Below are 82,052 nucleotides of genomic sequence, written 5' to 3'. Positions count from 1 at the left end.
GTTCGGCTGCCGCGCCGCGGCCCGCGCCCGCGCCGGGAGGCGGCGCGGCGGGCATGGGAGGGGCGCCCGAGGGACCCTGCGGGTGGCCTTGGCCGCCGCGCGGGCCCTGGCCGGCGCTCGTGGGTCCGCCACCGGGAGCGGCGGGTCCGCCGGGGCCCATGGGGCCGCCGGGAGCGTGGTCGGGGCTCTGCGAGGTGCTGGACGCGAGCGTGCGGCTGCGCACCCGGTAGAGGCCCGTGTCCAGGTCCTCCGCCTTCTCCAGGTGGACCTTGATGGGGCCCATGAAGCTGTAGCGCTGCTGCTTGGCGTACTCGCGCACCATGCCGGAGAGCTCGTCGCCGAGCTGCCCCGAATACGGGCTCAGGCGCTCGAAGTCGGGCGCGCTGAGCTCGACGATGAAGTCGTTGGGCACGACGGTCCGCTCGCGGTTCCAGATCGTCGCGTTGTTGTCGCACTCCCGCTGGAGGGCGCCGGCGATCTCGACGGGCTGGACCTCGGACTTGAACACCTTGGCGAAGGTGCCGTTGACCAGACCTTCGAGTCGCTGCTCGAACTTCTTCAGGACTCCCATGGGGCACCTCCTCCGTCGTTGTCATCCTCGTACTGCTTACTGATCGTATCCACGCGCCGGGAAATCAGGTGGTTCCCCCTGTCTGCCCAGACCACGAGTGTCGCCTCTCACAAGGCATGCCCGCACTGGTCTTCCGCGATCCTCCGGGTTCCTTCAGGGGGGTCCCGGGGCTCCACCGGGGGTTCCGTAGCCGATCTTCAGGGATCAGTCAGGGACTCCCGTGGGAACCGGTCGGGCCGGGACTCCGTCCACTCGCCGTCGTGTCTGTGCCGACGGCTCGGTCCGGCCTGGTCCGGCTCGCTCCGCGTACATGCGTGCCGCGCTCCTGCTCGGGGCTGCTTCCGTGCTCCTCCTGGGCTCCTTGTGGGCTCCTTCCGGGTTCCCGCGCCGGGCCTGTGTCCGGCCTGGCTCGGGCCTCCTCTTACTAGGGATCGTAGAGGGGGTCCGAAGCCAGTGTCCCGCACGCGGCTGTGGACCTAGGAGGAGGACTTGACGCGTGGCTTGGTTGCGTCAGGCGGGCGGTTCGGCCGGTTCCGGGGTGGCCGGACGGGCGGTGCCGGGCGGTGCCGGGGGCGGTGGGGCAGGCGGCACCGGCGTGGGGACCAGGGGCGGGGCCCGCCCCTGGTCCCCACCCTGTCCCCCCGAATACGGATGTGAATCCACCGTCCCCAGCGTGCTAATCTTCTCGATGTCGGCAGGCGCTCGCACCACTCAGTGAGAGACCCAAAGACAACACCCATGCGCGGGTGGCGGAATAGGCAGACGCGCTGGATTCAGGTTCCAGTGCCCGAAAGGGCGTGGGGGTTCAACTCCCCCCTCGCGCACAGATGAAAGACCCCGGCTTAGCTGGGGTCTTTCTGTTTTTCCACCTGTCTCTCCGTCGAGGTCGGGTCGGTGGTGACGTATGTCACCGGCAGGGGTCGGCTCGGGTGGCCGTGGGGAGTTGTCCACAGGCTGTGACGGGGATTCGCGGGCGGGGGTAACGTCGATGCCAGTTGAAGGCCGTGGACGGGGGCGATGGGCGTGGCTGAGACAACTCACACACCGGGCGTGAGCGGGAACGGGCGGCAGGGCGCGGGACGCCTGCCCCGCGTGGAGGGCTTCGCGCACTGGCCTTCGTACGGGACGTCCGCGCACGCACAGACCGAGCGGCCCGGGCACGTCCAGCCCAAGCAGGAGGGCAAGGCGCTGCGCACCCGCACCCCGCGGTCCGCGCACGCGGAGTTCACGGTCGACGAGCACCGCCCGGACCCCGTCACCGTCATCGAGGAGACCAACCGCGGCCGGCTCGCGGAGCTCACGCCGCTCCGCGTCGGCAGGATGGCCGCGACGCCCTTCGCCTTCCTGCGCGGCTCCGCAGGCCTCATGGCCCACGACCTCGCCCGCACCCCGCTCACCGGCATCGGCGCCCAGATCTGCGGCGACGCCCACGCGGCCAACTTCGGGCTCTACGGGGACGCGCGCGGCGGCCTCATCATCGATCTGAACGACTTCGACGAGACGGTGCACGGCCCCTGGGAGTGGGACGTCAAGCGCCTCGCCACCTCCCTCGTCCTCGCGGGCCGCGAGGCGGGCGCCACGGAAGACACCTGCAAGGAAGCGGCGTACGACGCCGTGGGCGCGTACCGCCGCACCATGCGGCTGCTCGCCAAGCTCCCTGTCCTCGACGCGTGGAACGCCATCGCCGACGAGGAACTGGTCTCCCACACGGACGCCCGCGACCTGCTCGGCACCCTCGACCGCGTCTCCGAGAAGGCCCGGCAGAACACGAGCGCCCGCTTCGCCGCCAAGTCGACCGAGCCGGTTCCCGGCGCCGAGGCCCCGGCGGGTCACGCCACTCCCCGGCGCTTCGTCGACGCGCCCCCCGTGCTCCGGCGGATACCGGACGCGGAGGCCGCGGCGGTTGCCGCCGCCCTCGGTGAGTACCGCACCACCCTGCCGGAGGACCGCCTGCCCCTCCTCGCGCGGTATTCGATCCAGGACGTTGCCTTCCGCGTCGTGGGCACCGGCAGCGTCGGACTGCGCTCCTATGTGGTGCTGCTTCTCGACCACCGGGGGGAGCCGCTGGTCCTCCAGGTCAAGGAGGCCGGGCCCTCCGCGCTGCTTCCGCACCTGCCCGCGGCGGGCTTCAAGGAGCCCGCGGGCGAACACGAGGGCCGGCGGGTCGTCCTCGGCCAGAAGCGCATGCAGGTCGTCAGCGACTTCCTGCTCGGCTGGACGACGATATCCGGACGGCCTTTCCAGGTACGGCAGTTCAGGAACCGCAAGGGCAGCGTCGACCCGGCCGCCCTCGCCGCCGACCAGCTCGACGACTACGGCCGCATGACCGGCGCCCTGCTCGCCCGCGCCCACGCCCACAGCGCCGACCCCCGGCTCATCTCCGGGTACTGCGGCAAGAACGACGAACTGGACGAGGCGATGGCCGCCTTCGCGGTGGCGTACGCCGACCGCACGGAGGCCGACCACGCCCAGCTCGTCGCCGCGGTGCGGGAGGGCCGGCTGCGCGCCGAGTCCTAGGGGGGTCGTGGCCTAGGCTGGACAGGTGACGACCCCGGAAGCCGAGCCGACGAGCCCCGAGACGCCCGAGGAGCCTGCGCGGCCCGAGGAGGGTGCGCGGCCTGACGGGGCCGCGCGGCCCGAGGAGCGGCTTGAGAAGGCGGTGCGCGCTGCCGAGCAGGCGCTCATCGAGTACGAGATCGCGGTGGAGACCTTCCGGGTCGAGGTGGAGAATTTCTCCCGCCTCCACCACCAGAAGCTCGGCCCGATGTACGCCCGCCTCGACGAGCTGGACGCACTGATCGCCGAGGCCGTGGCGGCACGGTCCGGGGACCCCGAGGACCTGCGCAAGGCGGACGAGGCGCGGGCGCGGGTGCTGCCCATGCCCGACGTCGAGGAGCTGTTCCACGGCTGGATGGACGGCGACGGGCTGTTCCCGGAAGCCGCGGCGATGCTCACCGACCAGACCGTGCGCCCGCCGCAGCGGGTACGGCCGAGCGACGAGGTCCGCAAGCTCTACCGGGAACTGGTCCGCAAGGCCCACCCCGACCTCGCGCAGGACGACAAGGAGCGCGAGCGCCGCGACGAGTTCATCACGCGCGTGAACGCCGCGTACGGCCGCGGCGACGAGGCGTCGCTGCGGGAGCTGCTCGCCGAGTGGGAGGCGGGCCCGGTGCCCGAGGAGCTTCGGCCCACCCCGAGCGAGGAGCTGTACGCCCGGCTCGAATGGCTGGCCCGGCGCAAGGAACTGCTCACGGTCGTGGCCCAGGACCTGGAGGAGAGCGCGATCGGCTCGATGCTCAAGCTGGCGCCCGACGACCCCGACCGCTTCCTGGAGGAGATCGCCGAGCAGCTCCTGGCGCAGGTCGCGGAGCGCGAGGCGGAGCTGGAGCGGGTCACCGCCTGAGCGGTGTGGGACGCGTGGCCGTGTCGTGTCGGGGGTCGGGTAACGTCGGGGGCATGGAATTCGGATCCGGGGTGCCCACGGTCACAGTCGCTGATCTCTCGGGCGGGGACTTCCTCCTTGACGTCCGCGAGGACGACGAGTGGCAGGCGGGGCACGCGGCAGACGCGCTGCACATTCCGATGAGCGACTTCGTCTCCCGCTTCGGGGAGTTGACCGAGGCGGCGCCGCAGGACGGCAAGATCCACGTGATCTGCCGCTCCGGCGGCCGTTCCGCGCAGGTGACGATGTACCTCGCCCAGCAGGGCCTCGACGCCGTGAACGTCGACGGCGGCATGCAGGTCTGGGAGGCCTCGGGCAAGCCCGTGGTCGACGACAAGGGCCAGCCCGGCACGGTGATCTAGCCCGCGCTCAGCGCGGGCGTGCGCCCGGCCGCACCGCTCAGCCAAGGGTGTGTGCGGCCAGCAGGTCCCCCAACGCCTCCTCGTGTGCCGCGGCCGGGCCGAGCGCCAGCTCCAGGTGCTTGGCCCAGGCGTGATAGCGGTGCAGGGGATAGTCGGTGTCCGCGCCGAAGCCGCCGTGCAGGTGCTGCGCGGTCTGCACCACGCGGCGTACGCCGTCCGCAGCCCAGATCTTGGCCACCGCCACATCCCCGGACACCGGAAGCGGCCCGCCGTTGCCCGCGCCCGCGCGGTCCGGTGAGCTGAGCCGCCACGCGGCCTGCCAGAGGGTGACCTCCATGGCGCGCAGGTCGATGTACCGGTCGGCGGCCTGCATCGCGACCGCCTGGAACGTGGCGACGGGAAACCCGAACTGCTCGCGCTTGCTGGTGTATTCACTCGTCATGCCCAGCACGCCGGTACCGAGCCCGAGCGCGAGCGCACAGGTGCCCGTCGCCAACAGGTCCCGCAGGAAGTCCCAGGCCCCGTCCGCCGTGATGACATCGCGGGCCCCCACTCGTACGGAGTCCAGGCGCAACTCCCCCAGCCGTTCACCACTGGTGGAGAACTGCTCGGCGAGGACGAGCCCGGCACACGCGCGGGGCACGAGGGCGAGGATCGTGCTGCTGTCGTCGGCGGTGGCGGTGGCGGTGGCGGGTACGACGGTGAAGTCGGCGTCGTAGGCCCACGGGACGCCCGTCTGGACGCCGTCCAGGATCCAGTCGTCGCCGTCGGGGCGCGCGGTGACGGCGAGTTCGGCGCCGTCGTGTCCGGTGCGGCCGTTCGCCGCGACGGTCAGGACGGTCTCGCCCCGGGCGGCGGACGCGAGCACGGCCTCCTTCAACTCGGCGGCGCCATAGGCCTGGACGGCGTACGCGGCCGCGCAACTCTCCAGGAGCGGAACGCGGGCGAGCACCTTCGCCGACTCCCGCAGCACCAGGCAGAGCGCGATGGGGTCCAGGCCCGACCCGCCGTACTCCGGCGCGAGGAGCAGGCTGAGCAGGTCGGCATCCGCGAGCTTGGCCCACAGCGCCCGGTCGAAGTCCTCGGCGACCGCACCCGGGGTGAGGGCGGGACTGGGCACGCCGTCCGGCGCGACACCGGCGAAGACCGCCTTGGCCGCCTCGAGCGCTGCCTGCTGCTCCTCGGTGAAGGTGAAGTCCACTGCTTGTCCCTCCGCACCGGCCGGTTCATGTCTCGTCGGCCCGCCCAGGCCCAGGCACCGACTCTCGGTCCGGGGTCCTGTTTCTGACGGGTCGTCAAGATAGAACAGGTTCTACGGGAAGGGAACAGTCGCGCCGGAGCAGGGGGCGGCGGCGGGAGCGCAGGGCGGCGCCCCGCTGCCCCAACCGCGGCTAGAGGGCGCCCCGCAGCCGCAGCCGCAGCCGCAGCCGTAGCGGCAGCTGCAGCCGCATGCCCGCTCAGCGGTCGAAGTCCAGCTCCACCTTGGCCGTGGTCGGGTGCGACTGGCACGCGAGGACGTATCCGGCTTCGGTCTCCTCCGGTTCCAGGGCGAAGTTCCGGTCCATGCGGACCTCGCCGGACACCTTGAACGCGCGGCAGGTGCCGCACACTCCGCCCTTGCAGGCGAACGGCGCGTCCGCGCGGTTGCGCAGCACCGTGTCCAGGAGGGACTCGCCCGCCCGCACCGGCCAGGTCCCGGAGCGGCCGTCCAGGGTGACGGTGACCGCGCTGTCCGCCGGGGCGGGCACGGCCGGTGCCGTCACGAGGCCGTCGTCCACGTGGAATATCTCCTCGTGGATGCGGTGCCGTGACACCCCCAGGGCGCGCAGCGTCCGCTCGGCGCCCTGCACCAGGCCGTACGGACCGCACAGGAACCAGCCGTCGACCTCCTCGACCGGCAGCAGCGCGGGCAGCAGCCGGGTGAGCCGCTCCTCGTCCAGGCGCCCCGAGTCGAGGCCCGCCTGCTGCTCCTCGCGGGAGAGCACCGTCACCAGCTGGAAGCGGTCGGGCCAGCGGTCCTTGAGGTCGGCGACCTCGTCGAGGAACATCGTGGACGCCGCCGTGCGGTCGCTGCGTATGAGGCAGAACTCGGCGCGCGGCTCGCGCTCCAGGAGCGTCGTGACGATGGAGAGCACCGGTGTGATGCCGCTGCCGCCGACCACCGCGGCATACCGCCCCGGGGCCGGGTCCAGGGTGAAGCGGCCCGCCGGGGTCATCACCTCCAGCTCGTCACCCGCCACGATCTCCTTGTGCGCGTACGTCGAGAAGACGCCGCCCTCCACCACGCGCACGCCCACCCGCAACCGCCGCGGCTCACCGGCCGCTTGGGGGGACGGCGCCGGCGAGCAGATCGAGTACGTACGCCGGATCTCCGTGCCGTCGACCACGCGGCGGATGGCCAGGTGCTGGCCCGGTGCGTACCGGTACTCCTCGCGGAGGGCCGGGGGCACCTCGAAGGTCAGCGTCACGGAGTCGTCGGTGAGCTGCTCGACCGCCGCCACGCGGAGCGGGTGGAAGCGCGCCATCACAGCTCCTTGAAGTGGTCGAAGGGCTCGCGGCACGAGACGCAGCGGCGCAGTGCCTTGCATGCGGTGGACGAGAAGCGGCTGAGCAGCTCCGTGTCCGTCGAGCCGCAGTTCGGGCAGCGGACCGTCAGGGACAGCGGGACCGGGCCGTCGGCGGCGTGCGGGCGCGGCGGGGCGATGCCGAACTCGGCGAGTTTGCGGCGGCCTTCGGCGCTGATGTCGTCCGTCGACCAGGCGGGGGAGAGCACCGTGCGCACGCTGACGTCGTCACGGCCGTGCTCGCGCAGCACCTGTTCTATGTCCGCGGACATCGCTTCTATGGCGGGGCAACCCGTGTACGTCGGGGTCAGCTCGACGTCGACGTGGCCCGTGCCGCTGACCCGCAGGGAGCGGAGCACGCCCAGCTCGGCCAGGGTGATCACGGGCAGCTCGGGGTCGGGCACGGCGCCCGCCAGCGCGCTGAGCTCGGCTTCGAGGGCGGTGGGGGTGCGGGGGGCCGTGGTCACCATGACGCCCCCGGGTGGCTGCGGTGCAGGTGCTGCATCTCGGCGAGCATCCGGCCGAACGACTCCGTGTGCAGGCCCTCGCGGCCCGCGCCGGCCGTCCACGCCCCGCTCTGCGGGCCCTCGGGGACGCTGAGCGTTGCCTTTTCGATCACTTCGGTGACCCTGGCGGTCCACTGCTCGCGCATGCCCTGCCAGTCGAGGTCCAGGCCCGGCACGGGCTGGAACATCTCTCCGGTGAACCGCCACAGCGCGTCCAGGCCGCGCCGCATCCGCTCGTGGCTCTCCGCCGTGCCGTCGCCGAGCCGCAGCGTCCACTGCTCGGCGTGATCCTGGTGGTAGGCGACCTCCTTGACGGCCTTCGCGGCGAGGGGGGCCAACAGGCTGTCGGTGTCGGCCAGTTGGCCGTACAGAAGGGTCTGATACACCGAGAAGTAGAGCTGGCGAGCGATGGTGTGGGCGAAGTCGCCGTTCGGCTGCTCGACGAGCTGGAGGTTGCGGAAGGCGCGCTCCTCGCGCAGATACGCCAGTTCGTCCTCGTCACCCGCAAGGGAGAGCAGCACGCGGGCCTGGCCGAGCAGGTCCAACGCGATGTTCGCCAGGGCGACCTCTTCTTCGAGGACGGGGGCGTGGCCCGCCCATTCACCCAGGCGGTGCGAGAGCACCAGCGCGTCGTCGCCCAGGGCGAGGGCCGCGGCGTGGAGGGCCGGGGCTTCGGTGGTCGTGGGCGCGGGGCCCGCCCCCGGGGACGCGGGGGACACTGGTGTCGGGGTCACAGGTGCTTCACTCCTTCCGGGATGTCGTAGAACGTCGGGTGGCGGTAGGGCTTGTCGGCGGACGGGTCGAAGAAGGAGTCCTTCTCGTCCGGTGAGGAGGCCGTGATCTGCGTGGACGGCACTACCCAGATGGAGACGCCCTCGTTCCTGCGCGTGTACAGATCACGGGCGTTGCGCAGCGCCATCTCGGCGTCCGGGGCGTGCAGGCTGCCCGCGTGGGTGTGGGACAGGCCGCGGCGCGAGCGCACGAACACTTCCCACAACGGCCATTCGGTCGAGCTGCTCATGCGGTCGCCTCCTTGCGCTCGCTGTGCTTGACGGCGTGGGCGGCCGCTGCCTCGCGCACCCAGGCGCCCTCTTCATGGGCGCGCCTGCGCTGTGTGATGCGCTGTTCGTTGCACGGGCCGTTGCCCTTGAGGACCGACCAGAACTCGCTCCAGTCGATCGCTCCGAAGTCGTGCTGTCCGCGCTCCTCGTTCCACTTCAGGTCCGGGTCCGGCAGGGTCAGGCCGAGGGACTCGGCCTGGGGGACGCAGATGTCCACGAAGCGCTGGCGCAGCTCGTCGTTCGAGTGGCGCTTGATCTTCCAGATCATCGACTGCTCGGAGTGCGACGACTCCGCGTCCGGCGGGCCGAACATCATCAGGGACGGCCACCACCAGCGGTCCACGGCGTCCTGGGCCATCGCGTGCTGCGCCGGTGTGCCGCGGCTGAGGGCGAGCAGCAGCTCGTACCCCTGGCGCTGGTGGAACGACTCCTCCTTGCAGACGCGGACCATCGCGCGGGCATAGGGGCCGTACGAACACCGGCACAGGGGGACCTGGTTGGTGATCGCCGCGCCGTCCACGAGCCAGCCGATCGCGCCTACGTCCGCCCAGGTCAGGGTGGGGTAGTTGAAGATCGACGAATACTTCTGGCGGCCGGAGTGGAGCTTGTCGAGCAGGTCGTCGCGGCTCGCGCCGAGCGTTTCCGCCGCGCTGTACAGATAAAGGCCGTGGCCCGCCTCGTCCTGGACCTTGGCCATCAGGATCGCCTTGCGGCGCAAGGAAGGCGCGCGCGTGATCCAGTTGGCCTCCGGCTGCATGCCGATGATCTCGGAGTGGGCGTGCTGCGCTATCTGGCGCACGAGCGTGGCGCGATAGGCGTCCGGCATCCAGTCGCGCGGCTCGATGCGCTCGTCGGCCGCCACGGCCGCGTCGAAGGCGGACTCCAGCGCCGGCGCGGCGGTGTCCGCGGCGCCTGCCGCTGGGTGGTGCGGCGCCGTACTGGGCGGCTGGTGCGCTGTCGCCATCTCGGTCCCCCTCGACCTCGGGCAGTGTCCCGGCAACTCTCGGTGTCAGATGCCTCGGCATCCCCGCGAAACCGGCGACCTACCGACCGATCGTTCGGTTCGTGGGAATTCAATGGTGCGGCGCCTCGCCATAAGGTGTCAACCCTGTGGATAACCTCCGGGACGCTGTGCCTGGCGGGCGGGCCTGAGTACCGTTCCGGCGGCAGGGTTCGGTCGTGGGGTCGAGGAACGGGGCGAGATGGACGCGTACGACAAGGGTTCGGGCGGCGGGGCCGCCGAGCCCGATGACGCGCCCGCGGTGCCCGATGCGGTGCCTGCCCGGCCTGAGGCCTTGCCCGCCGGGGCCGGCGGCACCCCCGCCCCACCCGACCACGCCCCCACGGGGCCCGACCACGCCCCCACCGGGCCCCACCAGGCCCCCACCGGGCCCGACGACACCCCCGCCCAGCCGGAATCCGGCATCGCCGCCCTCTCCCGAGGCCCGCAAGTCGTCGCCGCCCTCGTCCTCGCCGCGGTCGTGGTCGGCGTCTGCGTCCACGTCGGGATGCTGTTCCTGCACGTGGCGCCGTCGAACACCGTGACCAAGAAGCACGGCGGGACCGTGGACGACTGGGTGTATCCGGAGTTCGAGCAGAACTGGAAACTGTTCGCGCCCAACCCGCTGCAGCAGAACGTCGCGGTGCAGGTCCGCGCGCAGATCCGCACCGCGGACGGGGTCGGCCGGACCACACGCTGGTACGACCTGTCCGCGCAGGACGGCGCCGCCATCGACCACAACCTGATGCCGAGCCACACGCAGCAGAACGAGCTGCGCCGGGGCTGGGACTTCTTCGTGGCCACGCACGACGCGCAGAATCGTCCCACCGGTCTGCGCGGCGAGCTGTCCGAGCGCTACATCCGCCGCATCGTGCTGCTGCGCCTGAACCGGCACGAGCCGCTGGCCCGCGGCGAGGCCTTCGACCAGGTGCAGGTCCGGTCCCGAACCACGGCGGTGCGGCCACCGGAGTGGAGCGACGAGAAGATCAACACCAAGCCGGTGCTGCGGGTGCTGCCGTGGTGGTCGGTGACCCCGGCCGACCTGCCGCTGGCCGGGGAGGACCGGGCGCGGAGAGACGTGGCCGCCGATCGGACGGAGGGCGCCCGGTGACCCGCGCTGATGGGGAGCACCCGGTGGCCCGGTCCGTCCACGCGGGCGGGCGCCTGACGTCCCGCTTCGAACCGTTCGCCCGTGCCGTGCAGCGCGTCACGGCGCACGCCCTCGGCCCGTACCAGACCGCCATCGTGCGCATCGGTTTCGCCGCGACATGGCTGATGTTCCTGCTGCGCGAACTGCCGCACCGGCGTGAGCTGTACGGGCCCGACGGGCCGTGGAACTGGGACATGGCCCGGCAGCTCATCTCCGCCAATGACGCCTTCACGGCGCTGATGTGGTCGGACGGCCGGTTGTGGTTCGAGATCGTCTACTTCCTGGCGATCGTCTCCAGCGCCCTGCTGCTGGTGGGCTGGCGCACGCGCACCATGTCCGTGCTGTTCATGATCGGCGTGCTGTCGCTGCAGAACCGCAGCATCTTCATGGGCGACGGCGGCGACAACGTCATCCATCTGATGGCGATCTACCTGGTGTTCACGCGGTGCGGCCAGGTCTGGTCCCTGGACGCGCGCCGCGCGGCACGCCTCGACGGGGCCGGTCGTGACGACCGCGTCGGCCCGGTGCTGTGGTGGGTCCTCGGCCTCGCGCTGTCCGTCGTGACGTTCATGGGGGAGCTCGGCGGGTTCTGGCTGGTGCTCTTCTGGGGGCTGTGGCTCGCGCACGGCCTGTGGTGGGTGGTCTCGCGGCGCGCGCCGCGGAGCGAAGCGCGGGTGCTGCTCGACGTCGTCGCCAACCTCGCGCACAACGCCGCCCTGTTGGTGATCATGGTCGAGGCGTGCCTGATCTACGCCACCGCGGGCTGGTACAAGATCCAGGGAAGCCGCTGGCAGGACGGCACGGCCGTCTACTACCCCCTCCAGCTCGACTACTTCTCCCCCTGGCCCGCGCTCGCCGACCTCCTCACCTCGCACGGCGTGCTGGTCATGCTGGTGACCTACGGGACGGTCGCCGTGCAGGTCGCCTTCCCGTTCACCCTGTTCAACCGGCGCGTCAAGAACGTCCTGCTCGCGGCGATGATCTTCGAGCACGCCGTCATCGCCATCGTCCTGGGGCTGCCGTTCTTCTCGCTCGCGATGATCGCCGCCGACGCGGTCTTCCTGCCGACGTCGTTCCTGCGACGCCTCGGCGGCCGGCTGGCACGCGCGCGTAGAGGGCTGATTTCCCGTACGCCGCTCTCTCGGGTGCGGCGTTTGCCACGTATGCCGCGTCTTGCGCGCGGGGATGCGTTTCCGGGGTCGCGCGGCGAGGAGAAGCACGCCCAGGAGGCCGCGGAGGACGCGCGCGTAGGCTTCGGGGCATGAGTGTGAGCGGCACGGCCGGGGTCGAGGGGCTCCCGGCGGAGCAACAGCCCCCGGAAGACCCGCTGCGCGCCTGGCGCGGCCTCGCCGACACCTCCGTGCTCCTCGACGGCTTCCACGCCCTGAAGCACGCGCTGCGCTTCGGTGCCCGCATCCCCGTGGCGCTGACCAGCGACAAGGCCGCCGTCCTCGCCCTTGCGGCGGACCTGGCACCGGACGTGGCCGCCGCCCTGGACGCGCTGCTCGCCGAGACCGACGACGCGACGCTGCGCGCCCTCGTGCCGCGGCTGCACCCCACGGCAGTGGCCGCCTTGGCGGTACGTCCGTCACGCACCGCCAACCTTCAGGTGCTGGCGCACACCCCCAGGCCCGCTCCCGTCGTCGTCCTCGACGATCCGCGGAACCTGGGCAACGCCGGGGCGGTGATCCGGCTCGCCGCGGGCTTCGGCGCGACCGGTGTCGTGACGACCGGCACGCTCGACCCCTGGCATCCCACCGTCGTACGCGGCGGCGCGGGCCTGCACTTCGCCACGGCGGTGGAGCGCGTGGACGTCGCCGAGCTGCCCGCGGGCCCGGTGTTCGCCCTCGACGCGGAGGGCGAGGACATCCGTGGCCTCAAGCTCCCCGACGACGCCGTGCTCGCCTTCGGGTCGGAGCGCAGCGGCCTCTCGTCCGAACTGCGCGCCCGCGCGGACCACTTGGTGTCGCTGCCGATGCGGCCGCAGGTGTCGAGCTACAACCTCGCGACGAGCGTCGGCATGACGCTCTTCCACTGGTCCTCGGGACGGCCCCCGGGAGCCCAGGTCTGAGCCCGTGCTCCCGGGGACGTGTTCCCTGGGTCGTGCGCCCGCGCCGGACCGACCGGCTCAGGCGTCCTTGCGGATCTCCACCACCCGGAAGCGGTTGGCCACGAACGCGCTGTCGCACAGCGCGGCGTTCGCCGCCGGGTTGCCGCCGGAGCCGTGGAAGTCCGAGAAGGCCGCCGTCTGGTTCACATAGACGCCGCCCGTGAGGTTCAGCGAGAGCTGGGCGCTCTCCTCCAGGCAGGTCTCCTCGACGGCGGAGGACACCTCCTCGGAGGTCGTGTACGCCCCGACGGTCATCGCGCCCTTGTCGCGGACCGTGCGCCGCAGCAGCTCCACCGCGTCCGCCGCCGAGTCGACCGCCACGGCGAAGGAGACGGGGCCGAAGCACTCGCTGAGGTAGGCCGCCTCGGCGTCCGGCTTGGCGCCGTCCAGCTTGACGATCACGGGGGTGCGCACCACGGCGTCCGGAAACTCCGGGTTGCTGATCTCCCGGGAGGCGAGGGCGACTTCACCGATCCCGGGGGCCGCCTCCAGGCGGGCCTTCACGTCCGGGTTGACCAGGGCGCCCAGGATGCCGTTCGCCCGGGCCTCGTCGCCGAGCAGGCCGTCCACCGCGCCCGCGAGGTCCGAGACCACCTCGTCGTACGACTTCTTGCCCGCGTCCGTCGTGATGCCCTCGCGGGGGATCAGCAGGTTCTGCGGGGTGGTGCACATCTGGCCGCTGTACAACGACAAGGAGAAGGCCAGGTTCGACAGCATGCCCTTGTAGTTGTCGGTCGACTCGACGACGACCGTGTTGACGCCTGCCTTCTCCGTGTAGACCTGCGCCTGGCGGGCGTTGGTCTCCAGCCAGTCGCCGAAGGACGTCGAGCCCGTGTAGTCGATGATCTTGATTTCGGGGCGGGTGGCGAGGGTCTTGGCGATGCCCTCGCCGGGCCGCTCGGTGGCGAGCGCGACCAGGTTTGGGTCGAAACCGGCCTCGCTCAGGACCTCGCGGGCCACGCGCACCGTCAGGGCGAGCGGCAGCACCGCGCGGGGGTGCGGCTTCACCAGGACGGGGTTGCCGGTGGCCAGGGAGGCGAAGAGGCCGGGATAGCCGTTCCACGTCGGGAAGGTGTTGCAGCCGATCAGGAGCGCGATGCCGCGCCCGACGGGCGTGAAGCGCTTGGTCAGGGCGAGCGGGTCGCGCTTGCCCTGCGGCTTGGTCCACTCCGCGGAGCCGGGAGTGCGGGACTGCTCGGCATAGGCATACGCCACCGCTTCCAGGCCGCGGTCCTGGGCGTGCGGGCCGCCCGCCTGGAACGCCATCATGAAGGCCTGGCCGCTGGTGTGCATGACCGCGTGGGCGAACTCGTGCGTGCGGGCGCTGATGCGCGAAAGGATCTCCAGACAGACCATCGCGCGCGTCTCCGCGCCCGCGTCGCGCCAGGCACGCATGCCCGCGCGCATGGCCGGCAGCAGCGCGTCCACGTCCGGGTGCGGATACGTGATGCCCAACTCAGGGCCGAAGGGGGAGACTTCCGCGCCCGTCCAGTCGTCCGTGCCCGGCTGGTCGAGGTCGAAGCGGTTGTTCAGGAGGGCCTCGAAGGCCGCCTTGCCTTCGGGGAGGCTCAGGCTTCCGTTCTCGCCGTAGGCCTTGGGGTGTTCGGGGTGGGGCGACCAGTACGCGCGCGTGCGGATCGTCTCCAGCGCCTGGTCGAGGGTGGGCCGGTGCTTGGCGATCAGCGTGTGCGCGGTGAGTTCGGCGGCCATGAGGGACCAACTCCTCGTCGAGCCAGCTCTCCTTCGAGCCGGCGAGCTGGGCAGGGACTGTGCGGGAACGGCTGGACAGAGCTAGAGTAACCGAACGATCGGTCGGTACAAGGGGGTCTGCCGAACCTGTGGAAAACCTCCCCTCCGGCCACCCCGAGCCCCTGGCCGAGACCCCTGTGCGGGAGGATCGCGAGCATGACAGCACTCGATCTCAGCAGCCCCGTTGCCGTGGTCGGCACCGGCACCATGGGCCAGGGCATCGCCCAGGTCGCGCTGGTGGCGGGCCACCCCGTGCGGCTGTACGACGCCGCGCCCGGCTTCGCGAAGACGGCGGCCGCCGCGATCACCGCACGCCTGGACCGCCTCGTGGAGAAGGGCCGCGTCGACGCGGCCGCCCGTGACGCCGCCGCGGGCCGCCTGCGGGCCGTCGAGAGCCTCGCCGAGCTGTCCGGGTGCGAGCTCGTCGTCGAGGCGGTCCTGGAGCAACTGGACGTCAAACAGCGCCTGTTCCAGGACCTGGAGGAGGTCGTCGGCGACGGCTGTCTGCTCGCCACGAACACCTCGTCCCTGTCCGTGACCGCCGTCGGGGGCGCCTTGAAGCACCCGGGGCGCTTCGTGGGGCTGCACTTCTTCAATCCCGCGCCCCTGCTGCCCCTGGTGGAGGTCGTCAGCGGCTTCGCCACGGACGAAACGGCGGCCACGCGCGCGTACGACACCGCGAAGGCCTGGGGGAAGACCCCGGTGCGCTGCGCCGACACCCCCGGCTTCATCGTCAACCGCATAGCCCGGCCCTTCTACGCCGAGGCGCTGCGCGTGCACGAGGAGCGGGCCGCCGACCCCGCGACGATCGACGCGGTCCTGCGCGAGTGCGGCGGCTTCAGGATGGGCCCCTTCGAGCTCACGGACCTCATCGGCCAGGACGTCAACGAAGCCGTCACGCGCTCGGTGTGGGAGTCCTTCTTCCAGGACCCCAAGTTCACGCCGTCCCTCGCCCAGCGACGCCTCGTCGAATCCCGCCGCCTGGGCCGCAAGTCGGGCCAGGGCTGGTACGCGTACGGGGACGGCGCCGAGAAGGCCGAACCCCACACCGCCGAGCCCCAGGCGGCGCCCCGGTCCGTCACCCTGCACGGCGAGCTCTTCCAGGCCGCCGCGCTCATCCCGCTCATCGAGGCCGCGGGCGTACGCGTGGAACGCGGGCAGCCCGGTGACTCCGGGCACCCGGACTTCCCGGGCTGGATCGAGCTGCCCGGCGGCACGCGTCTCGCCCTGGCCGACGGCTCGTCCCCCGACACCGCGGCGCAGCCCACGATCCAGTTCGACCTGGCGCTGGACTACGGGACGGCCACCAGGATCGCCCTCGCCCCGGCGGCCCGCGTGAGCCAGGAGGCGCTCGGCTCGGCGGTGGGCCTCTTCCAGGCGCTCGGCAAGCGGGTCAGCGTCGTACGCGCCACCCCGGGGATGATCGTGGCCCGTACGGTCGCGATGCTCGTGGACTTCGCCCACGACGCCGTCGCCCGGGGCGTGGCCGACGCGGACGACATCGACACCGCGATGCGCCTGGGCGTCAACTACCCGCGCGGACCGCTCTCCTGGGGTGCGGACCTCGGCCTGTGCTGGGTGACCGAGGCCCTGGACCACCTGCACGACGAGTACCCCACGGGGCGCTACGCGGCCTCCCAGGGGCTGCGCGCCGCCGCCGCGAAGGAGGACCACGCATGAACGCCCGGCGTGACACCTACACCCCGGAGACCCTCCTCGACGTCGCCGTGCGGGTCTTCAACGAGCGCGGCTACGACGGCACCTCCATGGAGCACCTCTCCAAGGCGGCCGGCATCTCCAAGTCGTCGATCTACCACCATGTGGCGGGCAAGGAGGAGCTGCTGCGCCGCGCGGTGAGCCGGGCGCTCGACGGCCTCTTCGGGATCCTCGCCGAGGAGCACGCGCGCGTGGGCAGCGCGGTGCGGCGCCTGGAGTACGTCACGCGCCGCACCGTCGAGGTCCTGGTCGCCGAGCTGCCCTATGTGACGCTGCTGCTGCGCGTGCGCGGCAACACGGACACCGAGCGGTGGGCGCTCGAGCGGCGCAGGGAGTTCGACCACGAGGTCGCCGAGCTGCTCAAGGAGGCCGTCGCGGACGGCGACCTGCGCTCGGACATCGAGCTGCGGCTCGCCACCCGGCTGCTCTTCGGAATGATCAATTCCATTGTGGAGTGGTACCGCCCGGAGGCCCGCAACGCGGCCAATGGCGCGCAAGTCGCCGACGCAGTCGTGCAGTTGGCGTTCTCAGGCCTCCGTGCGGACGGCCTGCCCGCTGTCGCGGACCTCCAGCCCGACACGCTCTAGCCCTCCACCTCCAGGTCGTCCTCCTCGAAGACCAGCAGCGTGCGCGTGCTGAGGACCTCGGGCATGGCCTGGAGGCGGGTGAGCACCAGCTCGCGCAGCGCGCGGTTGTCCGGTGTGTGCACCAGGAGCAGTACGTCGAAGTCGCCGCTGACCAGCGCGATGTGGGACGCGCCCGGCAGGGTCCGCAACTGCTCGCGGACCGTACGCCAGGTGTTCTGGACGATCTTCAGGGTGATGTACGCGGACGCGCCCTGGCCGGCCCGTTCGTGGTTGATGCGGGCGCCGAAGCCGCGGATCACGCCGTCGTCGATGAGGCGGTTGATCCGCGCGTAGGCGTTGGCCCGCGAGACGTGCACACGTTCGGCCACGGCGCGTATCGACGCGCGACCGTCCGTGTGCAGTATCTGCAGGATGTCGCGGTCGATGGGGTCGAGCGGGCGCGGCTGTGGTTCCGGACGGCCCGCCTCGTTCCCTTCGGCCATTCGTTCAGGTGCCATGTCCCCCCGCCTCCTTACCATGGACGTACTGCGTTCATCTCAGGCTGTGGAGAACCGTTTGTCCACAGCCTGGAGGTGCCTGTAGCCAAAATGTGCCGACGACCGAACAATCGGTAGGTGAGGCGCATCACACCGGCGTGCCTCTGTTGCCGCTCCCACGAGGAGATCGCTTCCCCCCAGGAGGTGCCGTCATGACGGTCATGGAGCAGCGGGGCGCCTACCGGCCCGCCCCGCCCCCCGCATGGCAGCTCAGGACCGACCCCGCGCCGCTGCTGCCGGACGTGGAGCCGTATCGCGTGCTCGGCACCGAGGCCGCCCGCAAGGCGGACCAGGAGCTGCTCCTGCGCCTCCATGGCGAGCTGGTGCGCGGCCGCCGTTACAACACGCAGGCGACCGCTCTCACCAAGCAGGGGAGGCTCGCGGTCTATCCGTCGAGCACCGGCCAGGAGGCGTGCGAGATCGCCGCCGCGCTGGCCCTGCGCGCGCAGGATTGGCTGTTTCCCAGCTATCGCGACACCCTCGCGGCGGTCGCCCGCGGCCTGGACCCGGTGGCGGCCCTCACGCTGCTGCGCGGCGACTGGCACACCGGGTACGACCCGCGCGAGCACCGCATAGCCCCCTTGAGCACCCCCCTTGCCACCCAGCTCCCGCATGCCGTGGGCCTCGCGCACGCCGCGCGCCTCAAGGGCGACGACGTGGTCGCGCTCGCCATGGTCGGCGACGGCGGCACCAGCGAGGGCGACTTCCACGAGGCGCTCAACTTCGCCGCCGTCTGGCAGGCGCCGGTGGTCTTCTTCGTACAGAACAACGGCTTCGCGATCTCCGTGCCGCTCGCCAAGCAGACGGCCGCACCGTCCCTGGCCCACAAGGCCGTCGGGTACGGAATGCCGGGCCGCCTGGTCGACGGCAACGACGCGGTCGCGGTGCACGAGGTGCTCTCCGAAGCGGTGCGCCGCGCGCGTGAGGGCGGCGGCCCCACGCTCGTCGAGGCCGTGACGTACCGGATGGAGGCGCACACGAACGCCGACGACGCCACGCGCTACCGCCAGGACGCCGAGGTCGAGGCCTGGCGCGACCACGACCCGGTGCTGCTCGTGGAGCGCGAGCTCACCGCGCGCGGGCTGCTCGACGAGGACCGCAGGAGCGCGGTGCGCGAGGACGCCGAAGCGATGGCCGCCGATCTGCGGGAGCGCATGAACCGGGACCCCGCCCTCGACCCCATGGACCTGTTCGCGCACGTGTACGCCGAGCAGACCTCCCAACTGCGCGAGCAGGCGGCCCAGTTGCGGGCCGAGCTGGAGGCCGAGAACGAGTCCGACGGCGGCGCCGGTCAGACGGACGGAGCGGCCCGATGACCACTGTCGCCGTGAAACCGGCCACCATGGGGCAGGCGCTCGGACGCGCGCTGCGCGACGCGATGGCCGACGATCCGTCCGTGCACGTCCTCGGTGAGGACGTCGGCACGCTCGGCGGGGTCTTCCGGGTCACCGACGGGCTCGCCGAGGAGTTCGGCGACGACCGCTGCACGGACACCCCGCTCGCGGAGGCGGGCATCCTCGGGGCGGCGGTCGGCATGGCGATGTACGGGCTGCGGCCCGTCGTCGAGATGCAGTTCGACGCGTTCGCGTACCCCGCCTTCGAGCAGTTGATCTCGCATGTGTCGCGGATGCGCAACCGCACCCGGGGCGGGATGCCGATGCCGATCACCATCCGGGTGCCGTACGGCGGCGGGATCGGCGGCGTCGAGCACCACAGCGACTCCTCCGAGGCGTACTACATGGCGACGCCGGGGCTGCACGTCGTCACGCCCGCCACCGTCGCCGACGCCTACGGCCTGCTGCGTGCCTCCATCGCCTCCGACGACCCGGTCGTCTTCCTGGAGCCGAAGCGGCTGTACTGGTCCAAGGCCGACTGGAACCCGGACGCGCCCTCGGCCGTTGAACCCATCGGCAAGGCAGTGGTGCGGCGAGCGGGCCGCAGCGCCACGCTTCTGACGTACGGCCCGTCCGTGCCCGTCTGCCTGGAGGCCGCCGAGGCGGCGCGGGCCGAGGGCTGGGACCTCGAAGTCGTGGACCTGCGCTCGCTGGTGCCCTTCGACGACGAGACGGTGACCGCTTCCGTGCGGCGCACGGGTCGCGCGGTCGTGGTGCACGAGTCGGGCGGCTTCGGCGGCCCCGGCGGGGAGATCGCCGCCCGCGTCTCGGAGCGGTGCTTCCACCACCTGGAGGCGCCGGTGCTCCGGGTCGCCGGGCTCGACATCCCTTATCCGCCGCCGATGCTGGAGCGGCACCACCTGCCCGGCGTCGACCGGATCCTGGACGCGGTGGCACGGCTGCAGTGGGAGGCGGAGAGCTGATGGCACAGGTCCTCGAGTTCAAGCTGCCCGACCTCGGCGAGGGGCTCACGGAGGCGGAGATCACCCGCTGGCTGGTGCAGGTCGGCGACGTCGTCGAGGTGGACCAGCCGGTCGTCGAGGTCGAGACGGCCAAGGCGATGGTCGAGGTCCCGTGTCCGTACGGGGGTGTGGTGACGGCCCGCTTCGGCGAGGAGGGGACGGAACTGCCCGTGGGGGCGCCGTTGTTGACGGTGGCCGTGGGGACGTCTGCTGACGCTCTGGACGGCGTTGCCTCTGCGTCGGGCATCGGTGTGTCGTCCGCCCCGGCTGCCGGTGCGTCCGCCGCCCGGCCCGTGGACGCGGGTGCGTCCGGGGCCGGTGGTGACGAGGCTTCGGGCAACGTGCTTGTGGGGTATGGCACAGCGGCGGCGCCTGCTCGGCGGCGGAGGGTGCGGCCTGCGGGCGGGGGTGTCGGCGCGGGCGCGGGCGCTTCGGGCGCGGGTGGCGGTGTTGGCGCCGGGTCTCATGCCGGGGCGGCGGCCACTGCTGGGGCGGCGGCTGCTTCGAGGGCTCTGCCCGCTTCCGGGGCCGGGGCTGACGCGGCTTCTGCTTCCCTGCCGGACGGGCTTCCCGCGCGCGGGGACGGTCCGGTTCCGGTGATCTCCCCGCTCGTGCGGAAGCTGGCGCGCGAGAACGGGCTGGATCTGCGGGAGTTGGTGGGTTCCGGGCCGGACGGTCTGATCCTGCGGGCCGACGTGGAGGACGCCATGCGGGCCTCGGCGGCGGCGGTCGCGCCGATCGCGGGGCCGGCGTCGGCGTCCGCCGCGGCGCGGTCGGTGGTGCCGGGGATCGGGGCGACGTTCGGGGCTCCTGGGGCGACTGTGGCGACTGGGGCCGGGGTGCCCGCGGCGACCGGGGCTTCTGGACGAGGGACGCGGATTCCCCTGCGCGGTGTACGTGGCGCTGTCGCCGACAAGTTGGCGCGCAGCCGTCGTGAGATACCGGACGCGACGTGCTGGGTCGACGCCGACGCGACGGAGCTGATGGCCGCGCGTCGGGCGATGAACGAGGCGGGCGGGCCGAAGGTCTCGCTGCTCGCGCTCCTCGCCCGCGTCTGCACCGCCGCGCTCGCCCGTTACCCGGAGCTCAACTCCACCGTGGACATGGACGCGCGCGAGGTCGTGCAGCTTGACGAGGTGCACCTCGGCTTCGCCGCGCAGACCGACCGCGGGCTTGTCGTGCCCGTCGTGAAGGGTGCGCACGCCCGCGACACGGAGTCGCTCAGCGTCGAGTTGGCCCGGCTCTCGGAGGCGGCGCGGACGGGGAAGTTGACGCCGGGGGAACTCACGGGGTCCACGTTCACGTTGAACAATTACGGCGTGTTCGGGGTGGATGGTTCCACTCCGATCATCAACCACCCCGAGGCGGCGATGCTCGGCGTCGGCAGGATCGTGCCCAAGCCATGGGTGCACCAAGGGGAGTTGGCGGTGCGTCAGGTCGTCCAGCTCTCGCTCACCTTCGACCACCGGGTGTGCGACGGCGGTACGGCGGGCGGTTTCCTGCGGTTCGTCGCCGACTGCGTGGAGCAGCCCGCGGTGCTGTTGCGGGCCGTGTAGGCCCGAGCCTTCGTGGGGCGCGCCACGGGGGCGCCCCACGGGGGTGGCGTTGATCCCTCGCACGCCCATACTCGGGGGATGACCGCGCCCCCGCCCCCGCCGTCGGACCCCGACACCGACCACGTTGGCTCCACTGACCCCACTGCCCCCGGCGCTCCTGTCGATTCCGTAGGTTTCGTCGGTTCCGTCGACCCCGTGGGCACCGCTGTCCCGTTCGACGCCGTCGTGCTCGCGGGCGGGCGGGCCGCGCGGCTCGGTGGCGCGGACAAGCCGGGTGTGCGGGTGGGCGGCAGGGCCCTGCTTGAGCGGGTGCTCGCGGCGTGCGCCGGGGCGGGGACGACGGTTGTCGTCGCGGAGCCCCGGCCCACCGGGAGGCCCGTGGTGTGGGCGCGCGAGGAGCCCGTGGGCGGCGGGCCCCTGGCCGCGCTGGACGCCGGGCTGCGCCTCACCCGGGCCGACCTTGTCGTGGTGCTCTCCGCCGACCTGCCGTTTCTCCGGGAACAGACGGTGCGCCGTCTCGTCGCGGCGCTGTGTGCGGCCGAGGGCGCGGACGGCGCGGTCCTGACCGACCCCGAAGGCCGGGACCAGCCGCTGGTCGCGGTGTACCGGAGCGCGGCGCTGCGGAGAGGGCTTGGGGAGCTGGCGGAGGAGGGTGTGGGGGCGGCGGGTTCGGGGGGAGGTGGCGGTACTTCGCCGGGCTGGACTGCGGTGGGTTCGGGTGGTGGCGGTGCCCTGCCGGACGCGGCTGCCGTGGGTTCGGCGGGCAGCCGGGGTGCTCCGCCGGAGGGGGCGGTAGCCGACTCGATGGGTGGAGGTGCCCCGAAGGACGGGGCTGCAGCGAGTTCCGGCGGTGGCGGTGCTCCGTCGGGCGGGGTGGCAGACGGTTCGAGGGGCGGTGGTGGTGCGCTGCCGGGCGCGGTGGCAGCGGGTTCGGGCGGTGGGCGGGGTGCTTCGTCAGGTGGTGCGGGTGGTGTGCGTGGGCTCAGTGGGCTTTCGTTGCGGCGGCTTGTCGGGGGGCTCGAGCTGGTGCGGGTCGCCGACTCCCTCGCCGCGTTCGACTGCGACACCTGGGACGACATCGCCGCCGCCCGCGCGCGGATCAGGGAGCATGGGCACGTGTTGGATGAATGGATTACCGCAGTCAAGGACGAACTGGGCATCGAGCTCGACGTCGACACCGGCATCCTGCTCGACCTCGCCCGCGACGCCGCGCACGGTGTGGCCCGGCCCGCGGCGCCCCTGACCACCTTCCTCGTGGGGTACGCGGCGGCGCAGGCCACCGCAGGCGGGGGCGGGACGCAAGCCGTGGCGGACGCCGCCCGCAAGGCGGCTGCGCTCGCCGCCCGGTGGGCCGAGGAGGACCGGCCGGACGCCACCGGCGGGGCGCCCGCGCCGTCCGGCACGCACTCGCCCGACTCCGCCCCGGACGCCACCTCCACCACCAAGCCGGACTCCCCGTGAACGGGCAGCACGCGGCCGAACCCGAGCTCGACGAAGCACTCGCCCTCGCGAACGAGGACCGGGGCGGGGGCGAGCACGGCCTTGGCCGGCCGGGGTACGGGGAAGCCGCCGACGTGTCCGGCGCGGCGAGCGCACCTGGTGCACCCCGCACGCCTGGTGCGGCTGGCACGCCCGGTGCGTCCGGCACGCCCGGTGGGTCCAGCGCACCCGGCACACCCGGCGCACCTGCCGTGTCCGCCGCGCCCGGCACCCCTGGCGGATTCGGCACAGCCGGTGCACCCAGCGCACCCGGCACCGCCGCCCCGTCCAGCGCTCACCCCCCTAGGCCCGGAGCCCCGCGTCAAGCCCCCGCAGGACGCGCCAACCCATCCGGCGACCGGCAGAACGCGCCCGGCCGCCGACCCGACGCCAACGCCCCCGGCGACCCCGCCGCCCCCGGCACGCACTCCTCCACCACCCCCGGCGCACACCCCACCCCCCGCACCTCCGAAGGCCCAGCACCCGCCGCCCACACCACCCCCTGGCGCCAGGCCCGCTCCACCGCCCGCCACGCAGGCACCGCAGCCGCGACCGCGGCGGCAAAGGCCCCGCAAGCTCTGCAGGCCCCCCAGGCCCCCCAGGCCCCCCAGGCCCCCCAGGCCCCCCAGGCCCCCCAGGTCCCGCACACTCCCCAGGCCCCGCAAGCCCCCAAGGCCTCCCAACCCCCCAAAACCACCGCCCGCCCAGCGACCACCCCCCAAACCACCGTCACCCCCGCGAGCACCGCCGCCCACCCGGGCACCACCACTCACGCGACCACCTCCACCCACCCAAGCCCCGCCTCCCACCAGGGCACCCCCACCCACCCAAGCCCCTCCACCCACGCCCTCCCCCCAACCCCCCTCTCCCCAACCCCAACCCCCCTCCCCCAAACCCTCGGCCGCACCCTCACCACCCCCCTCACCGCCCTCACCGACCTCCCCTCCTTCGACACCTCCGCGATGGACGGGTGGGCCGTGGCCGGGCCGGGGCCCTGGGTGTTGTTGGACGGCGGGATCCTCGCGGGGCAGGACAGGCCCGGGCCGTTGGGTGACGGTGAGGCGGTGCGGATCGCGACCGGCGCCCGGATCCCGGGGGACACCACCGCGGTGATCCGCAGCGAGCACGGTCACGTCGACGGCAAGGGCCGGCTGCACGCCGAGCGCGAGGTCGTGCCCGGCCAGGACATCCGCCCACGCGGCCAGGAGTGCCGCGCGGGCGACCAACTGCTGCCCCCCGGCGCCCTGGTGACCCCCGCGGTCCTCGGCCTCGCCGCGGCCGCCGGGTACGACGCGCTGTACGTCGCCGCCCGCCCCCGCGCGGAAGTCATCGTCCTGGGCGACGAGTTGCTGACCGAGGGACTGCCCCAGGAGGGCCGCATCCGGGACGCGCTCGGCCCGATGCTGCCGCCGTGGCTGCGGTCGCTCGGCGCGGAGGTCACCGCGGTCCGGCGGCTCGGGGACGACGCCGAGGCGCTGTACGAAGCCCTCGCCACGTCCACAGCCGATGTCGTCGTGACGACGGGAGGCACCGCGTCCGGGCCCGTCGACCACGTCCACCCCACGCTGCACCGCCTCGGCGCCGAGCTGCTCGTCGACGGCGTCGCCGTACGGCCTGGTCACCCCATGCTGCTCGCCCGCCTCCCCTCCGGAGCCGGCGAGCGGCAGCGGCACCTCGTCGGCCTCCCGGGCAACCCCCTCGCCGCCGTCTCCGGCCTCCTCACCCTGGCCGAGCCCCTGCTGCGCGCGCTCGGGAGCCGTCGCCCGGCCCCGGAGCCGTACACCGCGCCCCTGCGCGACGACGTACACGGCCATCCGTACGACACCCGGCTCGTCCCGGTCACGCTGCGCGGGGAGTACGCGGTGCCGCTGCACTACAACGGCCCCGCGATGCTGCGCGGCATCGCGGCCGCCGACGGGCTCGCCGTGGTTCCGCCGCGTGGCGCGCGCAAGGGCGAGGAGCTGGAGATCCTCGACCTGCCCTGGACGGAACCGGGCAGAGCGTACGAGATGGGCGGAGTGGGTGGGATGGGCGGAAGCGGCCACCCCGGCCACCCCGGCCACCCCGGCCACCCCGGCCACCCCGGTCAGCCCGGCCACCCCGGTCAGCCCGGCCACCCCGGCCACCCCGGTCAGCCCGGCCACCCCGGTCAGCCCGGTCAGCCCAGCGAGCCCGGCCACCCCCGTCAGCCCAGCAACCCCGCCCACCACCCCCGCCAACCCAGCGACCACGACGGTGAGTTGGGCACCGGCGGACCCGCCGGCACCGGGGAGTGTTTCACGTGAAACTTCCCGGCCACGACGCGATCGCGCGCCAAGCCGACGAGCATTTGGTGACGTCTCGGGTCAAATTGCCCAAGCGCGTGATCGAGCGACCGCTGCGGCAGGTCGGCAGGCGGCTGCTGATGGCGTTGTTCGTGCTCTTCCTGACGATCCTCATCGTGTGGGTCGACCGCGAGGGGTACCACGACAACGCCAACGGGGAGATCGACTTCCTCGACGCCTCGTACTACGCCACCGTGACGCTCTCCACGACCGGCTACGGCGACATCGTGCCGTACAGCGACAGCGCGCGGCTCAGCAACATTTTCCTGATCACGCCGTTGCGTGTGCTCTTCCTGATCATCCTGGTCGGCACCACCCTCGAAGTGCTGACCGAACGCACCCGCGAGGAATGGCGGCTGTCCCGCTGGAGGTCCAACTTGCGTGACCACACCGTCGTCATCGGCTTCGGCACCAAAGGCCGGTCCGCGGTGCAGACCGTGCAGGCCACCGGCCTGAAGCCCGAGCAGATCGTGGTCGTCGACCCGAGTGCGAAGGCCGTCGAAGCGGCCACGGCGGAGGGCTTCGCCGGAGTCGTCGGAGACGCGACGCGCAGCGACGTGCTGCTGCGGGCCGAGCTGCAGCGGGCCCGCCAGATCATCATCGCGACGCAGCGCGACGACACGGCGGTGCTCGTCACGCTCACCGCGCGACAGCTCAACCGCCAGGCGAAGATCGTGGCCGCGGTGCGCGAGGAGGAGAACGCGCCGCTGCTGCGCCAGTCCGGCGCCGACGCCGTCATCACCAGCGCCAGCGCGGCGGGCCGACTGCTCGGGCTCTCGGTGCTCAGCCCGAGTGCGGGCCTGGTCATGGAGGACCTGATCCAGCAGGGCAGCGGGCTCGACCTCGTCGAACGGCCGGTGATAAAGGCCGAGGTGGGGCGGGGTGTGCGGGAGACGGACGACCTCATCGTCAGTGTCGTACGCGGCCATCGCGTCCTGGGGTACGACGATCCGGCGATCGGCGAGCTCCAGTTGACGGACCGTCTGATCACCATCGTCCGGGCGTCCCCGCAACCGGCAGCGCCGCAAGGCCGGTGACCGCGGTGGCCCGCGGACTGCGACGGCCCGCCGACCGCGACGGGCGCCACCGGCCGCCGCCGACCCGGTGACCGCGGGCGCCCGGGAGTAGCCTCGCTCGCATGTATGCGATCACGATCCCCGAACCCGGCGGACCCGAGGCGCTTCAGTGGGCCGAGGTCCCCGATCCCGTACCAGGTGAGGGCGAGGTCCTCATCGATGTGGCCGCCAGCGCCGTGAACCGCGCCGACCTGCTGCAACGGCAGGGGTTCTACGACCCGCCGCCCGGCTCGTCGCCCTACCCCGGCCTGGAGTGCTCGGGCCGCATCGCGGCGCTCGGCCCCGGTGTCGCGGGCTGGTCGGTCGGCGACGAGGTGTGCGCGCTGCTCGCGGGCGGCGGGTACGCGGAGCGGGTCGCCGTGCCCGCCGGGCAGGTCCTTCCCCTGCCGGACGGCGTCGACCTCGTGACGGCGGCGGCGCTGCCCGAGGTCACCTGCACGGTGTGGTCGAACGTGTTCATGGTCGCCCACCTGCACCCCGGCGAGACCCTGCTGGCCCATGGCGGTGCGAGCGGCATCGGCACGATGGCCATTCAGCTCGCGAAGGCCGTGGGCGCCAAGGTGGCGGTGACCGCCGGCGGCAAGGAGAAGCTGGCGGTCTGCGGTGAGCTGGGCGCCGACGTGCTCATCGACTACCGCGAGCAGGACTTCGTCGAGGAGATCCGGCGGGCCACGGACGGCGCGGGGGCGGACGTGATCCTGGACATCATGGGCGCCAAGTACCTGGACCGGAACATCCAGGCCCTCGCCGTCAACGGCCGCCTCGCCATCATCGGCATGCAGGGCGGCGTGAAGAGCGAGCTGAACATCGCCGCGCTCCTCGGCAAGCGCGGCGCCATCACGGCGACCTCGCTGCGCGGCCGCCCCGTGAGCGAGAAGTCCGCGATCGTCGCGGCGGTACGGGAACACGTGTGGCCGCTGATCGGCGCGGGCCAGGTCCGGCCGGTCGTCGACCGTGTCCTGCCGATGCGGGACGCGGCGGCCGCGCACCGGGTGCTCGAGGAGAGCGGGCACATCGGCAAGGTCCTCCTCACTCGCGAGCCGACCGCGACCTGAGCGGGCTCCACCCGCCGCGACGCACCCTGAAGCCTTCCTCCCCGGGCCGGGCGTCGCCGAGATGCCGGATGCGGCGCGTCATGTGACGCTGGCCGTACGCCCCTTGATCCTCGCGTGCGGCGCGGGTCCGGGCGTTCTGCGATCTCGGCGACGACCCGGCACCGGGAGGGGGTCAGCGCGGTGACATCACGGCTGCGGGGCGCGCTCCGCCGCGCGGCGCTGCCCGCGGTCCTCGCGGCGGCGCTGCTCCCCATCGGTGTCGGCAGCGGCACGGGCAGCGGCATCGGATTCGATTTCGGTACGTCGACGGCGTACGCAGCTACGACCGCCCCCACTGCCGTCACCGCGCTCACAGCCCCCGCCGCCCCCACACCCTCCGACCCGTCGCCCTCCCCCTCGGCCTCCGCCCCCTACTACGGCACCGGATCGCTGGCCGGAAGCCGTGCGGGCGAAGGGCGGCAGCGGCCCGGGCGGGCGGAGCCGGGGACCGTGCCCGACCCGGCTGTCTGGCGTCCGCTGCCACCCCCGCCCCGCGAGGTACGCCCGGAGCGGCCCAGGCCGACCCCCGTCCTGCCCCCGCCGCCCGGCACCGCCGACGCGCCACGGGAGCGGGCGGCCGAGGGCCCCGCGTTCCCGGGCCTGCGGGTGCTGCCGCTCGGCGCGGGCATGGTCCTGATCGGCTTCGGGCTCGGCTTCCTCGGCCTGCGGCTGCGCCGGGGCTGACCCGTCCGGCCCTGCTCGCAGGACACCCGCAGGACGAGGGAGCCGTCCCCCGGGTCGCCCCCTCGTGGACACGGCGAACGCCCCCGTACACGGTGGATCACCGTCCAATGGGGGCACCACGGAGGTGTGAGCAACAGGTGCGAGAGAATGGCGGCATGGAGATGCCGAGGAACGAACGGTCGCCGGAGAACCCCCAGGTCCTGGTCGTGGGCCAGGACGGAATGGCTCTCGGTGGCGGAGACGACGAGTCCCGCGAGGTCCCGGTGACAGACATGGTCGAGCAGCCCGCGAAGGTCATGCGCATCGGCAGCATGATCAAGCAGCTTCTGGAGGAGGTGCGGGCGGCACCTCTGGACGAGGCGAGCCGGGTGCGCCTCAAGGAGATCCACGCCAGCTCGGTGAAGGAGCTGGAGGACGGGCTTGCCCCCGAGCTGGTCGAGGAGCTGGAGCGGCTCTCGCTCCCCTTCACCGAGGAGACGACGCCGAGCGACGCGGAACTGCGCATCGCGCAGGCTCAGTTGGTGGGCTGGCTCGAAGGCCTCTTCCACGGGATCCAGACGACCCTGTTCGCCCAGCAGATGGCGGCGCGGGCCCAGTTGGAGCAGATGCGCCGCGCGCTGCCGCCCGGCGTGGGCGGTCACGAGGACGGCGAGGACGGCGGCATCGCGGGCCGCAGCGGCGGTCCGTACCTCTAAGCCGTCGGGAACGGCCCGTACGAGGCCACGTACGACGAAGGGGCCCGGCACACGACCTGTGTGCCGGGCCCCTTCACCGTGCGGCTCAGCCCCACTTCGTGCCGGCGGGCTCCTTGATCGTGGTGTTGATGCGGTTGAACATGTTCGTCACGCCGATGACAAGGATCAGGGCGGACAGCTCCCGCTCGTCGAAGTGGTCGGCGACCTCGTCCCACAGTTCGTCAGGGACGGACTCGGTGGAGCGGTCGGCGAGCCGGGTGACGCTCTCGGTCAGGGCGAGGGCGGCACGCTCGGCGTCCGTGAAGAAGGGGGCGTCGCGCCAGGCGGCCACGGCGGCGAGCCGCTCCGTGCTGGTCCCGGCCTTGACGAGGTTCTCGGTGTGGCCGTGGACGCAGGCGCCGCAGCCGTTGATCTGGCTGGCCCGCAGGCCCACGATCTCCTGGATCTCCTGGGAGAGGCCGCCGTCGTTGATGGCCTTGAAGAGGGTGCCGATGCCCTTGATGCCGTCGGGGAGGACGAAAGCCGGGTTCTTCATCCGTGCCTGCATGATCGTGTCCTTTGCGTCCGAGTGGGTGTTCGTCGCGGTGGCTGTGGCCCGGCCGGTGCCTCGCCGCCTTGCTTTCACTTCACTGACGGATGGCGCTAGGAGAATGTGACCGCTGCAGGAAAAAAGTTCTCGTGGGGCCCGTAGGACTTGGCGTCAGGCCGGATTGCCCGACGAGATGTCGAACTGGATGTCCACGTCCTTCGGGTCGATGTCCTCGCCCGCCTTGGGCACGGTCCGGATGACCGTGTCCTCGCCGAACGTGTTCTCGTCGACCTCGTTCTTGTCGTAGTGCCATCCGGCCGCCTGCAGGCAGGACAGCACCGAGCGCCAGTCCTTGTAGGCGAACTCCGGCATCTTGATCTTGTCCGGGTCGTTGTACGCGGTGTCCGGCTCGGTGCAGAGCGTCTTCTCGACGGTCTTCGTCCGGTCCGGGCCCCGGTGACCCGCCACCGGCTTCTTCGACTCCTTGCCGCCACCGCCGTCGTCGTCGCCCCCGCCGCTCAGCGTGACCGCGGCGATCACGCCGCCGATCGCGAGCAGGGCCACGACGATCGAGCCGATGATCACCGGCATGTTCCGCTTGCCGCCGCCCGAGTCGCGCCCGCCCGAGCCGCCGGACGGCATCGCCGCCGCGGGCTGCGGGGAGATGTTGTACGGAGGGGGCGTCTGGGACGCCTGGGGTGCGTACGCGTTCGTGGGTGCCGGAGTCTGGTAGCCCGGCTGGGGGTAGCCGTAGCCCGGGGTGGGGGCCGGGGTCGCGGGGCCGTAGGGACCCGGCTGGTACGGCGTGTGGACGCCGCCCGCGGCCGGCGCCGCGGTGTCGACCGGCGGGAACACCGCGGAGCCCACGCCCGCGCCGCTCGCCGTCTGGGTGCCGGGGACGATGCTCGGGGCCGCCGTCTGGAAGGACTGGGCGATCCGCAGGCACTCGTCGCGCATGGCCTCGGCGGTCGGGAAGCGCTCGTTCGGGTTCTTCTTCAGCGCGCGGGCGACGAGCGCGTCGATCGCCGGCGGAAGGGAACGGTTGATCGAGGAGGGAGCGACCGGCTCCTCCTGGACGTGCGCGTACGCGATGGCCAGCGGCGAGTCCGCCTCGAAGGGGAGCCGTCCCGTCACCAGCTGGAAGAGCATGATGCCGACCGAGTAGAGGTCGGAGCGGGCGTCCACACCGCGGCCGAGCGCCTGCTCGGGCGAGAGGTACTGCGGGGTGCCGACGACCATGCCGGTCTGCGTCATCGACGTGACGCCGGACTGCATGGCGCGGGCGATGCCGAAGTCCATGACCTTGACGACGTTGCGCTTGGTCATCATCACGTTGCCGGGCTTGATGTCGCGGTGGACCAGGCCCATCTCGTGGCTGATCTCCAGGGCCGCGAGCACATCGGCGGTGATCTTCAGGGCCTGGTCGGTCGGCATCGCGCCCTGCTGGCGGACCGCCGCGTCCAGGACCGAGCCGAGCGGCTTGCCCTCGACGTACTCCATGACGATGTAGGGCATGGTCGCCCCGCCCAGATCGTCCTCGCCGGTGTCGAAGACCGACACGATGTTCGTGTGCGTGAGCTTGGCCACGGCCTGGGCCTCGCGGCGGAAGCGCTCGCGGAAGGACTGCTCGCGGCCGAGCTCCGTGTGGAGTGTCTTGATCGCGACCTGGCGGTCGAGCACGGTGTCGTACGCGAGGTGCACCGAGGCCATGCCGCCCTCGCCGAGCAGATCGCGCAGCTGATAACGGCCGCCGGCCAGTGAACTGCCCGCGTACCGGCCCTGAGCGCCGTCCTGGCTCATGTCGTGCGTCCCCCATCGGCGCGGGCGCGAGACGGCGCCGCTGCTGTGACTGTGGCTAAGGGTGGCGACCGAAGACGTCTTGACGACGGTGATCGATCCGCTATTCCTGGCCAAGTCTGCCCGAGGGCAGTGCCACGTCAAGCTCGGTGCCCGTTCCGTGACCGTACGCGCAAGAAGCGTCTCGGAAGCGTTACAAGTTTGCCCGGTGGGGCCCCCGGCGGGTTTGATGGCCGGTCCACGTCGGACCGGGGGCCGCCGGGAAGGCTGTAGCGTGGCACGGCGGAGTACCCCGTACCGCTCTATCACGTATCCGGTACACGCTCCTCACACGACGGACCACGACGGACCACGATCAGAAACGACGGCGAGGACTGATGGCACAGACGCAGCGCGCTCAGGGCCCGTCCGACCCCGAGGCGACTGGCGGCGGCATGTCGGACTCGCCTGAGATGTGGGGCAACGGCGGACTTGTCGGCGACGGCCGGTACCGGCTGACCGGCAGGCTCGGCCGCGGTGGCATGGCCGAGGTGTTCGCCGCCGAGGACGTACGTCTGGGCCGCACCGTCGCGGTCAAGCTGCTGCGCTCCGACCTCGCCGAGGACCCGGTGTCCAAGGCCCGCTTCACGCGCGAGGCGCAGTCGGTGGCCGGCCTGAACCACCACGCGGTCGTCGGGGTCTACGACTCCGGCGAGGACCTCATCAACGGCAACTCCGTGCCGTACATCGTGATGGAGCTCGTCGAGGGCCGCACGATCCGGGATCTGCTGATCAACGCGGAGGCCCCGGGTCCGGAGCAGGCCCTGATCATCGTGTCCGGCGTGCTCGAGGCGCTCGCGTACTCCCACCAGCACGGCATCGTGCACCGCGACATCAAGCCCGCGAACGTCAGCATCACCCACACCGGTGCCGTGAAGGTGATGGACTTCGGCATCGCGCGCGCCCTGCACGGGGCGCAGTCGACGATGACGCAGACCGGCATGGTCATGGGCACGCCGCAGTACCTCTCGCCCGAGCAGGCGCTCGGCAAGGCCGTCGACCACCGCAGCGACCTGTACGCGACCGGCTGTCTGCTGTACGAACTGCTCGCGCTGCGGCCGCCCTTCACCGGCGAGACGCCGCTTTCCGTGGTCTACCAGCACGTCCAGGACACTCCGGTGCCGCCGTCGGAGGTCTCCGACGCGGCGCCGCCGGAGCTCGACGGGCTCGTCATGCGCTCGCTCGCCAAGGACCCGGACGACCGCTTCCAGACCGCCGAGGAAATGCGCGGCCTGGTCCAGTACGGCCTGCAGATGCTGGCCGAGCAGGGCAGCCACACCGGGACCTGGAACACCGGCCCGGTCGCGATGGCGGGCATGCACGAGGGCGCGCACACGCCCGCGATGGGTGTCGCCGGTACGGCCGCCATGCCGCACCCCGGCGATTCCGGCACGCAGCAGATCCCCGGGCCGATGCTGCGGCCCCCGGGCGGCGACGACGGCGGCTTCGACGGTGGTCACCGCGACGGTGGCCGCGGGCGCGGTCGCGGCAAGGTGTGGATCCTCGCCGTGCTCGCCGTCATCGCGATCGCGGCGGGCGTCGCCTTCGCGCTGTCCGCGGGCGACGACAACGGCAACAAGAAGGACAAGACCCCTACGACGCCGTCGACGAAGCAGTCGCAGGAGAAGTCGCCCAGCAAGAGCAAGGACGAGGAGACTCCCGACGGGGCCACGCAGCCCGGTGGGGACGGCAGCGGTGGGCAGACCGGGGGCGACTGGACCCGGCCGCCCACGCAGGACACCCAGCAGCCCACGCAGCCGACCGATCCTCCGACGGATCCGACCGACCCGCCGACCGATCCGACCGATCCGCCCACGGATCCGACCGATCCGCCCACCGATCCGACGGATCCGCCCACCGAGCCCACCGATCCGACGGATCCGCCGGACGACGGGGGCAACAACGAGGGTGCCGCCCAGGGCGGCGAGGGCGACACGGAGTGACTCGCGGGCCCGCGGCCGGTGTCACACGGCGGCGGGCACGCGATGGGTCAGGGTGTGGACCTTGGCCAGCTGCGGGTCCATGACCAGGTACACCGGGTCGTAGAGGGCGCCGTCCACGTGGTGGGGGGCCTGGCCGAAGAGGCTCAGCTCCGCGGCGGTCGGGCTGGCCGTCTCGCACTGGCCCACGAACTGGACGATCCACTGGCCGTCCCGCTCCGTCTCGGTGCCGAGATTGTCCGCTCCGTACGCGACGACGCTGCCCGCGCACGCCTGGTGGTAGCCCAGGCCCCGGTGCATGCGCAGCAGGATGCGGCCGTCGACGACGACGTGCCGCGCCACCGCGAGGAAGGGCAGCGCCCGCATGCTGGTCGCCACCCGGCCGTAGTCCGTGCGCCGCAGCAGTTCGTACGCGAGCTGTTCTTCGGTCGGCATGCCCCCACCCTGCGTCAGCGGCCCGCGCCGGAGGAAGAGCCGCCCGCCCCGGAAGAGGGGGCCATAAGTCCCGGACAAGACCTATTGGCGCCACTTGAGGCCCGTTGGTGCCGCTCGTGTGACGGCTCAGCGCCGCTCCTACGACGGTTCAGCGCCGCTCGGCCTGCATCCGCGCCACGTACGCCGCCGCCTGCGACCGCCGCTCCATGCCCAGCTTCGACAGCAGGCTGGAGACGTAATTCTTGATCGTCTTCTCGGCGAGGTGCAGTCGCTCGCCGATGACGCGGTTGGTGAGGCCCTCGCCGATCAGGTCGAGGATCTTGCGTTCCTGCTCGGTGAGGTTCGCCAGGCGGTCGTCGCCCTTGGCGTTGTTGCCGTCGCGCAGGCGCTCCAGGACGCGGGCCGTGGCGACCGGGTCGAGGAGGGACTTTCCGGCTGCGACGTCGCGTACCGCCGAGAGCAGTTCATTGCCGCGAATGGCTTTCAGGACATAGCCCGAGGCACCGGCCATGATCGCGTCGAAGAGGGCCTCGTCGTCGGCGAACGACGTCAGCATCAGGCATTTGATGGAGTCGTTCTGCGAACGGATCTCGCGGCACACCTCGACGCCGCTGCCGTCCGGAAGGCGCACGTCGAGGACCGCCACATCCGGCCGGGTGGCCGGAATGCGCACGAGCGCGTCCGCCGCCGTACCGGCCTCGCCGACGACCTCGATGTCGGACTCCACGGAGAGCAGCTCATGGACTCCGCGCCGGACGACTTCGTGATCGTCGAGCAGGAATACGGTGATTTTTCCTTCTTCGCGCACGCTGTCAGTGTCACACATCAACTCTTCCCGTGCCCTAGGTGGGCGGGATAACGTGCCGGTGTTCCGGCCCCCTGCCAGGCTGTGATCAGTGCCGTGACCAGGCTGTGTTTCCGCACCTCTCGATTTACTTGGATTTCCTAGCGGGATTTACTTGGAAATCCAAGCAAAATTGCAGGTCAGAGAAGGTTTCACAGTTTTGGGACGCACTGGGTAACGTGCTTGGAGAAGGGTGCTCGCCGGAGCAACTGTCACGCCTTGTCCCGGCTGAGCCGCACCCACCCCGTGCGACGGGCTGGAATCGGGCGAGCCGTACTGGCCTCCCGGTGGACCCCGGGGGCCGGACCGACGGAGGAGCACACGTGACCGTGGAAAGCACCGCCGCGCGCACACCGCGCCGCGCAGGCAGCGGCGGCAAGCGCGCAAGTGCGAGCGCCAAGAAAAGCACGAGCGCAGAGAAGGACGTCGCTCGGGGCAATGACGTCGCTCAGGGCAAAGAGGCCGCTCAGGGCGGTGAGCCCGAGCTCGTACAGCTCCTGACCCCGGAGGGCGTACGGGTCGAGAACGAGGCGTACGACAAGTACGTCGCGGACATCACTCCGGACGACCTCCGTGTCCTGTACCGGGACATGGTTCTCACCCGCCGCTTCGACGCGGAGGCCGTCACCCTGCAGCGACAGGGCGAGCTGGGCCTGTGGCCGTCGCTGCTCGGGCAGGAGGCCGCACAGGTCGGATCGGGCCGCGCGACCCGCGCGGACGACTACGTCTTCCCCACCTACCGCGAGCACGGCGTCGCCTGGTGCAAGGGCGTCGACCCGACGCTTCTGCTCGGCATGTTCCGCGGCGTGAACAACGGCGGCTGGGACCCCAACACCAACGGCTTCCAGCTGTACACGATCGTCATCGGCTCGCAGACGCTGCACGCCACCGGCTACGCGATGGGCGTGGCCAAGGACGGCGCCGACAGCGCGGTGATCGCCTACTTCGGAGACGGCGCCACCAGCCAGGGCGACGTGGCGGAGGCGTTCACGTTCTCCGCCGTCTACAACGCCCCCGTGGTGTTCTTCTGCCAGAACAACCAGTGGGCGATCTCCGAGCCGACGGAGAAGCAGAGCCGGGTGCCGCTCTACCAGCGCGCGCAGGGCTACGGCTTCCCCGGTGTCCGCGTCGACGGCAACGACGTGCTTGCCTGTCTCGCGGTCACCAAGTGGGCCCTGGAGCGGGCGCGCGCCGGCGAGGGACCCTCGCTGATCGAGGCGTTCACCTACCGCATGGGCGCGCACACCACCTCCGACGACCCGACGCGCTACCGCCGCGACGAGGAGCGGGAGGCCTGGGAGGCCAAGGACCCGATCCTGCGGCTGCGGGCCCACCTGGAGGCCGAAGGTCACGCGGATGAGGGATTCTTCGCGGAACTCGAGGCCGAGAGCGAGACGTTGGGCAAACGAGTGCGGGACGTGGTCCGGTCGATGCCGGACCCCGAGCCGATGTCGATCTTCGAGAACATCTACGCGGACGGCCACGCCCTCGTGGACGAGGAGCGCGCCCAGTTCGCCGCATACCAGGCGTCGTTCGCGGATGCACCTGTGAACGCCGCTGCGGGCGGGGAGGTCAACTAGCCATGGCTGTAAAGAAGTTGCCGATTGCGAAGGCGATCAATGAGTCCATGCGGGTGGCGCTCGACGCCGACCCGAAGGTCCTCGTCATGGGCGAGGACGTCGGCAAGCTCGGTGGCGTCTTCCGCGTGACCGACGGCCTGCAGAAGGACTTCGGCGAGGACCGGGTCATCGACACCCCGCTCGCCGAGTCCGGCATCCTCGGCACGGCCATCGGCCTGGCCCTGCGCGGGTACCGCCCGGTGGCGGAGATCCAGTTCGACGGCTTCGTCTTCCCGGCGTACGACCAGATCGTCACCCAGCTCGCCAAGATGCACGCGCGTGCCCTCGGCAAGATCAAGGTGCCCGTCGTCGTCCGCATTCCGTACGGCGGCGGCATCGGCGCCGTCGAGCACCACAGCGAGTCCCCGGAGTCGCTGTTTGCGCACGTCGCCGGCCTCAAGGTGGTCACGCCGTCCAACTCCTCGGACGCCTACTGGATGCTCCAGCAGGCCATCCAGAGCGACGACCCGGTGATCTTCTTCGAGCCCAAGCGGCGTTACTGGGACAAGGGCGAGGTCAACACCGACGCCATCCCGGACCCGCTGCACAAGGCCCGCACGGTCCGCGAGGGCACCGACGCGACCCTCGTGGCGTACGGCCCGATGGTGAAGACCTGCCTGGAGGCGGCCGACGCCGCCGCCGAGGAGGGCAAGTCCCTCGAGGTCGTCGACCTGCGCTCCATCTCGCCGCTCGACTTCGACACGGTGCAGGCCTCGGTCGAGAAGACCCGCCGCCTGATCGTGGTGCACGAGGCTCCGGTGTTCTTCGGCTCCGGCGCCGAGATCGCCGCGCGCATCACCGAGCGGTGCTTCTACCACCTGGAGGCGCCGGTGCTCCGCGTCGGCGGCTTCCACGCTCCGTACCCGCCCGCGCGGGTCGAAGAGGACTACCTGCCGGGCCTCGACCGGGTGCTCGACGCCGTCGACCGCTCGCTGGCGTACTGAGGAAGAGGTCGTGACAACGATGACTGACACCGCTTCGGCCGTCCGCGAGTTCAAGATGCCCGACGTGGGCGAGGGACTCACCGAGGCCGAGATCCTCAAGTGGTACGTCGCGCCCGGGGACACCGTCACCGACGGCCAGGTCGTGTGCGAGGTGGAGACCGCCAAGGCCGCCGTCGAGCTGCCCATCCCGTTCGACGGGACGGTCCGGGAGCTGCGGTTCCCGGAGGGGACCACGGTGGACGTGGGCCAGGTGATCATCACCGTCGGGGACCCGGGTTCCGCTCCGGAGGCGGCGGCCGCCGTCCCGGCCGCTCCGGTGGCGGACGACGAGCCCGAGGCGCCCAAGGGCCGCCAGCCGGTCCTCGTCGGGTACGGCGTCGCCGAGTCCTCCACCAAGCGCCGGGCCCGCAAGCCCGTGCCCGGCCAGGTGGAGGAGCCGCCCGCGTCGACGTACTACGCGGCGGCGGTGCAGGGCGAGATGAACGGCCACGCCGCGCCCGAGGCGGTGGCCCCGGCCCCCGCTCCGGCGGCCCCGGGCACCCGCCCCCTCGCCAAGCCCCCGGTCCGCAAGCTCGCCAAGGACCTCGGCGTCGACCTGGCGGCCATCACCCCGACCGGCCCCGACGGGATCATCACCCGCGAGGACGTGCACGCGGCGGTGGCGGCCCCGGCGGCGGCTCCCGCGGTGGTCCAGGCCCCGGCCGCGCCCGCGCAGGCCGCCGCCCCCGTGGCGGGCGGTGACGCCCGCGAGACCCGCATCCCGGTCAAGGGCGTCCGCAAGGCCACCGCGCAGGCGATGGTCGGCTCGGCCTTCACGGCCCCGCACGTCACGGAGTTCGTGACGGTGGACGTGACGCGCACGATGAAGCTGGTCGAGGAGCTCAAGCAGGATCGTGCCTTCGAGGGCCTGCGGGTGAATCCTCTGCTGCTGATCTCCAAGGCCCTGCTGCTCGCGATCCGCCGCAACCCGGACGTGAACGCCGCCTGGGACGAGGCCAACCAGGAGATCGTCCAGAAGCACTATGTGAACCTGGGCATCGCCGCGGCCACCCCGCGCGGCCTGATCGTGCCGAACATCAAGGACGCGCACGCCAAGACCCTGCCCGAACTGGCGGGCGCGCTCGGCGAGTTGGTCACCACGGCCCGCGAGGGCAAGACGTCGCCCGGCGCCATGCAGGGCGGCACCGTGACGATCACGAACATCGGCGTCTTCGGCATCGACACGGGCACGCCGATCCTGAACCCCGGCGAGTCCGCGATCCTCGCGGTCGGCGCGATCAAGCTCCAGCCGTGGGTCCACAAGGGCAAGGTGAAGCCCCGCCAGGTGACCACCCTCGCCCTCTCCTTCGACCACCGCCTGGTGGACGGCGAACTGGGCTCGAAGGTGCTCGGCGACGTGGCGGCGATCCTGGAACAGCCGAAGCGGCTGATGACCTGGGCGTAGTGCCTGCGCGGGTGCCGGTGCGGAGACCCGCACGGGTGCCGGTACGGAAAGGGAGGGCTCGGGTGTGTCCGTCGGACGCGTCCGGGCCCTCCTTCTCATTCCCCCGGTGAGGCCGAGACCGTGGCGTCTCCCGGCTTCTTCTTGTCGTCCTTGTCGTCATCGCCGTTGCAGCCGGTCAGCAGGGCGACCGCGAGAACAGCACCGAGTGCCGTGCAGAGCCAAGCGGTGAACGGACGCCGAGGACGTGCATGGGTTTCGGGCACGGGTAAATCCCCCTGATTGCCATGGGATTGGCGCTGTCGCGCCGTCCTGGTCGCGCCGACGATATCCACCCGTGGCCCGCTCCGGTCGGTGCGGGCAGCGACCCGCGGGCGCTTCGAGGCAGCGGGCAGCGGGGTTCCGGACACTGTCCGATGGACCCGGCGGACGGCCGTAGGGAAGCGGGCAGAGATCCACTGAATGCCAGAATCCAGGTCACAGCGCGGACGGTCTTGGAGCGGAAGCGCGCGTACCATCCGGAACCGGCAATTCATGCAAGTTTTCCGGACTTTCACACATTGACGAGTTCATTCGCACCTGCAATGGTTCCATCTCGCCGCCGGTGAGGCGGGCCCACCTCGCTTGGGGCGTCGAACGTTTCCGATCCGTCAAGTGAAAGGGAACCATCGGAATGCGCACCAGATCCATGCTCGCCGCTGCCGCTCTGGCCGGCGGCGCGGTGCTGGCCACCGTCATACCCGCCCAGGCCGAAGAAGCCGACGCGGGTGAGACCGTGCCGGCCGCAGCGGTTGTCCTGTCGCACAACTACCGCCACGCCGAGTACGACGGAAGCATCTACTACGTCACCGGCTCGTACGGCTGCGACAACTCCACCGACATCGACTGGTCGGTGGGCGACATCGTGAACTCGTGGAACGACAAGATCTCCTCGGTGAAGAGCTTCTCGAAGTGCACCAGCATGCTCCACGAGAACAACTATTTCAGGGGGGCGTCCCTGGGGTTCTTCAAGAACAGGCAGCACCTCGGTGACATGAACGACGAGACCAGCTCCATTCGACTGCGCTGACGCACCGGGGCCGCGTCGCCGTGTCAGGTGGCGCGGCCCTTCCCGACGGACGACAGGCCGTCGGAACCGGACCAGAGACAGGGGGCTCCTTGCTCATGTATCCCAAGGGTCGCTGGGCGGCCGTGTTAGGGGCGGTGGCCGTGACCGGGGCGCTCGTGTCCTGTGGTGGAGGATCTGAGGAGAAGAGCGGGCCTCCCCGGATCGGGAACGTTCCCGAGGTCGCCGGGAGTTCGGATGTGCCGAACCTTCCCATGGACGCCTATGTGCTCTCCAAAGAGCAGTACCTGACCTATGCGCGGGGGCTGCGTGCGGCAGTGCGGTCATGCATGGCGAAGTTCGGGTTCGCGGACTTTCGCGCGCTCGACAGCGCTGTCGACCAGTCGTATCCAGGAATGAAGGCGGACAAGGCCCACTACTTCTTCATCATCGACGTCGATCGTGCCGCGCGATTCGGCTACGGTTCGGCGCGCGACGGCGAACGAGAGGAAACGCCGGAGGAGGGCGTGGACGGCGCGGGCGGTGAGACGGACGATTCTCCTACCGCGGCCGAGAACGCTGTGTTCCAGGGGAAGAACGCAGGCACGCGCATAGGCGGAGTCGTGGTACCGAAGGGTGGTTGCGCCGCCGAAGGCGCCAAGGCGCTGCGTGCGGGCGGCGGCGTGGAAGGCGTCGAGATTGTCACAGTGGCGAATGAGCGCAATGACGCCTATCAGCGGGCACTTGAAGACGACCGGGTCAGAAAGGTCTTCGCCAAGTGGAGCACCTGCATGAAGAAGTCGGGATACCGGTACGCGACGCCCCTCGAACCGGGAAAGGACCGCCGCTGGCGGGAGGAGATTCCGAGCCGGGCCCAGATCACGGTGGCCAAGGCCGACGTGGCCTGCAAACAGCGTACGAACACCGTGGGTGTCTGGTGGGCCGTCGTGGCGGCGTACGAGAAGAAGTACATCGATGAGCATGCCGAGCACCTGGCCGATGTGAAGAAGACCATCGACGCCACGATGCGCAACTCCGCCCGGCTGGTGGCCCGTGGTCAGTGATCAGCCACCGGGTCCGGAAGGCAAGCCGGCCGGCCGTCGCGCGTGGACCCGGGGCGGGCTCTCCGGGCGCAGACGCGTGCTCCTCGCAGTGGTGGCGGGCGCCGTGCTGCTCTCGGCCGGCGGCATGACCGCCGCCGCGTTCATCAAGTCACCGGCGGACCAGGCGCGTTCGGCCGGACCGCCGCCCGCCGATGTGCTGACCGCGCCGGTCGAACATCGCGTGATCAAGGATTCCGTGGTGCTGCGCGGCCAGGTGTCCGCCGACCAGACCGTCGAGATCTCACCGGTCGCCGCCGGAACGCAGGACACCGCACGCGTCGTGGTGACGAAACTGCCCTACCGGGCGGGGGACACCCTCGCCGGAGGCAAGGTGGTCGTGGAGATGTCCGGACGCCCGGTCTTCGCCCTGACCGGACGGCTGCCCGTCTACCGGGACCTCAAGCCGGGCGCGGACGGCGAGGACGTGGCCCAGGCCCAGCGCGCGCTGGGCCGGCTCGGGTATCCGGCGGGAGGGGACCGGAAGGGCCACTTCGGTGCCGGTACGAAGCGGGCAGTGGACCGCTACTACGCGTCCATCGGCTACGAGCCGCTGCCCGCCGACCCCGAAGGCGGCGCCGAGGTCGCGGCCGCGCAGGACGCCGTGACCGAGGCGCATCGGGCCTGGCAGGACGCGGCCGGGGGCAGACGGAAGACCCGCGCCGCCGAAGACCTCGGCAAGGCGCGCAGGGCGCTGGCCGCGGCGGAGGCGGCGAACGGCCCGATGCTCCCCGCCTCCGAAGTCGTCTTCCTGCGGGGCTTCCCGGCCCGGGTGGAGAAGGTGAACGCCACCGTCGGAACGGAAGCCAAGGAAAAACTGCTCACCGTGTCCGCGGGTTCCCTGGTCGTCGACGGGGACCTGGACGCGGCTCGCAAGGACCTCGTACGGGTCGGGCAGCGGGTCGAGATCCTCGCCGAGGCGACCGGCGACAGCGCCCGGGGCGCGGTCGCCTCGGTGTCGGAAGCGCCCGTGCAGGGCGGCGAGGAGTCCACGGACGGCGACGCGGGTGGCGCGGACACGGGCGGCGAATACGTGGTCAAGGTGAGCCCCGACAAGCCCTTGCCGGGCGAACTCGCGGGGCAGGACGTGCGGTTGACGGTCGCGGCAGGAGCCTCCAAGGGCAAGGTGCTCGCCGTCCCCCTCTCCGCCGTGTCCGCGGGGGCCGACGGCAGGACCGCGGTGACCGTCTACGACTCCGGATCCGAGGACAGGCGGCGCGTGGAGGTGACGACGGGAACGTCGGGCAACGGCTTCGTGGCCATCCGCCCCCGCACGGACGGGAGTGTCCGCGCGGGAGACCAGGTCGTCGTCGGCAAGCGGCAAGGAGGCGACGGGTGAGCGCGCCGGACCGGGAGGACCGGGCGGGCACCCCCGTCATCGAATTCCGCGACGTGGGGCTCACGTATCCCGGACCGCCACCCGTCGAGGCGCTGAAACCGTGTGCTCTGCGCATCGATCCCAGTGAGTACGTCACCGTGGTCGGCCCCTCCGGGTCGGGCAAGTCGACGTTCCTCAACATCGTGGGGCTCCTCGACGCACCGACCGCCGGCACCTATCTGCTGGACGGTGTGGACACGGGGACCCTGCCGGACGCGGGGCGCACGGCGCTGCGCGGCCGCCGGATCGGATTCGTCTTCCAGAGCTTCCATCTGCTGCCGCACCGCAGCGCGGTGGAGAACGTGTGCCTGGCGATGCTCTACAACGCGGTGGCGGTCCGCAGGGAGCGGACAGCGCTCGCCCGTGAGGCGCTGAGCAGGGTCGGCCTCGGACACCGTTACGACGCGCTGCCGACCCGGCTCTCGGGCGGCGAGCGCCAACGTGTCGCCATCGCCCGCGCGTTGGTGGCCCGCCCGGCCCTGCTGCTGTGCGACGAGCCCACCGGGAACCTCGACTCGGCGACCGCTGACTCCGTCCTCGGCCTCCTCGACGAGCTGCACGCGGACGGCATGACTGTCGTGGTCATCACGCACGATCCGGGGGTGGCGGGACGGGCCCCGCGCACGATCACCATCCGCGACGGCTTCCTGACCGAGGAAGACGGCCTTCCGCGCCAGGAACGGGTGGGCACGTGAGGTGGCGGCGGACACGGCGGGCGGAGGCTGAGGTGGAGCCGTCCCGCCTGCACTGGCGGGATCTGCTCGCCGAGTCGTTCGCGGGGGTCCTCCAACGCCCGGCCCGCTCGGTGCTGACCGCCGTGGGCACAGTCCTCGGCGTCGGGACGTTCGTCGCCGTCCTCGGCCTGACAGCGACCACATCGGCCCAGGTCGACACCCGGTTCACCACGCTCACGGCGACCGAGGTCACCGTCGAGGACACGGGTGGCGACGGTCCCGAGGGCGCCAAGGGGGCACTGTCGTTCCCCGTGGACGCGGACCGCCGCATCGAGCGCCTGAACGGTGTGGAGGCGGCCGGTGTCTACTGGTCCGTCAGCGCGAAGCAGGCGGCTCCTGTCCGGTCCGCGCCCATCGGCGCCGCCGCGGCGGGCGACGACCCACCGGTGGTGGCCGCTTCCTCGGGAGTCCTGCGCGCGGCCCGCCCGACGCTGGAACAGGGGCGGATCTACGACCGCTGGCACGACGGGGGCGGACAGCGTGTAGCCGTCCTCGGCTCCTCGGTCGCCGAACGCCTGGGCGTCACCACCCTGGAGACAGGTCCGGCGGTCTTCATCGGGCAGGTCCCGTTCACCGTGGTCGGCATCGTCGAGGACACCGAGCGCATGCCCGAACTGCTGACCGCCGTGATCGTGCCGCGTACGGCGGCTCAGGAGCTGTGGGGCGGGCCGCAGGGGGAGCGGGCCCGGATGCTCGTCTCCACGCGCCTCGGCGCGGCGGTGCAGATCGCGGACGAGGCCCCACTGGCGCTGCGGGCCGAGAGCCCGGACCACTTCCGCTCCGTGCCGCCGCCCGACCCGAAGAAGCTTCGCTCCAAGGTGACCTCGGACCTCAACCAGCTCTTCCTGGTGCTCGCGGCCGTCTGCCTGGTGATCGGCGCGGTGGGCATCGCCAACACGACGTTGGTGGCCGTCCTGGAGCGGACTTCGGAGATCGGTCTGCGACGCTCGCTCGGGGCGCGCGGGCGGCATGTGACCGGGCAGTTCCTGACGGAGTCCGCGGTACTCGGAACCCTGGGCGGCCTCGTGGGCACCTCGATCGGCACGCTGACGGTCGTGATCGTGGCGGTCGTACGCGAGTGGACACCCGTCGTCCATCCGCTGACGGTGGCCGCGGCTCCCGTGGTCGGTCTCTTGACCGGTGTGCTGGCCGGTCTCTATCCGGCGTGGCGGGCGGCCCGGATCCAGCCGGTGGAGGCCCTGCGGCGCTGACCGCTTTCCCGCATGGGACGGGGCCCGCCGCGATGTGCGGCGGGCCCCTCTCGCGCATGTCCCCGAAGGGGTTACGCGACCTTGAAGCCGTAGTCCATGATCTTCTTTGCGTCCGTCAGGCGGGCCGAGGCGGACGTCGAGGTGAGGACCGTGCCGATGACCGTCTTGCCGTTGCGCGTTGCCGCGAAGACGAGGCAGTACTTGGCCTGGGGGCCGGAGCCCGTCTTCACGCCGATGGCGCCGCGGTAGGAGCCGAGCAGGGCGTTGGTGTTCTTCCAGGGCGCCATGGTGCGGGTGCCGCCGGTCTTGGTCTTCGTCTTCGCCGTGTACGACTTCGTCTTCACGATCGTGCGGAACTGCGAGTACTTCATCGAGTTGCTCGCGAGCTTCGACAGGTCGCGCGGCGTCGAGTAGTTGGCGCCGTTGCTGATGCCGTCGAACGAGTCGAAGTGCGTGTTCTTCAGGTTCAGGTCCTTGGCCGTCTTGTTCATCTGGCCGATGAAGGACTTCACGCGCGCGGCGCGGCTCGAACCCTTGCCGTACTTGTCCGCCAGGGCGTACGCGGCGTCACAGCCGGACGGCAGCATCAGCCCGTAGAGGAGCTGGCGGACCGTCACCTTGTCGCCGACGATGAGGCGGGCGTGCGAGGCGCTGTGCTTGACGATGTAGTCGCTGTACGCCTTCTGAATGGTGACCTTCGAGTCCAGGTTGAGGTTCCGCTGGCCGAGGACCACCCGGGCGGTCATTATCTTCGTCGTCGAACCGGTGGCGCGGCGGGTGTCCGCGGCCTTGCCGAACAGTTCCTTGCCCGTGCCGTTGTTCATCAGGAAGCCGCCCTTGGCGGCGATCGACGGCTTGGGCGGCGCGGCGGCCTGCGCGGGAGCGACGACGACGCCCGTGGTCAGGACGGCTCCGGCGGTGACGGCAGCGGCTGCGCTTATACGGCGCACGCGCACGCCCGGGGTGAGGATTCTCAAGGTGAACGCTCCGTTGTTCCCTGCTGATGAGGTAGTTGGCGGCTTTTGCCCCCAATGACCTGAAAATTCAAGTGACATGAGGCAGCCGCCACAGTGATGACGCGCGAGGGGGCGGAACGGATGCATGCCAAACGGGTAAAGATGCGGCCAAGTATGTGATCTTGCTCGCGAGGGCGCGGTCGGGCGCGGTCGGGCGTGGGGTTCGGCGGGGCGTCGGGTTCGGCGGCTCGTCCGGATCGTGGACCGGTCCTGTCCGCGTATACGTGTTGTATCTATGCTGTGCGCATGCCAGCTGCCCCACCCGTCCCCGTGCCCCCGTCCCTGAAGCAGCCCCCCGCCGCCGAGCGCGTCTACGCGCACGTCAAGCAGGCCGTCCTGGAGCGCCGTTACGAGGGCGGCACCCTCCTCACCGAGGGCGAACTGGCCGAGGCCGTGGGGGTCTCCCGTACGCCGGTGCGCGAGGCGCTGCTCAAGCTGGAGGTCGAGGGGCTGCTCCGGCTCTACCCGAAGAAGGGCGCCCTGGTCCTGCCGGTCTCCGCGCAGGAGATCGCGGACGTCGTCGAGACCCGGCTGCTCGTCGAGACGCACTCGGTGCGCAAGGCCGTACCCGCGCCCGCCGGACTGCTCGACCGGCTGACGGAACTGCTCGAACGCCAGCGGGAGCAGGCCGCGGCCGGCGACCTCGCGGCGGCGGCGGTCACCGACCGCTGCTTCCACGCCGAGATCGTCCGCAGCGGCGGCAACGACATCCTCTCCCGCCTCTACGACCAGCTCCGCGACCGCCAGTTGCGGATGGGTGTGGCCGTGATGCACTCCCACCCCGACCGCATCGCCAAGACCCTCGCCGAGCACGAGGAGATCCTCGCGGCCCTCACGGCCGAGGACGCCGAGGCCGCGGTCGACGTGGTCACGCGGCACGTCGGCTGGTTCCAGAACCTCGCGCGGGGAGCCGCACGATGACCACCGGCGCGATGGCGGGGGCGGCCCGGCTGCCCGGGGACCCGCCGGGCGGACGGCGTGCCGTGCTCGTGTGGTCCGTCGGCGTCTCCGTCTACTTCGTCGCCGTCATCTTCCGCACCTCGCTGGGCGTCGCGGGCCTGGACGCCGCCGACCGCTTCCACGTGAACGCCTCGGCCCTGTCGACGTTCTCGATCCTCCAACTGCTCGTGTACGCGGGCATGCAGATACCCGTCGGCCTGATGGTCGACCGGCTCGGCACCAAGAAGGTCCTCACGCTCGGCGTGGTCCTCTTCACCCTCGGCCAGCTCGGCTTCGCGCTCTCGCCCTCGTACGGCATGGCCCTTGCCTCGCGCGCCCTGCTCGGCTGTGGCGACGCGATGACGTTCATCAGTGTGCTGCGGCTCGGCACGCGCTGGTTCCCGGCCCGGCGCGGCCCGATGGTCGCCCAGCTCGCCGGGCTCGCCGGGATGGCGGGCAACCTCGTCTCGACCCTCGTCCTGGCCCGCCTCCTGCACGAGGTCGGCTGGACCACGGCGTTCGCGGGCAGTTCGCTCGCCGGTGTCGTCGTCCTCGTACTGATGACGCTGTTCCTGAAGGACCATCCGGAGGGCCACGAGCCGGAGCCGCCCGCGGCCCGGCCCGGCGGCGGACCGGGCTTCGTACGCGAACAGATCGCGCTGTCCTGGCGGGAACCCGGCACCCGGCTCGGCCTGTGGGTGCACTTCACGACGCAGTTCCCCGCGATGGTGTTCCTGCTCCTGTGGGGGCTGCCGTTCCTCGTCGAGGCGCAGGGGCTCTCGCGGGGCGCGGCGGGGGATCTGCTCACGCTGGTCGTGCTCGCCAACATGGCGGTAGGTCTTGTGTACGGGCAGGTCGTCGCCCGGCACCACACGGCGCGGCTGCCGCTGGCGCTCGGCACGGTGGCGGCGACGGCGCTGCTGTGGGCGGCGACGCTGTCCTACCCGGCCGCGCACGCGCCCCTGTGGCTCCTTGTGGTGCTGTGCGCGGTGCTCGGCGCCTGCGGCCCCGCCTCGATGATCGGCTTCGACTTCGCGCGGCCCGCGAATCCGCCGGAGCGGCAGGGGACGGCCTCCGGTATCACCAACATGGGTGGTTTCATCGCCTCGATGACGACGCTGTTCGCCGTCGGTGTGCTCCTTGACGCGACCGGCGACAACTACCGGATCGCGTTCTCCGCGGTCTTCGTCCTGCAGGCGCTCGGTGTCAGCCAGATCCTGCGGCTGCGGAAGCTGGCGGCGCGGCGGGAGCGGGAGCGCCTTGTGGCCAGCAGGGTGGAGACGGTGCACGTCCCGGCGTGAGCCACCGCGCGGGCGCGGGCCGTCGAGGGGCGGCCGCCGCCCGGCCGGGTTCCGGGCGAGCCCCGGAACCCCCGGCCGGCGGGCTACGGCGTGACCGCGAAGTCCGAGAGGATCGCGTCGCCGAGCTCCAGGTCGCCCTCGACCTTCACCCGGTCCTTGACCGCCGCGTACGTCACGCGTCCGCAGGCGAGCCGGAAATACGTGTCCCAGTCCATGCCGATGGTGACGATCGGGCCGAGCGAGGGGGCGCTGTCCACCGTGGCCTTGCCCTCCGCGTCCACGCGCACCGTGCGCAGGAATTCGACGGGGCCGCCGACGTCGAAGACGACCGCCGAGTTCGCGGGGGCGCCCGCCTTCTCCGCGACGACCTTCGGCAGCCCGTGCAGGAGCAGGTCACGGGTGACGTACGCACCCGGCGAGTCCAGGTTCCCCGGCCTTCGCAGGGCCACGCGCAGGTCCTGCTCGTGCACCCACACGTCGAACGCCCGCAGCCGCGTGGCCAGTTCCAGGGTCTGCTCGCTGCCGAGCGGGCCGCGCACCTTCGTCGACGGGTCCCGGGACTCGTTCCTGAGCTGCCGCGAGCGGCGGATGATCGTGTACTCCAGCTCGGAGGTCATCTCGGGCGCCGTGTGGTGGCGGCGCACGTCGACCTGCATCTCCATGTAACGCTGGCTCTCGTTCGTCACGTGGTAGAGGTCGCGCGGCAGGGTGTGGATCGGGCGCGGGTCGCCGAGCATCTCGCAGTCGAGGCCGATGACATGGGACACGATGTCGCGGACCGACCAGGCCGGGCACGGGGTCGCGAGGTTCCACTGGCCCTCGGGGAGCGGAGTGACCAGCTCGGATATCGCTTCCACTGCGTGGGTCCAGGCATCGGCGTAGGTTTGAAGGCTGGGATGGAGACTCACGGGACCCCTCGGCGGTCGTACGCGGGCGGTGGGTGTCTGGAACGCTAAGTTACGCTGCCCGCAGGCACCCCGGCAGTGCTTTCGTGTGACGATCGTAGGCCCAGTTGACGGCTCGAATGCCAGGACGGTGGTAGTGTGCGCGCCTCTCTCCTCCAGATCGCCGTAGACGACGACGAATCGGTCAATTCCCGTCGGCAGCGCGTCTCTTCGCTGGTACGCGAGGTCGCCGGGCGCGAGGGTTCGGATCTGGTCGTCCTGCCCGAGCTGTGGACGACCGGTGCGTTCGCGTACGAGTCGTTCGAGGCGGAGGCGGAGCCCCTTGAGGGGCCCACGTACGAAGTCATGGCCAAGGCCGCGCGGGAGGCCGGGGTGTGGCTGCACGCCGGGTCGATCCCCGAGCGCACCCCCGACGGCTCCCTCTACAACACCTCCCTCGTCTTCTCCCCCGAGGGCGAACTGGCCGCCGCCTACCGCAAGATCCACCGCTTCGGCTTCGACAAGGGCGAGGCCGTGATGATGGGCGCGGGCACGGAACTGGTCACCGTCCGCACGCCCGAGACCGTCCTCGGCCTCGCCACCTGCTACGACCTGCGCTTCCCCGAGCTCTTCCGGGGGCTCGTCGACGCGGGCGCCGAGGTGTTCGTGGTGCCGGCGGGGTGGCCCGCCCGGCGGCGGGAGCACTGGTCGCTGTTCGCACGGGCGCGGGCCGTCGAGGACCAGGTGTTCGTCCTCGCCTGCGGGACCGCGGGGACGCACGCGGGGGTGCCGCAGGCCGGGGTGAGTGTGGTGGTCGACCCGTGGGGGACGGTGCTCGGCGAGGCCGGGGGTGAGGAGGAGGAATTCCTCACTGTGGACCTCGACCTCGCGAAGGTCGCGGAGACCAGGGAGCAGTTCCCCGCGCTGAAGGACCGTCGGCTGTCGTAACAGTTTGCTACTCCGCCGCGCCGCGTTCCTTTTCCGCGAGGCGGATGACGCAGATCGTCACGGCCAGGAGCAGCGCCGGGTCCGCGTCCTCGCGGGTGATGTGCAGGCCGTACGTGTCGCGGACGCGGAACCAGCGGCGTGAGATGTCCGCGAGGAGTTCGCCCTCGTACTCGATGGCGAACTCGCGGTCCATGATCTTGCCGCTGACGTCTAGTTCGGTCGTGCCGTCGGCGAGCGTCACCCGGTAGTGGTTGCGCAGCAGCGAAAGCCGCTTGCGCTTCACCCTGGCCAGCGGCTCGCCCTCGCGCTCGATCAGCATCGTGTCGCGCAGGGCGAGCATCTTCGCCCGGATGTCGATCAGTACCCGCCCCTGCATGTCCTTCAGTTCGAAGGTCTCGCGCAGGCGCATCGCCTTGCCGTCGACGAAGAAGACCTTGCGGCCCTGGTCGTCCTCGATCCAGTAGTCGTCACCGATACCGAAGAGCCGGTCGCGTACGAGAAGTCTCATGCGGCCATGAGTACCCCGAAATCGGTGATTTGCCCGCTGTGATCCTGCCGATGACTTGGTTCAGCCTTCGAGGAACGCAAGGAGTGCGTCCGCCAGCATGTGCGGGTCGTCCGCTCCGCACAGCTCGCGCGCGCTGTGCATCGACAGGATCGCCACGCCCACGTCGACCGTCTTGATGCCGTGCCGCGCCGCCGTGATCGGGCCGATCGTGGTGCCGCAGGGCATCGCGTTGTTGGAGACGAAGGCCTGGAACGGCACGCCCGCCTTCTCGCAGGCGGCGGCGAAGACGGCGCGGCCGCCGCCGTCCGTGGCGTAGCGGTTGTTGACGTTGACCTTCAGGATCGGGCCCCGGTTGGCGCGCGGGTGGTGCGTCGGGTCGTGCCGCTCGGCGTAGTTGGGGTGCACGGCGTGGCCGGTGTCGGACGACAGACAGACGGTGCCCGCGAAGGCGCGCGCCTTGTCCTCGTACGTACCGCCGCGCGCGAACACCGAACGCTCCAGGACCGTGCCGAGCAGCGGGCCGTCGGCGCCGGTGTCCGACTGGGAGCCGTTCTCCTCGTGGTCGAAGGCGGCGAGCACGGGGATGTACGGCAGCGCGTCGGCGCCCGGGGCGGTGGCCGCGGCGGCGAGGGCCGCCGTGCAGGCGTGCACGGACAGGAGGTTGTCCATGCGGGGGCCCGCGAGCAGTTCGCGGTCGCGGCCCAGGTAGGCGGGCGGCTCGATGGAGTGCGTCATCAGGTCCCAGCCGGTCACGTCGGCGGGGTCCAGGTCGCACTCCTCCGCGACGAAGCGGATCAGGTCGCCCTCGCGGACGTCGTCGCCGAGGCCCCAGATGGGCTGCATGTGCTTCTGCTTGTCCAGCTTCAGACCGTCGCTGACGACGGACCGGTCCATGTGGATGGCCAGTTGGGGTACGCGGAGCAGGGCGCGGTCGATGTTGACCAGGCGTGACGTTCCGTCGCGCAGGGACAGGCGGCCTGCCAGGCCCAGGTCGCGGTCCAGCCAGGAGTTGAGCAGGGGGCCGCCGTAGATCTCGACGGCGACCTGGCGCCAGCCGTGGCCGCCGCTGTCCGGCTGCGGCTTCACGCGCAGGTTCGGGGAGTCCGTGTGGGCGCCGATCACTCGGTACGGGGTGTGGGGGGCCGCGCCCTCCGGGACGTACCACGCGATGATCGCGCCGCCGCGCAGGACGTACTTGCCGCCCGCGCTCGCGTCCCAGGCGTCTGTCTCGCCCACGTGGCGGAAGCCGGCCTTCTCCAGGCGTTCTGCGGCGCTTGCCACGGCGTGGTACGGCGACGGGCTCGCCGCCAGGAAGGTGAGGAGGTCGTCGGTGTGGCCGCGATCGAAGCGGGCGCGATTGCTCATGCGGTCACCTTAGCCAGGCACTTGCGTGCGGCTGGGGGCGGTTTCCTGGTGCCCCCAGGTACAGGGAATGGCGGTGGCCCGCGTCCCCGGGGTGGGGGAGCGGGCCACCTGGCCGGGAGGAGGGGTGGGTCAGAACGCCGACTCGTCCAGGTCCATGAGGTCGAGGGTCACGCCCTCGGACAGGGCGCGCTCCATGGCCACGCCGGGCAGCACGTTCGTCGCGAAGAACTTCGCGGCGGCGATCTTGCCCTGGTAGAACGCCTGGTCCTTCGCGGCGGCGGTCTCCAGCTTCTCCGCGGCGACGGCCGCACCGCGCAGCAGCAGGTACCCGACCACGACGTCGCCGGAGGCGAGGAGGAGGCGGGTGGTGTTGAGGCCGACCTTGTAGATGGACTTGACGTCCTGCTCCGTGGCCGCGAGGTCGGTCAGCATGACGCCGACCATGGCCTCCAGCTCGACGGCCGCCTTGGCCAGCTCCTCCCGCGCCCCGGCGAGCTGCTCGCCACCGGTGCCCACGGCGAGGAACTTCTTGATCTCCTCGGCGAGACCGTTCAGCGCGGCACCCTGGTTGCGGACGATCTTCCGGAAGAAGAAGTCCTGGCCCTGGATGGCGGTCGTGCCCTCGTAGAGGGTGTCGATCTTGGCGTCGCGGATGTACTGCTCGATCGGGTACTCCTGGAGGTAACCCGAGCCGCCGAACGTCTGGAGCGACTGCGCCAGCTGCTCGTAGGCCTTCTCCGAGCCGTACCCCTTCACGATGGGCAGGAGGAGGTCGTTCAGGGCGTGGAGCTGCGAGGCGTCCTCGCCGCCTGCCTCCTTGACCGCGATGTCGTCCTGGACGGCCGCGGTGTGCAGCACGAGCGCGCGCATGCCCTCCGCGTACGCCTTCTGCGTCATCAGGGAGCGGCGCACGTCCGGGTGGTGGGTGATCGTCACCTTCGGCGCGGTCTTGTCCATGAACTGGGCGAGGTCGGGACCCTGGACGCGCTCCTTGGCGTACTCCAGGGCGTTCAGGTAGCCCGTCGACAGCGTCGAGATCGCCTTCGTGCCGACCATCATGCGAGCGAACTCGATGATGCGGAACATCTGGCGGATGCCCTCGTGCTTGTCGCCGATCAGCCAGCCCTTGGCGGGGTGCCGGTCGCCGAACGTCATCTCGCACGTGTTGGACGCCTTCAGGCCCATCTTGTGCTCGACGTTCGTCGCGTAGGCGCCGTTGCGGGCGCCCAGCTCGCCGGTCTCCCAGTCGAACTCGTACTTCGGCACGAGGAAGAGGGACAGGCCCTTGGTGCCGGGGCCGTGGCCCTCGGGGCGGGCGAGGACGTAGTGGAGGATGTTCTCCGACATGTCGTGCTCGCCGGACGTGATGAAGCGCTTCACGCCCTCGATGTGCCAGGAGCCGTCCGCCTGCTGCACGGCCTTGGTGCGGCCCGCGCCCACGTCCGAGCCGGCGTCCGGCTCGGTGAGGACCATCGTCGAGCCCCACTGCTTCTCGACGGCTATCTCGGCGATCTTCTTCTGCGCCTCGTTGCCCTCTTCGAAGAGGATGCCGGCGAAGGCCGGGCCGGAGGAGTACATCCAGATCGCGGGGTTGGCGCCGAGCAGCAGCTCCGCGTAACCCCAGATCAGGGAGCGCGGGGCGGTGGTGCCGCCGATCTCCTCGGGGAGGCCCAGGCGCCAGTACTCGGAGTCCATGAAGGCCTGGTAGCTCTTCTTGAAGGAGTCCGGGACCGGCGCGGTGTTGGTCTCCGGGTCGAACACCGGCGGGTTGCGGTCGGCGTCCTCGTACGACTCCGCCAGCTCGTTCTCCGCGAGGCGGCACAGCTCGCTGAGGATGCTCTTGGCGGTCTCGACGTCCATCTCCGCGAACGGGCCGCTGCCGTACAGCTTGTCGCGGCCGAGCACCTCGAAGAGGTTGAACTCGATGTCGCGGAGATTCGACTTGTAGTGCCCCATGGCGACGGCTCCGTAAGTGGCTTGGGAGGCTGGAATCCTCGTGGGCGTACCAGTAAGTAGCTAGTCGTTGTAAATGATGCTACCCGTCGGTAATAAGAGGCAACCCCTGTTGGCCCAAGTGTGAGCAGGGTCTATTCGGCGGGCCTGCTTCCGGGACCCGTCTGCGCCCCCGCCTCCGTCTCGGCCAGGAAGTCGGTGATCAGGCGCTGCCAGCGTGCGGGGTCCTCCGCGAAGGGGAGGTGGCCGGTGGCTATCTCGGCCACTCGGGCGCCCTTGATTCCGGCCGCGACCTCCCGCTGGAGGGCGGGCGGGACGAGCTGGTCCCGCGTGGTCGTGATGACCAGGGTCGGGGCCGTGATGGCGGCCAGGTCGGCGCGGACGTCCGTGCGGATGACGAGGTCCACGTGGTCCGCGGTGCCCTCGGGGGCCGACTCCGCCGTGCCCCGCAGGGTCCCTGCGAGCTGCTCCGGCGACAGGGAGTCCAGTGCCTGCGGGCTCAGGGCGAGCGGGAGCACGAAGCGGGCCAGCTTGTCCCGGTCACGGGACGAGGCCAGGTGGTGCCAGATCTGGGCGGCGAGGGTCGTGCGGGTGTCGGGGCGGGCGAAGGGGGCCGTGAGGATCAGGGCCTTCACCCGGGACGGGTGGCGCGCCGCCGCGCGGACGGCCACCGCCGAGCCCAGGGAGTAGCCCGCCAGGGCGAAGGTGTCCGCGCCCTCCGCGTCGGCCGCCGCGATCAGCTCGTCCGCGAGGGTGTCCAGCGTGAGGGGTGCCTTGGCGCGGGGCGTCTCCCCCGAGCCCGGGTAGTCGACGGCCACGGCTCTGTGCGCCGCCGCCAGCGCCGGCAGGACCGGCCCGAAGTTGGCGTCCACGGAACCGCCCGCGCCGTGGGCCAGGAGCAGGGCGGGCCCCCTGCCGACGGCCGTACGGGCGTACGCCGCCCCGGTCGTACGTGTACGTGTGCTCGTGCTCGCGCTTGCGGACATGACTGGGTCCCCCTCGGGTCGAGTATCTGTAGCCCCCACTACAAAAACGGTAACGGCCCCCACCCTTATTTGTCTAGCGCCCGCTACATAAACTTCCGCCGCGAGTCCGCAGCCCGCCGACGGTGGGCAACCCCCACAAAAGGCGAGGCGAGCGGCCCCCGGAGCCCCGCAGATCCCCCGACCGCGTACGGCGCCCCCGCCGGGATCGGTACGCTGGCGGGTATGTACGGCTACGACCAGCACGCGGGTGTCGGGCAGGGGTATGTCCCGCCGCAACAGCCGCCGCCGCAAGCGCAGATGCCCGGTGGTTACGGCCAGCAGCCCCCGCTGTACCCGGAGCCGTCGCCCCCCTCCCTCGCGGACGCGGTGCGCGCGTTCACCACGGGCTCGATGTCCGCCGAGGACTTCCAGCAGGTCTTCGCGACCTCGAAGGTGTACTGCCCCCGGGGTGACAACCCCGGCTTCCTCGCGCTGCACAACACCCAGCAGCCGGTCATCCCGATGTTCACCTCGCTCAAGGAGCTGCGCCGGTACGCCGGCAAGGACTCCAAGTACTTCGTGATCACCGGCGCGGAGGTCATCGACCTGCTGCCGACCGGCTACGGCTTCGTCCTCGACATGGAGGGCGAGCACCGCATGGTCTTCGACGCGAAGGCCGTCGAGCAGATGGTCGACTTCGCCATGCGCCGCATGTACGGCTGAACACCCCGCGAGAACACCCCGCGGGAGCGGCTGACGGTTTCAGCCAAGGACCCCGCCCCTGTTGATCACCCGGACGCCCGGAGGGAATGCCCTCCGGGCGTTCCGTGTTCCAGGTGGCAGAAAGTTCTACGTTCAACTAATCTGAGCGTACAAGGAGGTCCCACCCATGCCTGCAGTGACCGTCGAGAATCCGCTGACCCTGCCCAAGGTGGCCGCACCGGCCGACGCCGTGGCGCGTCCCGTGCTCGCCGTGACGACCGCGCCGAGCGGCTTCGAGGGCGAAGGGTTCCCGGTGCGCCGCGCCTTCGCCGGGATCAATTACAAGTACCTCGACCCGTTCATCATGATGGACCAGATGGGCGAGGTGGAGTACGCCGCCGGGGAGCCCAAGGGCACCCCCTGGCACCCGCACCGTGGCTTCGAGACCGTGACGTACCTGATTGACGGAACGTTTGTTCATCAGGACTCCAACGGCGGCGGCGGCACCATCCGCAACGGCGACACCCAGTGGATGACGGCCGGGTCCGGGCTGCTCCACATCGAGGCGCCGCCGGAGTCGCTCGTCATGTCCGGCGGGCTCTTCCACGGGCTCCAGCTCTGGGTGAACCTGCCCGCGCGGGACAAGATGATGGACCCCCGCTATCAGGACATCCGCGGCGGCCAGGTGCAGCTCCTCACCACCGGGGACGGCGGCGCGCTGCTGCGCGTCATCGCCGGTGAGCTGGACGGCCACGAGGGCCCCGGGATCACCCACACCCCGATCACCATGGTCCACGCGACCGTGCGGCCGGGTGCCGAGGTCACGCTGCCCTGGCGCGAGGACTTCAACGGCCTCGCGTACGTCCTCGCCGGGCGCGGCACCGTCGGCGCCGAGCGGCGGCCCGTCGAGGTCGGGCAGACCGCCGTCTTCGGAGCGGGCGGCTCGCTGACCGTCCGGGCGGACGAGAAGCAGGACTCCCACACGCCCGACCTGGAGGTCGTGCTCCTGGGCGGGCAGCCCATCCGGGAGCCGATGGCGCACTACGGGCCGTTCGTGATGAACACCCGCGCGGAGCTGCAGCAGGCCTTCGAGGACTACCAGAAGGGTCTGCTCGGGTCCGTGCCCGCCGTCCACGGCATGTGACCTGACCGCACGCGGGGACGTCCGGCGTCCGTACGGCCTACGCAGCACATGCGTGGGCCGTACCCCCGTGTTCCGGTGGACCCGTGCATACCCTTCTGCCCGAAGCCGTACGGCGCGTAGCTGCCTGGTGCCTGGTCACGCTGCTCGTCGCCGGGGTGGCCGGGGTCGGGGTGTGGCTGTGCTCGCAGTTGAAGACCGCCGTCACGCCCGTGCTGCTCGCGCTGCTCGGGACGGCGCTGCTCGGGCCGCTTTATCGGCGTCTTCTTAAGATGCGGGTGCAGCGTTCGCTGGCAGCGGCGCTGACCTGCGCCGCCGTGCTCGCCGTCGTCGGCGGGGCCACGTACATCGTCGTCGCCGCGCTCATCGACACCGGGGACCAGATCATCTCGTCCCTGAAGCAGGCCGCCGTCGACCTCTCCAAGCACTTCGGCGCCGCCGGCACCTCGCTCGACGACCTCGCGTCCAACGCCAAGGACCTGCTCGGCAAGTTCGGCGGCACCGCGGCCTCCGGGGTGGTCAGCGGGATCAGCGTGGTGGGCGAGATGATCGCCACCGCCGTGCTCGCGCTGCTGCTCGTGTTCTTCTTCCTGCGGGACTCCCACAAGACCGCGGGCGCGCTGCGCTCGCTGGTGCCCGCGTCCTCCGCCGACACCGTCGAGGCGATGGCGCGCCGCGCGTTCACGGCCGTCGAGGGCTTCATGCGCGGTACGACGGTCATCGCGCTCATCGACGCCGTGTGCATCACCGTCGGGCTGCTGATCCTGGACGTGCCGGGCGCCGCCGGGCTCGGCGCCCTCGTCTTCGTGGGCGCCTACATCCCGTACCTGGGGGCGTTCCTGTCGGGCGCCGTCGCCGTCCTCGTGGCGCTCGCCGACCGCGGCGTGGCCATCGCGCTGTGGGCGCTCGGCGTGGTCCTCGCCGTACAGGTCCTCGAAGGGCACGTCCTCCAGCCGATGATCCAGAGCCGCACCGTGCAGATGCATCCGGCGGTGGTGATGCTGGCGATCACCGCGGGGGCGTCCGTCGCCGGGATCATCGGCATGCTGCTCGCCGTGCCGCTGACGGCCGCCGCCTTCGGCGTCATCTCCGAGATGCGCGCCCGCTACAGCGCCCCGGCCGCGCCCGCCGCGCCCGCGTCCCCAGGAGACACCGCGTCCCCCGCAGACGCCTCGTAGAGCTCGAACCAGATGCTCTTCCCCTCGCCCCGGGGGTCCACGCCCCACCGCTCCGCGAGCAGCTCCATGAGCACCAACCCGCGCCCGGACGAGGCGAGTTCACCGGGGTGGCGCTTGTGCGGCAGGTCGTCGCTGCCGTCGGCGACCTCCACCCGCAGCCTGCGCGTGCCCTCCTCGCCGGTGACCTCGGCGACCAGGAGCGCGTCGCCGTCGGTGTGCACAAGGACGTTGGTGACCATCTCGGAGACCAGCAGGACCGCCGAGTCGACCTGGTCGGGGTCCGCCCAGTCGTGCAGCAGGTCCCGCAGGTGGCCCCGCGCCCCCGCCACCCGCTCCGGCTCGGCCTGCGCGATGGTCAGCATCGTGCGGCGGGTGCGGGCGCGCTGCTCCGGGTGGCCCGTGCGGCGCAGCAGCAGCACCGCTATGTCGTCCTCGCGGCGGTCGGCGAGGGGGCCCGTGGTGTGGTGCGAGGACGGCCCGTGCACGGCCTGCACGAGGGTGTCGGCGAGCGCCTCCAGGCTGTCGCTCTCGGCGGCCTGGGCTTCGTACGCGTCGTACGTCTCGGCGTCCCCGCGGTCGGCGGCTCGGTCCACGCTGTCTTCGTAGGCCTCAAGGATCTTGCGGATCCGCGTCCAGCCCGTCTCCAGGTCGTGGCCGCCCGTCTCGATCAGGCCGTCCGTGCAGACCAGCATGGTCTCGCCGGCGTCCAGGACGAGCCGGGACGTCGGGTAGTCGGCGTCCGGGTCGATGCCGAGGGGCAGGCCGCCCGCGATGGGGCGCTGCAGGACCGTTCCGTCACTCATGCGTATGACGGGTTCGGGGTGGCCCGCGCGGGCGATCTCCAGGACGCCGGTCGTCGGATCGGCCTCTACGTAGAGACACGTCGCGAACCGCGGGTCTCCCAGGGTGTCCTTTCCGCCGTGGCTGTCCCGGGTGTCCGTCGAGCCGTAGGTGATCCCGTCCGTGATGCCGGACAGGAAGCGCGTGGCGCGCGAGAGCACCGCGTCCGGGCGGTGCCCCTCGGATGCGTACGCGCGCAGGGCGATCCGCAGCTGCCCCATCAGCCCCGCCGCCCGCACGTCGTGGCCCTGTACGTCGCCGATGACGAAGGCGATGCGGCCGCTGGGCAGCGGGATCACGTCGTACCAGTCGCCGCCGACCTGCAGCCCGCCGCCCGTCGGCACGTACCGCGCGGCCACGCTCATCCCGGGGATCTCCGGGCCGAGCACCGGCAGCATCGAGCGCTGCAGGCCCTCGGTCAGCTCCCGCTCGGACTCCGCGACCCCGGCCCGCGACAGGGCCTGCGCCAGCATGCGGGCGACCGTCGTCAGGACGGACCGCTCGTCGGGCGTGAACGACACGGGGTACGTGAACGCCGCCATCCACGCGCCCATGGTGCGGCCCGCGACGGTCAGCGGCAGGAACGCCCACGACTGCCGCTCGAAGCGCGAGGCCAGCGGCCAGGCGGTCGGGTAGCGGCGGCGGTACTCCTCCGGAGAGGACAGGTAGACGGCGCGGCCGGTGCGAAGGACCTCGGCGGCCGGGTAGTCGGTGTCCAGGGGCATGGAGGCGAGCGGATCGTCGTCTCCGTAGCCGTGGTGTCCGTGGTGGCCGACGACGATCAGGCGGTCGGCCTTGGCGCCGAAGACGGCCAGGCCGTCCGGCGAGAACCCCGGCATGGACAGGCCCGCGGCGACCCTGAGGACCTCCTCCGTGGACCGTGCCTCCGCGAGCGCGCGGCCCGCGTCCAGCAGGAACGCCTCGCGGGAGCGGCGCCAGTCGCCCGTCACGGGGGTGCGGGCGGCCGCTCCGGGCGAGGGCTCGGAGACCTCCTGGAGGGTGCCGATGAGCTCGTACGTGCCCGCCTTGGCGTGGACGATCGGCTTGGTGCGGCTGCGCACCGTACGCAGCACGTGGCGGCCCTGCTCGTCCATGATCCGCAGCCGGGCCTCGGCGAGGGTGCCCTCGGCGACGGCGAGCTGCACGATGCCGTGGATCTCGTTCCAGTCCACGGGGTGGAAGCGGGAGCGTACGGCCGCCTCGGTGGTGGTCCTGGCGTGCGGCGGGAGGCCGAGGAGACGGGCTCCCTCGGCGTCGAGGGTGACGATCCCGGTGGCGTTGTCCCAGCGCCACAGGCCGGTGGCGATGGCCGCGAGCACGTCGCTCACAGGGGGCAGGGCGTCGCGGTCGGGGGGCTGGGAGCCGCGGTCGGGCGGCCGGGCGTCCCCATCGGCGGGCAGGGAGTCCCGGTCGGGAGGCAGGGAGGCGTCCCCCACCTGCTCGCGGGGCTCATCGGTGCGCATTGAATCACTGTAGGAACAGTGACGTACCGCCCGCCACCGAGTGCCCGGCCGGGGTCGGGGCGTACGCATGACGGGAACGCCCGGCCGGTATGCGGGGCCCGTGCCCCGGGGGCACCCGAATACGAGGGGAAGTGATCTTCCACCGGACGGTAGCCTTGACTGCCAGCAGCTTCTTTACGCAGCTTCTCCACGGCCGTCCGGGGACGTCCCGGGGCAGGCACCCCGATTCCGAAAGACTGGATGAACGACGATGCATCGGTACAGGTCGCACACGTGCGGTGAGCTCCGCGCCTCTGACGTCGGCACCGACGTCCGGCTCAGCGGATGGCTGCACAACCGGCGCGACCTGGGCGGCATCCTCTTCATCGACCTCCGCGACCACCACGGCATCACCCAGCTCGTGGCCCGCCCCGGCACCGCCGCGGCCGAGACGCTGGACAAGCTGTCCAAGGAGACGGTGGTCCGCGTCGACGGCAAGGTCGTCTCCCGCGGCGCGGAGAACGTGAACCCGGAGCTGCCCACCGGCGAGGTCGAGATCGAGGCCTCCGAGGTCGAGGTGCTCGGCGCGGCCGCCCCGCTGCCCTTCACCATCAACGCGGACGACGGCGTCAACGAAGAGCGCCGCCTGGAGTACCGCTTCCTGGACCTGCGCCGCGAGCGCATGCACCGCAACATCATGCTGCGCAGCGCCGTGATCGCCTCCATCCGCTCCAAGATGGTGGCCCTCGGCTTCAACGAGATGGCGACGCCGATCCTCACCGCGACCTCCCCCGAGGGCGCCCGCGACTTCGTCGTCCCGTCCCGCCTGAACCCGGGCAAGTTCTACGCCCTGCCGCAGGCCCCGCAGCAGTTCAAGCAGCTCCTTATGATCTCGGGCTTCGACCGCTACTTCCAGATCGCGCCCTGCTTCCGCGACGAGGACGCCCGCGCGGACCGCTCGCCGGGCGAGTTCTACCAGCTCGACGTGGAGATGTCCTTCGTCGAGCAGGAGGACGTCTTCCAGCCGATCGAGAAGCTGATGACCGAGCTCTTCACCGAGTTCGGCAACGGCCGCGAGGTGACGTCGCCCTTCCCGCGCATCCCGTTCCGCGAGTCGATGCTGAAGTACGGCAACGACAAGCCGGACCTGCGCGCCAAGCTCGAACTCGTCGACATCACGGACATCTTCGCGGACTCCGAGTTCAAGGCCTTCGCGGGCAAGCACGTGCGCGCCCTGCCGGTGCCGGACACCGCGTCGCAGTCCCGCAAGTTCTTCGACGGCCTCGGTGAGTACGCCGTCGAGCACGGCGCGAAGGGCCTGGCCTGGGTCCGCGTCGCCGAGGACGGCTCGCTGACGGGCCCGATCGCGAAGTTCCTGACCGAGGCCAACGTGGAGGAGCTCACCAAGCGCCTCTCCCTCGCCCCCGGCCACGCCGTCTTCTTCGGCGCGGGCGACTTCGACGACGTATCGAAGATCATGAGCGCGGTCCGCGTCGAGGCCGCCAAGCGCGCGGGCCACTTCGAGGAGAACGTCTTCCGCTTCTGCTGGATCGTCGACTTCCCGATGTACGAGAAGGACGAGGAGACGGGTCGCGTCGACTTCTCCCACAACCCCTTCTCCATGCCCCAGGGCGGCATGAAGGACCTGGAGGAGAAGGACCCGCTCGACATCCTCGCCTGGCAGTACGACATCGTCTGCAACGGCATCGAGCTGTCCTCCGGCGCCATCCGCAACCACGAGCCCGAGGTCATGCTGAAGGCCTTCGAGATCGCGGGCTACGAGGCGGAGACCGTCGAGCAGGAGTTCGCGGGCATGCTCCGCGCCTTCCGCCTCGGCGCCCCGCCCCACGGCGGCATCGCCCCCGGCGTCGACCGCATCGTGATGCTCCTCGCCGACGAGCCCAACATCCGCGAGACCATCGCCTTCCCGCTCAACGGCAACGCGCAGGACCTGATGATGGGCGCGCCGACCGTCCTGGAGGAGTCCCGCCTCCGCGAGCTGAACATCGCGCTGCGCAAGCCGGCGGCTTCCGGCAAGGCGGCCTCCGGCCAGGGGGAGCAGGACGCGAAGTAGTCCTTTTCGTAAAGCAGTTGGGCCCGGGACCGTGCTGGTCCCGGGCCCTTCTCGCTGTGCGCCCCCCGGCTACGCGCCCCTGCTGTTGACGCAGAACGGCTGGCCCGAAGGGTCGAGCAGTACCGTCCAGTGCTCGCCGCCCGGCTGGTGCGCGGGCTTCGTCGCACCCAGTTCCACGAGGCGCTCCACCGCCGCGCCGATGTCGGGGAACGTCAGGTCCAGGTGGAAGGGGAGCTCGTCGGCGGGCCAGTTCGGGGCCTTGTAGTCCTTGGCCGTGTAGAAGACGAACGTCGTCGTGCCGTCGCCGACCAGGAACGCGGTCGGTACGCCCTGCTCGTCCGGGTACTCCTGGATCTCGTCGGGCCAGCCGAGCGCCGCCGCGTAGAACTCCGCGAGCGCGCAGCCGTCGTGGCCCCAGAAGGCGTACGAGGACAGCTTGCCGGTGACCGGTGTGACCGGGGTGCTGGTGCGCATGGCGGTCACCACTCCTGGCGCTGGTTCACGCCGATGACGTGGCCGTCCGGCGTCGTGAAGTAGAGGATCTTGCGGCCGTCGACCTCGGTCTCCTTGATGACGTTCACCAGGGGGCGGATCCTCGCCACGTACGCGTCGAAGTCGGAGACGGCCAGGTAGAACATGCCGAACGCGCCGACCGGGGTGTCCTTGAGCACCGGCAGCCACTCGCGGAGCTGGTCGTGGCGGTGGACCATCAGCGCGAACTCGCCCTCGAAGAGCAGCAGGCGCAGGTCGTCGGCGGGGTCATCGCCGGCCGGGAGGGCCATGAAGCCGATCTTCTCGTAGAAGTCGACGGACGCCTGGGTGTCTTCGACGCCCAGGCAGGGGGCGATGGCGGGGGACTTCATTTGGATCACCTCGGGGGGAGGAGGGAGGGCGTTAACTAGTACATCTGTACTGTAGGGGAATCTGGACAAGGGTGCAATACGGACATCTCGCCGTCTCTTCGGCCTCTGGTGCTCTGAGGGATTGGGCTGGCGTTAAAGTACGTACGTACTGAAGTCGTCGCCTGTGAGCTGTTTAGGAGTCCCCCATGGCCGCCGGCCAGCCCCCTGCCAAGCGGCGTCGCCGCGATCCCGCGCTGCGGATCGAGGAGATCACCGCCGCCACCGAGCGGGTCATCGCCGAGCGCGGCATCGAAGGGCTCACACATCGCGCGGTCGCCGCCGAGGCGGGGGTGCCGCTGGGGGCGACGACGTACCACTTCGCCACCAAGGACGATCTGATCGCGGCCGCGCTGCGGCGTTCCGTGGACCGGTTCGGCGCGTATCTCGACGAGTGGGTCGCGCGTCGGCCCGGCCTCACCGCCGAGCAGTGCGCCGTACTGCTCGCCGATGCCGTCCTGCCGCCCGGCGATGGGCCCGAACGCGACCAGCAGATGGTCGAGTTCGAGTTGTACGTCGCCGCCATGCGTCGGCCCGCGCTGCGGGAGATCGCCGAGGAGCACCACCGGCTCTCCGTGCGGGCCCTCGCCCGCTACACCGACGCCGACACCGCCGAGGCGGCCGGTGCCGCGCTCATGGGGGTGAGCCTGCGGGCCCTCGCCGCCCCTGTGCCGCCGACCCGGGCCGAGATCGAGCGGGTGTTGCTGCGGATTCTCGTGCCGAATCCGGCGCTCGGCGCCGGCGAGGAGGGTGCGCAGTGATCGCTCGGCGTGCCGCCGTCAGTGACGGCGAGCGGCGTGCTCGGCTCGGTGTGCGGCAGTTGCTCGCGCCCGGCACCCGTGCCGCCCGCATCGAGGACGTCGCGGACGCCCTGGTCGGGCTGCACGCCACCGATCCCGCGACCGTCTTCCTGTCCGCCGCGGCCCGGCTTGCGGAGCCGTCCGTCGCGGAGGTGGAGCGGGGGCTCTACGACGACCTGACCGTCACGCGGATGCTGTGCATGCGGCGGACGATGTTCGTGGTGCCCACGCCGCTCGCACCGCTCGTGCACGCCTCGACCGCGCGGGCCGTCGCGGCCAAGGAGCGCGCGGGAGCGCTGGCGTTCGTCGCGGGGATCGGCTGGGACGAGGGGCGGTACGCCGCCGTGGAGCGGGCCGCGCTCGCCGCGCTGGCTGCGCGGGGTACGGCGGGAGCCGTCGAACTCGCCCGGGACGTGCCGGAGTTGGGGGAGAAGGTCCTCGTCAGTCCCGGGAAGTCGTACGCGGCGTGGCAGACGGCCGGGTCGCGGATGCTGCGGGTGCTCGCCGCCGAGGGGCGCATTCGGCGGGCCCGGCCGCGTGGGGCGTGGACGTCCGGTCAGTTCCGGTGGACGCTCGCGCCGGAGGCCGGTGGGGCGGAGCCCTCGGAACAGGACGTCGACCCCATTGCCGCCAAAGCCGCCCTCGCCCGCCGCTACCTCCACGCCTTCGGCCCCGTCACCGTCGACGACCTGAAGTGGTGGACCGGCTGGACGCTCACGGACGCGCGCAAGGCGCTGGCCTCGGTGGGCGCGCGGGACGTGGACCTGGACGACGGCACCACCGGTTACCTCGCCCCCGGCGACGAGGAGCCCGTGCCCGCCCCGGCGCCCTGGGTGGCCCTGCTGCCCGGCCTCGACCCCACCTCCATGGGCCGCCGCCACCGCGGCTTCCACCTCGACCCGGCGTACGTACCCGCCCTCTTCGACCGCAACGGCAACATCGGCCCCACGGTGTGGGCAGACGGCCGGATCGTGGGGGCGTGGGCGCAGCGCGCGGACGGTGAGGTGGTGTTCCGGCTTCTGGAGGACGGGGGCGCGGCGGTGCGTACCGCTGTCGCGGAGCGGGCCGCCGAACTCGGTGCGTGGCTCGGGCCGACTCGCGTCACGCCCGCGTACCGGACGCCGCTGGAACGGGAGTTGGCGGGGCCGAAGCGCTGAGCCCGCCATGTGGCCCCGCCCGCCACCGGCCGTCCGGCGTTCGCCGCCCGCGCAAGTCTGTCTCGGATTTTCCGCTGTCTTCCTCAAGTCACTCCACTACTCTGACGGTTCATCACACACATAGCACGTGTGTACGCAGCGCACAGGTGCGGAATGGCGACGCATCGGGGGGCCGGTGTCCGACGACCTGGGATTCGGCAAACTCCTGTACGACGACGGCCTGGTCGCCCGGCTGCTCGGCAAGACGCGGAAGGGCCGCAACCGCCCGCTCCTGTACGGCCCCGACCTGCCCGTCGTGCTCCTCACCGGCGGCCCCGGCATGGGCAAGGGGCGCCTCCTTCGCTGCGTACGCGACGAGTTCGGGCGCCATGTCCCCGCCGTCCACATCGACTGCGCGGCCCCCGCGCACGCCGAGCGCGCCGGTCAGCACCCGAGCACCCGCTCCGAAGTCACCGAGGCGCTGCGGGAGATGGCCGTCCAGTTCGGCGCGTGGGGCGGGGACGGCGGGCCGATCGCGGTGCCCCGGCTGTACGCGGGCCTCGTCGCCGTCGCGGCGGGCGATCCGCTCGCGGGTTCAGCCACCGGCCTGGAGGAGGTGCGCAGGCACGACGACCTGCTGCCCAGAGGGTCGTTCTGGGGCGGCGTCCTGCACCGCGCCTTCCGCTCCTACCTCGCCGCGCTCGCGGCCCTGCTCGCCGCCCAGCCCCTGGCCACCCCGCTCATCACCGCCATCCTCGACGAACTCTTCGAGCGGGTCTCCTCGGAGGGCAAGGCGGCCCTGGAGGACTGCTACGGCGCCTACTCGGGCGCCGCCGGGCACCCCCGGCTCGGCCTGCACGGGCTGAGCGTCGACTTCCAGCAGGGCGGCGAGGGGCGCGCCAACGCGGAGAGCTTCCTGTTCCGGGCGCTGCGCGAGGACGTCGAGGCCGCGTACACGTCGGTACGCGGCCGGATGGCGCGCGCCGGACGGCCCGCCGTGCTGCTCGACCACGCCGACAACGCGCTCGGCAGACGGCTCCTTCGGCCCGTCCTGCTCGACCGGGAGAGCGGGCACCACGACCGCGTGGCCGTGTTCGCCACGGCCCGGCGCGCGGACGGCGGCCGCTTCCTGTACCGGTCCACGGACGCCGACGCGGACGCGGTGGCGTCCTGGGGGCCCGCCGACGGCGGTCTGCCGGTGTGGCAGCGGGCGCGGGGCGGGGTGGCGGGGCTAGTGGCACCCGCGCGGGGGGTGTTGCTCGTACGCATGCCTACGTTGACGACGGAGCAGCAGAACGATGAGGTGGCCCGGCTGCAGGGGCGCGGGCAGGGCGGTGGCGCGGGGCACGCGGGACATCCGGGGCACGCAGGTCACATGAGCCACGCGGGCCACGCCGGTCACCCGCCGGGCGAGCACGCCTCGCGGCTCCGCGTCGAGAGCGGCATCCACCGCCTCGGCGGCGGCCGCCCCCGCTTCGTCACCCGGCTCGGCGAGGGCGCGGCCTCGCTGCGGGTGCGGGAGCCGGGCGCGTTCACCGACTGGGACCTCCTCGACGCGCCGGTCCGCTCGCGCGACGAACCGGAGGGGCGCCCCGTGCCCGTCGCGGACCTGCTCCTCGACGACCTGATCGTCCGACAGCTCCCCGAGGAACTGCCGCCCGAGCAGCACGACCACTGGCTGGACCTGCTCAGCCATCTCTCGGTCGCGCACACCGGCTCCTGCGCACAGGAGTTGATGCTGGCCCGGCAGGCGGGCCGCGACGAGCGCCTGTCCGCGTACCGCGTCGCCGAACTCCTCGCCGACAGCGGCTGGCCGCACTGCCCGCGCCACTTCATCGGCGACCGGGGGCTGCGCCACCTGCTGATGCGGCGGCTGCACCGGATGGGGGCACAAGGGGCCTGGCAGGCCGACCACGCCCTCCTCCGCGACCACTTCGCCAGCCGCTTCCCCACCGCCACCGACGACCAGTGCGGCACAGCCGCAGCCCACGCCGCCCACCACCACCTCGCCATGGGCGGCGCGGAGGCCGCCGTGGACCACCTGACCGGGGCGTTCCCGCTGCGGGACGCCACCCGCACCATGGCCGAGTGGTGCGAGGAACTCCTCGCGATCGCGGGCGCCCCCTGCGCGGCACCGCTCGCGGGCGACCCGGACGACCGGCACGCCCGCGCCCTCGGCGAGGCACCGCCGACGGGCGGCGACTGGCTGCGGCGCCGCGTCGACCGGCTGCTGCACGCGGTGTGGCTGTACGAGGACCGGACGCGCCCCGTGGACCAGGCGCTGACCGGCACCTGGCGGCAGTTGCTCGACCGGCTCGGCGACGAGCCGGTGCCGGGCACCGAGGTGCTGACCCGCAAGGCGGGTGAGTGGGCCCAACTGGCCCAGGAGAAACAGCCGTTGAAGCCGTGCGCCTGCACGCGCCACCTCGGCTAGCGCGACGTCCGGACGTACGTGGCGTACGTCACGTACACCACGCACGTGAAGCCCAGGAGGGGGCGCTGCGGTGCTGAACTGGCTGTACAACCATCTGTGGGCCACACGCCTGAAGAAGGCCGTGACGGTCCTGGTCGTCGTGGCCGTGGGCACGGCGGCGGGCATCCTCGTCCCGCAGAACGTGGGCGGCCCCGACACCTGCGCCGACGGCGTGGAGAAGCACGGCGGCGAGTGCATCGGCGTCAACGGCTCCGGCTACGACTTCGGCACCCCCGCCATCGCCAAGGTCAGCGACGCCATCGCCAAGGAGAACCGGCGCGTCGACGGCAGGCCGCACATCACGGTCGCCCTGATGCTGCCGCTCCAGCCGGAGTCGGACGCCGAGCGCGAGCAGTTGCGCAGCGACGTGCAGGGCGCGTACCTGGGGCAGTACCGCGCGAACCGCGCCGAGGAGAAGCCGCTGATCCGCCTCGTCCTCGCCAACCCCGGCCGGAACTACGGCCGGCAGGCGCGCGTCGTCGACGACCTCGCGGAGCTCGCGGACTCCCCCAAGCACAACCTGCGCGCCGTCACGGGCTTCAACCTGAGCCTGCGCAACACCGTCGACGCCGTCGACCGGCTCACCAACGAGCTGAACATCCCCGTCCTGATCAGCCGTGCCAGCGCCGACGAACTCGCCAACCCCGAGGGCCGCGAGGCCAAACCGCGCTTCAAGGGCCTGGCCCGGGTGATCCCCACCAACCGCCAGCAGGCCGAGGCGCTCGCCGCGTTCCACGGCGGTCTGCCCGACGAGAAGACCGTCCTCGTCAAGGACACCCGCCCCGACGACATCTACGTCGATTCGCTGGCGCGGGCGTTCAGCCGCGACGAGAAGGGGCGGCCCGGCGCCAAGGACCAGGAGTTCACCTCGCCCTCGATCAACGACCCGGGCGAGACCGGCAACGACTTCTCCCTCATCGGCCACAACATCTGCCGGTCCCCGGCCCAGGTCGTCTACTTCGCCGGACGGCCCGTCCATCTGCGCCTGTTCGCGATCAAGTTGGCGGAGGTGTCGTGCCACGGCAAGCGGTACAAGATCGTGAGCGGGTCGGGGGCGGCGACGCTCGACCGGTACATGAGCGACGCCGACTGGAAGAAGCTCCAGGGCGACGCGGGGGCCCGGCACGCCGCGGTCACCGTGCAGTACACCGCTCCCGGGCATCCTTCGGCCTGGTCGCGGGAGCTGAGCGGGGAGAAGGAGCGGCCCGCGTATCTGACCGAGCCGCAGAAGGAACTGGAGGAGCTGCGGAGTCTCGCCGCGCGGCAGGGCGCGGGGGACATCGGTCCCGTCCAGTTGGACGACTCGCGCACGATGCTGGTGCACGACGGGATGCGGACCATCGCGCAGGCGGTGTTCATGGCGAACGCGCAGACTCCGGGGGCGGTGCCACCGCGGGAGCGCGTGTCCGCGCAGTGGCCGCGGTTGGAGTCCGCGCACCGGGTGGCCGGAACCAGCGGGTGGGTGTGCCTCACCAACGCCGGGAATCCCTATGACAAGCCGGTCGCCGTCGTCGAGCTCGATCCGCGTACGCGAAGGCTCGCGTTTGCTGGGCTGGCATGGCCGGAGGGGGGCCGATCACAGCCCAAGGACTGTGTCGTACCCAGTGGAACGGGTTGATCCGTGGATCCGGTGAAGCGGAACGCGCCGGTCAGGCGGCGCGGTTCGGGGCGCTGTGGGCCTCGGCCTCGGCCGCCGCCCACTCCGTCACCAGGCGCTGGTACTCCCGCCGCTGGTCGGTGCTCAGTCGCCCGCCGCAGCGCAGCCACAGCGCACGGATCTCCTCGTTCACCTCGTCGGCGGTGCGCGCCGACAGCCGGCTCTCGGAAGCGGAATTCGTGGCCATACTGTGAAGCGTACGTGCGCCGGCGTGAAGGCGAAGTGAGTCCGGTCACTAAGTGATCAACGGCTCACCGTCACCGTACAAAACAAGCCACGTTCAAACTGTGGCGCTGCTCACGTCGCACGCAGGTCGCCTCCACGCCGCCCTTCAACCCCCGCTTGGGACTTCGGGGCCGCCCCACCCCTCCCCACCAGGCCGCACCCGCGCCCAGCTCTCCGGGACAGCTTCAACGAAACGCTTGAAGCCATGAGTGCTGAAGACGCCGCAGCCGCTGAAGCTGCCGAAGACGACAAACCCACCCGCTGGTGGACCCTGCTCGCCGTGAGCGCCGCCCAGCTCCTCGTCGTCCTGGACGGGACGATCGTGAACATCGCGCTGCCCTCCGCGCAGAGCGCGCTCGGCATGTCCGACGCGAGCCGCCAGTGGGCGATCACCGCGTACGCCCTCGCCTTCGGCGGGCTGCTGCTCATCGGCGGCCGGGTCAGCGGGGCCCTCGGCCACCGCCGGGCGTTCGTCGTCGGGCTCGCCGGATTCGCCGCCGCGTCGGCGCTCGGCGGGGCGGCGGCCAACCCGGAGACGCTGTTCGGTGCCCGCGCCCTGCAAGGGGTGTTCGCCGCGCTGCTCGCGCCCGCCGGGCTCTCGCTGCTCACCCTCACGTTCACCGAACCGCGGGCCCGAGGGCGGGCGTTCGGGGTGTTCGCGGCGGTCGGCGCCGCCGGTTCTGCGGTGGGTCTGGTGGCGGGCGGGCTCCTTACGGAGTACGCGAGTTGGCGCTGGTGCCTGTACGTGAACGTGCCGGTGGCGCTGCTCGCGGTGCTCGGCGCGACGTTCGTCCCCCGGGTCCGCCCCGCCCACGCCGGCGGTGCCCTGGACGTCCCCGGAGCCCTCCTCAGCGCGAGCGGCTTCGCCGCCGTCGTCTACGCCTTCAACGAGGCCGAGCCGCGCGGCTGGGACTCGCCCCGCGTCCTCGCCCTGCTCGCGACCGGCGCCGTACTCCTCGCCGCCTTCGTGGCCGTGGAACTCCGCACCCCGCAGCCCCTCCTGCCCCTGCGGATCCTCGTCCACCGCGCCCGCGCGGGCGCCTTCCTGGCGATCACGCTGCTGTTCGTCGCGATGTTCGGCTTCTACCTCTTCATGAGCTACTACACCCAGTCGGCGCTCGGCTATTCGCCGGTGGAGGCGGGCCTGACCCTGATCGTCAACGCGCTCGCGGCGCTGGTCGGCGCGACCTTCATCGCGGGGAAGCTGCACGGCCGGGTGGCGCCGGTGGCCCTGGTCGTACCGGGCCTGCTCGCGGCGGCCGCCGGCATGCTGATCCTCACCCGCCTTGCCCCGGACAGCGGGCACGTCTTCTGGCTGTACCTGGTCCCGTCCCTCACCCTCACCGGCCTCGGCCTCGGCTGCGTCCTGCCCCCGACGGCGAGCCTGGCGACGGCCGGCATGCGGGGCCACGACATCGGCGCCGCGTCGGCCGCGTACAACGCGTCCCAGCAGTTGGGGGCCGCCCTCGGCACCGCCCTGCTCAACACGGTCGCGTCCAGCGCGGCGGCGGCGTACGCGGCCTCGCACACGGGCGCCACCCCGGCGGCGGCCTCGGTGCACGGCTACACGAGCGCGCTCGTGGTGGGGTTCGCGATCCTGCTGGCCGCGGCGTGCCTGGCGTGGGCGCTGCTCGCGGTACGAGGGCGATGGCCCGGACGGGAGCCGTCGACCTCGGAACACTCGGAGGAGGCGGCTCCGCTCCCGTAGGCGACGCGAACCGCCGTCGCTCAGGCCGCCTCGGCCAGCTCGCACCAGACGAACTTGCCCTCACCGTCCGGGAGTTCGCTGTCGTCCGGGCGGTACCAGCCCCAGCCGTCGGCGCAGCCCTTGACCAGGGCGAGGCCGCGGCCCGCCTCCCGCAGGAGGGTGTCTCTCGCGGGGGGCACGGGGGGCTGTGGCGGGGTCGGGTCGGCGTCCCAGACCTCGATGCGAAGGACGCTGTCGGCCCAGAGCAGGCGCAGGGCCGCCGGTCCCTTCGTATGGGTCACCGCGTTCGCCACCAGCTCCGTCGCGACGAGCTCCGCCGCTTCGGACAGGTGGGGGAGGCCGTGGGCCGCCAGGATCACGCCGAGGGTGCGGCGGCAGATGGCCACGGCGCGGAGGTCGTTGGGGATGTGGAGGGTGTATTGCCAGGGGCTGGGAGCCGGGGTGGGGGCTGGTGTGGGGGTGGGTTCGTCGCCGGTGTCGGTGCTCTCGGGCATGCGGAACTCCAGTCGGTCGAAGTGGAGTCGGGGACGTTCGGCGCTCCCGGGGCGGTGGCTCGCCGGTGCCGCCTTGGTGGGGCGGTGCGGTGCGCTTCCTGCCTGCGGGGGATTGCTGAGGGTGGTCGCAACGTCACTGAAGGTAAGGCATTAATTTCTGCCTCGGCAACAAGCTCGCGTAACCTGCACCCGAACGAGGGCCGCCAACGTTTCCTGGATCAAGCTCTGTTGAGGTAGGTGCGTATGCCGCCGAGGAATCAGCCCACCGCGCGTCAGGTACGCCTCGGTACGGAGCTGCGCAGGCTGCGCGACGCCGCCGCGATGACCGCCCGCGAGGTCGCGGAGCTGCTCGGCTCGACCTCGGCGCAGATGAGCCAGATGGAATCCGGCATCGCCGGGGTCAGCGAGCAGCGGGTGCGCAGCCTCGCGGCCCACTACGCCTGCGCGGACGCCGAGTTGGTCGACGCCCTCGCCGCCATGGCGACGGAGCGTACGCGCGGCTGGTGGGAGGAGTACCGCGGCGTGCTGCCCGCCTCCTTCCTCGACCTGGCCGAGCTGGAGCACCACGCCACGTTCCTGCGCACGGCCGCCACCGGGCACGTCCCCGGCCTGCTGCAGACCGAGGAGTACGCGCGCGCGGTCTTCACGTTCACGGACTCCGACCTGCCCGCGGGCGGCCTCGAAGCGAGGGTCGCGCACCGGATGGGCAGGCGCGTGGTCGTCGAGCGGGACGGCGCGGTGGCGTACGACGCCGTCCTGCACGAGTCCGTCCTGCGCACGCGGGTCGCCGACCGGCGCGTCGCGCTGACCCAACTGGACCGGATCCTGCGGCAGTCGGAACGGCCGAACGTCACGGTCCGCGTCATCCCCTTCGACGTGGACGGCTTCGCCGGGGCCAACGCCTCGATGCTGTACATCGGCGGACCGGTGCCCCGGCTCGACACCGCGAAGCGCGACGCGCCCCACGGCGGCCCGTTCCTCGACGCGGCGGCGCAACTGATCCGCTACCGGACCCTCTTCCGCAAGGTGGAGTCGGCGTCGCTCGACCCGGCGAGGTCGCGCGACTTCATGCACCGCCTGTCGAAGGAGCTGTGAGGCTACTTCTTCATCAGCTTCAGTACGCTGCTGAAGCTGTCCGCGCCGAACCCGGCGTCCGCGCCCCGCCGGAACGCGTCCAGGACCGCCTGCGGGAACGCCGTGTCCACGCCCGCGTCCGCGTTGGTGTGGACGACGTGTTCCATGCTGGCCACGCCCATGGAGAGGCGGTCGACGTCGCCGGTGTGGTCGCCGGCGTCGATGCGGGCGGCGTAGAAGTCGATGAACTGCCCCATGCCCGCGTAGTTCTCGGTCACGTACGGAGCGATGTCCGCCGCCTTGATGCCGTGCGCGCCGGCCAGGGCCACGGCCTGCCAGTACGCGAGCATCGCGGGCCAGAAGACGACCATGTTGAGCTGGTACATGAGGGCGGCCAGGCCCGGGTCCTCGCCCCGGAAGTCCGTCTTGCCGGTGATCACTTCGAGGGCTTCGCGGTGCGTGTCGTACGCCGTGCGCGGGCCGCTGTAGAACGTCGACATGTCCGGGCTGCCGATGGTGGGCGGCGGCGAGAGCACCCCGCCGGTGAGGTGGGTGCCGCCCAGTTCCTCGGCCCAGCGCGCCGCCGCACGGGCCTGCTCGGGGGTGTCCGAGCTGAGGTTCACCAGGACGCGCCCGGCGACCGCGTCCTCGGCGCCCTTCAGCGTGGCGTACATCGCCGGGTAGTCGATCAGGCTCAGGACCACCAACTCGTTGGCGCGCAGGGCGTCTTCGGGGGACGCGGCCAGGTGGGCGCCGCGGGCGACCAGCGCGTCGGCGCGGGACGGGGTGCGGTTCCAGACGGTGACGTCGTAGCCCTGGTCGAGATACGCGGCGGCCATCGCCTGGCCCATGGGGCCGAGGCCGATGACGGTGACGGAACGTGACACAGCTGCCTCCAGGAGGAGAGGGTGATGCACGAAGAGTTACTAAAACGAACGCTCTATTTAGCGTCGGGGAGAACGTAACACAGCACTAGAACGAACGCTCTATCCAGTGGTGGGTAAGGTGGCGGGATGAGTCTGTACAGCGCGCCCCCCAGCACGCGCGAGCGCATCGTCGTGTGCGCCGCGCGGCTCATCCAGCGGCAGGGCTACGTCGGCACCGGCATCAAGCAGATCGCCCAGGAGGCGCAGGCCACGCTCGGCTCCGTCTACCACTTCTTCCCGGGCGGCAAGGAGACCGTCGCCGTGGCCGCGATCAAGCACGGCGAGAAGGAGTTCGCCTGGCTCCTCAAGGACGCGCTGCGCCGCGAGGACGACCCGGCCGCCGCGGTCGAGTCCTGCGCCGCCGAACTCGCCGTCGGGCTGCGGGAGTCGGGCTGGCTCGACGGCTGCCCCATCACGGCCGCCGCCCTGGAGACCCTCGGCACCGACTCCGAGATGCAGCGGGCGTGCGCCGACGCCCTGCAGCGCTGGGAGGGCGTCGTGGAGGAGAAGCTCCTCGCGTCCGGCTTCACCGCCGAGGACGCGGCCGAGGTCGCCACCACCGTCATCAGCACCCTGGAGGGCGCCGAGGTGACCGCCCAGGTCAGACGCAGCGAGGAGCCCTTGCGGGCGGCGGGCAGGCAGTTGGCGCGCCTGCTGCGTACGTACGAGGCCTGAGCCCCGCCACGTACGAGAAAGGGCCGGAACCGCAGCGCGCGGTCCCGGCCCTTCAACGTACGTACGTCACGTACTCACTAGGCCTTCTTCGGCTCCTCCAGGCGCGGGAAGAGCACCGCGCCCTTGGTGACCGTGGCACCGGCGGGCAGCAGGCCCCACGTGCCCGCGTCCTGCATCCGCTGGTCGGCGAGGGCACCCAGCGGGGCCTCGGCGCCGAGGGAGTCCCAGAGCTGCTGTGAGGTCTCGGGCATGACCGGGTTCAGGAGCACCGCGACCGCGCGGAGCGACTCGGCGGCCGTGTAGAGGATGCTCGCGAGGCGGGCCTTGCCCTCCGGCGATTCGTCCTTGGCCACCTTCCACGGCTCCTGCTCCGTGATGTAGCCGTTGACCTGCTTCACGAAGTCGAAGACGGCGAGGATGCCGCCCTGGAAGTCGAGCTCGTCACCGACGCGCCGGTCCGCCTCGGCGACGGCCTTGGCGAGCCCGTCACGGACGGCCTGCTCGGCCTCGCCTGGCGCCTCGTCGGCCGGCAGCGCGCCGCCGAAGTACTTGCCGACCATGGCGGCGACGCGCGAGGCGAGGTTGCCGTAGTCGTTGGCCAGCTCGCTGGTGTAGCGGGCGGTGAAGTCCTCCCAGGAGAACGAGCCGTCCTGGCCGAAGGCGATGGCGCGCAGGAAGTACCAGCGGTACGCGTCCACGCCGAAGTGGGACGTCAGGTCCTGCGGCTTGATGCCCGTCAGGTTCGACTTGGACATCTTCTCGCCGCCGACCATCAGCCAGCCGTTGGCGGCGATCTTGCCGGGCAGCGGCAGGCCCTGTGCCATCAGCATCGCGGGCCAGATGACCGCGTGGAAGCGGAGGATGTCCTTGCCGACGAGGTGCACGTTCGCGGGGAAGGTCTCGTCGAACTTCGCCGGGTTCTCGTTGTACCCGACGGCCGTGGCGTAGTTCAGCAGCGCGTCGACCCACACGTAGATGACGTGCTTCGGGTCCCAGGGAACCGGCACGCCCCAGTCGAAGGTGGACCGGGAGATCGAAAGATCCTGAAGCCCCTGCTTGACGAAGTTCACGACCTCGTTGCGCGCCGACTCGGGCTGGATGAAGTCCGGGTTCGCCTCGTAGTGGGCGAGGAGCTTGTCGCCGTACTCGCTCAGCTTGAAGAAGTAGTTCTCCTCGCTGAGCAGTTCGACGGGCTTCTTGTGGATGGGGCAGAGCTTCTCGCCCGCGTACTCGCCCTCGCCGTCGAGGAGCTCGCCCGGGAGCTTGTACTCCTCACAGCCGACGCAGTAAGGGCCCTCGTACCCGCCCTTGTAGATCTCGCCCTTGTCGTAGAGATCCTGGACGAACTCCTGCACACGATCGGTGTGCCGCTTCTCCGTCGTCCGGATGAAATCGTCGTTCGCGATGTTGAGGTGCTCCCAGAGGGGCCGCCAGGCCTCCTCCACGAGCTTGTCGCACCACTCCTGTGGCGTGACGTCGTTCGCCTCGGCCGTGCGCATGATCTTCTGACCGTGCTCGTCCGTGCCGGTGAGGTACCACACCTTCTCGCCGCGCTGACGGTGCCAGCGCGTGAGCACGTCGCCTGCGACGGTCGTGTAGGCGTGGCCCAGGTGAGGAGCGTCGTTGACGTAGTAAATGGGGGTCGAGACGTAGTACGCCGCCGCCCCCTGCTTCTCGGATCCAGTGGCCGCCATGGTCGAAATCCTAACGGCCCTCGGAAGATCGATTCACATGCGGACGAGTCGTGAGACGCGCCGCGGGCACCGGGCGCAGTGTGGCCGAAAGGTGAGTGCGGTGTGGGTGTGAGGTGGGCAGTGTGTGGTTGAAGTGTGACCGTAGTGTGGAGGGAGCTTTCAGGACGAACAGCTACAAAAACCCGCCAACCGCCCACGGAACCCATCCGTCCGCCCTGTCACAGGTGCCAGAGTCCGGGTGCGGCGCCTGACCGGGCGCCCGTGGATGAACTGCCTGACGCAAGGAGTTCGTTTTCGTGGGGAAGAAAGCAAGCACGCTTCTCGTAGCCGTCGCACTCGCCTCCGTGACCCTGGTGGGCCAGGCGAGCGCGGCACCCTCGGACCACACACCCGCGTCCGCCGCGAGCAGCGCGGCCAAGCCGGGGCCGCTCGCCGACCAGGTGCGGTACGCCCCCTTCACCCTCAACCACAACGAGTCCGTGAGCTCCAACACGGCCCGCCTCGTGATGCAGTCCGACGGCAACCTCGTCATCTACGACGAGTTCAACCGGGCCAGATGGGCCACCCGGACCGTCGGCCAGGGCTGGACCACGAGCTTCCAGGAGGACGGCAACCTCGTCGTCTACACCCGCAACGGACGCGCCGTCTGGGCCTCCAACACGGCAGGCCACCCCGGCTCGCGGCTCGTCGTCCAGGACGACGGCAATGTCGTGATCTACGACGGCAGCCAGGCGATCTGGTCCTCGCGCACGAACCACTGACGTCCCGCAGCCGCACTCAGCGGGGGCACCAAGCACAACGGCCGGGCCCTTTCGGGGCCCGGCCTCTTGCTTGTTGCTCTGTGGCTTACGGCCGCCAGCTCGCGAGAACTCCCTCGTACAACTCCTTGTCCGTGAGTTCTCTCGGGTCGGGGCCCGCGAGGAAGTGCGCGGCGTTGTCCGCCTTGAGCCTGCGGAGGTAGTCGAAGGCCTTGTTGTCGGGCTCGCCGAAGGCGACGAAGGAGAAGAAGAGGGGGTGGTGGGCGGCGTCGGCGAGGGCCTGGGTGGCGGGGCCCTTGGTGTCGGGGGCGCCGTCCGTCTGGAAGATCACCAGGGCTGGCTCGCCCGCGTGGTCGGACTTCTCGTAGTGCGCGACGACTTCCTCGACGGCGCGGTGGTAGCTGGTGCGGCCCATGCGGCCGCAGGCGGCGTGCAGTTCGTCGACGCGGTTCTCGTGGTGGTCGGCGAGGGTGAGGGCGGCGGTGCCGTCGATGTCCGTGGAGAAGAAGACCAGGTGGACGGTGGCGTCGGGGTCCGTGTGGGCGGCGAGGGCGAGGGCCTGATCGGCGAGGTTCTGGGCGGAGCCGTCCTTGTAGTACGGCCGCATGGACCCCGAGCGGTCGAGGACCAGGTAGACCTGGGCGCGGGTGCCGGTCTGGCCACCCTTGCGCAGGGCTGCGCCCGCGGCTTTGTAGGCGGTGGCGAGGCTGGGGGCCTGGGCCTTGACCTTGGCGAGGGTCACTGCGGGCTTGGCGTCCGGGTGGGGCTCGGCGCCCGGCTCGGCGCTCGGCTCGGCCGCCGGGGCGGGGTTCGGCTCCGCCGGGGTGGCCTCTTCCGGCGCGGCCGGGGGTACGGGCTTTTCCGGCTCCGCCGGGAGGTCGGAGGGGGTGCCCTTGTCGTCGGGGGTGCCGTCGGCGTGGGGCTCGGCCTCGGGTGCCGCAGCGGGGACTGGCTTGGCCTCGGGCTCGGGGGTGACCGTTGGCTCGGGAGCGGCGGGAGCGTCGTCCTCAGCCAGGGCCGGTTCAGCCTCGGGTTTCGAGGCGGGAGCAGCGGGCGTGGCCTCGTCCTTGGCCGGGGCCGCCTCGGGGGTGGCCGTTGGCTCGGCAGCGTCGTCCTCGGCCGGGACCGGCTTGGCCTCGGGCTCTGTGGTGGGAGCGGCGGTGTCCTCGGCCGGGGCCGGCTCGGGTGTCGCGGGAGCCGGCTCGTCCTCGGCCAGGGCCCGCTCGGCGGTGGGCGCGGGCGCAGGGGCAGCGGTGGGCTCGGGAGTCGCGGCGTTTTCGGCCGGGGTCGGCTCGGGTGCCGGGGCGGGAGCGGGGGCGGCGGGGCTCTCGGGGGCTGCGGAGCGGCGGGCCGGGACACGTACCGAGACGTTGTCGAAGGCCTGGGCGACCAGCGCCTCCGCGGCCGAGGCCTCGGAAGAGACCTGCCGAGGCGCGGCCTCCGGTACGGCCACCACGGCTTCTGGCAAGGACTCCGCGGGCGTACGCAGAGGCTCCGGCGCCGCAGGCGCCACCTCCGGCGAAGCCGCGGGTGACGGTACCGCCACAGCTTCCGGCAAGGACGACGCAGCCTCCGGCGAGGCCACCCCACCCTCCGGCAAGGACGCCGCGCCCGGCAAAGCCTCCGCCGCCGGAACGTTCTCCCCCCGCGACCGTCGGAAGACAGCCCGCAGACGACCCCAAATGCCCATGTGCGCAACCCTTCACGTGACTTGTCCCCCGGAGCGGTCCCTTGGCCAAGAGGGACACGTAAGGTTAGCGGCCGCCGCGCGGGCGGGGCGGGCGGGCCGCAACTGACACGGATTCACCCGCCGTTCACCCGCAGTCCCCCATGGCGCACGCCGCCACCCCTAGCCTCCAGCCGGAAACACCGGCAAAAAGAAGCCAAAGCGCCGTCAACCGGCCACCCATGGAGGACCCCGTGCGCAAGCTGCTGCCCCTGATCACCTCACACCCGGGCGGTTCCGGCGGCCGCTCGGCCATGACGTGCCGGTTCCGCTGTGGCGACGCCTGCTTCCACCCGGTGCCCAACACCAGCGACAACGAGTACATGGGTGACGTCATAGCGGGCGCGCTGAGCCGCCGCTCGATGATGCGCGCCGCGGCCGTGGTCACCGTCGCGGCGAGCGCGGCCGGCGGCCTCGCCCTCGGCCCCGGCGCGGCCGAAGCCCAGGCCGCCGCCCCCGAAGCGGCCGCGGAAGCGAAACGCAGAGGCAAGAAAGCCGCCCGCGGCCTCCGCTTCACCCCCGTCGCCCCCAACACCGCCGACACGGTCACCATCCCCACCGGCTACGGCCAGAACGTGGTGATCCGCTGGGGCGAGCCCATCCTGCGCGGCGCCCCGGCCTTCGACCCGGACAAGCAGTCCGCCAAGGCCCAGGCGGGCCAGTTCGGCTACAACAACGACTTCCTCAGCCTGCTCCCGCTGCCCGGCGAGAAGCACGGCGAGAACCACGGCCGCCAGGTCCTCGTGGCGAACCACGAGTACACCGACGAAATCCTGATGTTCAAGGCGTACGACGCCAAGAACCCCACCCGCGAGCAGGTCGAGATCGCCTGGGCGGCCCACGGCCTGTCCGTGGTCGTCGTCGAGGGCGAGCGCAAGAGCGGCGCCCTGCGCCCCGTACCGCGCCACCACCTCAACCGCCGCCTCACGGTCACCAGCAAGTTCCACCTCACGGGCCCGGCCGCCCGCAGCGAGTTCGTCCGCACCAAGGCGGACCCGCGCGGCGTCACCGTCCTCGGCACGCTCAACAACTGCTCGGGCGGCACCACCCCGTGGGGCACGACGCTGCACGGCGAGGAGAACTTCAACCAGTACTTCGCGAACGCGGAGAAGGTGACCGACCCGACGCAGGCGGCCCGCCTGAAGCGCTACGGCGTCGCCGGGGGCGAGTCCGAGCGCAAGTGGGAGCGTTTCGACGACCGCTTCGACCTCACCAAGGAGCCGAACGAGCCCAACCGCTTCGGCTGGGTCGTCGAGCTCGACCCGTACGACCCCGACTCCGCCCCGCGCAAGCGCACCGCGCTCGGCCGCTTCAAGCACGAGGGCGCCCAGCCGCGCCTGACCCGCGACGGCCGCCCGGTGGTCTACATGGGCGACGACGAGCGCTTCGACTACGTCTACAAGTTCGTGAGCAGCAAGCGGATGGCGAAGGGCAGCTCGCGCTGGGCCCGCGAGCACAACCTGACGCTCCTCGACGAGGGCACGCTGTACGTCGCCAAGTTCACCGGCGACTCCCCGGCCGCGGAGATCGACGGCACGGGCAAGCTGCCGAGCGACGGCGAGTTCGACGGCGGCGGCACGTGGATCCCGCTGGCCACCGCGTACGCGGGCGGCAAGGCGGTCAGCCACGTCGAGGGCATGACCGCCGACGAGGTGTACGTCTTCACGCGCCTGGCCGGTGACAAGGTCGGCGCCACGAAGATGGACCGCCCCGAGGACATCGAGCCGTCCCCGCAGTCCGGCAAGGTGTACGTCGCCCTGACGAACAACACCGACCGCGGCAAGCCCGGCAAGGCCGGCGCCGACGAGGCCAACCCGCGCAACCTCAACAAGCACGGCCAGGTCCTGGAGCTCACGGAGTCCCGCAACCGCCCGGAGGCCACCCGCTTCGGCTGGAACCTCTTCCTCGTCGCGGGCGACCCGAACGACCCGGCCACCTACTTCGCGGGCTTCCCGAAGGACAAGGTCAGCCCCATCTCCTGCCCCGACAACGTGGCCTTCGACCCGCACGGCAACCTGTGGATCTCCACCGACGGCGCCCAGCTCGGCTCGCACGACGGCCTGTTCGGCGTCGCCACGAAGGGCGAACGGCGCGGTGAGCTCAAGCAGTTCCTCACCATGCCCAAGGGCGCGGAGACCTGCGGCCCGCTGGTGCAGGACCGCCGTGTCCTGGTGGCCGTGCAGCACCCGGGCGAGATCGACGGCGCCTCCGTCGAGAAGCCCGCGAGCGCCTGGCCCGACGGCCCCGGCAAGCTCGTCCGCCCGGCGGTCGTGTCGGTGTGGCGCGAGGACGGCTGCGACATCGGCGTCTGAGCAGGCACTTGGTACGTGGCCTGAGTGCGTGGCTTCGTACGTGACGTGAGTACGCAGTCGGGGCGCCCCTCCACCGGAAGGGCGCCCCAACTACGTATCCGCTCCTGCTAATTGTTGTCCTGGTGCTTGCGCCGGTACATCGCGAAGCCAAGACCCGCCGCGCCGAGCGCCGCCATGCCGCCGCCCGCGGCGACCAGCGGGGTGCCGTGCGAGGGCGGGGTGGCGTTCTCCGCGCCGGCCTTCACGCCGCCGTGCGGGACGACGCGGTCGCCGGACGCCGAGGCGTTGGTGTCGGTGGTGTGCGCCTTCGGCTTGGTGTGCGGCTTGCCGCCGGTGCGGCCCTCGACCCAGCCCTTCATGGTGCCGTTCGGGTTGAGCACGAAGTGCGCGTCGTTGTGCTGGCCGTACGCCGCCTTGTTGCCGCGCTGCTTGAGGGTGTCCCAGACGATCTTCTTGCCGCTGCTCGGGGACTTGGCGATCATGTCGGCCTCGTACCCCGCCCTGGTCTTGTAGACCTTGGCGTCGAAGCCGGACTTGCCGAGGTTCTTGTACTCGCGGACGAAGACGCGCTTCTTCGCGGGCTGCGGCTTGGGCTTCGGCGGGGTGGGCTTGCCGGTCTTGGTGATGCCGCCGTTGGCATTGAGCGTGAACGTACAGCCGTTGATCTTCGTGGAGGCGGGCTTGATGTACGCCTTCAGGGAGCCCTTGGCCTTGCCGTTCAGGAAGATCTGGGCCTTGGCGCTGCGGGCGGAGGCGTTCACGTCGACCTTGGCGGTCCAGCCGTGGCCGAGGGAGACGGTGCCCTTGGAGACCCAGCCGCCGGGAACCGGCTTGTCCTTGTCCTTGTTGCCGTCCTGGTCGCCGCTGCCGGTCTTGGTGGCCGAGCCGTCCGACGTGAGCGTGAAGGTGTAGCCGTCGATCTTCGTGCTCGCCGACCGGCCCTCGGCGCTCAGCGAGCCCTTCGGGGTGCCGTCGAGGGAGATCTGGGCCTTGGCGGACCGGGCGGAGGCGTTCACCTCGACGTCCGCGGTCCAGCCGCCGCCCAGGCTGACGGTGCCCTTGGACTCCCAGCCGCCGGGGACGGGCTTGTCGGGGTCGGTCTTGTCGTCGGGCGTGGTCTTGTCGTCCGGGGTCGGGTCCGGGGTCGGGGTGACCTTGTCGTCCGGGGTCGGGGGCGGCGTGACCTTGTCGTCCGGGTTCGGGTTCGGGTTCGCCTGGTCGTCCGGCGCGACCTGGGGCTGCGGGGTGGACGGTGCGTCCGCGAACGCGGCGGTGGTCGGGACGGCGAGCGCGGCGATCGCTCCGGTGGCGATGGCGGCGGTGCGGAAGGTGCGTCGGGTGGCGCGCATGGCGGTGATCCCTCGTGGCTGGTCGGGCGTACTGTCCGTCTTTGTGCCCCTTTGCGGTGGCGACGGATACGAAGCTACGGGCGCCGTGTGTGCGTCGTCCGTAGGGAACGTAACAACCGGCCGGATACGGTGACGCGGAACCGTAAAACGGGAAAAACCCCAGGTCGGAGGGGGTTTAGAGGGGGGTGGGCCGAAGGTCCTGAGATGCGGCGGGACCAAGGTCCGGGGGCGGCAGGTGGCCCGTGGTCCGGGGGGTGAGCGGGGCGAGCGCGGGGGGTGTGACAGCCGCGGCGGCTGTGGCGGGTGGTGCGGGCGGGGGCGGGTTGAGGACCGGGACCGGGACCGGGGGCGGGTCGAGGGCCGGGACCGGGGGCGGGGCGGTGCCTCTCGTGCCGAGCAGCCAGTCCTGGTAGGCGGGGGCTTCGGCGGCGGCCTCCCAGTACGCGGCCTCCAGCTCGCCGTACACCGCGTCGAGCTCGGCCGTCGTGCGCGCCGCGACCAGGAGTCTGACCCCCAGCGGATCGCCGTACAGGGGTCTGACCGCCATGTCGGGTCTCGCCACCGAGGTCGGCTGGCAGACCGTGACGACCTCGCCGGTGGCGACGAGGGTGGCGGCGGTTAGGTAATCCCCGTGCAGGACACGGGGGTTGAGCCCGGCCTCCCGCAACACCCTTTGCAGTCCGTCCCATTCGCCGTCGACCGTCGGGTCCACCATCCAGCGGTCGGCCGCGAGGTCCGTGAGGTGGACGACGGGCTTGAGGGTCGCGGGGTGGTCGGCGGCGAGCGAGACGAACTGGGGCTCGCGGTCGACGAGCACGCGCCGCCGCAGCCCGTCCGGGACGCGCAGCGAGCAGCCTTCCACTTCGTGGACGAAGGCGATGTCAAGCTGACCGGCGGCCACCATTTGCAGGAGCGCGTTCGCGGACACGTCCATCTGGAGCGAGGTCTCGGTGCCCGGCATGCGGTGCCGCAGGCGGCGCAGCCAGCCCGGTATGGCGCGGCTCGCGGTGGAGCCGATGCGCAGGTGCGGGGTGCCGTCGCTCGCGCGGGCCGCCGCGGCGCGCGCCTCGGTGACCAGGGCGCGCATCTCCACGACGAGGGGGCGGGCCCGGCTCAGGACGATCCGGCCGAGCGGGGTCGGGCGGCAGCCGGTGCGCTCGCGGGCGAACAGCTCGCCGCCGACCGCGTGCTCGATCCGGCGCAGCTGCGTGGTCAG

The 82,052-nt window shown here is 71.6% G+C and carries 71 protein-coding genes, 1 tRNA gene and 1 pseudogene (1 of these 73 only partly in view); 43 read left to right on the top strand and 30 right to left on the bottom strand.

Annotated features, from left to right (window positions below; translation table 11 throughout):
- Window positions 1–571, bottom strand: a 571-nt coding sequence (locus IEY91_RS41785) for a DUF3662 domain-containing protein (RefSeq protein ID WP_229696917.1), incomplete at its 3' end; no start/stop codon positions are given.
- 740 nt (window positions 572–1,311) lie between these two features.
- Here IEY91_RS41785 and IEY91_RS13010 point away from each other — a divergent pair.
- The 4 genes from IEY91_RS13010 (at window position 1,312) to IEY91_RS12995 (ending at window position 4,375) form a co-directional block, all read left to right on the top strand.
- Window positions 1,312–1,395: transfer RNA gene (locus IEY91_RS13010), tRNA-Leu, on the top strand.
- Between the two features lie 193 nt (window positions 1,396–1,588).
- Entirely contained in the window at window positions 1,589–3,088 is a 1,500-nt protein-coding gene (locus tag IEY91_RS13005; RefSeq protein WP_189174060.1) for a DUF2252 domain-containing protein, read from the top strand.
- A gap of 25 nt (window positions 3,089–3,113) precedes the next feature.
- A complete protein-coding gene (locus IEY91_RS13000) occupies window positions 3,114–3,974 on the top strand; it encodes a J domain-containing protein (RefSeq protein ID WP_164322844.1) in 861 nt (286 codons plus the stop codon).
- Window positions 3,975–4,045: 71 nt separating this feature from the next.
- Window positions 4,046–4,375: a rhodanese-like domain-containing protein gene (locus IEY91_RS12995; protein WP_189174200.1), complete on the top strand. Its 330-nt coding sequence runs from the start codon at window positions 4,046–4,048 to the stop codon at window positions 4,373–4,375.
- 37 nt (window positions 4,376–4,412) lie between these two features.
- Here the strand turns inward: IEY91_RS12995 and IEY91_RS12990 are convergent, their stop codons facing one another.
- From IEY91_RS12990 to paaA, 6 genes are all read right to left on the bottom strand, one after another.
- Window positions 4,413–5,576, bottom strand: coding sequence for an acyl-CoA dehydrogenase family protein (locus IEY91_RS12990; protein ID WP_164322842.1), 1,164 nt, complete (start codon window positions 5,574–5,576; stop codon window positions 4,413–4,415).
- A gap of 256 nt (window positions 5,577–5,832) precedes the next feature.
- Entirely contained in the window at window positions 5,833–6,900 is a 1,068-nt protein-coding gene (paaE, locus tag IEY91_RS12985) for a 1,2-phenylacetyl-CoA epoxidase subunit PaaE (RefSeq protein WP_189174059.1), read from the bottom strand.
- The gene (paaD, locus tag IEY91_RS12980) at window positions 6,900–7,409 is read right to left on the bottom strand and encodes a 1,2-phenylacetyl-CoA epoxidase subunit PaaD (RefSeq protein ID WP_189174058.1); all 510 of its coding nucleotides are present in this window, start codon (window positions 7,407–7,409) and stop codon (window positions 6,900–6,902) included. Before paaD ends, paaE begins: the two co-directional genes overlap by 1 nt.
- On the bottom strand, window positions 7,403–8,179 hold the full coding sequence (paaC, locus tag IEY91_RS12975; protein WP_229696916.1) for a 1,2-phenylacetyl-CoA epoxidase subunit PaaC: 777 nt from the start codon (window positions 8,177–8,179) through the stop codon (window positions 7,403–7,405). The genes paaD and paaC overlap by 7 nt, the downstream gene beginning before the upstream one ends.
- The gene (gene paaB, locus IEY91_RS12970) at window positions 8,176–8,466 is read right to left on the bottom strand and encodes a 1,2-phenylacetyl-CoA epoxidase subunit PaaB (RefSeq protein WP_164322835.1); all 291 of its coding nucleotides are present in this window, start codon (window positions 8,464–8,466) and stop codon (window positions 8,176–8,178) included. The genes paaC and paaB overlap by 4 nt, the downstream gene beginning before the upstream one ends.
- On the bottom strand, window positions 8,463–9,470 hold the full coding sequence (gene paaA / locus IEY91_RS12965) for a 1,2-phenylacetyl-CoA epoxidase subunit PaaA (RefSeq protein WP_189174057.1): 1,008 nt from the start codon (window positions 9,468–9,470) through the stop codon (window positions 8,463–8,465). Before paaA ends, paaB begins: the two co-directional genes overlap by 4 nt.
- A 238-nt stretch (window positions 9,471–9,708) precedes the next feature.
- Here paaA and IEY91_RS12960 point away from each other — a divergent pair, with 238 nt between their 5' ends.
- From IEY91_RS12960 to IEY91_RS12950, 3 genes are read left to right on the top strand one after another with little or no spacing between them, the layout of a single operon-like run.
- Window positions 9,709–10,617, top strand: a complete 909-nt coding sequence (locus IEY91_RS12960; RefSeq protein ID WP_189174056.1) for a DUF5819 family protein — start codon at window positions 9,709–9,711, stop codon at window positions 10,615–10,617.
- Between the two features lie 53 nt (window positions 10,618–10,670).
- The gene (locus IEY91_RS12955; protein WP_189174198.1) at window positions 10,671–11,921 is read left to right on the top strand and encodes an HTTM domain-containing protein; all 1,251 of its coding nucleotides are present in this window, start codon (window positions 10,671–10,673) and stop codon (window positions 11,919–11,921) included.
- A complete protein-coding gene (locus IEY91_RS12950; protein ID WP_189174055.1) occupies window positions 11,918–12,727 on the top strand; it encodes a TrmH family RNA methyltransferase in 810 nt (269 codons plus the stop codon). The genes IEY91_RS12955 and IEY91_RS12950 overlap by 4 nt, the downstream gene beginning before the upstream one ends.
- Window positions 12,728–12,784: 57 nt before the next feature.
- Here the strand turns inward: IEY91_RS12950 and paaN are convergent, their stop codons facing one another.
- A complete protein-coding gene (gene paaN, locus IEY91_RS12945; protein WP_189174054.1) occupies window positions 12,785–14,476 on the bottom strand; it encodes a phenylacetic acid degradation protein PaaN in 1,692 nt (563 codons plus the stop codon).
- Window positions 14,477–14,671: 195 nt separating this feature from the next.
- Here paaN and IEY91_RS12940 point away from each other — a divergent pair, with 195 nt between their 5' ends.
- A complete protein-coding gene (locus IEY91_RS12940) occupies window positions 14,672–16,195 on the top strand; it encodes a 3-hydroxyacyl-CoA dehydrogenase (protein ID WP_189174053.1) in 1,524 nt (507 codons plus the stop codon).
- On the top strand, window positions 16,192–16,818 hold the full coding sequence (locus IEY91_RS12935) for a TetR/AcrR family transcriptional regulator (protein WP_164322824.1): 627 nt from the start codon (window positions 16,192–16,194) through the stop codon (window positions 16,816–16,818). The genes IEY91_RS12940 and IEY91_RS12935 overlap by 4 nt, the downstream gene beginning before the upstream one ends.
- Here the strand turns inward: IEY91_RS12935 and IEY91_RS12930 are convergent.
- Entirely contained in the window at window positions 16,815–17,315 is a 501-nt protein-coding gene (locus tag IEY91_RS12930; protein WP_189174052.1) for an Lrp/AsnC family transcriptional regulator, read from the bottom strand. The two genes, IEY91_RS12935 and IEY91_RS12930, sit on opposite strands and share 4 nt — an antisense overlap.
- A 191-nt stretch (window positions 17,316–17,506) precedes the next feature.
- On the opposite strand from IEY91_RS12930, the gene pdhA (IEY91_RS12925) reads away from it, so the two are divergent.
- From pdhA (IEY91_RS12925) to IEY91_RS12885, 9 genes and pseudogenes are all read left to right on the top strand, one after another.
- Window positions 17,507–18,670, top strand: coding sequence for a pyruvate dehydrogenase (acetyl-transferring) E1 component subunit alpha (gene pdhA, locus IEY91_RS12925; RefSeq protein WP_189174051.1), 1,164 nt, complete (start codon window positions 17,507–17,509; stop codon window positions 18,668–18,670).
- A complete protein-coding gene (locus IEY91_RS12920; protein WP_189174050.1) occupies window positions 18,667–19,671 on the top strand; it encodes an alpha-ketoacid dehydrogenase subunit beta in 1,005 nt (334 codons plus the stop codon). Before pdhA (IEY91_RS12925) ends, IEY91_RS12920 begins: the two co-directional genes overlap by 4 nt.
- Window positions 19,671–21,266, top strand: a complete 1,596-nt coding sequence (locus tag IEY91_RS42345; RefSeq protein WP_189174049.1) for a dihydrolipoamide acetyltransferase family protein — start codon at window positions 19,671–19,673, stop codon at window positions 21,264–21,266. Before IEY91_RS12920 ends, IEY91_RS42345 begins: the two co-directional genes overlap by 1 nt.
- A 195-nt stretch (window positions 21,267–21,461) precedes the next feature.
- Window positions 21,462–22,727 carry an NTP transferase domain-containing protein gene (locus IEY91_RS12910; RefSeq protein ID WP_229696915.1) on the top strand — a complete coding sequence of 422 codons (1,266 nt, stop codon included), beginning with the start codon at window positions 21,462–21,464 and terminating at the stop codon, window positions 22,725–22,727.
- 596 nt (window positions 22,728–23,323) lie between these two features.
- Window positions 23,324–24,742 (top strand): annotated as a pseudogene (locus IEY91_RS41765) (molybdopterin molybdotransferase MoeA); the annotation flags it as partial.
- A 284-nt stretch (window positions 24,743–25,026) separates the two neighbouring features.
- Window positions 25,027–26,106 (top strand): potassium channel family protein, encoded by a 1,080-nt coding sequence (locus IEY91_RS12900; protein ID WP_189174046.1) that lies wholly within the window; start codon window positions 25,027–25,029, stop codon window positions 26,104–26,106.
- A gap of 101 nt (window positions 26,107–26,207) precedes the next feature.
- Window positions 26,208–27,200, top strand: coding sequence for an NAD(P)H-quinone oxidoreductase (locus IEY91_RS12895; protein WP_189174045.1), 993 nt, complete (start codon window positions 26,208–26,210; stop codon window positions 27,198–27,200).
- Between the two features lie 180 nt (window positions 27,201–27,380).
- A complete protein-coding gene (locus IEY91_RS12890; RefSeq protein WP_189174044.1) occupies window positions 27,381–27,923 on the top strand; it encodes a hypothetical protein in 543 nt (180 codons plus the stop codon).
- Between the two features lie 155 nt (window positions 27,924–28,078).
- Window positions 28,079–28,618 carry a bacterial proteasome activator family protein gene (locus IEY91_RS12885; protein ID WP_164322808.1) on the top strand — a complete coding sequence of 180 codons (540 nt, stop codon included), beginning with the start codon at window positions 28,079–28,081 and terminating at the stop codon, window positions 28,616–28,618.
- A gap of 85 nt (window positions 28,619–28,703) precedes the next feature.
- Here the strand turns inward: IEY91_RS12885 and IEY91_RS12880 are convergent, their stop codons facing one another.
- The gene (locus IEY91_RS12880) at window positions 28,704–29,165 is read right to left on the bottom strand and encodes a carboxymuconolactone decarboxylase family protein (RefSeq protein ID WP_164322806.1); all 462 of its coding nucleotides are present in this window, start codon (window positions 29,163–29,165) and stop codon (window positions 28,704–28,706) included.
- A 153-nt stretch (window positions 29,166–29,318) separates the two neighbouring features.
- Window positions 29,319–30,947, bottom strand: a complete 1,629-nt coding sequence (locus tag IEY91_RS12875; RefSeq protein WP_189174043.1) for a protein kinase domain-containing protein — start codon at window positions 30,945–30,947, stop codon at window positions 29,319–29,321.
- A 374-nt stretch (window positions 30,948–31,321) separates the two neighbouring features.
- Here IEY91_RS12875 and IEY91_RS12870 point away from each other — a divergent pair, with 374 nt between their 5' ends.
- Window positions 31,322–32,926 carry a protein kinase domain-containing protein gene (locus tag IEY91_RS12870; protein ID WP_189174042.1) on the top strand — a complete coding sequence of 535 codons (1,605 nt, stop codon included), beginning with the start codon at window positions 31,322–31,324 and terminating at the stop codon, window positions 32,924–32,926.
- Between the two features lie 21 nt (window positions 32,927–32,947).
- On the opposite strand, the gene IEY91_RS12865 is transcribed toward IEY91_RS12870, so the two are convergent.
- A complete protein-coding gene (locus IEY91_RS12865) occupies window positions 32,948–33,358 on the bottom strand; it encodes a pyridoxamine 5'-phosphate oxidase family protein (RefSeq protein WP_164322800.1) in 411 nt (136 codons plus the stop codon).
- Window positions 33,359–33,506: 148 nt separating this feature from the next.
- A complete protein-coding gene (locus IEY91_RS12860) occupies window positions 33,507–34,166 on the bottom strand; it encodes a response regulator (RefSeq protein ID WP_306309893.1) in 660 nt (219 codons plus the stop codon).
- Window positions 34,167–34,525: 359 nt separating this feature from the next.
- Here IEY91_RS12860 and pdhA (IEY91_RS12855) point away from each other — a divergent pair, with 359 nt between their 5' ends.
- Genes pdhA (IEY91_RS12855) through IEY91_RS12845 form a run of 3 tightly spaced genes read left to right on the top strand, consistent with a single transcriptional unit; the run spans window position 34,526 to window position 38,209 of the window.
- Window positions 34,526–35,782: a pyruvate dehydrogenase (acetyl-transferring) E1 component subunit alpha gene (gene pdhA, locus IEY91_RS12855; RefSeq protein ID WP_189174040.1), complete on the top strand. Its 1,257-nt coding sequence runs from the start codon at window positions 34,526–34,528 to the stop codon at window positions 35,780–35,782.
- 2 nt (window positions 35,783–35,784) lie between these two features.
- Window positions 35,785–36,765, top strand: a complete 981-nt coding sequence (locus IEY91_RS12850) for an alpha-ketoacid dehydrogenase subunit beta (RefSeq protein WP_164322795.1) — start codon at window positions 35,785–35,787, stop codon at window positions 36,763–36,765.
- Window positions 36,766–36,775: 10 nt separating this feature from the next.
- On the top strand, window positions 36,776–38,209 hold the full coding sequence (locus IEY91_RS12845; RefSeq protein ID WP_189174039.1) for a dihydrolipoamide acetyltransferase family protein: 1,434 nt from the start codon (window positions 36,776–36,778) through the stop codon (window positions 38,207–38,209).
- A gap of 95 nt (window positions 38,210–38,304) precedes the next feature.
- On the opposite strand, the gene IEY91_RS12840 is transcribed toward IEY91_RS12845, so the two are convergent.
- Window positions 38,305–38,472 carry a hypothetical protein gene (locus IEY91_RS12840; RefSeq protein WP_189174038.1) on the bottom strand — a complete coding sequence of 56 codons (168 nt, stop codon included), beginning with the start codon at window positions 38,470–38,472 and terminating at the stop codon, window positions 38,305–38,307.
- A 407-nt stretch (window positions 38,473–38,879) separates the two neighbouring features.
- On the opposite strand from IEY91_RS12840, the gene IEY91_RS12835 reads away from it, so the two are divergent.
- The 5 genes from IEY91_RS12835 to IEY91_RS12815 all read left to right on the top strand — a co-directional run bounded on the left by IEY91_RS12835 (window position 38,880) and on the right by IEY91_RS12815 (window position 43,674).
- The gene (locus tag IEY91_RS12835) at window positions 38,880–39,275 is read left to right on the top strand and encodes a hypothetical protein (protein ID WP_189174037.1); all 396 of its coding nucleotides are present in this window, start codon (window positions 38,880–38,882) and stop codon (window positions 39,273–39,275) included.
- Between the two features lie 251 nt (window positions 39,276–39,526).
- Complete coding sequence (locus tag IEY91_RS12830; RefSeq protein ID WP_189174036.1) at window positions 39,527–40,315, top strand: hypothetical protein; 789 nt, start codon at window positions 39,527–39,529, stop codon at window positions 40,313–40,315.
- A 76-nt stretch (window positions 40,316–40,391) separates the two neighbouring features.
- Window positions 40,392–41,690 (top strand): peptidoglycan-binding protein, encoded by a 1,299-nt coding sequence (locus tag IEY91_RS12825; RefSeq protein ID WP_229696914.1) that lies wholly within the window; start codon window positions 40,392–40,394, stop codon window positions 41,688–41,690.
- Window positions 41,687–42,424, top strand: coding sequence for an ABC transporter ATP-binding protein (locus IEY91_RS12820; RefSeq protein WP_189174035.1), 738 nt, complete (start codon window positions 41,687–41,689; stop codon window positions 42,422–42,424). Before IEY91_RS12825 ends, IEY91_RS12820 begins: the two co-directional genes overlap by 4 nt.
- A gap of 32 nt (window positions 42,425–42,456) precedes the next feature.
- Entirely contained in the window at window positions 42,457–43,674 is a 1,218-nt protein-coding gene (locus tag IEY91_RS12815; protein WP_229696913.1) for an ABC transporter permease, read from the top strand.
- Window positions 43,675–43,745: 71 nt separating this feature from the next.
- Here IEY91_RS12815 and IEY91_RS12810 read toward each other — a convergent pair whose 3' ends face one another.
- The gene (locus IEY91_RS12810) at window positions 43,746–44,651 is read right to left on the bottom strand and encodes a D-alanyl-D-alanine carboxypeptidase family protein (RefSeq protein ID WP_373287934.1); all 906 of its coding nucleotides are present in this window, start codon (window positions 44,649–44,651) and stop codon (window positions 43,746–43,748) included.
- A gap of 285 nt (window positions 44,652–44,936) precedes the next feature.
- On the opposite strand from IEY91_RS12810, the gene IEY91_RS12805 reads away from it, so the two are divergent.
- The gene (locus tag IEY91_RS12805) at window positions 44,937–45,611 is read left to right on the top strand and encodes a GntR family transcriptional regulator (protein ID WP_164322792.1); all 675 of its coding nucleotides are present in this window, start codon (window positions 44,937–44,939) and stop codon (window positions 45,609–45,611) included.
- Window positions 45,608–46,930: an MFS transporter gene (locus tag IEY91_RS12800; protein ID WP_164322791.1), complete on the top strand. Its 1,323-nt coding sequence runs from the start codon at window positions 45,608–45,610 to the stop codon at window positions 46,928–46,930. The genes IEY91_RS12805 and IEY91_RS12800 overlap by 4 nt, the downstream gene beginning before the upstream one ends.
- Window positions 46,931–47,013: 83 nt before the next feature.
- Here the strand turns inward: IEY91_RS12800 and IEY91_RS12795 are convergent, their stop codons facing one another.
- Window positions 47,014–47,838: a maleylpyruvate isomerase family mycothiol-dependent enzyme gene (locus IEY91_RS12795; protein WP_164322790.1), complete on the bottom strand. Its 825-nt coding sequence runs from the start codon at window positions 47,836–47,838 to the stop codon at window positions 47,014–47,016.
- Window positions 47,839–47,973: 135 nt separating this feature from the next.
- On the opposite strand from IEY91_RS12795, the gene IEY91_RS12790 reads away from it, so the two are divergent.
- Complete coding sequence (locus tag IEY91_RS12790) at window positions 47,974–48,762, top strand: carbon-nitrogen family hydrolase (protein ID WP_164322788.1); 789 nt, start codon at window positions 47,974–47,976, stop codon at window positions 48,760–48,762.
- Between the two features lie 7 nt (window positions 48,763–48,769).
- Here the strand turns inward: IEY91_RS12790 and IEY91_RS12785 are convergent, their stop codons facing one another.
- The 4 genes from IEY91_RS12785 to IEY91_RS12770 form a co-directional block, all read right to left on the bottom strand.
- On the bottom strand, window positions 48,770–49,270 hold the full coding sequence (locus IEY91_RS12785; RefSeq protein WP_164322786.1) for an LURP-one-related/scramblase family protein: 501 nt from the start codon (window positions 49,268–49,270) through the stop codon (window positions 48,770–48,772).
- Window positions 49,271–49,330: 60 nt separating this feature from the next.
- Window positions 49,331–50,635, bottom strand: coding sequence for a M18 family aminopeptidase (locus tag IEY91_RS12780; RefSeq protein WP_164322784.1), 1,305 nt, complete (start codon window positions 50,633–50,635; stop codon window positions 49,331–49,333).
- A gap of 129 nt (window positions 50,636–50,764) precedes the next feature.
- Window positions 50,765–52,591, bottom strand: a complete 1,827-nt coding sequence (locus tag IEY91_RS12775) for an acyl-CoA dehydrogenase (protein WP_164322782.1) — start codon at window positions 52,589–52,591, stop codon at window positions 50,765–50,767.
- A gap of 131 nt (window positions 52,592–52,722) precedes the next feature.
- Window positions 52,723–53,574 carry an alpha/beta fold hydrolase gene (locus tag IEY91_RS12770; protein WP_189174033.1) on the bottom strand — a complete coding sequence of 284 codons (852 nt, stop codon included), beginning with the start codon at window positions 53,572–53,574 and terminating at the stop codon, window positions 52,723–52,725.
- Window positions 53,575–53,796: 222 nt separating this feature from the next.
- Between IEY91_RS12770 and IEY91_RS12765 the strand changes: the two genes are divergently transcribed.
- The 3 genes from IEY91_RS12765 (at window position 53,797) to IEY91_RS12755 (ending at window position 56,574) form a co-directional block, all read left to right on the top strand.
- Window positions 53,797–54,276: an SseB family protein gene (locus tag IEY91_RS12765; protein WP_016645691.1), complete on the top strand. Its 480-nt coding sequence runs from the start codon at window positions 53,797–53,799 to the stop codon at window positions 54,274–54,276.
- A 166-nt stretch (window positions 54,277–54,442) separates the two neighbouring features.
- Window positions 54,443–55,399 (top strand): pirin family protein, encoded by a 957-nt coding sequence (locus IEY91_RS12760; protein WP_164322778.1) that lies wholly within the window; start codon window positions 54,443–54,445, stop codon window positions 55,397–55,399.
- 83 nt (window positions 55,400–55,482) lie between these two features.
- Window positions 55,483–56,574, top strand: a complete 1,092-nt coding sequence (locus IEY91_RS12755; protein WP_189174032.1) for an AI-2E family transporter — start codon at window positions 55,483–55,485, stop codon at window positions 56,572–56,574.
- On the opposite strand, the gene IEY91_RS12750 is transcribed toward IEY91_RS12755, so the two are convergent.
- Entirely contained in the window at window positions 56,502–58,877 is a 2,376-nt protein-coding gene (locus IEY91_RS12750; protein ID WP_229696912.1) for an ATP-binding SpoIIE family protein phosphatase, read from the bottom strand. The two genes, IEY91_RS12755 and IEY91_RS12750, sit on opposite strands and share 73 nt — an antisense overlap.
- Window positions 58,878–59,127: 250 nt before the next feature.
- Here IEY91_RS12750 and aspS point away from each other — a divergent pair, with 250 nt between their 5' ends.
- Entirely contained in the window at window positions 59,128–60,930 is a 1,803-nt protein-coding gene (gene aspS / locus IEY91_RS12745; protein WP_164322774.1) for an aspartate--tRNA ligase, read from the top strand.
- A gap of 69 nt (window positions 60,931–60,999) precedes the next feature.
- Here the strand turns inward: aspS and IEY91_RS12740 are convergent, their stop codons facing one another.
- Together IEY91_RS12740 and IEY91_RS12735 are read right to left on the bottom strand one after the other, a co-directional pair.
- Window positions 61,000–61,404, bottom strand: a complete 405-nt coding sequence (locus IEY91_RS12740) for a VOC family protein (RefSeq protein ID WP_189174031.1) — start codon at window positions 61,402–61,404, stop codon at window positions 61,000–61,002.
- A 5-nt stretch (window positions 61,405–61,409) separates the two neighbouring features.
- On the bottom strand, window positions 61,410–61,793 hold the full coding sequence (locus IEY91_RS12735) for a VOC family protein (protein WP_164322769.1): 384 nt from the start codon (window positions 61,791–61,793) through the stop codon (window positions 61,410–61,412).
- Between the two features lie 185 nt (window positions 61,794–61,978).
- Here IEY91_RS12735 and IEY91_RS12730 point away from each other — a divergent pair, with 185 nt between their 5' ends.
- The 4 genes from IEY91_RS12730 to IEY91_RS12715 all read left to right on the top strand — a co-directional run bounded on the left by IEY91_RS12730 (window position 61,979) and on the right by IEY91_RS12715 (window position 67,856).
- The gene (locus IEY91_RS12730) at window positions 61,979–62,590 is read left to right on the top strand and encodes a TetR/AcrR family transcriptional regulator (protein WP_189174030.1); all 612 of its coding nucleotides are present in this window, start codon (window positions 61,979–61,981) and stop codon (window positions 62,588–62,590) included.
- Complete coding sequence (locus IEY91_RS12725; RefSeq protein WP_189174029.1) at window positions 62,587–63,786, top strand: winged helix DNA-binding domain-containing protein; 1,200 nt, start codon at window positions 62,587–62,589, stop codon at window positions 63,784–63,786. The genes IEY91_RS12730 and IEY91_RS12725 overlap by 4 nt, the downstream gene beginning before the upstream one ends.
- Before the next feature lie 175 nt (window positions 63,787–63,961).
- Window positions 63,962–66,199: a P-loop NTPase family protein gene (locus IEY91_RS12720; protein ID WP_189174028.1), complete on the top strand. Its 2,238-nt coding sequence runs from the start codon at window positions 63,962–63,964 to the stop codon at window positions 66,197–66,199.
- Window positions 66,200–66,269: 70 nt separating this feature from the next.
- A complete protein-coding gene (locus tag IEY91_RS12715; protein ID WP_189174027.1) occupies window positions 66,270–67,856 on the top strand; it encodes an ABC transporter substrate-binding protein in 1,587 nt (528 codons plus the stop codon).
- 31 nt (window positions 67,857–67,887) lie between these two features.
- Here IEY91_RS12715 and IEY91_RS12710 read toward each other — a convergent pair whose 3' ends face one another.
- Entirely contained in the window at window positions 67,888–68,082 is a 195-nt protein-coding gene (locus IEY91_RS12710; protein WP_189174026.1) for a hypothetical protein, read from the bottom strand.
- A 243-nt stretch (window positions 68,083–68,325) separates the two neighbouring features.
- On the opposite strand from IEY91_RS12710, the gene IEY91_RS12705 reads away from it, so the two are divergent.
- Window positions 68,326–69,828: an MFS transporter gene (locus tag IEY91_RS12705; RefSeq protein ID WP_189174025.1), complete on the top strand. Its 1,503-nt coding sequence runs from the start codon at window positions 68,326–68,328 to the stop codon at window positions 69,826–69,828.
- A 20-nt stretch (window positions 69,829–69,848) separates the two neighbouring features.
- Here IEY91_RS12705 and IEY91_RS12700 read toward each other — a convergent pair whose 3' ends face one another.
- Window positions 69,849–70,322, bottom strand: coding sequence for an ATP-binding protein (locus tag IEY91_RS12700; protein WP_164322756.1), 474 nt, complete (start codon window positions 70,320–70,322; stop codon window positions 69,849–69,851).
- Between the two features lie 243 nt (window positions 70,323–70,565).
- Between IEY91_RS12700 and IEY91_RS12695 the strand changes: the two genes are divergently transcribed.
- Window positions 70,566–71,417, top strand: coding sequence for a helix-turn-helix domain-containing protein (locus IEY91_RS12695; protein WP_189174024.1), 852 nt, complete (start codon window positions 70,566–70,568; stop codon window positions 71,415–71,417).
- 2 nt (window positions 71,418–71,419) lie between these two features.
- Here IEY91_RS12695 and IEY91_RS12690 read toward each other — a convergent pair whose 3' ends face one another.
- On the bottom strand, window positions 71,420–72,283 hold the full coding sequence (locus tag IEY91_RS12690; RefSeq protein WP_189174023.1) for an NAD(P)-dependent oxidoreductase: 864 nt from the start codon (window positions 72,281–72,283) through the stop codon (window positions 71,420–71,422).
- A 126-nt stretch (window positions 72,284–72,409) separates the two neighbouring features.
- On the opposite strand from IEY91_RS12690, the gene IEY91_RS12685 reads away from it, so the two are divergent.
- Window positions 72,410–72,997 (top strand): TetR/AcrR family transcriptional regulator, encoded by a 588-nt coding sequence (locus IEY91_RS12685; RefSeq protein WP_164322750.1) that lies wholly within the window; start codon window positions 72,410–72,412, stop codon window positions 72,995–72,997.
- Window positions 72,998–73,074: 77 nt separating this feature from the next.
- Here IEY91_RS12685 and metG read toward each other — a convergent pair whose 3' ends face one another.
- Window positions 73,075–74,691 (bottom strand): methionine--tRNA ligase, encoded by a 1,617-nt coding sequence (metG, locus tag IEY91_RS12680; protein ID WP_189174022.1) that lies wholly within the window; start codon window positions 74,689–74,691, stop codon window positions 73,075–73,077.
- A 296-nt stretch (window positions 74,692–74,987) separates the two neighbouring features.
- Between metG and IEY91_RS12675 the strand changes: the two genes are divergently transcribed.
- Window positions 74,988–75,452 carry a hypothetical protein gene (locus tag IEY91_RS12675; RefSeq protein WP_204328047.1) on the top strand — a complete coding sequence of 155 codons (465 nt, stop codon included), beginning with the start codon at window positions 74,988–74,990 and terminating at the stop codon, window positions 75,450–75,452.
- An 85-nt stretch (window positions 75,453–75,537) separates the two neighbouring features.
- Here IEY91_RS12675 and IEY91_RS12670 read toward each other — a convergent pair whose 3' ends face one another.
- Window positions 75,538–76,902 (bottom strand): VWA domain-containing protein, encoded by a 1,365-nt coding sequence (locus IEY91_RS12670; protein WP_306309892.1) that lies wholly within the window; start codon window positions 76,900–76,902, stop codon window positions 75,538–75,540.
- 467 nt (window positions 76,903–77,369) lie between these two features.
- Here IEY91_RS12670 and IEY91_RS12665 point away from each other — a divergent pair, with 467 nt between their 5' ends.
- Window positions 77,370–79,487: a PhoX family protein gene (locus IEY91_RS12665; RefSeq protein ID WP_189174020.1), complete on the top strand. Its 2,118-nt coding sequence runs from the start codon at window positions 77,370–77,372 to the stop codon at window positions 79,485–79,487.
- A gap of 107 nt (window positions 79,488–79,594) precedes the next feature.
- Here IEY91_RS12665 and IEY91_RS12660 read toward each other — a convergent pair whose 3' ends face one another.
- The gene (locus IEY91_RS12660; RefSeq protein WP_189174019.1) at window positions 79,595–80,836 is read right to left on the bottom strand and encodes a hypothetical protein; all 1,242 of its coding nucleotides are present in this window, start codon (window positions 80,834–80,836) and stop codon (window positions 79,595–79,597) included.
- Between the two features lie 175 nt (window positions 80,837–81,011).
- Window positions 81,012–82,052 carry the 3' portion of a LysR family transcriptional regulator gene (locus IEY91_RS12655; protein ID WP_189174018.1) on the bottom strand. 99 nt of this gene lie beyond the right edge of the window, so only the last 1,041 of its 1,140 coding nucleotides appear in the window; the start codon falls outside the window, past its right edge — the gene reads right to left on this strand; its stop codon occupies window positions 81,012–81,014.

Origin of the sequence: Streptomyces lasiicapitis (assembly GCF_014646335.1) — a bacterium.
GTDB lineage: Bacteria > Actinomycetota > Actinomycetes > Streptomycetales > Streptomycetaceae > Streptomyces > Streptomyces lasiicapitis.
Note: the sequence above shows the minus strand (reverse complement) of the source record. Positions and strands in the feature narration are given on the sequence as shown.

What these genes read in the sequence shown, in the direction of transcription:
- IEY91_RS12895 (WP_189174045.1), top strand. Translation starts at nt 26,208, where the DNA reads ATGTATGCGATCACGATCCCCGAACCCGGCGGACCCGAGGCGCTTCAG.
- IEY91_RS12710 (WP_189174026.1), bottom strand. Translation starts at nt 68,082, where the DNA reads ATGGCCACGAATTCCGCTTCCGAGAGCCGGCTGTCGGCGCGCACCGCC.
- paaE (WP_189174059.1), bottom strand. Translation starts at nt 6,900, where the DNA reads ATGGCGCGCTTCCACCCGCTCCGCGTGGCGGCGGTCGAGCAGCTCACC.
- IEY91_RS12880 (WP_164322806.1), bottom strand. Translation starts at nt 29,165, where the DNA reads ATGCAGGCACGGATGAAGAACCCGGCTTTCGTCCTCCCCGACGGCATC.
- IEY91_RS12960 (WP_189174056.1), top strand. Translation starts at nt 9,709, where the DNA reads ATGGACGCGTACGACAAGGGTTCGGGCGGCGGGGCCGCCGAGCCCGAT.
- IEY91_RS12730 (WP_189174030.1), top strand. Translation starts at nt 61,979, where the DNA reads ATGGCCGCCGGCCAGCCCCCTGCCAAGCGGCGTCGCCGCGATCCCGCG.
- IEY91_RS12705 (WP_189174025.1), top strand. Translation starts at nt 68,326, where the DNA reads ATGAGTGCTGAAGACGCCGCAGCCGCTGAAGCTGCCGAAGACGACAAA.
- paaA (WP_189174057.1), bottom strand. Translation starts at nt 9,470, where the DNA reads ATGGCGACAGCGCACCAGCCGCCCAGTACGGCGCCGCACCACCCAGCG.
- IEY91_RS12850 (WP_164322795.1), top strand. Translation starts at nt 35,785, where the DNA reads ATGGCTGTAAAGAAGTTGCCGATTGCGAAGGCGATCAATGAGTCCATG.
- IEY91_RS12935 (WP_164322824.1), top strand. Translation starts at nt 16,192, where the DNA reads ATGAACGCCCGGCGTGACACCTACACCCCGGAGACCCTCCTCGACGTC.
- IEY91_RS13005 (WP_189174060.1), top strand. Translation starts at nt 1,589, where the DNA reads ATGGGCGTGGCTGAGACAACTCACACACCGGGCGTGAGCGGGAACGGG.
- IEY91_RS12775 (WP_164322782.1), bottom strand. Translation starts at nt 52,591, where the DNA reads ATGGGGCACTACAAGTCGAATCTCCGCGACATCGAGTTCAACCTCTTC.
- IEY91_RS12695 (WP_189174024.1), top strand. Translation starts at nt 70,566, where the DNA reads ATGCCGCCGAGGAATCAGCCCACCGCGCGTCAGGTACGCCTCGGTACG.
- IEY91_RS12700 (WP_164322756.1), bottom strand. Translation starts at nt 70,322, where the DNA reads ATGCCCGAGAGCACCGACACCGGCGACGAACCCACCCCCACACCAGCC.
- paaB (WP_164322835.1), bottom strand. Translation starts at nt 8,466, where the DNA reads ATGAGCAGCTCGACCGAATGGCCGTTGTGGGAAGTGTTCGTGCGCTCG.
- IEY91_RS12920 (WP_189174050.1), top strand. Translation starts at nt 18,667, where the DNA reads ATGACCACTGTCGCCGTGAAACCGGCCACCATGGGGCAGGCGCTCGGA.
- IEY91_RS12835 (WP_189174037.1), top strand. Translation starts at nt 38,880, where the DNA reads ATGCGCACCAGATCCATGCTCGCCGCTGCCGCTCTGGCCGGCGGCGCG.
- IEY91_RS12785 (WP_164322786.1), bottom strand. Translation starts at nt 49,270, where the DNA reads ATGAGACTTCTCGTACGCGACCGGCTCTTCGGTATCGGTGACGACTAC.
- IEY91_RS12940 (WP_189174053.1), top strand. Translation starts at nt 14,672, where the DNA reads ATGACAGCACTCGATCTCAGCAGCCCCGTTGCCGTGGTCGGCACCGGC.
- IEY91_RS12870 (WP_189174042.1), top strand. Translation starts at nt 31,322, where the DNA reads ATGGCACAGACGCAGCGCGCTCAGGGCCCGTCCGACCCCGAGGCGACT.
- IEY91_RS12750 (WP_229696912.1), bottom strand. Translation starts at nt 58,877, where the DNA reads ATGCGCACCGATGAGCCCCGCGAGCAGGTGGGGGACGCCTCCCTGCCT.
- IEY91_RS12735 (WP_164322769.1), bottom strand. Translation starts at nt 61,793, where the DNA reads ATGAAGTCCCCCGCCATCGCCCCCTGCCTGGGCGTCGAAGACACCCAG.
- IEY91_RS12765 (WP_016645691.1), top strand. Translation starts at nt 53,797, where the DNA reads ATGTACGGCTACGACCAGCACGCGGGTGTCGGGCAGGGGTATGTCCCG.
- IEY91_RS12740 (WP_189174031.1), bottom strand. Translation starts at nt 61,404, where the DNA reads ATGCGCACCAGCACCCCGGTCACACCGGTCACCGGCAAGCTGTCCTCG.
- IEY91_RS12885 (WP_164322808.1), top strand. Translation starts at nt 28,079, where the DNA reads ATGGAGATGCCGAGGAACGAACGGTCGCCGGAGAACCCCCAGGTCCTG.
- paaD (WP_189174058.1), bottom strand. Translation starts at nt 7,409, where the DNA reads ATGGTGACCACGGCCCCCCGCACCCCCACCGCCCTCGAAGCCGAGCTC.
- IEY91_RS42345 (WP_189174049.1), top strand. Translation starts at nt 19,671, where the DNA reads ATGGCACAGGTCCTCGAGTTCAAGCTGCCCGACCTCGGCGAGGGGCTC.
- IEY91_RS12830 (WP_189174036.1), top strand. Translation starts at nt 39,527, where the DNA reads ATGGACGCCTATGTGCTCTCCAAAGAGCAGTACCTGACCTATGCGCGG.
- IEY91_RS12805 (WP_164322792.1), top strand. Translation starts at nt 44,937, where the DNA reads ATGCCAGCTGCCCCACCCGTCCCCGTGCCCCCGTCCCTGAAGCAGCCC.
- paaN (WP_189174054.1), bottom strand. Translation starts at nt 14,476, where the DNA reads ATGGCCGCCGAACTCACCGCGCACACGCTGATCGCCAAGCACCGGCCC.
- metG (WP_189174022.1), bottom strand. Translation starts at nt 74,691, where the DNA reads ATGGCGGCCACTGGATCCGAGAAGCAGGGGGCGGCGGCGTACTACGTC.
- IEY91_RS12685 (WP_164322750.1), top strand. Translation starts at nt 72,410, where the DNA reads ATGAGTCTGTACAGCGCGCCCCCCAGCACGCGCGAGCGCATCGTCGTG.
- pdhA (WP_189174051.1), top strand. Translation starts at nt 17,507, where the DNA reads ATGACGGTCATGGAGCAGCGGGGCGCCTACCGGCCCGCCCCGCCCCCC.
- aspS (WP_164322774.1), top strand. Translation starts at nt 59,128, where the DNA reads ATGCATCGGTACAGGTCGCACACGTGCGGTGAGCTCCGCGCCTCTGAC.
- IEY91_RS12780 (WP_164322784.1), bottom strand. Translation starts at nt 50,635, where the DNA reads ATGAGCAATCGCGCCCGCTTCGATCGCGGCCACACCGACGACCTCCTC.
- IEY91_RS12865 (WP_164322800.1), bottom strand. Translation starts at nt 33,358, where the DNA reads ATGCCGACCGAAGAACAGCTCGCGTACGAACTGCTGCGGCGCACGGAC.
- IEY91_RS12770 (WP_189174033.1), bottom strand. Translation starts at nt 53,574, where the DNA reads ATGTCCGCAAGCGCGAGCACGAGCACACGTACACGTACGACCGGGGCG.
- IEY91_RS12950 (WP_189174055.1), top strand. Translation starts at nt 11,918, where the DNA reads ATGAGTGTGAGCGGCACGGCCGGGGTCGAGGGGCTCCCGGCGGAGCAA.
- IEY91_RS12760 (WP_164322778.1), top strand. Translation starts at nt 54,443, where the DNA reads ATGCCTGCAGTGACCGTCGAGAATCCGCTGACCCTGCCCAAGGTGGCC.
- IEY91_RS12875 (WP_189174043.1), bottom strand. Translation starts at nt 30,947, where the DNA reads ATGAGCCAGGACGGCGCTCAGGGCCGGTACGCGGGCAGTTCACTGGCC.
- IEY91_RS12660 (WP_189174019.1), bottom strand. Translation starts at nt 80,836, where the DNA reads ATGCGCGCCACCCGACGCACCTTCCGCACCGCCGCCATCGCCACCGGA.
- IEY91_RS12930 (WP_189174052.1), bottom strand. Translation starts at nt 17,315, where the DNA reads ATGGCACCTGAACGAATGGCCGAAGGGAACGAGGCGGGCCGTCCGGAA.
- IEY91_RS12800 (WP_164322791.1), top strand. Translation starts at nt 45,608, where the DNA reads ATGACCACCGGCGCGATGGCGGGGGCGGCCCGGCTGCCCGGGGACCCG.